Origin of the sequence: Nocardioides exalbidus (genome assembly GCF_900105585.1) — a bacterium.
Lineage (GTDB): Bacteria > Actinomycetota > Actinomycetes > Propionibacteriales > Nocardioidaceae > Nocardioides > Nocardioides exalbidus.
In genome coordinates this window covers 1-90,799 of record NZ_FNRT01000001.1, presented here as the reverse complement: position 1 = coordinate 90,799, position 90,799 = coordinate 1, and the positions used below count along the sequence as shown (strand labels likewise).

Genomic DNA, 90,799 nt, shown 5'->3' with positions numbered 1-90,799 from the left:
GCGCGCTCGCGCTCGGCTTCGACGCCGTCGCGACGGGCCACTACGCGCAGCTGCGCACGGGTGCCGACGGCCTCATCGAGATGCACCGGGCCGTCGACCACGGCAAGGACCAGTCCTACGTCCTCGGGTGCTCGACCAGGACCAGCTGCGGCACTCGATGTTCCCGCTGGGCGACACCGACAGCCGGCCGTCCGCCGGGAGGCGGAGGCCCGCGGCCTGCTGGTCGCGACAAGCCCGACTCGCACGACATCTGCTTTCGTCGCGGACGGCGACAACGCGGGCTGGCTGCGCGAGAAGCTCGGAGACGCGCCCCCAACCACGGCGGCGACATCGTCGACGCGACCACCGGAGAGACGGTCGGCAGCCACACCGGACCTACGGCTTCACCATCGGCCAGCGCCGCGGGCTCCGGCTCGGCGTCCGGCGCCGACGGCAAGCCGCGCTTCGTCCTCGACATCGAGCCGGTCTCCGGCACGGTCACCGTCGGCCCGCGCGAGCGGCTCGCGGTCGACCACGTCGCCGGGACCAGGCCGCGCTGGTGCGGCACCGTCCCCGAGCGCGTCGACGGCACCGTCCAGCTGCGCGCCCACGGACGGGAGCACCGCGCGGTCGTCACCGTCGAGGGCGACCGCGTCGCGATCGAGCTGCTCGACCCCGCCGAGGGCATCGCGCCCGGCCAGGCGGCCGTGATCTACGACGGCACCCGCGTCGTCGGCTCGGCCACCATCGCCGCCACCCGCCCGGTCGGCGTCGGCCGATGACGACGGCGACCGGTGTCGGGTCGATGCCCGGCACCACCGACGAGGGGTACGCCGAGGCCGTCCGCGTGGTGCTCGGCGAGCTGCCCGACCTCCCGCACGTCCCCGAGGTCCCGGGCGCGGGGTCACGGCCGGGATGACCGGACGGGCGCTCGCGGTCGTCGACGGGCTCGCCGCCGACCTCCAGCCCGCCGGCTGGCGGCTCACCGACACCAGCGGCGTCGACCACCGCCGCGCCCGTTCGCTGCTCGCGCAGGACCTCGACGCGGTCGAGGAGCTCGCGCAGGGCTACGTGGGCACCTTCAAGACCCAGGTGACCGGGCCGTGGACGCTCGCGGCCACCGTCGAGAAGCCGCGCGGCGACAAGGTGCTCAGCGACCACGGCGCGCGCCGCGAGCTCGCCCAGTCGCTCGCCGAGGGCGTCCGTGTCCACCTCGCCGACCTGCGCCGCAGGATCACCGGCGTCGACCGGTGGATCGTGCAGCTCGACGAGCCCGCGCTCGCCGCGGTCTCCCTCGCCCACGTCCCGACCGCCAGCGGTTTCGGCCGGCACCGCCGCGTCGACCCGCCCGAGCTGTCCGCGCACCTCGAGTGGGTGGTCGCCGCGATCACCGACGCCGGGGGAGAGGCCTGGGTGCACTCCTGCGCCCCGCAGACGCCGTGGTCCCTCGTCGCGGGCACGGGCGTCGTCGGCCTGTCGGCCGACCTCGACGTGCTCGGCCCCGCCGACCTCGACACCTTCGCGGAGGCCCTGGAGGGCGGTCGCAGCGCCGCACTGGGCGTCGTACCGTCCACGTCCGCCAGCGACGACCCGGCGACGGACCCGTCGGACGCGCGGCTCACCGAGCGGGTGCAGCGCTGGCTCGACATGCTCGGCCTCGACCCCGAGGTCGTCGACGAGCACCTCGTCGTGACCCCTACCTGCGGGCTGGCGGGTGCCACTCCGGGATGGGCGGGACGAGCGGTCCGTCTGTCGTCGACGGTGGCGCGCAACCTGAGCCTGCAGCAGCCTTCCTGAGCCCGGCGCCGGGAAGGTCGGCGCGGTCGAGCCAGGCCGTCGCGGGTGCGGTGTGGAGCAGCCGCACGGCCACGAGGGCGACCGCCATCGTGAGCGCGACCAGCGGCAGCAGCTCGGTCGGGCGGGTGAGGAGCGCGTCGACGAAGGCGTTGCGCCACCAGACGTCGCGCACCTTGGCATACATGTCGTCCGAGATCGCCCCGGGCGCGATCAGCACCAGCTGGAGCACCGCGACCGGGACGAACCAGCGGCGCGCGCGCTCCGAGAGCCACGGGGTCGCGAGCGCCAGCGCCGGGGAGAGGCTGACGACGAGCTCGAGGCTGGTGCGGTAGCCGTAGAAGTGGTCGCCGCCGCTGAAGCGGTTGAGCACCGCCTGGCTGAGGGTGTACGCCGCCCCGCCCGCGGCCAGCCAGCGGCTCCAGTCGGGCAGGTCACCGCGGTGCCGCCACGCGGTCGGACCGAGCACCAGCAGCAGCGGTGCCCACCAGAGCAGGCCCCGGTCGGCGGAGACGACGAAGCCCAGCCAGTTGAGCGGGTCGAGGGCGTAGCCCGCCGCGTTGCCGATGAAGTCGCCGGCGCGGTAGCCCGAGGTCGGGTCCCACGAGCCGTACATCCACCGGGTCCAGACCGAGGACAGCCCGAGCGAGGCGAGCGCGACCACGCCGACGCGGACGGCGATCGCCGGCCGGCGGCGCGTCCAGGCCGGGCCGAGCCCGACGACCGCGCAGACGAGGGCGGCGTGGAGCCGGCCCCACAGCATCACCCCTCCGAAGAGCCCGACCAGCCACCAGCGCCGGCGGTCCGCGGCCCACGCGGTGCCGAGGATGCCGAGCGTGGTGAGGGTGTGCGGCCAGACGGCGTCGGCCGACACCGACCAGACCGGGGTCGCGAGGCCGAGGATGCCCGAGGCGACGAGGGCGGCGTGGGTGCCGATCCGGTCGCGCAGGACGAGGAAGAACAGCACGACGGCCAGCGCGCTGAGGAGGGCGGCGGTCAGCCCTCCGGGCAGCGGGTCGACCGTGGCCGGGCGGGCGAGGGCGTACGCCGGGACGACGGCCGCGATCACGCCCGGGGCGCGACCGACCGCCTCGCGTCCGTCGGCGGTCTCGACGATCCACGTCTCGCGGATGATGTTGTGGTCGAGGTAGGGGAAGCCCGAGATGTCCGGGACGGGGTCGCCGGTCAGCGCGATGTGGCGCCCGGCGAAGTCGGCGGTGAACGCGTCGGGGCTCGGATCGGGGTTCGTGGTGAGCGCGTAGACGCCCGCGAGGAGCACGAACAGGAGGAGGGGGACCAGCCGCCGGGGCATGCGCGCCATTGTCCGCGCCGGGCGGGTGGCGGGCGAGGGCTGTGGCCGAGCGCTCGCCCATCGTTCGCCGACCCGTCACCTGGGTGAGGTCCGTGGGTACCGGGTCGTCCCTAGCGTCGCGGACATGAAGCTCGTGGTGCAGGTCCCGTGCCTCAACGAGGAGGAGACCCTTCCCCTCGTCCTCTCGTCGATCCCGGGGTCCATCCCGGGCATCGACGAGATCGTCGTGCTCGTCGTCGACGACGGGAGCACCGACCGGACCGTCGAGGTGGCCCGGTCGTTCGGCGTCACCGAGATCGTCAGCCACCCGCGCAACCAGGGCCTCGCCCGCTCGTTCACCGACGGGGTCAACCACGCCCTCGCGATCGGTGCCGACATCGTCGTCAACACCGACGGCGACAACCAGTACCCCCAGGAGCGCATCGCCGACCTGGTCCAGCCGATCCTGCGCGGCGAGGCCGACATCGTCATCGCGGACCGGCAGGTCGGGCTGATCGACCACTTCTCGCCGGCCAAGAAGGCGCTGCAGCGGTTCGGCTCGCGGGTGGTCAACATCGCCGCGCGCACCGAGCTGCCCGACGCCGCGAGCGGCTTCCGCGCCTACTCGCGCGAGTCGCTGATGCGGCTCAACACGGTCACGCGCTTCAGCTACTGCATGGAGACGATCATCCAGGCGGGCAACAAGAACCTCGCGATCGCGAGCCTGCCGGTGATCACGAACGCCAAGACCCGCGAGTCACGGCTGTTCTCCTCCACGCGCCAGCACGTCTTCCGCTCCGGTGCCGCGATCGTGCGCGCCTACGTGATGTACCGCCCCTACGTGATCTTCGGCGTGATGGCGATGCTCTTCGGGGTGCTGGGGCTGCTGCCCTACCTCCGGTACGCCGTCCTCGCCGCGGCCGGGCAGGGCGGCGGCCACGTGCAGTCGCTCCTCGTCGGCGCCGCGCTGGTCGTGGTGTCGTCGCTCTGCGTGATGCTCGGCATCGTCTCCGACCTGATCCGCACCAACCGCGCGCTCATCGAGGCGAACCTCGAGCACACCAAGCGCGCCCGCTACGACATCCTCCGCGTGCCCACCACGCCCGCGATCGACGCTCCTGTCCCACGGAAGGCCGGCATCCGGTGAAGTCGCTCTACGTCCGTCTCGTCCGCCTCGTCGCGGCACCGCTGCGCGCGATCGGCGTCCTCGGCTGTCTGCGCCGCCGCGCCCCGCGCTCGCGCACGGCCACGTGGCTGCTTTCGCTCTTCGCGATCCACGACGTCGACGGGCTGCAGGAGCTCGACGTGCCGTGGTGGACGTTCGACTCGGCCGACCGGGCCGCGGACTGGCTGCGCGAGCACCCCGGCGCGCGCGTCTTCGAGTGGGGCTCCGGCGCCTCGACGATGTGGCTCGCCTCCCGGGCGGGCTCCGTCCACTCGGTCGAGCACCACGCCGGCTGGGCGTCGATGATCGCGCCCCGCCTGCCGGACAACGTCGAGCTCCGGGTCGTCGAGCCGGTCGCCAGCGACGCGCCGGTCGTGGGCTCGGCGAAGCCTGGCCACGGTGGCCTGGACTTCGCCGACTACGTCGCCGCGATCGACGACGTGCCGGGCGAGTTCGACCTGGTGGTCATCGACGGCCGCGCTCGCGAGGCGTGCCTGGCCCGGGCCGTCGACCGGCTCGCCCCCGGCGGCGTCATCGTCTTCGACAACGTCGACCGCCGGCGCTACGTCGACGCCATCGACAGCACGGTCGCCGCGGTCGGCGACCGGGTCTCGGTCACCATGACCCGCGGCCTCACGCCCGCCCTGCCCTACCCGACGCGCACCGCCCTGCTGCACTCGTCGCTGGTGCCCACCCGTGACGCCGGGGTGACGTGACCCGCCGACGGGCGCTCCAGCTCGCCCGCGTCCTGTTCGTCCTCCTCACCCTCACCCTCGCCTGGTGGGGGTTCCGGGGTCGCTGGGACGAGATCGGCGACGCGGCGTCCGGCACCGGTCCGCTCCGGCTGGCCGGCGCGGTGCTCTGCGCGGTCGCCGGGCTCGCGCTGACCGGGGTGCTCTGGCGGCTGCTGCTGCGGTGGCTGGGCTCCGAGGTCGGGCCTCGCGACGCCGCGGCGGTCTTCTTCGTCGGCCAGCTCGGCAAGTACGTCCCCGGCTCCGTCTGGAGCGTCGCCGTCCAGGCGCAGCTCGGCCGGCGCCACGACGTGCCCGCCCGCTCGAGCGTCGCCGCCTCGTCGCTCTTCCTGCTCGTGCACACCGCCACCGGCCTGCTGGTCGGCGGCGCGCTGGCGGTCCTCGGTGCGGTCGACCTGCCCGCAGAGGTCAGCCCGCTGTGGGGCTGGGCCGCGCTGCTCGTCGGCGCGGCGTCGCTCTCCCCGCCGCTGCTGCGCCTGCTGGCCGACCGCCTCGCCGGACACGGGGTGCGGGCCGCGCTGGGTCCGGCGGAAGTGGCGCGCTCAGTGGCCCTGATGGCGCTCGTGTGGCTGGCCTACGGCGCATCGCTCCTGCTGCTCGTGACCGGCAGGGCCGCGGCACCGAGCCTGCTCGCCGCGGCGGCGGCCTTCGCGCTCGCCCACGCGGTCGGCGTGCTGGTCGTCTTCGCACCCGCCGGTGTCGGCGCGCGCGAGGCGGTGCTCGTCGCGCTGCTCGCGCCCGTGCTCGGGGTGCCCGGTGCCGTCGCGGTCGCCCTGCTCTCGCGGGTCGCGCACGCGGTGGCCGACTTCCTCCTCGCCCTCCTCGCGTCGACGGCAGCGGGCCTCGCCGCGCCGTCCCGGCACGCGGGGGAGCCGGCAGGTGTCCGCGGACGGTGAGGCGGTGGCCGGGACCCACGCGCCCGGCCGACCGTCCGTCCCGTCCGGCCGCGCGACCCTGCGCGCCGCCCTGCCCGTCGCGGTCGCGGTGCTCGCGCTGCACGTGGTGTTCGTCGTGGCCAGGGCCGCCCTGGTCGGCGGGCTCGACGGGTTCGTCGTCTACGACGGCCGCGCCTACTTCCGGATCGCGCTCGACCCGCTGACGCGCGCCGTCTCCGACCACGGCATCACCTTCACCCGGCCCGCCTACTGGCAGACCCGCATCGGGTACCCGCTGACCGCCTGGCTCGGCTCGCTCGGCGGTCGCCACGCGCTGGTGGCGGCCGCTCTCGTGGTGGTCAACCTGCTCGCCGTCACGGGGATCGCCCTCGTCGCCGCCTGCACCGCCCGGCGGCTCGGTCGCGGCGTGTGGTGGGGAGCCGTCCCGGCCCTCTGGGCCGGCTTCCTCGTCGGTCTCGGCCAGGACCTCACCGAGCCGCTCGCCGGGCTGCTGCTCCTCGGTGCGCTCGTGCTCCTCCGCTCCCACCGGCACCTGCTCGCCGCGCTCGCGCTCACCGCTGCCGCCCTCACCCGGGAGACGACGCTGCTCGTCGCCGCTGCCGTGCTCGTCGTGTCCCTCGTGCCGTCGCGCGGTCGTCGTACGGCGCCGGGGTGGTGGGTGGGCACGCTGCCGCTCGCGGTGTACGCCGGGTGGCGCACGTGGGTGCACGCCCGCTGGTCGGACCTGGTGCCCGACCCGACGTCGGGCAACCCGGTCGGCACTCCCGTCGTCGAGCTGGTGCGCTACGCCGGATCGGCCGCCCTCCACCCGCTCCGCGAGGCGCCGAACCTGGTGCTGCTGGTCCCGACGTTGCTCATCCTGGTCCTCGTCGCGACCGCGCTCCGGGGCGGTGGACCCGCCCACGAGCGGCTCGCGCTCGCCGGCTACCTCCTCGTGCTCGTCAGCCTGCCGGTGTGGGACCGCGGGCAGGCCTACCTGCGGTGGGGGTGCGAGCCGGTGCTGATCGGCTGGTTGCTGCTCACCGGCCGGCCCACGGCCGACATAGTGCGGCGGCTGGTCGTCCCGGCCGTCGCGGTGGTCTGGATCGTCACGGCGACCCAGAGCGTGGCCTACCCGCTCGAGGGGGCGTGGTGGACGTGGTCCTGACCACACCGACGCCCCCGCGGGCGCGCCCCGACGCGGCCCGTCCGGCCCGCGACCGGACGACGACGTGGCTGGCCGTCGTGGTCGTGCTCGCCCTCGCGGCGCGCCTGGTCGCCGTGCGCCACGGGCTGCCGCACGCCTACAACGCCGACGAGGAGCTGCACTTCGTCCCGCAGGCGGCGCGCGCGGCCGACGGCGACTGGTACTCCGGCTACTTCGAGAACCCCAGCGGCCTGACGTACCTCCTCGCACTCGTCTTCCGGGCGGTGCTGCCCGGCTCCGACGCCACGATGCTCCTCGTCGACGACCCGGCCCTCGTCCTCACCGTCGCGCGGCTCACGGTGGTCCTGCTCGGCACCGCCTCGGTCGTCGCGGTCGCGCTGGCCGGGCGGGTCGCCTTCGGGCGGCGCGCGGGGACGTGGTCGGCCGCCTTCGTCGGCCTGTCGTTCCTGCCGGTCTTCTACGGCCACCACGCCCTCAACGACGCGCCGACCCTCCTCCCGACGGCGCTCGCGCTGGCGGCCTGCCTGCGCCTGCACGAGCGCGGCGGCACCCGCCTCGCGGCGCTCGCCGGGCTCGCGGTGGGCCTGGCCGCCGGCGTGAAGTACCTCGCGGCCCCGATGACCGTCGTGGTCGGGCTGGCGCTCCTGCTCCGGGTGCTCGAGCGTCGGCAACGCCTGGTCCCCGCGCTGCGGGACCTCCTCGTGGCGGCGGTCGCCTGCGTCGGCGGGCTGCTCCTGCTCAACCCCTTCATGGTGCTCGAGGTCGGCAAGTTCTGGGGCGACTTCAGCGGCCAGTCCGCGCAGGCCGCGACCGTCAAGCTCGGCCAGGCCGGCGCGGCGTGGGCGGGCTACCCGGTCACGCTGCTCTGGGGGTTCGGGGTGGTGCCGGTGGTGCTGGCCGTGGCGGGCGTGGTCCTCGCGTGGCGGATCGACCGGGGGAGGACGCTGCTGCTCGTCATCTTCCCGGTCGTGCTCTACCTGCTGATGTCGTCGCAGGACCGCTGGTTCGCCCGCTGGCTGCTCCCGGCCTACCCGGCGCTCGCCGTGCTGGCGGGGCTCGGCGCCACCCGGCTGGCCGCGCTGCTCCGCGGCGCCCTGCCCGGCGTCGTACGACCTCTCGCCGCGGCGGTCGTGGCGGTGCTCGCCCTCGGCCAGCCGGTGGTCGACGTGGTGCGCAGCGACCTCCTGCTCACCCGCACCGACACCCGCACCGAGGCGCTCGACTGGCTGGCCGCCCATCCCGAGGTCGGCCGGGTCGTCGTCGAGCCGGCGGTGCCCGGCAGCTACCGCCGCCGGCTGCGCGACGCCGGCCTCGAGCTGCGACCGGTCAGCCGGCCGTTCCAGGCCTACGAGCTCGGCCTCACCGCGGCGCTGCTCGACGACTACCGCGCGGAGGGCTGGTGCTGGGTGATGGTCAACGGCCACCAGCGCGACCGGGGGCTCGCCGCCGGGCTGCCCGGCGCCACCGCCTACTACCGACGGCTCACGGCGGAGAGCGAGGTCGCGATGTCGGCCTCGCCGTTCGCGACCGGCACCGCGCCGACGCCGTTCTCCTACGACTTCAGCTTCAACTACTACCCGCCCGCACACCAACGACCCGGACCGGTCGTCGAGATCCGTCGCCTCGACGACTGCACGGAGGGGACCGCATGACCCACACGACCACCGATCGGATCCGACCGATCGCCCGCCGGTTTGCCGCACGGCCCGACGCGGTGGCGCTGCTCGCCGCGGCGCTGCTCTTCCTCGTCGGCGCGCAGATCGCGCTGGTCTTCAAGGTGCCGAGCTGGGGCAACGACGAGCCGGCGCACACCGGTTACGTCGCCTCGCTGGCCGCGGGCCACCTGCCGACGATCGACACCGACATTGTCGACGACCCCGCGCGGTTCCCCGGCACGGCCGAGGAGCTCCAGGGCTGGGACGCCGCGCACGGCGACATCTGGACGGCCAACCACCCGCCCCTCTTCCACCTCGCGATGGTGCCGGTCTGGTGGGCACTCCACGACGTGAACCAGAGCGGGATGATCATCACGATGCGGCTGGCCAACACCCTCGGGTTCGCGGCCTGGCTCTACCTCGTCGGCGCGCTCGCCCGAGAGCTGGTGCCGCGGCGCCCGGCGGTCGCGGCCCTCGCGGTCGTGGTGGCCGCGGCGCCGACGCTCGTGCTGCGCTCGGCGTTCTTCCAGAACGACGGCTGGGCGTCCGCCTCCGCCGTGCTGCTGCTCCTGACGACCGTGCGCCTGCTGCGCCGGGGGGCGACCACGCCACGGGTCGCGCTCGCGGCGGCTGCCGGGACCGTGGCCGCGGGGACCCGGGCCCAGGGGGTGCTCCTCGTGGCGCTGTGCTCCGTCGTCCTGCTCGTCGTGCTGGCCCGGAGGTCCGGCTGGCGGCCTGACGGGTGGAAGCGGGCGCTGGTCGTGTCGGGGGTCGTCGGCGCCGTGCCGGCCGCCGCGTGGGCATGGTTCTACGTGCGCAACTACCGGCTCTACGGCGACGTCACCGGCCAGGACGCGCTCCTGGAGAAGTTCGACCGGGTGCCGGTCACGGAGTGGCACCGGATCGACAACATCCCCGGCCTGACCGAGCCGACGCTCGCCACGCCGATCCTGATCGGCGTGTTCCTCGTGCTCGTGCCGATCGCGCTCGTCCGGTCCGTGCGCCGCCACGGCGCCCGCCTCGACGCCGTCTGGATCCTGCTCGCGGTCCACGCGCTCGTCACCCTCCAGAGCCTGGTGACGTTCATGCAGGCCGGCGGTGGCTTCCACGACCGCTACCTGATGCAGGTCATGCCGTTGCTCGCCACTGCCGTCGCCGTGGGGATGCTCGAGGTCGGCCGGTGGGTCCGGGCCCGCACCCCGGGCACCGTCGCGGCCGAGCGACGCGACTGGTGGGTCGCCACCGCCTGGGCGTCCGTGCTGCTGGTGTGGCTGGCCGGTGCCGTGGCCTGGCTGGAGGACTACTACGTCTTCAGCAGGCAGGAGACCTCGCCGGTCGACGGCCCGGTGCCCGACGCCATGGTCGCGGTCGCGGTCGGCCTCGGCGTCGCGCTGGTCACGGTGATGGTGGGCCGGGCGCGCGCGCTCGACCGGCGCGACGACGTCGACCGGCCGGCCGAGCTCCTCGAGCCGGTCGAGGACGACCGTCGGGCCTTCATCCTTTCGTAGGCGCTGATAGGCACTGGGAGACGTCCACCGCGAGGAAGGCCACCCCATGACCGTCCGTCCGTCCGCCCCGACCACCGCCGCCGCACCACGTCGTCGCCGCGCCCTCTCCGCTGCCCTGACCGCGACGGCAGTGCTGGCACCGACCGCCCTCGTTGCTGCTCCCGCCGCCGCTGCACCCGCGTCACCGCAGGCCGTGCGCCAGGTGTCCGCCGACGCGCGGGCCATGCCCGTCGGCAAGCTCGAACGCCTCGTGAAGAGGCTCCGCGAGGACGGCAAGGCCGTCGCCGTCACGGCCGAGGTGCGCCAGGGCGGGAGGACGTGGACCTTCGACGCGGGCCAGGCCCGTCGCGCGCCGTCGGTCCGGGCCGAGCCGGGAGCCAGCTTCCGGGCCGCCAGCGTCACCAAGCAGCTCGTGGCGGTGCTGGCGCTGCAGCTCGTCGAGAGCGGGAAGTGGACGCTCGACACCACCATCGGCGACGTCGACCCGGGTCTGTGGCCGGGTCGTGAGTCGATCACCCTGCGGCAGCTCCTGAGCCACACCAGCGGGATGCCCGACCACCTCCTCGCCGTCATCGGCGACGCGACCACCGGGAAGGAGTTCGTCCGCTCCGTCTCCCGGCGCATGACCGACCGGCAGATCATCGACGCGGGCCGGAGCCTGCCCTGGGCGGGCGAGACCGGCGCGTTCTCCTACAGCAACACCGGCTACGTCGTGGTGGGCCAGATGCTGGAGCGCGCCACGGGGACGAGGATCCGCACCCTGATCGAGAAGCGGGTGCTGCGACCGGCCGGGATGAGCGACAGTGCGTTCGCGGTGCGCAAGGACGCTCCGCGACCCGACCTGCGCGAGTACGCCCGCTTCCCCGGGCGCACCCTCGACCTCGGGTCGTTCGAGCCCTCGGTCTTCTCCTCGGCCGGGGCCCTGGTGTCCACGGCCCGTGACCTGAACAGGTTCCGGCGATCGCTCGAGACGGGCGAGCTGATCAGCAAGCGCCTGGTCCGCACCATGCAGACCCCCGTCAGCGACGGTGGCGGCCTGCCCTACGGGCTCGGCAGCTACCGGCTGCCCAGCCCGTGCGGGTCGGGTCCGGGCTGGGTGCAGGGCCACGACGGTGCGTCCTTCGGGACCCTCACCTTCTCGGTGGGTCTCGGCAAGCTGCGCCACGTCACCATCGCCCTGACCGGTCGCGGCTACACCGAGGAGACGCTGGTGGCCCAGGGCCGCCTGATCCAGGAGTTCGCCTACACCGCGCTGGCCGCGACCTGCGCCGACGCGGGCTCGGACCGCCGTCGCACCGACCCGGCGGAGCTGCCCGGGCTGGTCGACCTGCAGGCCACGTCCTTCCCGGCGTCCCTGCCTGCGTCCTGACCTGCGTCTGGCCCGGGCTCAGGACATCGGCACCTGCACGCCGAGCACCTCGAGGGTCGACCGGGTGGCGACGTCGTGCCACCGGGTCGACCCGCTCAGCATGTAGTGGCCCAGCGCGCCCATGTCGCGCAGCTCCACGCTGTCGGCCACGGCCCTCGCGCGCTCGACGTACCTCGTCGTCTCCTTGAAGGACGTGATGCGGTCGCGCCGGCCGTGGGCCGCCTTCAGGGTGCGGCCGGCCAGGGTGTCGACCGGGTCCTCGGCGGACCACCACGGCGCCAGGCCGACGACCCCGACGACCGACGGGTCGTCGGCGACGTGGACGGCGACGCGGGCACCCATCGAGTGCCCGAGCAGCGCGACCGGGACGTCGCCGTGGGTGGCGCGCACCTGGTCGAGCGCCCAGCGGGCGTCGTCGGTGCGGTCGGTGCCGCCGTTCCACCCGCGCTCGCGGTAGCGCAGCATCCACACCCCGACACCGGCGTCGTTGGCCGCCGGCGCGATCGTGCGCTGGAGCCAGTGCGCCCGGCGCCACGACGCGCTGCGGCCGTCGACGGCCTGGCGGGAGCGGGGCTTGCCGCCGTGCAGCACGACGACGAGGGCGCGCGGGTCGGGGACGTCGTACGTCGTCAGGTGCGGGTCGGTCACGAGTCTCCTTCGTCGGGCGCGGGGGATCGGATTGGTGGGGACGGGCAGAGGGAGGACCTCCTGTCGGAGATCCTCCCTCTGGCGTGGTGGAGCGGGTGGATCAGTGCACGCCGACACCCTCGGGGGCGTCGTCGGTGGCGAGCTCGTCGTGCTTGACGTTGAGGAAGATCCACACGATGGCCGAGGCGGCCAGCATCATCACCGAGCCGACGAGGAACGCGTGGGTCGCGCCCTCGGCGAAGCCGGACAGGTAGGCGAGCTGGCCGACCTGCTCGTTCGACAGCGAGCCCTGGGCGGCCGCACCGATCTGCGGGGCGATCTCCTCGGTGCGGTTGGTGGTGAAGTGGAGCGCGACCGTGCTGAGGGTCGCGAGGCCGAGGGCGCCGCCGACCTGCTGCATGGTGTTCAGCACGCCCGAGCCGATGCCGGAGTCCTGGGCCCGGAGGCGGTGGACGGCGACCAGGGTCAGCGGCACGAAGTTGAGCCCCATGCCGAAGGCCATCAGCACGATGAACGGCAGGACGTGGGTCCAGTAGTTGACGCCGTCGCCGAGGTGGCCCGTCGTGGCGATCGTGTCGACGATGCCCGAGGCGCTGCTCGGGACGTCGAGCCGGCTGAAGCCGAAGAGGGCGATCGCGGACAGGATCGTGCCGACGCCGGAGAGCCAGCGCGGGTCCACGGTGGCGATGAGCTTGGACGCGGTGGTCGCCGAGATGATCATCGCGATCGAGAAGGGCAGGAACGCGAAGCCGGTGTGCAGCGGCGAGTAGCCCACGACGAGCTGGATGAACAGCGAGAGGAAGAAGAACATCGCGAACATCGCCGCCGGGACGATCATCATCACCGCGAAGGCGACCGCGCGGTTGCGGCTGGCGAAGATGCGGAACGGCAGCAGCGGGTGCTCGACGCGCGTCTCGATGACCGCGAACACGACGAGCAGGACGACGCCCGCGACGAGGCTCAGGATGGTGCTGGGCGCGCCCCAGCCGTAGGCCTCCTCGCCGGCACGGCTCAGTCCGAAGACGATGGCGAGCAGGCCGGCGGTGCCGGTGATCGCGCCGGGGACGTCGAGCCAGCCGGAGTGGCGCTCGGACTCGTCGAAGAAGCGCGGGGCGAAGAACGCCGCGGCCAGGCCGATCGGGACGACGATCAGGAAGGTGTAGCGCCAGCCCTCGATGCCCAGGGGCGAGTCGAGGCCGGTGAGCCAGCCACCGAGCACGAGGCCGACCGCGGCACCGACGCCCGCCATGGCGGCGTACACGGCGAAGGCGCGGTTGCGCTCCTTGCCGGCCGGGAAGGTCGTCGCGATGAGCGCGAGCGCGGCGGGCGAGGCGAGCGCGGCACCGAGGCCCTGGAAGGCACGGGCGCCGAGGAGCATCGCCTCGTTCTGGGCGGCGCCACCGACGAGCGAGGCGAGCGCGAAGAGCAGGACGCCCAGCATGAAGACGAGGCGGCGGCCGTAGAGGTCGGCCAGGCGCCCGCCGAGCAGCAGGAAGCCGCCGAAGGTCAGGGCGTAGCCGGTGACGATCCACTGGAGGTTGGCCTGGTTGATGTCCAGGTCGCGGCCGATGTAGGGGAGCGCGATGTTGGCGATGGTGCTGTCGAGCACCACCATCAGCTGGGCGAGCGAGATGAGCACCAGAGCCCAGCGCAGGCGCTTGTGCTGCTCGGGGGTCACCTCTTCGACAGCGGGAGCGAGGTCGGTCATGGGAGTCCTTCGGAGGAGTTCGGGTGGAGCAGGAGGGTCGGAGCGTGGGTCAGCGGGTGGGTCCGTGCAGGGCGGCCGGCAGGACGACCTCGTCGAGGACCCGGGCGATGAGCTCGGGCGTGATGGCCTCGCCGAGGAGGAAGCTGCGGTGCATGAGGATCGCGATCAACGACGGCGCGAGGATCGACAGGTCGGTGTCGGGGTGGAGCTCGCCGCGGTCGCGGGCGCGCTCGTAGATCGCGCGTGACGCCTCGATCTTGGGCGCGATGAAGTCGCGCCGGTAGACCTCGGCGAACTCGGGGTCGCGCGTCATCGCCGTGACGACGGCGGCCAGCACGACCTGGGCCATCGGGTCGCTGGGACCGCCGTGGCCGCAGTAGGCGTCGAGCAGGTCGCCGCGGAGCGAGCCGGTGTCCGGCTCTCGCGCCTCGCCCTTGTGGGCCATGATCGCGGCGACGACGAGCTCGGGCTTGCCCTTCCAGCGGCGGTAGAGGGTGGCCTTCGACGCCTTCGCCCGGGTGGCGACGGCGTCCATGGTCAGCAGGTCGTAGCCCACCTCCGCGAGCACCTCGAGGGTCGCCTCGAAGATCTCGAGCTCACGCTCACCCTCCACGCGGGGACGGGTGCCTGCCTCGGTTGGTGTCATGGGTGCCTCGGTGCGCCTTCCTGGGTGTGTGTGACGGCCGTCACGATGAAACGGTACGGTTTCGTTTCGTTCCAACGGGAGGGTAGCCCCGCGTATTCCGATGGAACAAATCCGTTTCATCTCAGGCGTGGCCCGGTCCAGACCGGAGCGTGGTACGACGTCCTCCGGCCGCACCCGCGTCGGTGCGCGCCGGTGTCGGTGAGGAGCGGCAGACTGTGCCCATGAGCACGCCTGATGAGTCCGGGTCGGAGCCGGAGGTCGCCGCCGCCACCGCCACGGCGCGCGAGCGGCACCGTGAGCTGAGCGAGCAGGTCGAGGACGCCCGCTGGCGTTACTACGTGCTCGACACGCCGACGCTCTCCGACGCCGACTTCGACGTCCGGCTGCGCGAGCTCGAGGGCCTCGAGGAGGAGTTCCCCGAGCTGCGCACGCCCGACTCGCCGACCCAGCGCGTCGGGGGAGCGGTGTCGACCGACTTCACGGCGGTCGACCACCTCCAGCGGATGGAGAGCCTGGACAACGCGTTCAACCCCGACGAGCTCGCGGGGTGGTACTCCCGGATCCTGCGCGAGGGCATCGAGGCACCCGCCCTGCTGTGCGAGCTCAAGGTCGACGGCCTGGCGATCAACCTCCTCTACGAGGACGGCCGGCTGGTGCGCGCGCTGACCCGCGGCGACGGACGCACCGGCGAGGACGTGACGCCCAACGTCAAGACGATCGCCTCGGTGCCCCACCGGCTCGCGGGCACCGACGAGTTCCCGGTGCCGGCGCTGGTCGAGGTGCGCGGCGAGGTGTTCCTCCCGAGCGAGGCCTTCGAGCGGCTCAACGCCTCGATGACCGAGGCCGGCAAGCCGATGTTCGCCAACCCGCGCAACGCCGCCGCCGGCTCGCTGCGCCAGAAGGACCCGCGCGTCACCGCGACCCGCGACCTCGGCATGGTCTGCCACGGCATCGGCGCGCGGGAGGGCTTCGAGCCGCAGACCCAGAGCGGCGCCTACGACGCCCTGCGCGCGTGGGGGCTGCCGACGTCCGAGGAGGTGCGCGTCGTGGCGACGCTGGCCGACGTCGAGGCCCGCATCGCCCACGTCGGCGAGCACCGCCACACGATCGTCGGCTACGAGATCGACGGCGTCGTGGTCAAGGTCGACGACGTCTCGCTGCAGCGCCGCCTGGGCTCGACCAGCCGCGCGCCGCGCTGGGCGATCGCCTGGAAGTACCCGCCCGAGGAGGTCAACACGCTCCTCAAGGCGATCGAGGTCAACGTCGGCCGCACGGGCCGCGTCACCCCCTACGGCGTGATGGAGCCGACCAAGGTGGCCGGGTCCACCGTGGAGAACGCCACCCTCCACAACGCCCACGAGGTCAAGCGCAAGGACGTCCGTCCCGGCGACACCGTCATCCTGCGCAAGGCCGGTGACGTGATCCCGGAGATCCTCGGCCCGGTCCTCGACCTGCGCCCGAAGGGGCTCAGGCCCTGGCGGATGCCCACCAGGTGCCCGTCCTGCAAGACCCCGCTGGCCCAGCAGAAGGAGGGTGACAAGGACCTCCGCTGCCCCAACCACGAGAAGTGCCCCGCCCAGGTGCGCGAACGGGTCTTCCACGTCGCCGGGCGCGGCGCCTTCGACATCGAGGGACTCGGCTACGAGGCGGCGGTCGCGCTCCTGGACGCGGGGGCGATCACCAACGAGGGCGACCTGTTCGACCTCGACGAGGCGGCGCTGCTGACTGCTCCGCTCTTCACCCGCGCCCCCAAGAAGGGCGAGGACGGGCCGCAGCTCAGCGCCAACGGCGTACGCCTGCTGGCACACCTGCACGAGCGCAAGGCCGCGGTCCCACTGTGGCGGGTGCTGGTGGCCCTGTCGATCCGCCACGTCGGACCGACCGCGGCGCGCGCGCTGGCGACCGAGCTGGGCTCGATGGCCGCCATCCGCGAGGCGTCGGAGGAGCAGCTGGCCGCGACCGACGGCGTCGGCCCGACCATCGCCGCGTCGGTCCGCGAGTGGCTCGACGGCGACGCCTCGACCTGGCACGTCGCGATCCTCGACGCGTGGGAGGCGGCCGGGGTCTCGATGGCCGACGAGCGCGACGAGTCGATCGCGCGCACGCTCGAGGGCCTCACGATCGTCGCGACCGGGTCGCTCCAGCACTACACCCGCGACTCGGTGAAGGAGGCGATCATCGGCCGCGGCGGCAAGGCTGCGGGGTCGGTCTCCAAGAACACCGACTACGTCGTGGTGGGCGAGAACGCCGGGTCCAAGGCCGACAAGGCCGAGCAGCTCGGCGTCCCGGTGCTCGACGAGGAGCAGTTCACGCTGCTGCTCGAGCAGGGTCCCGACGCGCTGGGCTGACGCTGCCCGGGCCCACGTGGGGGTGGACGGCGTGCCGACGGGCGTGTAGACCGGCGGGACGGGTGGATGCGCGTCCCGGCACCCGCGACAACCAATCCGCCGTCCTCGTGGTCCCACCACCGAGGGGTGCCGTCTCGGGCACTCACGCAGCGAAAGGTCTCCCCATGACTCGCAACGTCCGCCACCTGCTCGGCACGACCGCGGTGCTCGCCGTCGCGCTCACCCCCGTGGCCGCCCTCGGCACAGCCGCGCAGGCCGCACCGCCCACCTGCGGCGGCCTGAAGGCGACGATCGTCGGCAACGACAAGTCCAACACGATCACCGGCACCCCGAAGCGGGACGTCGTGGTCGCGAAGGGCGGCAACGACGTGATCCGCGGCCTCGGGGGCAACGACGTCATCTGCGGCGGCGACGGGGCCGACACCATCTACGGCGGCGACGGCGACGACCGCATCGCCGGCGAGAGCGACCTGCTGCGCATCGACAAGTTCGGCCGGGTCGTGAAGAAGGGCGACACGATCACCGGCGGCGCCGGCGACGACACGATCAGCCTCGGCTACGACCCGCGGCCGGCGACCGAGGGCACGACGGTCCAGCTCGACACCCTGTCCTACTCCGACGCCCCGGCCCCGGTCGTGGTCGACCTCCGGGCCGCCGCGAGCGTCCCGATCGCCGCCGACGGCAACGACACCGTCACCGGTTTCGACGGCGGCCTCCGGATCGTCGCGACCGCCTTCAACGACACGATCAAGGGCACCAACAAGGCCGACGTCATCCTCGCGCGGGGCGGCGACGACACCGTCTTCGGGCGCGGCGGCGACGACGTCGTCTACGCCGACGCGGCCGGCACGGTGGGCAACGACCGGCTCTACGGCGAGGCGGGCGACGACACCCTGAGCGCAGCGATCGGCGTCGACACGCTCGTCGGCGGCAGCGGCAGCGACGTCCTGTCGACGACCTCCGAGCTGCACCAGGTGATCCGCGGTGGCGGAGGCATCGACACCGTCACGTTCCCGATCCCGCTGGAGTCCGGCTTCTCGATCAAGGGCCACCGCGGCCAGGACCGGTTGCGCCTGCTGCCCAGCTCCAACCCGGCCTCCAAGCCCACGCTGCGCATCGACCAGCTCAAGAAGACGACCATCCGCGACCTGCAGCCCTACACGATCGAGGGCAAGATCACCGGCTTCAGCGACATCCAGCTGCCCGCGCGGGCGCTGTCGATCTTCAAGGGCAGCAACGAGTCGGAGGTCGTCACGGCCAACCCCGACTACCGCGTGATGGTCTACGGCCGGGGCGGCGCGGACGTGATCACCGGCTCCGGCGAGCCCGACCGGCTGGACGGCGGTCCCGGCTTCGACATCGTCCGCGGTCGCGGCGGCAACGACACCTGCAAGAACGCCGAGAAGCGCTCGAGCTGCTGACGTCCACCCGGTCGGTCGGGCACGCGGGCCGACACTAGGATTGCCCGCATGCCTGAGATCTCCCGGGAGGAAGTGGCCCACCTCGCCACCCTGGCCCGCATCGACCTCTCCGACGCCGAGCTCGACCACCTCGCACCCCAGCTGAGCGTGATCCTCGAGTCCGTCGCCTCCATCACCGGTGTCGCCGGGGACGACGTCCCGCCGACGTCGCACGCGATCCCGCTGACCAACGTCTTCCGCGAGGACGTCGTGGTGCCCGGCCTGACCGCCGAGGAGGCGCTCTCCGGCGCCCCGGCCGTGGAGGACCAGCGCTTCTCCGTCCCGCGGATCCTGGGCGAGGAGGCCTGATGAGCGACCTCCGCACCACCGCCGCCTCGATCGCCGCCGAGCTCGCGGCCGGCGAGGTGACCTCGGTCGAGGTCACCCAGCGCCACCTCGACCGGATCGCCGAGGTCGACGACCGCGTCCACGCCTTCCTCCACGTCGACCCCGAGGGCGCGCTCGCCCAGGCGGCCGAGTCGGACGCCCGGCGCGCCCGCGGCGAGGCACGCGGCGCGCTCGACGGCGTACCGATCGCGGTCAAGGACGTGCTCGCCACGCGCGGCCTGCCCACCACCTGCGGCTCGAAGATCCTCGAGGGCTGGATCCCGCCCTACGACGCGACCGTCGTGACGAGGCTGCGCGAGGCCGGCCTGCCGATCCTCGGCAAGACCAACATGGACGAGTTCGCGATGGGCTCCTCCACCGAGTACTCCGCCTACGGCCCGACCCGCAACCCGTGGGACCTCGACCGGATCCCCGGCGGGTCCGGCGGCGGCTCGGCGGCCGCGGTCGCGGCCTTCGAGGCACCGCTCGCCATCGGCACCGACACCGGCGGCTCGATCCGCCAGCCCGGCGCCGTCACCGGCACCGTCGGCGTGAAGCCGACCTACGGCGGCGTGTCCCGCTACGGCCTCGTGGCCCTGGCCAACAGCCTCGACCAGGCCGGACCGGTCACCCGGACGGTCCTCGACTCCGCGATGCTCCACGACGTCATCGGCGGTCACGACCCGCGCGACTCGACCTCGATCGACCAGGAGTGGCCCTCGTTCACCGACGCCGCCACGGCCGGTGCGACCGGAGACATGACCGGCGTCAAGGTCGGCGTGATCACCGAGCTCGCGGGCGACGGCTGGCAGCCCGGCGTGATGGCGCGCTTCCAGGACTCGGTCGACCTGCTGGTCAAGGCCGGCGCCGAGGTCGTCGAGGTCTCGTGCCCGTCGTTCGTGCACGCGCTCGCCGCCTACTACCTGATCCTCCCGGCCGAGGCCTCCAGCAACCTCGCGAAGTTCGACGCGATGCGCTACGGCCTCCGGGTCACGCCCGAGGGCAGCCCGAGCGCCGAGGACGTCATGCGGGCCACCCGTGACGCCGGCTTCGGCGACGAGGTCAAGCGTCGCATCATCCTCGGCACCTACGCGCTGTCCAGCGGCTACTACGACGCCTACTACGGCCAGGCGCAGAAGATCCGCACGCTGATCAGCCGCGACTTCGACGCCGCCTTCGGGCAGGTCGACGTCCTCGTCTCGCCCACGGCGCCCACCACGGCGTTCAAGCTGGGGGAGAAGCTCGACGACCCGATCGCGATGTACCTCAACGACCTCGCCACCATCCCGGCCAACCTCGCCGGCGTGCCCGGCATCTCGGTGCCCAACGGCCTCGCCGACGAGGACGGGCTGCCGAGCGGGCTGCAGGTGCTCGCGCCCGCGCTCGCCGACGACCGCGTCTACCGCGTCGGCGCCGCGGTGGAGGCACTGCACGAGAAGGAGTGGGGCGCCCCGCTCCTCGACCGCGCGACCGGACTGGAGGTCAAGTGATGACCGAGACGCTGATGTCCTACGACGACGTGCTGGCGGCCTACGACCCCGCCCTCGGCCTCGAGGTGCACGTCGAGCTCAACACCGCCTCGAAGATGTTCTGCGGCTGCCCCGCGGTCTTCGGTGGCGAGCCCAACGCCGGCACCTGCCCGACCTGCCTCGGCCTGCCCGGCGCGATGCCGGTCGTCAACGGCAAGGCCGTCGAGTCGGCCATCCGGATCGGCCTCGCGCTCAACTGCGACATCGCCGAGTGGTGCCGCTTCGCGCGCAAGAACTACTTCTACCCGGACATGCCGAAGAACTTCCAGACGTCGCAGTACGACGAGCCGATCGCCTTCGACGGCTACATGGACGTCACCGTGCCCGTCGAGGGTGGCGACGACGAGACGTTCCGGGTCGAGATCGAGCGCGCCCACATGGAGGAGGACACCGGCAAGTCGCTGCACGTCGGCGGTGCCACCGGTCGCATCCACGGTGCCGACTACTCGCTCGTCGACTACAACCGCGCCGGCATCCCGCTCATCGAGATCGTCACCCGACCGATCCTCGGTGCGGGGGAGCGGGCGCCCGAGGTCGCGAAGGCCTACGTCTCGCAGCTGCGCGAGCTGATCGTCGCCCTCGGCGTCTCCGAGGCGCGGATGGACCAGGGCAACCTGCGTGCCGACGTGAACCTCTCGCTCTCCCCCAAGGGCAGCGGCGTGCTCGGCACCCGCACGGAGACCAAGAACGTCAACTCGTTCCGCTCGGTCGAGCGTGCGGTGCGCTTCGAGATGCAGCGGCACGCGGCGATCCTGAGCGGCGGCGGATCGATCCTCCAGGAGACCCGCCACTGGCACGAGGACACGGGCATCACCACGAGCGGTCGCGAGAAGTCCGACGCCGAGGACTACCGCTACTTCCCCGAGCCCGACCTCGTCCCCGTGGCCCCGAGTCGCGAGTGGGTCGAGGAGCTGCGCGGCACGCTCCCGGAGAACCCGACGGTGCAGCGCGCCCGCCTGCAGGCCGAGTGGGGCTTCAGCGACCTCGACATGCGCGACACCATCGGGGCCGGCGCGCTCGGCCTGGTGATCGAGACGATCGCCGAGGGCGCCACCCCGCAGGCCGCGCGCAAGTGGTGGCTGGGCGAGCTGGCCCGACGCAGCAACGAGGACGGCGTCGACCTCGTCGACCTGCCGATCACCCCCGCCGACGTGGCGCGGGTCCAGGCGCTCGTCGACGACAAGACCGTCAACGACAAGCTCGCCCGCCAGGTCATCGAGGGCGTCCTCGCCGGCGAGGGCACCCCGGACGAGGTCGTCGCGAGTCGTGGCCTGGCCGTGGTCTCCGACGACGGTGCGCTGGGCTCGGCCGTCGACAACGCCATCGCGGCCAACCCCGACGTCGCCGACAAGATCCGCGAGGGCAAGGTCGCCGCGGCCGGTGCGCTCATCGGTGCGGTGATGAAGGAGATGCGCGGTCAGGCCGACGCCGGCCGCGTGCGTGAGCTCATCCTGGAGAAGCTCTCCTGACGACGGCGTCCGGTGTGGTGGCCTGAGACCTCGTACTGAGACTTTGGGCTGATTCGGGGGCCGACTTAGGTGGTCCAGACAACTTGTTACGGTCGTGGCGAGTCCCACTGGTCACATCACCCACACCGAATCGCCCGCACCTCATGGGGAGGGCGCGACCCCTGCGGTCGCGTGCCCTGCGGGCCGGAAGGAAGTCATGAACCACCTGAATCGTCACGTCCGCTCGGCGGCAGCCGCGCTGTCGGTCGCCGCGCTCGGCGCCGGAGTGCTCGCCGCCCACCCGGCGTCCGCAGAGCCCTCGCCCGCCCTCCGCACCGCGAAGGCAGCGGCCACCACGGACAGCACGCCCTCGAAGGTCGCCGCCGCGTGGCTCGCGGACGAGCTCACCAACGGCCTCATGGTGACCAACGGCCGTCCTGACTTCGGTCTCACGATCGACACCGGCATGGCGCTCTCGACCGTGTCGGGCTACGACTCCACGGTGTCAGCGATCAACACCGTGCTGCAGCCCCGCATCGCGGAGTACGTCGGCAACGGCACCGATGAGTCCTACGCCGGCGCGCTCGCCAAGACGGCGACGTTCGTCCGCGCCGCCGACCAGAGCCCGCTCGACTACAACGGGATCAACCTCGTGGCACGCCTCGAGGAGCGCACCGCCAACGTCCCCGCCGACTCGGCCGCCGAGCCCCAGGCAGCGGCCATCGCAGGCCGCATCTTCGACAAGTCCGCGTCGGGCAACTTCGCCAACGTCGTCGGCCAGTCCTACGCCGTGCGTGCTCTCACGGTCGCCGGCTCGCCGGAGGCGGGTGCCGCGCGCGACTTCCTGCTCAAGCAGCAGTGCGCCTCGGGTGCGTTCCGGCTCAACTTCGCGAAGGCCGACAACCCGGCCCAGGCCTGCGCCGACGGCGTGGCCGGCAGCGAGGCCGACCCCGACGCGACCGCTCTGGCCGTGATCAACCTGATCGAGTCCGGCGACCGGACCCCGGCCGTCTCGGCCGCCCTCACCAAGGCCGGCGACTGGCTGGTCGCGCGCCAGCGCGGCAGCGGCGCCATCCGCAGCGCCGGAACGGGTGCCCAGATCAACACCAACTCGACGGCCGTCGGCGGCTACGCCCTCGGCCTGCTCCAGCTGCGTGACTCGGCCAGGAAGGCGGCCGTGTGGGTGCGCAAGAACCAGCCGGTCGACAAGTACCGGTGCCGCACCGCGCTCACCAAGGACATCGGCGCCGTGGCCTACCGCCCCGACCGCGTGAAGCAGTCGACCACCACGGGCATCAAGGCCGAGGCCCGTGACGAGTGGCGCCGCGCGACCGCCCAGGCCGTCCTCGGCCTGCAGTTCGCGCCGGCGAGCAAGGACAAGTTCCGCATCGAGTCGGTGCGCAAGCAGGCGCGTGCGGGCGAGCGTCCCCAGTTCCGCGTCTACGGCCTCGCTCCGGCGGAGAACGCCTGCGTGATGGTCAACGGCGACTTCTCGCGGATCAAGGGCAAGCCGTCCGGCGACAAGATCGTCCGGAAGCTCCAGATGCCGACCGGCAACCAGCGTCGCTACGCGGTGGTCTACACCTCCGACGAGGACGCCCGGACGTCGATCCTGGTCCGCAACTGATCCACCTGCACCACCTGTGATCCACCTCTGATCCAGCCCTGATCCACCGCTTCGGCCCGGCGCTCCACCCCTCATCGGTGGCGCCGGGCCGACGTGCGTCCGGATCGGACCCGGGGTTACGCTTCGCTGGCCGCACCCGACCGGGGCGGCACCGAAACGCCCGAGCAGGGGAAAGCCGGTCCGAGTCCGGCGCTGACCCGCAACCGTGGGCACGGGAGGGATCCCGTGCAAGCCGGAGCACCCGGCTCGACGCGTCCTGAACACCATCGCTGTCGAGGAACGCAGCGAGGAGCCTGGACCAGCCCGGCCCTCGTTGTCGCAGCGGGGGAAGGAACCCATGAAGCGCCTCACTGGACTCGCGGCGGCCGCGCTCGTCGCCACGTCGCTCGCGACCCTCCCTGCGCCCGCGCAGGCCCATCCCGCCGGGGACCGAGCCGTCTCCGCCGGAGCCACCTGGCTGAAGAGCCAGCTCACTGGCGGGATCCTGCACAACGACGAGTACGACTACGACGACCTCGGACTGTCTGCCGACGTCGCCTTCGCACTGGACGCAGTCGGCCAGCCTGCCGCGGTGGCAGGAATCGTGGACGCGATCGAGCCCGACGTCGAGTCCTGGGTCGGCGATCCGTTCACGCCCGGACGCGTCTATGCCGGCAGCGTCGCCAAGATGGTGAGCGTCGTGCAGGCGGCCGGCCAGGACCCGACCGCGTACGGAGGCACGGACCAGGTGGCTCGCCTGGCCGGCCTCGTCTCCTCGGCTCCGGGAACCAACGGGCGGCTGGAGGATGCCGGGGTCGACACCACGAGCCCGTACGACGCCGACTTCGTCAACGTCATCGGCCAGTCCTTCGCCGCGCGAGCCCTCACGACGGCCGGTTCGCTCCGCGCGAGCGACGCGACGGCCTTCCTGCTCGACCAGCAGTGCGACGACGGCTTCTTCCGTGCGGATCTCGCGTTCGACAAGGCCGCCGCCGAGCAGGGTTGCGTCGACGACACCGACGTCGGCAGCGTCGACTCGACGGCTCTCACGGTGATCAACATCCTGGACACTCCCGGCGCATCCGCGGCGGCCAAGGGCGCGGCGTACCTCGCTGCCAGCTGGCTCAAGGGCCAGCAGCTCGCCGACGGGTCGTTCTCCGGTGGCGCAGTGGGCGTCAACGCGAACTCCACCGGCTTGGCTGCCTGGGCGCTGGCAGAGGCCGGCCAGGACGGCGCCGCGACCAGGGCGGCGACGTGGTTGCGCGGACTCCAGGTCGCCGATCTCGCCCCCTGCAGCGCGACCCTCGCCGGGGTCAACGGCGCGGTGCTCTACCAGCCCGACGACCTCTCGGCAGCTCGTACCGCCGGAGCGTTGTCCGTCCCGGCCCGGGAGCGTGCGCGCCGTGCCACCGCGCAGGCCCTGCCCGCACTGGCCAGCGTGCCGGTCGCGACCGGCACTCCCGCGCTGGCCGTCCCGGCCACCGCGACCGAGAAGTCCGCAGTCAGCGTGACGGTGTCCGGCCTCGGCGCCGGTGAGCCTGGTTGCGTGAGCCTCGGGTCCACCGCGAAGCCGGTGACCGGCACGGGATCGCCCGTCACGGTCGCCCTCGACCTGCCGGCCGGCGCCGGTCCGCGCACCGTCACCCTCACGACCCTCGGTGGTTCTGTCAGCGCGTCGACGATCGCCTCGCTCGCTCCGACACCTGCTGCTCCGTCCGTCGGCGCGGTGGACGCACCGAGGACCGTCAAGGTCGACGGCAGGAAGTTCTCCCTCGCTGTCACGTGCGACGCCGCTGTGGCGTGCACCGGCAAGCTCAAGGTGAGCACCGCCTCGAAGGTGAAGCTGGCGACGGGCAAGAAGGTCGTCGTGCTCGCCAAGCGGAGCTACCGGGTGGCACCGGGTGGCGAGAAGGACCTCGTGCTGAAGCTCACCAAGCCCGGTCGGGCGCTGCTCGCCTCGGGCAAGGTCAAGGTGAAGGCCGTGCAGACCGCGAAGGGTGCCGAGCCGGCCACCACCCGGTTCTGGCTCAAGATCGCCAAGGGCTGATCTGGACGTGATCTCCTCCTGGACGCGACCCCTCGCCCGGGCACTGGCACTCGCCGTGCTGGGCGGGGGTTCCGTCCTGCTCGCACCCTCCGCCTGGGTGTCCGCAGCCTCAGCCGCGACGTGCACCTCGGGAGGCGGCGTCAGCGTCGTCGTGGACTTCCGGGAGCTCGGCGGAGGCATCCTCACCGAGTGCGCGCCCGACGGCGGCGGGAAGAGCGCGACCGCCATCTTCCAGTCGGTGGGTGTCCGCCTCACGTACGCCACCCGTCAGCCGGGCTTCGTCTGCCGGGTGAACGACGCTCCGGCCGAGGACCCCTGCACCAACACGTCGCCGGCCAACGCCACGTGGGGCCTGTGGTGGGCCGACGGGACCCGGGCCTCGTGGACGTACTCGTCGTCCGGCGTCGGCGGTCTGACCGTCCCCGCCGGCGGCTCGGTCGGCTGGTCCTGGCAGCAGGACCGCCCGTCGGGCTCCGCCGTACCTCCCGGTGTGGCACCACCCGTGAACCCCGCCTCGCCCAGCCCGACGTCGACGCCCACGCCCACCTCGTCGCCGTCGGCCACGCCGACGGGCGGCTCCGGCGGCGGGGGCTCGAGCTCGCCGACCGCCACCCCGACCCCGGGCGGCGGCAAGGGTGGCAAGGGCGGCAAGGGTGGCGGATCGGGGTCGACGACCTCGCCCTCGGCCTCACCGTCGGCCACGCCGTCCGGCTCGCCGTCGGCATCGGAGTTCCCCTCCGAATCATCCTCCGGGTCGCCGTCCGCGAGCGCGTCGCAGTCGCCACTGGCCAGTGAGTCTCCTGGAGACTCACAGCCGAGCGACGGCGCGAGCTCGGCCTCCGAGGAACCGTCCCTTGCCACTGAGTCTCCAGGAGACTCAAGCCCCAGTGCGGGCTCCGAGCCGTCCGGCCCCGCCTCTGAGTCTCCTGGAGACTCAAGGGCGAGCGGAGCGGAGGACGACCAGCCCGGCCGGGTCCCCGCACCCGTGACCTGGGGCGTCGTCGCGCTCCTCGCGATCGGCATCCTGGTCAGCGCACTGGTCGCGCGCCGACGCCGGGGAGCCTGACCCGCGTGCCCGGGACGGCACCCCTGACCCGACAGCTGCCGCGCGACCTGCACCCGGTCGCCTGGTGGGTGTGGGCGATCGGGCTCGCGACCGCCGCCTCGCTGACGACGAACCCGCTGCTCCTCCTCCTGGTGATGGGGTCGGCGACGGCCGTGGTGGTGGCGCGCCGCTCCGGGCACCCGTTCGGCCGCTCGTTCCGGCTGTACGCGCTCCTCGCAGCGGTCACCGTGGTGCTGCGCGTCGTGTTCCGGATCCTCTTCGGCGGCCAGGAGTTCGGCCACGTCCTGCTCGACCTCCCGGAGGTCCCGCTCCCCGACTGGGCGGCGGGCGTGCGCCTGCTCGGGCCCGTCACGAGCGAGGCGGTCCTCGCCGGGTTGTACGACGGCCTCCGGCTGGCCGCGATCATCCTCTGCGTCGGCGCGGCCAACTCGCTCGCCAACCCCAAGCGGCTGCTCGCCTCGGTGCCGCCGGCGCTCTACGAGATCGGCACGGCCCTCGTCGTGGCGGTCACGATCTTCCCGCAGCTCGCCGACAGCGCCCGCCGAGTGCGTGCGGCCCAGGCCCTCCGGGGCGGTACGACGACGGGTGTCGGGCGGCTGCGCCGCTTCCTCGTCCCGGTGCTCGAGGACGCGCTCGAGCGCTCGCTGGCCCTGGCGGCCGGCATGGACACCCGCGGCTACGGACGCTCCGGCGGCGCGAGCGATCGCGAGCGCCGGGTCACCGGCGGACTGCTGCTCCTGGCGCTCACCGGCATCTGCGTGGGGACGTACGCCTGGCTCGACCCGACCGCGCCCCGCGTGCTCGCCCTGCCGATGCTCGGTGCTGGCGTCGTCGTCGCCGTGCTCGGGCTCGCGAGCGCCGGACGCCGCGTGCAGCGCACCCGCTACCGTCCGGACCCGTGGCGGGCGGGGGAGGCGGTCGCCGTCTCGACGGGTCTCGCCGTCGCTGTCCTCGGGTGGTACGTCGGCCACACGCAGGTCCTCGTCGCCTACCCGGGGGGCGACGTGGCGCCGTACCTCTCGCCCCTGGCCCTCCTCGTCGGCGTGCTCGGCACGATCCCTGCCGTCGCGACGCCGGTCCCGGCCAGCGCGCTCGCCCAGCGCGAGCCGGCCCGCCCGGGGGTGGCGGCATGATCGACCTGAGGGGCATCGGCTTCCGCTACGACGAGCGCGAGGTGCTGCGCGGCGTCGACCTCAGCCTGGACGAGGGCGAGCTCGTCCTCGTGTCCGGCCGCACCGGCGTCGGGAAGTCCACCCTGCTCGGCGTGGTCACCGGACTCGTGCCCCGCTTCACCGGAGGCGTGCTCACCGGCGACGTGCTCCTCGACGGCGCCAGCATCGTCGACCAGCCGCCGCGCGAACGCGCCCACGTGGTGGGCTACGTCGGCCAGGACCCGCTCGCCGGCTTCGTCACCGACACGGTCGAGGAGGAGCTCGCCTACGGCATGGAGCAGGTCGGCACCGCCCCCGGGACGATGCGCCGGAGGGTCGAGGAGACGCTCGACCTGCTCGGGATCGCCGACCTCCGCTCGCGCGACCTGCGCACCCTCTCCGGCGGTCAGCAGCAGCGCGTCGCGATCGGCTCGGTCCTCACGATGCACCCCCGGGTCCTGGTGCTCGACGAGCCGACCTCGGCGCTCGACCCCACCGCCGCCGAGGACGTCCTCGCCACCATCACCCGGCTCGTCCACGACCTCGGCCTGACCGTCCTGCTCGCCGAGCACCGGCTCGAGCGCGTCGTGCCGTTCGCCGACCGGATCTGCCTCGTCACCGGCGACGGAGGCATCCGGGTCGACTCCCCCCACGAGGTCCTGGCCGACTCACCCGTCGCGCCACCGCTCGTCGAGCTGGGCAGGCTCGTCGGCTGGAGCCCGCTCCCGCTGACGGTGCGTGACGCCCGTCGCCAGGCCCGCGGCCTGCCCGACCTGGCCCCGCCGACCCCGCCCGAGCCGCCCCGAGCCGCCCCCCTCCTCGTCGCTCGCGGGGTGAGCGTCGTCCACGGCTCGCACGTCGCCGTGCGCGACCTCGACCTCACCCTGGGCGCCGGCCGCGTCACGGTCCTGATGGGGCGCAACGGCTCGGGGAAGTCCAGCCTCATCTGGGCGTTGCAAGGCACCGGCAAGCGGCGGTCCGGGACGGTCCACGTGGCCGGCGACGACCCGGCCGACCTCGCCCTCGCGCAGCGTCGTACGCACGTCGGGTTGGTGCCGCAGACCGCCGCGGACCTGCTCTACCTCGAGTCGGTCACCGACGAGTGCGCGGCGGCTGACACCGGCGCCGGGGCCGCGGCCGGCACCTGCCGCGGACTCCTCGACCGGCTGGCCCCGGGCATCGACCCGACGATCCACCCGCGCGACCTCTCCGAGGGCCAGCGGCTGGCCCTCGCGCTGTCGATCGTGCTCACCGCGCGGCCGCCGGTCGTGCTGCTCGACGAACCCACCCGCGGGCTCGACTACGCCGGCAAGGCGGAGCTCGCCCGCATCGTCGCCGACCTCGCGGCCGACGCCCGCGCCGTGCTGCTGGCCACCCACGACGTCGAGTTCGCCGCCCACGTCGCGGACGAGGTCGTCGTGATGGCCGAGGGCGAGGTCGTCTCCTCCGGCTCGCCGCAGCGGGTGCTCGCCGAGTCGCCGTCGTTCGCCCCGCAGGTCACCAAGGTGCTGGGCGCGCCGTGGCTCGTCGTCGAGGAGGTCGCCACGGCGCTCGACGGCCCGGACGCCGAGGAGGACGCGCGATGAGCACGGTCGAGCGGACCCGGCCCGGCGCCGCGCCCGGCGTCGCGCTGCCGATCGGCCCGCGCACGGCTGCGGTCCTCGTGCTCGCCTCGCTGGCCGGACTGATGATGCTCTGCTGGCCGCTGCTGCTCGACGCCCAGCCGGGGGACCGGGTCGAGCCGCCGTTCTTCTTCCTCGCCCTCCTGCCGGTCGTGATGGTCATGGTCCTCGCCGAGATGGGGGAGGGCGGCATGGACTCGCGGGTGCTCGCGGTCCTCGGCGTCCTGTCGGCGATCAACGCCGTGCTGCGCGGCCTCGGAGCGGGCACCGCCGGCATCGAGCTCGTCTTCTTCCTGCTCGTGCTCGGCGGACGCGTGTTCGGGGCGGGCTTCGGCTTCGTGCTCGGCTGCACGTCGCTGTTCGCCTCCGCCCTGCTCACCGCCGGGGTCGGTCCGTGGCTGCCGTTCCAGATGATCTGCTCGGCGTGGGTCGGCATGTGCGCCGGCCTGCTGCCGCGGCGGGTGACCGGGCGGGCGGAGATCGTCATGCTCGTCGCGTACGCCGTCGTGGCCTCGTACCTCTTCGGCCTGCTGATGAACCTCAGCTCGTGGCCGTTCACGCTCGGCATCGCCGTCCCCGGCCACGAGGGCTCCCTGGCCTACGTCGCCGGCGCGCCCGTGCTCGAGAACGCGCACCGGTTCCTCGTCTACACGCTGATCACCTCGACCGGCGGGTGGGACACCGGGCGGGCGATCACGACCGGCCTCGCGATCGTGGTCCTCGGACCCGCGATCCTCACCACGCTGCGACGCGCCGCGCGACGCGCCGTCGTACGCCCGGGCTGACGAGGGCCTCCACCCAACGCGCAACCGAGGTGACGTCGACACGTCACCGACGGGTCGTCCGGCGGCCAAGGTCGACCGACACCCTCGGGGGACGTGGAGACCTCTCGGCGGGTACTGCTCAAGGGCGGCCTTGTCGCCGCCGGCGTCACGTTCCTCCCGGGGATGACCGGGCCACCGATCGACCTGCGGCCGACGGCAGCGGCCGTCACCCCGTTCGACAACCCGTTCAGTCTCGGGGTCGCGAGCGGCGACCCGTCGCCGGACGGGTTCGTGCTCTGGACCCGCCTCGCCCAGCTGCCGCTCGACGACGACGGCCTCGGCGGGATGGGTCAGTCGGTCCGCGAGGTCGCCTGGCAGGTCGCGACCGACCCGGGCTTCAGGCGCGTGGTCCGTCGGGGAAGGGTCCGCACCGGCCCGGCCCAGGGGCACTCGATCCACCTGGAGCCGTCCGGCCTCGAGCCGGACCGCGACCACTGGTACCGCTTCCGCCTCGGTCGCCACCTCTCGCCCGTCGGCCACACCCGCACGGCCCCTCGTCCCGAGTCGGCACCGGCCGCGCTGGCGGTGGCGTACGCCTCGTGCGCCCAGTGGGAGCACGGCTACTTCACGGCCTACCGCCGGATGGCCGAGGACGAGCCCGACCTCGTGCTGCACCTCGGTGACTACATGTACGAGTACGACCCGGACTTCGAGCCGGCCAAGACCGGCAACGTGCGCCACCACGAGGGGCCCGAGACGGTCACGCTCGCGGACTACCGGCGCCGGCACGCGCAGTACAAGACCGACGAGGACCTCCAGCTCCTCCACGCGACGGCGCCGTGGGTGGCCGTGTTCGACGACCACGAGGTCAGCGACAACTGGGCCGACGAGAGCCCTGGTACGACGACGCGCCGCGACGGCTTCGGCGACCGGCGTGCCGCTGCGCTCCGGGCCTACTGGGAGAACATGCCGCTGCGCCGCTCGGCCTTCCCACAGGGGCCCGACATGAAGGCGAACCGCCGCTTCCAGTGGGGCCGGCTCGCGACGTTCCACATGCTCGACACCCGGCAGTACCGCGACCCCCAGGCGTGCGGTGACGGCATGGGCACGTGCGAGGAGACCTGGGAGCCGGACCGCTCCATCCTCGGCGCGCCGCAGGAGGCCTGGGTCGACGAGGGGCTGCGCACGTCGACCGCGACCTGGGACGTGCTCGGCCAGCAGGTGCCGTTCGGTCGCCTCGAGCTGAGCCCGGTCGAGATCGACCGGCTCTCGATGGACACGTGGGACGGCTACCCGTCGTGCCGGGACCGGGTGCTCGACTCGATGGCCCAGGCGGCGAACCCGGTCGTGCTCACCGGCGACGTGCACGACTCGTTCGCCACCGAGGTGTGGCGCGACCACGAGGACCCGTCGTCGGTCGCCGTGCCGGAGATCATCACCACCTCGGTGTCGACCAACGGCGACGGCGAGGACACCTCCGACGGCGGCTACCGCTACGCCCGTACGAATCCGCAGGTGAAGTTCTGGAACGAGCTGCGCGGCTACGTGAACCTCACCTTCACCGCCGGCCGGCTGGACGCCGACTACCGCAACCTGCCCTATGTCCACGAGCCCGGCGCACCGGTCTTCACCCGCGCGTCGTTCGCCGTCGAGGCGGGGTCGCCGTTGCTCCACCAGACGGGGGCGCAGCCGCTCGCTGGGTCGTGAGTCTCCAGGAGACTCACGAGCGAGGGTCAGGGCCGGATGCGGATGATCCGGTCGTCGGCGGGGGTCGGGTTGCCGCGCCCGTCCTGGTTGGACGTGGTCACCCAGAGGACGCCGTCAGGTGCCGTCACGACCGTGCGCAGGCGGCCGTAGTCCTCGGTGAAGAACGCCTTCGGCCTGGTTGCCTTCCCGGCCGCGGTGACGTCGATCCGCCACAGCCGCTGGCCGCGCAGCCCGGCCATCCAGAGGTGGCCGTCGGCGTACGCCAACCCGCTGGGGGAGGCCTGCTCGACCGGCCACACGAGCTGCGGGTCGATGAACTCCGGCGCGCCGCCGCTGCCCTCGACCTCCGGCCAGCCGTAGTTGCCGCCCTTCTCGATCAGGTTCAGCTCGTCGAACTCCGAGTCGCCGAACTCCGAGGCCCACAGCCGGCCCTCGTCGTCCCAGGCGAGGCCCTGCACGTTGCGGTGCCCGAGCGACCACACCGGCGAGCCGGCGCGGGGGTTGCCCGGGGCGGGGTCGCCGTCGGGGGTGATCCGGAGGATCTTGCCCGCGAGGCTGTCGGGGTCCTGGGCGAGCTCGGGGTCGCCGGTCTCGCCGGTCGTGACGTAGAGGTAGCCGTCCGGGCCGAACGCGATGCGGCCACCGTCGTGGATGAAGCCGGCGGGGATGCCGCCGAGGACGACCGTGGGCTCGCCGAGCCGGCCGTCGTCGACGACCGCCTTGACCACACGGTTGTCGGTGCCGGTGGTCACGTAGAGGAAGAGGGTCTGGTCGCTGTCGTAGTCGGGCGACACGGCGACGCCGAGCAGCCCGGCCTCACCCTGGGGGACGGCCGCGGTGATCCCGCCGAGGCGGCTGCGGGTGCCGTCGGGGGCCACCTCGAGGACGGTGCCGGACATCCGCTCGGTGACGATCGCGTCGCCGTCGGGGAGGAAGTCGACGCCCCACGGGACCTCGAGCTGGTCGACCAGGGTGCCGAGGGCCTCGGGCGCTGCGCCGGCCCCGCCGTTGCCGCCGCCGTTGCCGCCCCCGTCCGCGCTCGGCTTCTCGGTGGGGGTCGGCTGCGACGGGACGTCGGTGGGCTGCGTGATGCGCGGGATCGACTCGGGGGTGTCGCTGGAGGAGCAGCCGGTCGCGGCAAGCAGCGTGAGGGCGAGCACGGTGAGCACGAGGCGAGACGGTCCGGGTCGCGTTCTCATGTGGCCAGTGTGCCGGGTGCGGCCGCACGCTCTCCGGAGTCGTGGTCGGTGTCGTGGCCGGGTGGTTCGCCGAGGGCGGACCCGGAACGGGTGGCACCGATGCTCGCGGCGACGACGCAGGCGATGGCGAGCCACTGGACCGGCGCGAGGTGCTCGTGGAGCACGACGATCGCCGCGAGCGCTGCCGCTGCGGGCTCGAGGCTCATCAGGATGCCGAAGACCGCAGGACGCAGGCTCCGCAGCGCGACCAGCTCGCAGCTGTAGGGGATGACCGAGCTCAGGAGCCCCACGAGCGCGCCGAGGAGCAGGATCCGTCCGTCCCAGAGGCTCCCGCCCGCGGCCAGGAGCGCCGGCACGGTCATGCCCAGCGCCGCCACGACGCTCGCGACCGCGAGGCCGTCGAACCCGGCCCACCGCCGGCCGGTGCTCGCGCTGAGCAGGATGTAGGCCGCCCACGCCGCGCCGGCGAGCAGGGCGTACGCCACTCCGAGCGGGTCGAGGTCGCTCTTCTGGAAGCCCAGCAGGACGACGCCGACACCGGCGAGGACGACCCACACGAGGTCGCGCGCGCGCCGGGAACCGACGAGCGCCAGCGTCAGGGGACCGATGAACTCGATCGTCACCGCGATGCCGAGCGGGATGCGGGAGAACGACTGGTAGATGCCCCAGTTCATCGACGCCAGGCTGACGCCGAACCCGACGACGACCAGCCAGTCGCGTCGGCTGCGGCCGCTCAGCCGGGGGCGTACGACCACGGCGAGGACCAGCGAGCTGGTGACCAGCCGGAGCCACACCATCGCGGTGGGCGAGATCTCGCCGAACAGGCCCTTGGCGATCGCCGCGCCGAGCTGGACGGAGAGGATGCCGACCAGGACCAGCCCCACGGGCCCGAGCAGGGCACGGTTGGGGCGTCGGGTCACCGAGCAAGCCTATTCAGTGCGGTCCCGGGCCTGTCGCACCGTCTCGTCGGAGGAGTAGCGTCGAGGCCCACCCGGCGACGGACCGGGCAGGACCAGGAGGCTTCCCATGACGCGAACCCTGCTGATGGTGGGTACCAAGAAGGGCCTGTGGCTGGGCACCTCGGACGAGGCACGTCGTTCGTGGGCATGGACGGGTCCGCACTTCCCGATGGAGGAGGTCTACTCCGTCATGGCCGACACCCGGCGGGCGACACCGCGGCTCCTGGCCGGCGCGTCGTCGAGCTGGTTCGGTCCGCAGGTCTGGCGCTCGGACGACCTCGGCTCGACGTGGGACGGCACGCCCAACGGCGCGGCCCGGTTCCCGGAGGACACCGGTGCGTCCCTCGCCCGGGTCTGGCAGCTGCAGCCGGGCTTCGAGGACGACGTGGTGTGGGCGGGCACCGAGCCGGGCGCGGTCTTCCGCTCCACCGACGCGGGGGAGACCTTCACGCTGGTGCGCGGCCTGTGGGACCACCCGCACCGCGAGGAGTGGAACGAGGGCTTCGGCGGTCAGGCCTTCCACACGATCCTCCCCGACCCCCGGGACGGTCGGCACGTCCTGGCGGCGCTGTCGACGGGCGGGGTGTACGCCACGGCGGACGGCGGCGAGTCCTGGTCTGCCTCCAACCAAGGGGTCAAGGCGGAGTTCTTCCCCGGTGAGCGCAACTACCCCGAGTTCGGCCAGTGCGTGCACAAGGTCGCGCGGGACTGCGCGGACCCCGACCGGCTCTACCTGCAGAACCACGGCGGCGTCTACCGCTCCGACGACGGCGGCGCCTCCTGGAACGACATCGCGCCGGGCCTGCCGACCGAGTTCGGCTTCGCGATGGTGGCGCACCCGCACCGCGCCGACACGGCGTACAACTTCCCGATCACGGGCGCCGAGGCGCGGTGGCCGGTCGACGGCAAGGCGCGGGTCTACCGGACCCGTGACGCCGGCGCCTCGTGGGAGCCGCTGGGTGAGGGCGTCCTGCCGGACGTCTACTTCACCGCGGTGATGCGCGACGCGATGTGCGTCGACGACCACGACGAGGTCGGGCTCTACTTCGGTGGTCGCAACGGCGCCGTGTGGGCCTCTCCCGACGAGGGTGAGTCGTGGCAGGAGATCGCGCGCAACCTGCCCGATGTCCTGGTGGTCCGCGCCGCACGCCTCGGCTGAGGTCTAGTCTCGCGCCATGGCCGACTTCTCGCTCTCGCGCAGCACCCGGATCGCGGCGGAGCCGGCTGGCGTCCACGCCCTCCTCGACGACTTCCGTGAGTGGCAGAAGTGGTCGCCCTGGGAGGGCGTCGACCCCGATCTCCACCGCGAGTACACCGGGCCCGACCGCGGCGTCGGGGCCACGTACCGCTGGTCCGGCAACAAGAAGGCCGGCGAGGGCGAGATGCGGATCACTGACTCCAGCCCGGGCGCGGTGGTGGTCGACCTGGTGTTCCTCAAGCCGTTCAAGGCCACCAACGTCACCACGTTCCGCCTCGTCCCCGCGAGCGAGGCGACCGAGGTGACCTGGACGATGACCGGCGAGCGCAGCGCGATCATGTCGGTCATGGGCAAGCTGTTCTTCGACAAGGCGATCGGCGGCGACTTCGAGAAGGGCCTCGCCGCCCTCAAGCAGCAGGCCGAGCGGGCCTGACCCGCGTCACGTCCTCCTTTCCTCGCCTCACCTCTGCTCGCCTCTCCTTGCCTCTCCTTGCTCCGCCCGATCGCCGTCACTCACTCGTGAGTCTCCTGGAGACTCACGTCGGAGGGCCGCGGTGGCTGGCGCGGCAGGCCCGGAGGGGTGCCAGTCGCGGCTCACGCGCGCACTGGCACGTGAGTCCGCCAGAGACTCACGAGCCAGCGCGGCCGAGCAGGCGTACGAGCCGCGGTGCACGGACCGTCCGACGACCTGGTTTCCGGGCCACCAATCGTCCACAGGGCCGTCGCCGATGCCTGGCCGGGACCCTCCTGTGGATGGCCGCTGCGCGGTGTCGGTCGACCGCGTTCGGATGGGCGTACGACATCGGACGACGCAGGAGGCACGGGTGACGGTCGCGGAGAGGCGCAGCCTGAGGAAGTGGTTGGACCAGCAGGAGGAGTGGACCGAGGACGAGTGGACGTGGTTCCGCACCGGACCCGTGGACGGGCACGTCCAAGGGATCGTGCGGCGGGTCCGACGCATCCTCGAGGTCTCGCAGAGGGGGCTCGCGGACCTGCTCGGGGTGTCGCAGTCGGTGGTGGCCCGATGGGAGACGGGACGGACGAGCCCGCGCGTGTCCGACCTGCTCGACCTGCTCCGGATGGCGCGGCTCGAGCTGGTGCTCCTCGACGACGCCGACCAGGAGGTCGATCCGATGCGGGACGACGGGGTTCGGACGCACGGCGGGAGCCGGTTCCCTGCTCATGTCGACCTCCGGGTCACCGGCTGGTGGTCTCCGGCCGACGTGGAGTCGACGATGGTCGAGTACTACCAGTGGAAGCGGCGGTCCAAGGCGGCCGGCGACCCGTCGGTCCGCTACCGCCGCTCCCGATGGAGGCGCGCGCTCGAGCGGGAGCTGTGGGGCACGCCCGACGACCATCCGTCGCTGAGGCAGTGCGCTGCCGAGGCCGAGCACCTCGACGAGCGGCGCGAGCAACGTCAAGCACGACGAGCAGCAGCGTGAGACACGTCGCCGGAGCAGGGAGGGCGTTGACTAGCCTGACGGCATGACCAAGACCCCTTCAGCACCCGACATCAAGCCCCGGAGCCGCGACGTCACGGACGGCCTCGAGGCCACCGCTGCGCGAGGGATGCTCCGCGCGGTAGGCATGGGTGACGACGACTGGGCCAAGCCCCAGATCGGGGTCGCGTCGAGCTGGAACGAGATCACGCCCTGCAACCTCTCCCTCGACCGGCTCGCCAAGGCCGTGAAGAACGGGGTGCACGCGGGTGGCGGCTACCCGCTCGAGTTCGGCACGATCTCGGTCTCCGACGGCATCTCGATGGGCCACGAGGGCATGCACTTCTCGCTGGTCAGCCGCGAGGTCATCGCCGACTCGGTCGAGACCGTGATGATGGCCGAGCGCCTCGACGGCTCCGTCCTGCTCGCCGGCTGCGACAAGTCGCTGCCGGGGATGCTCATGGCCGCCGCCCGCCTCGACCTCGCGAGCGTCTTCCTCTACGCCGGCACGATCATGCCCGGCCAGGTGGACGGTCGCGACGTCACGATCATCGACGCCTTCGAGGCCGTCGGCGCCTGCCTGGCCGGGAAGATCACCCGCGAGGAGGTCGACAAGGTCGAGCGTGCGATCTGTCCGGGCGAGGGCGCCTGCGGCGGGGCCTACACCGCGAACACGATGGCCAGCGTCGCCGAGGCGATCGGCATGTCCCTGCCCGGCAGCTCCTCCCCGCCGGCCGTCGACCGCCGCCGCGACGGGTTCGCCCACAAGTCCGGCGAGGCCGTGGTCAACATGCTGCGCCAGGGCATCACCGCCCGCCAGATCATGACCCGCCCGGCCTTCGAGAACGCGATCGCGATGGCGATGGCCCTCGGCGGCTCGACCAACGCCGTGCTCCACCTGCTCGCGATCGCGCGCGAGGCCGAGGTCGACCTGACCCTCGACGACTTCACCCGCATCGGCAAGAAGGTCCCGCACCTGGCCGACATGAAGCCGTTCGGCCGCTTCGTGTGGACCGACTTCGACCGCGTCGGCGGCATCCCGGTGCTGCTGAAGGCCCTGCTCGACGCCGGCCACCTGCACGGCGACGTGCTGACCTGCACCGGCAAGACGATGGCCGAGAACCTCGCCGAGCTCGACCCCAAGCCGCTCGACGGCGACATCCTGCGCCAGCTCGACAAGCCGATCCACGCGACCGGCGGCCTGACGATCCTCAAGGGCTCGCTCGCTCCGGACGGCGCCGTGGTCAAGAGCGCCGGCTTCGACGACTCGACCTTCACCGGCACGGCTCGCGTCTTCGACGGCGAGCGCAAGGCGCTCGACGCCCTCGGCGAGGGCGCGATCAAGGCCGGCGACGTCGTCGTCATCCGCTACGAGGGTCCCAAGGGCGGCCCCGGCATGCGCGAGATGCTCGCGATCACCGGTGCGATCAAGGGCGCCGGCCTCGGCAAGGACGTCCTGCTGATCACCGACGGCCGCTTCTCCGGCGGCACCACCGGCCTCTGCGTCGGCCACATCGCGCCGGAGGCCAGCGACGGGGGGCCGATCGCTTTCCTGAAGGACGGCGACCAGATCACCCTCGACGTCGCCAACATGACCATCGACGTCCACGTCGACGAGGCCGAGCTGGCCGAGCGCGCCGTGGGCTGGGAGCCGCTCCCGCCGAAGTACACCCGCGGCGTCCTCGGCAAGTACCGCAAGGTCGTCCAGTCGGCCGCGCACGGAGCGGTCTGCTACTGACCGAGGCCGTGGACGGCGTGGACGGGTCGGTGGATAGGTTGCCGTGGTGAACCAGAACACCGCAGCGCAGCTCGACGCCGCCGACCCGCTCGCGTCCTTCCGCGACCGGTTCGTGGGAGCCGGGTCCGACCTTGTCTACTTCGACGGCAACTCGCTCGGCAGGCCGGTCGCGGCCGCGGCCGCGCGCCTCACCGAGTTCGTCGAGCAGGAGTGGGGCGGTCGCCTCATCCGGGGCTGGGACGAGCGCTGGATGGACCTCCCCACGACCCTCGGCGACGACCTCGGCCGCATCGTACTGGGCGCAGCCGCCGGTCAGACCGCGGTCGGCGACTCGACCACCGTCTGGCTCTACAAGCTGATGCGCGCCGCGGTCGACCACGCCGTGCGGACCGCCCCCGGCCGGACCGAGATCGTCATCGACACCGACAACTTCCCCACGGACCGGTACGTCGCCGAGGGCATCGCCGCCGAGCGCGGCCTGACCCTGCGCTGGATCGAGGTCGACACCTCCGCCGGCGTCACGGCCGACCAGCTCAGCGAGGCCGTCGGCGAGCGCACCGCCCTCGTGGTCCTCAACCACGTCGCCTACCGGTCCGCCTGGCTCGCCGACGCCCCCGAGCTCACGCGGATCGCCCACGAGGCCGGTGCCCTCGTGCTCTGGGACCTCTGCCACTCCGCGGGCGCCGTCCAGGTCGACCTCGACGCGTGGGACGTCGACCTCGCCGTCGGGTGCTCCTACAAGTACCTCAACGGCGGCCCCGGCTCACCCGCCTTCGGCTACGTCAACGCCCGCCTCCAGGACGAGCTCACCCAGCCGATCCAGGGCTGGATGGGCCACGCCGACCCGTTCTTCATGGGACCGGGCTACACGCCCGCGCAGGGAATCCGACGCTTCATCTCCGGCACCCCGCCGATCCTCGGGATGGTCGCCATGCAGGCGATGCTCGAGCTCGTCGAGGAGGCCGGCATCGGGGCCATCCGGGAGAAGTCCGTCGCGCTGACGTCGTACGCCGTCGAGCTCGCCGATGCGACCCTGCCTGAGGTCACCCTCGCGTCCCCGCGCGACCCGGCCCAGCGCGGCGGCCACGTGACGCTCCACCACGAGCGGATGCGCGAGGTCACCGCGCGGCTGTGGGAGCGCGACGTGATCCCCGACTACCGCGACCCGGGTGGGTTGCGGATCGGCCTCTCGCCGCTGTCCACGTCCTTCGACGAGGTGGAGCGCGGCATGGGCGCGGTCGCGGAGGCCCTGCGATGAGCCGGCCCGTGGGCGTGCAGCTGTCGGCGACCCGCACCCGCGACACCAACGACCACGGCCAGCGGATCGGCCGCCCGGTCGACTGGACCCCCGCGAAGACCCCAAGGCCGGTCACCCTGGAGGGCAAGGGCGTCCGCCTCGAGCCCATCGGCCCGCAGCACGTCGACGACCTGGTCGCCGCGGTCTGCGGTCGCGACGACGACGCCCTCTGGACGTACCTCTTCTGGGACCGACCGGCCGACCGTGACGAGATGGCCGCGATCGTCGAGCGCGGCGCCGCCGACGACGGCCAGGTGATGTTCGCCATCGTCCCGACCGAGACCGGGCGCGCGATCGGGTTCTGCTCGCTCATGCGCATCGACCCCGCGATGGGCTCGATCGAGGTCGGCGGCATCAACTACGGCCGCCGGCTCCAGCGCAGCCGCGCCGCCACCGAGGTGCAGGCGCTGCTGATGCGCCACGTCTTCGACGACCTCGGCTACCGGCGCTACGAGTGGAAGTGCGACAGCCTCAACGCGCCCTCGCGCCGCGCCGCGGTCCGCCTCGGCTTCATCTGGGAGGGCCGCTTCCGCAACGCGGTCGTCTACAAGGGCCGCAACCGCGACACCGACTGGTTCTCGATCACCGACCTCGAGTGGCCACGGGTGAGCACGGCGCTCGACGAGTGGCTCGACGACCGCAACTTCGACTCCATGGGGCGCCAACGTGCCCGGCTCGCGGCGCGCCCGCCCGAGCCCGAGAAGTAGGACCCGAGAAGCAGGGAGCACCCAGATGGACCAGCGCGTCAGCTTCATCACCCTCGTCGTGACCGACCTCGAGGCCACCCGGAAGTTCTACGTCGATGGCCTGGGCTGGGAGCCAGAGGTCCACGTCGCGGGGGAGGTGATGATGTTCCGGGTCGCAGAGAAGGTCGTCCTGAGCCTGTGGGCCGAGGCAGGCTTCACCGCTGAGGTCGGGCACGCGCCGACACGCGGCGGCGTACCTCCCGTCACGCTGTCCCACAACCTCGCCACCAGGCAGGGGGTCGACACCGTGCTGGAGCAGGCAGCCGCCGCGGGCGCGAGGGACATCGGCGAGGCGTTCGAGCGCGAGTGGGGCGGCTACAGCGGCTACTTCGCCGACCCGGACGGCTTCCGCTGGGAAGTCGCCTACAACCCGCAGGAGATCGGGCAGTCTGTGCTCCCGTGAGCACCGCGCAGGTCCCGGGCTGGGACGACTACTTCCTCGGCATCGCCTCCGCCGTCGCGGCGCGCGCCAAGTGCACGCGCCGTCGGGTGGGCGCGGTGCTGACGATCGACCACCGGATCATCGCGACCGGCTACAACGGCGCGGCACCCGGCGAGGACGACTGCCTGATGGGCGCGTGCCCGCGCGGCCATCTGGGGTACGACGACGTGCCGGGGCTCGGCGACTACGACCGGCCGGGCACGCCCGGGTTCTGCATCGCCATCCACGCCGAGGTCAACGCCCTGCTCTTCGCGACCCGCGACACCAAGGGCTCGACCGCCTACATCACCGATCCGCCCTGCCCGGGCTGCCGGAAGGCGCTGGCCGCAGCCGGGGTGGTCCGGGCCGTCTGGCCCGAGGGTGAGCACGACCGGGAGGGCCTCACGGCGTGGGGTCGGTAGGCGCGCTGGCTCGTGAGTCTCCCCGAGACTCACGACCGAGTGCGGCCTTCTCCCCGACCTTCTCCTCCTCCGCCTTGCGCCGCCGCTTGACCTCGCCACGGGCGATGAAGAACGCGATCAGGATCGGGATCGCGAACTTCCGCACCGGCTCGGTCCACGCGGGCAGCGACGGCAGGTCGGGCCACGGGATCGAGGGCAGGTTGATGTCGGGCCAGGGGATCGATGGCCAGGGGATCGATGGCCACGGGATCGACGGCCACGGGATCGACGGGAGGTCGATGTCGGGCCACGGGATGTCCAGGCTCGGCCACGGGACGAGCGTCAGCAGCCACACCAGCAGGATCGGCACCCCGACCCCGGCCGCGGCGAGAGCCGTCTGCCGCGCCGTGTGGAGGTGCGGGTGCGCCCCGATCCACTCGGCCCGGGCGGCCGCCTTCGACCCGGCCTCGGGCTCTAAGTCGGTGCCGCCGAGACCGGTGTGCGCGGCCGCCTCGGACTCGTGGAGGGTCACCCGCCGGGCGGGGCCGACCATCGGGAACTTCAGGCGTACGGCACCACCGTCCGTCGACGTGACGACGATGGTCTCGTCGGAGGTCTTCTTCCGGCCGAGCTCCGCATCGTCGCGGGTCCACACGACGGACCGGACCAGTGCGCCCTGCGCGATCGTCACGACGTGCTCGTGCCCGTCGTGCTGCAGCGACCAGTGCTCTTCCCCCATGCCTGCAATACTAGAGCACACGCTCCAAGAAAGTGAGGGCTGAGGACGTGGCGCGCACGGTCGACCCCGAGAAGCACGAGGCGCGGCGGCTGGTCATCATCGACGCCGCCCTGACCTGCTTCGCGGCGACCGGCTACGCCGGCACGTCGACGGCGGCGATCTGCCGGCAGGCGGGCATCGGGTCGGGGACGTTCTTCCACTACTTCCCGACCAAGCAGTCGCTGCTCCTCGCGATCCTGGCCTACGGCACCGACGAGACCCGCGACTGGTTCGCGGCCCGTGCCGCCGACGCGGACCCGCTCGCGGTCGTCGAGGCCTACCTCGACCACACCGCCGAGGAGATGTCGGACCCGCGGATGGCGGGGTTCGTGCGCGCGGTGAGCGCGGTGATGGGGGAGCCCGAGGTCGAGGTGGCGCTCGCGCTCGACAGCCGGGTGCTCCAGGACGGCCTCGAGCCGTGGATCGCCCGCGCCCAGGTCGCCGGGCAGGTGCGCACGGACCTGACCGCGCGCGACCTGACCGCCTGGGTCCTGGTGGTGCTCGACGGCTTCCTCGGCCGGCTGGCGGTCGACACCGACTTCACCGCCGAGGACCAGCAGGGGACCCTGCGCGACGTCGTCCGCCGCGTGCTGGCCGCCTAGTGCGGCTTGACCCAGATCAGCTCGTCGGCCTCCCACTTCTCCAGCGCGACCGGCACCAGGCTCGCCACGGCCGCGGAGGCCGAGCCCGAGGCCAGCTCAGCGGCGTGCGCCTCGCCATGGGCCTGCCCGACCGCGTTGTTGTGGGCGTCGACCGTCGAGTCCTTCCGGTTCGGAGAGCCGGTCTCCTGCGCGGCAGCGATCGCCGCCGCCGCCTCCCGGCCGAACCGGGCGGTCAGCACGGCCTGCCACATGAAGTGCCGCATCGCGTTGGTGCGCCCCGGGACGCCCTTGCCCTGCACCGCGGCCGTCTTCAGCGCCGCCTGCGAGACGACCAGCACCTCGGCCGCCTGCGACGCGCTGAGCCCGGCCCGGGTCGCCGCGGTCCAGAGGCGAGGAACGCCGGTCGCCGCATGGATGGCAGCCGGGAGGGAGGTGTCGAGGAAACCCATAGCGACACAATTCCATGGGCGGCCACTGACAGACTCGGTGCATGAGCCAGCCGCTCCGCTTCCCGCGCCCGCTCCGCCCCGGCGACCGCATCGGTGTCACCTCGCCGTCCGCGGGCGTCGCCGAAGATGCCGCGACCCGCATCGAGTTCTGCGTCGCGTGGCTGCGCGAGCGGGGGTACGACGTCGTGGTCGGGGACTGCATGGACGGCAGCGGCCTGACCTCGGCGCCCGCGGAGCAGCGCGCCGCCGAGCTGACCCGGATGCTGGCCGATCCCGACATCCACTGCGTCCTGCCGCCGTGGGGCGGCGAGACCGCGATCGACCTGGTCGACCTGCTCGACTACGACGCGCTCGCCGAGGCCGAGCCCACTTGGCTGGTCGGGTTCTCGGACCTCTCGACCGTGCTCGTGCCGATCACCACCCGCCTCGGCTGGGCGACCCTCCACGGCGACAACCTCGCCGACACGCCGTACGCCGTCCCCGACGGGCTGCTCCACTGGCTCGACCTCGCCGGCGGCCCGGGGCCCTTCGTCCAGCGTGACTCAGGGGTCGTGACCGACTGGTGGCGGTTCGAGGAGGACCCCCGCGCCACCACGTGGAAGCACGTCGGCACCAGCCAGTGGGAGCTCGAGGGCGGCGGCAGCCTCGACGTCACCGGCCGCCTCGTCGGCGGCTGCGTGGAGACCGTCGCGAACCTCGCCGGCACCGCGTACGGCGACGTCCGCACGTGGGCGGAGACGCTCGACGAGCCCACGATCGTGTACGTCGAGGCCTGCGAGGAGGACGCGGTGAACATCTGCCGCTACCTCCACTCCCTGCGGCTGGCGGGCTGGTTTGACCGGGCGGCCGCCGTGCTGGTCGGCAGGACCGCGGCACCGAACCACCCGGACCTGACCCAGCGTGGTGCGGTGCTCGACGCGCTCGCGCGGCTCGACCTTCCGATCGTCTGGGACCTCGAGATCGGGCACGTGCCGCCACACCTCCCGCTCGTCAACGGTGCGCTCGCACGTGTCGTGGTCGACGGCGACACCCGGGAGATCACCCAGACCCTCGGTTGAGCCCCGGGCCACGCGCCCGCGCACAGGGGTGGCCGCTGTCGGTGGGGAGTGGCAGGGTCGAGGCCATGAGCGACGACCCGAAGGCACGACTCACGCACGACCAGATCCTCGAGGCCGGGATCGACGACTGGCGCAAGGTGCTCAACCGGATCCGGGCACGCTTCCGCACCGGCGACTTCGCCACGGGGGTGGCACTGGTCGACCGGATCGGGGCGGCGGCGGACGAGGCCGACCACCACCCGGACGTCTCGCTCACCTATCCCGAGGTGATCGTGGCCCTGAGCAGCCACGACGTCGGCGGCATCACCAGCCGCGACATCGACCTCGCGCGGCGGATCAGCGGCTTCGCGGCCGAGCTCGGCGCGGAGGCCGACACCTCCGGGCTGACCATGCTCGAGCCCGGGCTCGACACGGCTGCGCCCGAGCGGCTCGGAGGGTTCTACGCCGCGCTCCTCGGCGGCGAGGTGAGCCACGGCGAGCCGGTTGACCCGAGCGGCCAGGTGCCGGGCCTGTGGTTCCAGAAGGGCGAGCGCGGTGAGTCCGACCTGCCGGCCCAGGACCACGAGCAGCGCTGGCACTTCGACGTGTGGGTCCCGCACGACGAGGGGGAGCGGCGCCTCGCGGCCGTGCTGGCCGCCGGTGGCACCCTCGTCAGCGACGCCGAGGCTCCGGCGTTCTGGGTCGTCGAGGACGCCGACGGCAACCGGTCCTGCATCTGCACGCCGCTCGACCGCGGCTGACCCCATGACGTCGACGGACGAGGGCCGGGCGCTGCGCTTCAGCGAGGTGCAGGCCGAGGTCGAGGCGGGGGAGGGGCTGGCCGACTGGCGGATGATGTTCCAGACCCTCGAGACGCGGTTCGCCACGGGAGACTTCGCCCGCGGCCTCGAGCTCGTCGCGCGGGTCGGGGGCGTCGCCGGGGAGGTCGGTCACACGCCCGAGCTCGACCTGAGGGCGACGACGCTCCACGTCCGGCTGATCTCGCGCGACGTCTTCGGCGTGACCCGTCGCGACCTCGCGCTCGCGCGGGCGATCAGCGAGGTGGCGGGCGAGCTGGGGATCTCCGCCGACCCGGCCGCGGTCGAGATCGTCGAGCTCGCCCTCGACACGCCTGAGCTCACGGAGGTCAAGCCGTTCTGGCGAGCCGTCCTGGGCTACTCCGACCACCCGCTCCACGACGCGGAGGTGCGCGACCTGGCGGGCAACGGCCCGGCCCTGTGGTTCCAGCGCACCGAGCCCCACGACACCCCGAGGCAGCGCTTCCACCTCGACGTCCGCGTCGCGCCGGAGCTCGTCGCACCCCGCACCGAGGCCGCGCTCGCCGCCGGCGGGAGGCTGGTGAGCGACGAGCACGCACCGGCGTTCATCGTGCTCGCCGACCCGCAGGGCAACCAGGTCTGCCTCACGACCGGCCTCGGCCGCGACTGAGCCTGCACCGACGCCAGCGACGCGCCACGATCCGAGACGACCGTTCCAGATGTTGGGACGCCTGTCACACTGGCTTGACGCCGGACCACCCCGGCGACGACGGTTGTCACATGCGCACCGAGAACCTTCTTGTACGCACGCGACGCGTGAGCTGAGGCCTCCGGCCGAACGCACGCGCGTCACCCCTCGTCGCCCACCGGGCCGAGGGGTTTTTTGTTGGGCAGGCACGACTCAGGAAGAAGAACCATGACGGAGCAGGGCGGACAGGTCACCGGCGCGCAGAGCCTGGTGACGTCTCTCGAAGCAGCCGGGGTCACCGAGATCTTCGGCATCCCGGGCGGCACCATCCTCCCGGCCTACGACCCCTTGATGGACTCGACGCGGATCCGGCACATCCTGGTCCGCCACGAGCAGGGCGCCGGGCACGCCGCCCAGGGGTACGCCGCGGCGACCGGCAAGGTCGGCGTGTGCATGGCCACCTCGGGCCCCGGTGCGACCAACCTCGTGACGCCGCTCGCGGACGCGATGATGGACTCGGTGCCCATGGTGGCGGTCACCGGACAGGTCGCCGCCTCGATGATCGGCACCGACGCCTTCCAGGAGGCCGACATCCGCGGCATCACGATGCCGGTCACCAAGCACAACTTCCTCGTCACCGACCCCGCCGAGATCCCGCGCACGATCGCCGAGGCGTTCCACATCGCCTCGACCGGCCGCCCCGGCCCGGTCCTGGTCGACATCGCGAAGTCGGCGCAGCAGCAGATGACGACGTACTCCTGGCCCACCGAGCTCAACCTGCCCGGCTACCGGCCGGTGACCACGCCCCACGCGAAGCAGATCAAGGAGGCCGTGCGCCTCATCCGCGAGGCGCGACGCCCGGTCCTCTACGTCGGCGGCGGCGTGATCCGCGCCAACGCCTCGCGCGAGCTCGCCCAGCTCGCCGCGCTCACCGGCATCCCGGTGGTCACCACGCTGATGGCCCGCGGCGCCTTCCCTGACAGCCACCCGCAGCACCTCGGCATGCCCGGCATGCACGGCACGGTCGCCGCGGTGGCCGGCCTGCAGAAGAGCGACCTGATCATCAGCCTCGGCGCCCGCTTCGACGACCGCGTCACCGGCAACCTCGACTCGTTCGCCCCGAACGCCCTCGTCATCCACGCCGACATCGACCCGGCCGAGATCGGCAAGAACCGGCACGCCGACGTGCCGATCGTCGGCGACTGCAAGGAGGTCATCGCCCAGCTCGTGGCGCTCCTGCAGGCCGAGGGCGCCGACGGCGACTACGAGGCGTGGGTCGGTTTCCTGGCCGGGGTGAAGAAGACGTACGCCCTGGGCTACGACGCCCCGGACGACGGTTCGCTCGCCCCGCAGTACGTCCTCGAGCGGCTGAGCGCGATCGCCGGTCCCGACTCGATCTACGCCTCCGGCGTCGGCCAGCACCAGATGTGGGCCTCGCAGTTCATCGGCTACGAGAACCCGCGCACCTGGATCAACTCCGGCGGCCTCGGCACCATGGGCTACGCCGTGCCGGCCGCGATGGGCGCCAAGGTCGGCATGCCCGACACGACGGTCTGGGCGATCGACGGCGACGGCTGCTTCCAGATGACCAACCAGGAGCTCGCCACCTGCGCGATCAACGACATCCCGATCAAGGTCGCGATCATCAACAACGAGTCGCTCGGCATGGTGCGCCAGTGGCAGACGCTCTTCTACAACGAGCGCTACTCCAACACCGACCTGCACTCCAAGCGGATCCCCGACTTCGTGAAGCTGGCCGACGCCTACGGCTGCGTCGGCCTGGCGTGCGAGTCGCCGGAGGAGGTCGACGCGACGATCGAGAAGGCCATGGCGATCGACGACCAGCCGGTCGTGGTCGACTTCCGGGTGCACCGCGACGCGATGGTGTGGCCGATGGTCGCCGCCGGCGCCAGCAACGACGAGATCAAGTACGCGCGCGACCTGGCGCCCCAGTACGACGAGGACGACATCTAGTGGACGAGCGAAGCGACACCACCATCGAACACCGTGCACAGGGAGCCTCGTCGGCGCCCGGAGCGAAGCGAGGACGTCGATGAGCACCAACAAGCACACCTTGTCCGTGCTGGTCGAGAACAAGCCCGGCGTGCTCGCCCGCATCGCGAGCCTGTTCTCGCGACGCGGCTACAACATCGACAGCCTCGCCGTGGGCCCGACCGAGCACCCCGAGATCTCGCGGATGACCATCGTGGTCAACGTCGACGAGTCCCCGCTCGAGCAGGTCACCAAGCAGCTCAACAAGCTGGTCGAGGTCATCAAGATCGTCGAGCTCGACGGTCCCGCCTCGGTCAAGCGCGAGCTGATGCTGGTCAAGGTCCGGGCCGACGCCGCCAGCCGCGGCGCGGTGCTCGACGCGGTCCAGCTCTTCCGCGCCAAGGTCGTCGACGTCGCCCCCGACGCCGTGACCATCCAGGCCGTCGGCAACGCCGACAAGCTCGCCGACCTGCTGCGCGTGCTCGAGCCGTTCGGCATCCGCGAGCTCGTGCAGTCCGGCATGGTCGCCATCGGCCGCGGCACCCGCTCCATCAGCGAGCGCTCCCAGCGCCCGACCGCCGTGCCGGCACCGGCCTCGGCCATCTGAACCACCATCCTGACAAGTGTCACCCAACCCGAATTGAAGGAGAGCCCCCAGTGGCTGAGATGTTCTACGACGACGACGCCGACCTGAGCCTGATCCAGGGCAAGAACGTCGCCGTGATCGGCTACGGCAGCCAGGGCCACGCCCACGCGCTGTCCCTGCGCGACTCGGGTGTCGACGTCCGCATCGGCCTGCAGCCCGGCTCGAAGAGCCGCGAGAAGGCCGAGGCCGAGGGGCTGCGCGTCCTCACCCCCCGCGAGGCGGCGGAGGAGTCCGACCTGATCGTGATCCTCGCCCCCGACCAGCACCAGCGCAAGCTCTACGCCGAGGAGATCGAGCCCGCGCTCACCCCCGGCGACACCCTGGTCTTCGGCCACGGCTTCAACATCCGCTTCGGCTACATCACGCCGCCGGAGGGCGTCGACGTCTTCATGGTCGCGCCCAAGGGCCCCGGCCACCTCGTGCGTCGTGAGTACGTCGACGGCCGCGGCGTCCCGGTGCTCGTCGCCGTCGAGAAGGACGCGTCCGGCGACGCCTGGCCGCTCGCCCTCTCCTACGCCAAGGCGATCGGTGGCCTCCGCGCCGGTGGCATCAAGACCACGTTCACCGAGGAGACCGAGACCGACCTGTTCGGCGAGCAGGCCGTGCTGTGCGGCGGTGCCTCGCAGCTGGTGATGTACGGCTTCGAGACCCTCATCGAGGCCGGCTACCAGCCCGAGGTCGCCTACTTCGAGTGCCTCCACGAGCTCAAGCTGATCGTCGACCTCATGTACGAGGGCGGCATCGCCAAGCAGCGCTGGTCGGTCTCCGACACCGCCGAGTTCGGCGACTACGTCTCCGGCCCGCGCGTGATCACGCCCGACGTGAAGAAGAACATGCAGGACGTCCTCGCCGACATCACCTCCGGCGCGTTCGCCGAGCGCTTCATCACAGACATGGACAACGGCTCGCCGGAGTTCACCGAGTTCCGGAAGAAGGGTGAGTCGCACCCGATCGAGCAGACCGGCCGCGAGCTGCGGAAGCTCATGGCGTGGGTGAAGTCGCACGACTCCGACTACGTCGAGGGCACCGCCGCCCGCTGATCGGCACCCGCCACGCAGGTCGACCGACGCGGCCCTCCCCTGACGCAGGGGAGGGCCGCGTCGTCGTACGACGACAGGTTAGGCTTGCCTAACACGTCGCCCGACGAGCCGCCGATCGAAGAGGTCCCGATGCCCGCCCTGCCCCAGGTCCCGATGCGCGTCCACCGCGCCGAGGTCGTCCGCGTCGAGGAGCTCGCGCCCTGGTTGCGCCGGGTCGTGCTCGGTGGCGCCGGGCTCGCCGACTTCGAGAGCACCGGGGTCGGTGACGAGTACCTCCGCGTGATGTTCCCGCCCGCGGGTGAGGCCGAGCCGAGGCTGCCGGTCGTCGAGGACGGCGTCTTCGACTTCGGCCAGGTCGACCTCGCGCTGCTGCGCACCTACACCGTGCGCGACCACGACCCGGTCGCCGGCGAGGTCACCATCGACTTCGTCGTCCACGACGGCGGCGTCGCGTCGACCTGGGCGCGGAGCGCGAGGCCCGGCGACGTCGTCGGCCTCAACAGCCCCACCGCGATGTACGACGCTCCTGCCGACCTCTCCTGGCAGGTGCTCGCCGCCGACGCCGCCGCGCTGCCGGCGCTGTCGCGGATCATCGAGAACACCCCGGTCGAGGTGCGCACCCGCGTGGTCCTCGAGCTGCCCGACGCCGACACCGACGTGCCGCTGCCGACCCATCCCGGCCTCGACCCTGACTCCGACGTCGTACGCATCGTGTCGGGCAACGGGCACGGACCGAGCCGCCTCCCCGAGGTGGTCGAGTCGCTGACCCGGCCCGACGGCGTCGGCTACGTCTGGGTGGCGGGGGAGAGCAAGGCGCTGCGCGGCGTGCGCAAGCACCTGCGCCACGCGCTGGGCCTGCCCGCCTCGGCCTACAAGTCCGTCGGCTACTGGATCGAGGACGCGGAGAAGTGGCGCGAGGACTACGACGCGCTCGACGCCGGGACGAGGGCGGCGCTGGAGGCGCTCTGGGAGTCCGACCGCCCCGAGGAGGACATCGAGGACGAGTACGACGCGAGGCTGACGGCGCTCGGCCTGTGATCCACGACTCAGACTGAAGAATTAGGCAAGCCTGACCTTAGGTGTAGTCTCCCGATCTGTGCTGGCGAACTACCTGATCGGGCTGCGCGAGGGGCTGGAGGCGGCCCTGGTCGTGAGCATCCTCGTGGCCTACCTGGTCAAGACCGACCGTCGCCACCTGCTCCCGCGGATCTGGGCCGGCGTCGCGCTGGCCGTGGGGGTGAGCCTCGCGTTCGGCGCCACGCTGACCTACGGACCCCGCGGCCTCACCTTCGAGGCGCAGGAGCTCATCGGCGGCAGCCTCTCGATCGTCGCGGTCGGGTTCGTGACGTGGATGATCTTCTGGATGGCTCGCGCCGCGCGCGGCCTCAGCGGTGAGCTCCGCGGCAAGATCGACGACGCCGCCGACGGGGGTCGCTGGTCGCTCGTGCTGGTCGCCGTCCTCGCCGTCGGTCGCGAGGGCCTCGAGACCGCCCTCTTCCTGTGGGCCGCGACGCAGGCCGGCACCCGCGCCGCCACCGGCATCTCGACGCCGACGTGGGAGCCGCTGACCGGCGCGGCCCTCGGGCTGGCCACGGCCGTGCTGCTCGGCTACCTGATCTACCGGGGCGCCGTCAGCATCAACCTCACCAGGTTCTTCACCTGGACCGGGGCCTTCCTGATCCTCGTGGCCGCCGGCGTGCTGGCCTACGGCGTGCACGACCTGCAGGAGGCCCGCTTCCTGCCCGGCCTCGGCGACCTCGCCTTCGACGTCTCCGACACCATCGACGCGAACAGCTGGTACGGCGCGCTCCTCAAGGGCGTCTTCAACTTCTCGCCGGCCACGACCAAGCTCGAGGCCGCCGCCTGGCTGCTCTACGCCATCCCGGTGATGGCCCTCTTCCTCATCACCATCCGTCGCCGCCCGAAGGCGCCCGCGAAGGTCCCGGCGCCCGCGTCGTCGGCTCCCGCCGCCTGACGCCGTCGCCTCCGTCCGGATCCCTCGAGCCCCCACCGCCCACTCGTCCACGACACCTGAAAACGAGCCACCACATGCGCAAGACCACCCTCGCCGCCCCGGTGACCGTGCTGCTGCTCGCGTCGCCGTTCCTGTCCGCGTGCACCGAGAACGCCGACTCCGCCAGCACCGGCGGCGACACGTCCGACCCGCGCGCGCTGACCGTCGACTCCTCGGCCGACGCGTGCACCCTCTCCGCCAGCGAGGCCCCGGCCGGCACGCTGACCTTCGACGTCACGAACTCCGGCGACCAGGTCACCGAGTTCTACCTCCTCGGCGAGGACGGCCTGCGCATCGTCGCCGAGGTCGAGAACGTCGGCCCGAGCATCTCCCGCGCGCTGACGGTCAACGCGCCCGCCGGCCAGTACTTCACCGCGTGCAAGCCCGGCATGACCGGCGAGGGCATCCGCGCCGACTTCACCGTGACCGAGTCCGACCAGGACGTCACCGTGAGCGAGGACCAGGCCCAGCTCGTCGAGGACGCGCAGACCAACTACGCCGCCTACGTCCAGGACCAGTCGGCCCAGCTGCTCGAGAAGACCCGGCAGTTCGTCGAGCACTACGAGTCCGGCGACGACGAGGCCGCCCGCGCGCTCTACCCGGTCGCGCGCACTCACTGGGAGCGCATCGAGACCGTGGCCGAGTCGTTCGGTGACCTCGACCCGATGATGGACGCCCGCGAGGCCGACCTCGAGCCCGGCCAGAAGTGGACCGGCTGGCACCTCATCGAGAAGGACCTCTGGCCCCAGCGCGCCGAGGACTACACCCCGCTCACCGACGAGCAGCGCGTGACCTACGGCGACGACCTGCTCGCCAACACCGAGGAGCTCGACTCCCGCGTGCAGGACCTGACCTACACGGTCGACGGCATCGCCAACGGCTCGCGCGGCCTGCTCGAGGAGGTCGCCACCGGCAAGGTCACCGGCGAGGAGGAGTACTGGTCGCGCACCGACCTCTACGACTTCCAGGCCAACGTCGACGGCGCCCGCGTCGGGTTCGAGGGCGTCAAGCCGATCGTCGAGGAGAAGGACCCCGCCCTCGCCGAGCAGCTCACCACCCGCTTCGACGACCTCCAGGCGCTGCTCGACGAGCAGAAGCGTGGTGACGGCTTCGTCTCCTACGACGACCTGACGCCCGACCAGGTGAAGGCCCTCTCCGACGCCGTCAACGCGCTCTCCGAGCCGCTGTCGAAGCTCACCGCGGCGGTGCTGTCCTGACCGAGCAGCCCGAGCCCACGACCTCGCAGCCCAGCAGCCGCGTCAGCCGACGCGGGCTGCTGGGGGCGGGGTCGCTGCTGCCGGCGTGGCGGGGGCGTACGTCGCCGGGCGGGCCACCGCCGACGCGGCGACCCCGAGCGCGGCCGACGGCGCGCGCTCGTCGTCGTACGCCTTCCGGGGCGAGCGCCAGGCCGGCATCGTCACCCCGGCGCAGGACCGGCTGCACTTCGCGGCCTTCGACGTCGTGACCGACTCGCGTGACGACCTGGTCGCGCTGCTGCAGGCGTGGACCACCGCCGCGGAGCAGATGACCGCGGGCGAGCCCGCCGGCAACGGTGCGGTCGACGGCGACGTCAACCTGCCTCCCGACGACACCGGCGAGGCGCTCGACCTGCCGGCGAGCGGGCTGACCATCACGTTCGGGTTCGGGCCCACGCTCTTCCGCGACGCCGACGGCAAGGACCGGTTCGGACTCGCGGACCGGCAGCCGGCGTCACTGCGCGAGCTCCCGCACTTCCCGGGTGACCTCCTCGACCCGGAGCGCTCGGGCGGCGACCTCTGCATCCAGGCGTGCGCCGACGACCCGCAGGTCGCGGTGCACGCGGTGCGCAACCTGGCCCGGATCGGGTTCGGCACCGTCTCGGTGCGCTGGTCGCAGCTCGGCTTCGGCCGCACCTCGACGACGTCGACGAGCCAGTCGACGCCCCGCAACCTCTTCGGCTTCAAGGACGGCACGGCCAACGTCAAGGCCGAGGAGGCCGACGCGCTCGACCAGCACGTCTGGGTCGGGTCCGGAGACGACGACGCAGCCGCCTGGCTGGTCGGCGGCTCCTACCTCGTCGCCCGCCGGATCAACATGAACATCGAGATCTGGGACCGGCAGCCGCTCGGCGACCAGGAGTCCTTCATCGGCCGCACCAAGGGCACCGGCGCGCCGCTCTCGGGTGGCGAGGAGATGACCGAGCCCGACTTCTCGATGCCCGGCAGCAACGACCAGCCCGTCATCCCGGTGGACTCCCACGTGCGCGTCGTCCACCCGGACACGAACGGCGGCGTGCGGATGCTGCGTCGCGGCTACAACTTCGTCGACGGCTCCAACGCGCTCGGCGGCCTCGACGCCGGGCTGTTCTTCATCGCCTACGTCCGCGACCCCGACACCCACTTCATCCCCGTGCAGCTGGTGATGTCGAAGACCGACGCGCTCGCGGAGTACCTCAAGTTCACCGGCTCCGCGCTCTTCGCCGTGCCGCCCGGCACCGGCCCGGGTGAGCACGTCGGCCAGGCGCTGTTCGCCTGAGTCGTCCGCCACGCGTGCGGTGCTTCCTCCCGGGCCCGAGGTGCGCGACGATTCACGTATGAGCGACACAGTGACCCCGTCCTCGGGCCTCGAGCAGACCCGCCGGCTCGGCGTCGAGACGACGGGCATCGAGATCATCGAGGAGTCCGCACGGACCGCGCGGCCCCAGGACCTGTTCTGGCCGTGGTTCGCCGCCAACGTGTCGGTCTTCGGCCTGAGCTACGCCTCGTTCGTCCTCTACTTCGGCATCTCGTTCTGGCAGAGCGTGGTCGTGTCGGTGATCGGCATCGTCGTGTCGTTCCTGCTCTGCGGGATCATCGCGATCGCGGGCAAGCGCGGCTCCGCGCCGACCATGGTGCTCAGCCGGGCGGCGTTCGGCGTCGACGGCCAGAAGGTGCCGGGCGTCATCTCCTGGCTGGTCTCCATCGGCTGGGAGACGTTCCTGGCGATCCTCGCCGTGCTCGCCACCTCGACGATCTTCACCCGCCTCGGCTGGGGCGGCGGCACCGGGACCAAGGTCGTCGCCGCGGTCGTGGTGGCCGCGCTCATCGTGTCGGCGAGCGTCGCGGGCTACCACATCATCATGCGGATGCAGTCCGTGCTGACCTGGATCACGGGCATCGTCACCGTGCTCTACATGGCACTCACCCTCGACGACATCGACTGGGGCGCGGTGCAGGACATCCCGGCCGGCTCCCTGCAGTCCGTCATCGGCGCACTGGTCATGGTGATGACCGGCTTCGGCCTCGGCTGGATCAACATCGCCGCCGACTGGTCGCGCTACCAGAAGCGCACCGCGTCGGGCCCCTCGATCGTCGCCTGGAACACCGCGGGCGGCGCGCTCGCGCCGGTCGTGCTGGTGCTCTTCGGCCTCGCGCTGGCCGGCTCGTCGACCGACATCCTCGACGGTGTCGCCGGCGACCCGATCGGCACGCTCGCGACGCTGCTGCCGACGTGGTTCCTCGTCCCGTTCCTGCTGGCCGCGATCCTGTCGCTGGTGAGCGGCGCGGTGCTCGGCATCTACTCCTCGGGGCTGACCCTGCTCTCGCTCGGCGTGCGGCTCAAGCGCCCGCAGGCGGCCGCGGTCGACGGCGTGATCCTGACCCTCGGCACGTTCTACGTCGTCTTCGTGGCCCAGGACTTCGCCGGGCCGTTCCAGAGCTTCCTCATCACGCTCGGCGTCCCGCTCGCCGCCTGGGCCGGGATCATGATCTCCGACATCGCCCTGCGCAAGCGCGACTACGACGACGAGGCCCTCTTCGACGCCTCGGGTCGCTACGGGTCGTTCGACTGGTCGTCCATCGGGCTGATGGTCGCCGCGTCGGTCGTCGGCTGGGGCCTGGTCATCAACACGTTCTCCGACGACGCCTCGTGGAACAACTGGCAGGGCTACCTCCTCGGCCCGCTCGGCCTCGGCGGCCGCGACGGTGCGTGGGCGTTCGCCAACCTGGGCGTCCTCTTCGCGCTGCTGATCGGGCTCGTCGGCGGCTACCTGCTCCGGCGTACGACGGTGGCGCGCCAGGAGGCCTGAGCGGGAACACCCGGCGGACCGGCGGTGTTGGTGCGGTCGTGAAGATCGAGATCTGGTCCGACGTCGTCTGCCCGTGGTGCTACATCGGCAAGCGTCGCATCGAGAACGCCCTGGCCGAGTTCGCGCACGCCGACGAGGTGGAGGTGCACTGGCGCTCCTACCAGCTCGACCCGGGCGCGCCGGCCGTGCCGACGGAGAACACCACGGCCATGCTGGCCCGCAAGTACGGCCAGTCGCCCGACGGCGCGAAGCAGATGCAGGACCGCGTCGAGGCCGTCGCGGCCGAGGAGGGCCTGGTCTACCGGCTCTCCGAGACCCTCCACCTCAACACCGTCGACGCCCACCGCGTCATCCACCTCGCGCACGAGCAGGGCGGCAACGAGCTGCAGGGCCGGGTGAAGGAGGCGCTGCTGAAGGCGTACTTCACCGAGGCGCGCAACGTCGCCGACCACGCGGTGCTGCGCGAGCTCGCGGTCGCCGCCGGGCTCGACGGCGCACGCGTCGACGAGGTGCTCGCCGGCACCGAGTTCACCCAGGACGTGCACGCCGACGTGGAGCAGGCGCAGGCCTACGGCGCGACGGGCGTCCCGTTCTTCGTCATCGACGAGAAGTACGGCGTCTCCGGAGCCCAGCCGACCGAGGTGTTCAGCCAGGTCCTCGAGAAGGCGTGGTCGGCGTCGCACCCGAAGATCGAGGTGCTTGCGACCGGTGACGCCGGCGAGGCCTGCGGTCCCGACGGCTGCGCCATCTGAGGCGCGCCGCTCACGGCTGCGACTTGACCCCCTGAGCAGCCTTCCGGGCGGTGGTCGTGATCCGCGCGTCCCGTGTCTCGGGCCGCTTGGCCAGCACGATCCACGTCAGGATCATCTTGCGGGCCGACGGTGACCACGAGTCCCAGTGCTCGCGTGCCCCCGGGTTCGCGTCGAACGCGGCGGCGAGGTCGTCCGGCACGACCAGGTCCTCGACGTCGTCCATGAGGGTCCACATGCCCGTCTGCTTCGCCACCTCGACGGCGGCGACACCGGCCGGCTGCATCAGTCCCGCCTCCTCGAGGCGGGCGATGCGGCCCTTGTTGATGCGGGTCCACATGCTGCCCCTGCGGCGTGGGGCGAACCACATCATCGTGCGGGACTCGTCGACCGGCTTCACCGTGGAGTCGACCCAGCCGTAGCGCAGCGCCTCGAGCACCGACTCCTCGTAGGAGAACGGCCGGTCGGCCGCCCGGCGGGGGGTCACCAGGAACACGCCGGTCGGCTGGGCGTGGTGCTCGTGGAGCCACGCGCTCCACTCCTCGATCGTCCCCGGCTCGAGCCGCTCCGCGTCGTCCATCGCGCCCATCCCCTCAGGCTAGGCGTGGGGTCCGACATGTGGGGAGCCTGTGACCCTGCGGGGCGTCGCGGGTATCGTGACGCGTGCACAGCGTCGTGCAGTCCCGGACACACTCTCTCCACTCTCGAGGACCCCGCTGTGAACGCACCCGTCAAGCCTGTCGTGCTCATCGCCGAAGAGCTGAGCCCCGCCACGATCGAGGCGCTCGGCCCGGACTTCGAGATCCGGCACTGCAACGGCGCCGACCGCGCCGAGCTGATCCCCGCGATCGCCGACGTCGACGCGATCCTGGTCCGCTCCGCGACCAAGGTCGACGCCGAGGCGCTCGCCGCCGCGTCCCGGCTGAAGGTCGTCGCCCGCGCGGGGGTCGGCCTCGACAACGTCGACGTGAAGGCCTCCACCCAGGCCGGCGTCATGGTCGTGAACGCGCCGACCTCCAACATCGTCAGCGCCGCCGAGCTCGCCGTCGCCCTGATGCTCGCCGCGGCCCGCCACATCAGCCCGGCCCACGCCGCGCTGCGGGGCGGGGAGTGGAAGCGGTCGAAGTACACCGGCATCGAGCTCTACGAGAAGACCGTCGGCATCGTCGGCCTCGGCCGCATCGGCGTGCTGGTCGCGCAGCGGCTGAGCGCCTTCGGCATGAAGGTCATCGCCTACGACCCCTACGTCCAGGCCGGCCGCGCCGCGCAGATGGGCGTGCGCCTCGTCGACCTCGACACCCTCCTCGCGGAGTCGGACTTCATGAGCGTCCACCTCCCCAAGACGCCCGAGACCGTCGGCCTGATCGGCGCCGACCAGCTCGCCCGGGCCAAGCAGAGCCTGGTCCTCGTCAACGCCGCGCGCGGCGGCATCGTCGACGAGGCCGCCCTCTACGACGCGCTCAAGACCGGCCAGATCGCGGCCGCGGGCCTCGACGTCTTCGCGTCGGAGCCGTGCACCGACAGCCCGCTCTTCGAGCTCGAGAACGTCGTCGCCACCCCGCACCTCGGCGCCTCGACCGACGAGGCCCAGGAGAAGGCCGGCATCGCGGTCGCGAAGTCGGTCCGCCTGGCCCTCAGCGGTGAGCTCGTGCCCGACGCCGTCAACGTCCAGGGCGGCGTCATCGCCGAGGACGTGCGCCCCGGCATCCCGCTCACCGAGAAGCTCGGCCGCGTCTTCACCGCCCTCGCCGGCGAGACCGCCCAGCAGCTCGACGTGGAGGTGCGCGGCGAGATCACGGAGTACGACGTCAAGGTGCTCGAGCTGGCCGCGCTGAAGGGCGTCTTCGCCGACATCGTCGAGGAGCAGGTCTCCTACGTGAACGCACCGCTGCTGGCGGCCGAGCGCGGCACCGAGGTGCGCCTCCTGACCGAGGCCGAGAGCCCCGACCACCGCAACCTGATCACGCTGCGGGGCACCCTCGCCGACGGCACCCAGGTCTCGGTCAGCGGCACGCTCGTCGGGCTCGCGCAGAAGGAGCGGCTCGTCGAGGTCAACGGCTTCGACGTCGACCTCGAGCCCGCCACCCACCTCGCCTTCCTCACCTACGAGGACCGTCCCGGCATGGTCGGCGTCATCGGTGGGATCCTCGGCGACGCGTCGGTCAACATCGCCGGCATGCAGGTCTCGCGCCAGGAGCAGGGCGGTGCCGCGCTCGTCGCGCTGAGCGTCGACTCGGCCATCCCGGCCGACACCCTCGCCGAGATCGAGTCGGCCATGCAGGCCGCCTCGGTGCGCGCGGTCAACCTGTCCTGACGGCTCCTAGGCCACCATCACCCGGCCGGCGGACCCACGACGCGATCGTGGGGACGTTGGCCGGTGTGCGTCCGCGGTGACGTGCTCCCACGCGGCGGCGAGGCGGCGTACGGCCTCGGTCAGGTCGTCCGATGAGGCGGTCCACGGGATCCGGACGTAGCGGTCGAGCCCGCCCTCGACCGCGAAGACCGGACCGGGCGCCACCACCACGCCGCGGCGCTCGGCCTCGGCGGTCGTGGCCGTCGCGAGCGGCTCGGGCAGCTCGCACCAGAGCGCGAGGCCACCATCGGGCACCCGGAACCGCCACTCCGGCAGGTGCTCGCCCAGCGCGGTGACGAGCGCGTCGCGACCGGCGACCAGCCGCTCGCGGTGGGCCGGCAGCACCTCGTCAGCGTGCTCCATCAGGTCGGCCAGGACCAGCTGCTCGAAGACCGGCGCGCCGAGGTCGAGCCCGATCCGCGCCTGGAGGAGGCGCTCCATGTCGGCGAGCGGTGCCCGGACCCAGCCCAGCCGCAGCCCGCCCCAGTAGGACTTGCTCGCGCTGCCGATCGTGATGGCCCCGTCGGCGTACGCCGCCATCGGCCGCGGCATCGACTCGGCGAGCCCCGGCGCCAGGGCGAGCGCCTGGTGCGCCTCGTCGGCGACGACGGTCGTGCGGGTGCGGGCCAGCGCAGCGCCGAGCTCCTCGCGCTGCGCGTCGGACATCAGGTGTCCGGTCGGGTTCTGGAAGTCGGGGATCAGGTAGGCCAGCCGCGGTGAGGTCTGGCGCATGGTCGCCGCCATGGTGTCGAGGTCCCAGCCGTCCGGGTCGACCGCGGCGGGCACCAGCCGTGCACCGGCGTGGCGGATGGCCTGCGTCGCGTTGGGGTAGGTCGGTGACTCCACGACGACGCGCTCGCCCGGAGCGGTGAAGGCCTGCGCGACGATCGACGCCGCCGCGAGCGCGCCGGCGGTGACCATGACCTGCTCCGGGACGGTCGGCAGCCCGCGGGCGTCGTAGGCCGCCGCGATCCGCGCCTGGAGCGCCGGGACGCCGAGCGGGAAGTAGCCGGGGCCGCTCAGGTAGGCGGGGAGCTGCGCGGTCGCGCGCTGGTAGGACTCCACCAGCCCGGGCGGGGCGGAGTGGGCCGCGCAGTTGAGGTCGATCACGTCCTCGCCGCCGGTCCCCGGCATCAGGGCCCGGTCGTGGGAGCGGCGCTGCCCGCCCGGCACTCTTGTGAAGGTGCCCGACCCGCGTCGCGCCTCGGCGTACCCCGACTCGCGCAGCACCTCGTAGGCCCGGGTCACGGTGGTGCGGGAGACGTCGAGCGCCGCGGTGAGCTCGCGCTCGCTCGGCAGGCGTACGCCGATCCCGATCCGGCCGTCGCCGATGAGGACGCGCAAGCCCTCCGCCAGGCCCAGGTAGGCAGGGGAACGCGGGAAGTCGCCCGCCAGGGTGGCTACGCGCTGGGCGCTGACGACGCGGCTCATGCAGGCCACTGTTCCACGATTGGCTATGTCGGACAAGGCCAATCGAGCGCACACTGGGGTCATGAGCACGACCTCTCCCGCCGGCACCACGCACGCCCCCCGCTCCGTCCTCGTCGACCTCGGCCCGATCGCCCAGCTGCGCGCCGGCCGGCTCGCCCGCCGCCTCCCGCAGCTCTACGTCGGGCTGTTCCTCTACGGCGTCTCGCTCGCGATGATGGTCCGCGGCGCGCTCGGCCTGGCCCCGTGGGACGTGCTGCACTCCGGCTTCATCCAGCACGTGCCGATGACCCTCGGCCAGGCGGTCGTGCTGTTCAGCTTCGTGGTGCTGGTGCTGTGGATCCCGCTCAGGGAGATGCCCGGCCTCGGCACGATCAGCAACGCGATCGTCGTCGGCCTCTCCGCCGACGCCACGCTCGCCGTGCTCGACCGCCCCGACAGCATCGTCGCCCGGGTGGCGCTGATGATCGGCGGCGTCGCGCTCTGCGGGTTCGCGAGCGCGCTCTACATCGGCGCCCAGCTCGGCCGCGGCCCGCGTGACGGCCTCATGACCGGCCTGCACCGCCGCACCGGCCTCTCGCTGCGGCTGGTCCGCACCGGCCTCGAGGTCGCCGTCGTCGTGATCGGCCTGCTGCTCGGCGGCACGCTCGGCATCGGCACCGTGGTCTACGCCCTCGCGATCGGCCCGCTCACGCAGCTCATGCTGCCGTGGCTCACCGTCGACGTGATGCGCCCCGACGAGGTCTGAGCGACTACTTCCCGGTGGGCTTGCGGGCCGGTTGCTGCGCCGGCGGCTGGATCCCGTCGGACGTCAGGAACGCGATGACGCCGATGCTGATGATGGTCGAGAAGAGCATCCCGCCCTGGCCGAACATCAGCGGCAGGGCGGTGATCGCCCACACGTCGAAGCCGCGCAGCACGCTGAAGATGATGCCGGTCGGGGCCCCGCCTGCCGGTGTGCTCACCATCGGGGCCGCGTAGTTCGGCGGCTTCCCCGTGATCCAGCGCACCGTGGCCGCGATCGAGGACAGGCCACACGCGATGGCGAGGTTGACCGCCCCGCCGCCGGAGACCTCGTCGACCAGCGTGGGGGTGGTCGACAGCGCGAAGAGCATCAGCGCGCCGCCGGGGACGACGAGGTGGGCCAGCAGCAGCCGCTGCCGCCGGAAGGGCATCATCCGCGCCAGCCCCTCGGTCCGGACGACGACCCGCAGCCCGACGCAGAGCGCAGGCCCGCCCAGCAGGCCGGCGAACGTCGTCGCGAGCACGACCGCCCGGCCGGCGTCTGCCTCGGCGGCCGCGTAGGGCACGAGCACGAGCCCGGCCAGCAGCACGTAGGGCTGCGGCGTGCGGAGCGCCCGGCGGAGGTCGCGGTGCACCAGTGCTGCCCAGCCGAGCGGACCTCCGGTGTGGCTGCGCACGTGTGCGCCACGCCCCCAGCGGCGCGCCAGCAGGACGTCGTACATCAGGCCGAGGTCGACCGACGACAGCGCGCCGGAGAGGCTGGGGGAGAGGTGCTCGGTCTGGCCGAGGACCCGGCGCGAGACCTTGCCGACCGCGGCGGCCGAGCGCCACGCGAGGAGGACGGCGACGACCACCATGGCGACCGCGACCGCCAGGACGACGCCCGGCGACACCTCCGGCAGCCGCTCGAGCTCGTGGGTCGCCGACAGGCCCAGCACCACCCAGAGCACCACGGTGACCAGCCAGGTGAGCCAGCGGGAGACCGGGTCCTCGTGCACCTGCGACAGCGCGGCGACCCCGACGCAGGCGAGGGCCGTCGCGCTGCCGGCGACGAGGTAGACGACCGCCTCGTGCCAGGCGAAGCCGCTGAGGACCGCGGGGGCGACGAGCAGGAGCGCTGCGCCGACCGCGGTCAGGGCAGTGGTCCGGAGCCAGCCCGGACGCAGCAGGCCGCCGCGGTCGACGGGCGAGCTCAGCACCCAGCTGTTCGAGGCCGGCGGGCTGAAGACGGGCCCGAGCAGGCGGGACATGCCGAGCGCGAGGAGCGCGACGGCCAGCGCGACCAGCCACGGGGCGGCCGAGCGCACCTCACCGCAGCTGCCGGTGCACGTCTCGTCGGCCAGCTGCCGCAGGTTGAGCACGACGTTGCCGGCCATCGCGCCGATCATCACCACGCAGAAGAGCGCGACGTAGGCGTCCGAGATCGCCTCGCCCCACTTCAGCTCGGCGCGGCCCCGGCGCCAGTCGCGGATCTCCTGCCGGATCTCCCGCGCGGACGGGACCTCGGCGCGCTCGGGGGCGACCTCAGTCGACATCGGAGGGCTCCGGCGCGGGCCCGAGGCGTACGACGCGGTCGCACACGCGCTCGACGAGCCCGGGGTCGTGGCTGACCAGCAGCACCGCACGCCCGGCCTTCTTCTCCGCGACCAGCTTGTCGCCGAGCCAGGTCACGCCCTCCACGTCGAGCCGGGCCTCCGGCTCGTCGAGGACGAGCAGCTTGCGCGGGCGGACGAACGCGCTCGCCAGGGCGAGTCGCCGACGCTGGCCCGACGACAGCGTGGAGGGGAGCTGGCCGGAGACCTCCATCAGGCCGACCTCGGCGAGCACGACGTTGACCACCTCCTCCGCGTCGGCCTGGGAGTGCGCCCGCGCGACGAGGTCGAGGTGCTCGACGACGGAGAGGTCGGGGAAGAAGTCGATGTCGTCCATCACGATCGCGAGGTCCGCGCGGATCTCGGGCAACCGCTCGTCGAGCACGGTCCCGGCCAGGGTCGACTCGCCCGCGTCGGCCTCGTCGGCTCCGACGATGCAGCGCAGGAGCGTCGACTTGCCGCTGCCGTTCGGCCCGACCACGCCGACCGCCTCACCGGCACGGACGTCGAGGTCGACGCCGTCGAGGATGGTCCGTTCGGCGAACTTCCGGGTGATCCCGCGGACCGTGAGCAGCGCCGGCTTGCGGGGGGCTGCCTTCTTCTTGGCCATGCCGTTCATCCAAGCAGCCGCCCCTCAGACTTTCGACGGATGCCCCCGGTGAGGCGTCCGGGATAGGAAAGGGGGCCTTGGTCGCTACCCGTGGGGGGAATCTTGCGAGTCGGTCGCCTGCTCGTGTCCGTGCCGTTGCTGCTCGTCCTGGCGTGGGGCGGTGCACCCGCGGTCGCGGTCGGGGAGCCGTCCGGATCGCTCACCGACCTGGCGGGCCAGGAGCGGAGCGAGCGCGCCGCGCCCGGCACCGCCCACCTGCGCGCGGACTCGGCCGAGGACGGCGTCGTACGCCGCACCGCACGGCTGGCCGACGTCCAGCACGCGGCCGGGTCGACCCCGTCCCAGCAGATCGCCGTCGTCGACGTCGCGGTGGACCTCGAGGCGCAGACCCTCGGTGCCGCGGCGACGCTCAACGGCGTTCCCGACGGCTCGGTGGTCAACGTCTACGTCGGCACCTGGGACGGCTCCACGTGCAACGCCCTGTTCGTCGCCGCCGGCATCCCCGGCGAGGGCGCGGCGCAGTTCGTCGACGGGGAGGCCGTGCCGGCGACGGCGACCGTCCAGGGCAACGCGCTGGCGATCTCCACCGCGGCGCACCCGCGGCTGCGCACCACGCTGTTCGAGTGCGCCTTCGCCCGCGTGACGGTCAACGCACCCGGCGGCGCCACGCTCAGCACCGCGCTGCCCGACGACCTCACCGACACCTACAAGCCGGTCCTCGAGGTCGAGCCCGACGACCGGATGGTGGGTGCGAAGAAGGGCAGGTGGGCCCGGGTGAGCCTCGAGGTCCGCAACACCTCGCGCGGCCCGGCGAGCGGCGTACGCCTCACCGCCAGCGGCACCGGCATAGAGATCCGCACGAGCACGATCGAGGTCGGCGCGCTGGACGACCGCTCGACGGAGTACCTCGACCTCGACGTGCGGCTCGAGCAGCCGAAGCGGAAGAAGGGCAAGAAGCCGAAGTCGCCGAAGCCGCGGACCCTCACGCTGACGCTCACCGCGCCCGGAGCCGCGACGGCCACCGCCACCACGACCGTGGTGCTCACGCCGAGGCCGACCACCCCGAAGAAGCTCACCGGCACCTACTGGTGGGGCTGGGAGGACACCAACCTCCAGTCGTCGGCCGGTTGGATCAACCACGCGATCTGGTTCGTCGACGCGAAGTGGGCCTACACCGGGTGGGCCGACGGGAAGAAGCCCCGGTGCTCGGCGTCGGTGAAGGAGTGCCTGCGCTACTCCTACAACCCGCGCACCGGCATGCTGAAGCTCGGCACGCAGAGGGCCAAGGTGACCTCCGAGGGCTTCTCGGTCAAGCACCCCGCCTACAAGGACGCGAAGCTCCGCCTCGAGCCGCTCACGCTGCCGAAGAAGGGCACGAAGCTGGCCGTCGACCTCTACCACCAGAACTGGTCGGGCTACTGCGCGATCACCTGCACGTCCTACACCGACTACCTCACGATGGACGCCTCCGGGAAGTTCGTCGAGGGCGGCTTCTCCGTCGGCAGCTGGCCCGGGCTGGGCCAGAGCTGGAGCAGCGCACCGGCCGACCAGAGGGGGACCTACAAGGTGGTCCGGACCGGCATCATCGAGATGTCCTACGCCGACGGCACCCGCAAGCGGCAGGTCGTCGGCGTCCAGCACGACCCGAGCGGCAAGCCCAACCCGGCCGCTGCCGGTGTCGTGCTGGGCGACGTGAACTTCTACGACTGACCGGTGCTCCTGAGGATCCGGGCGACGCCCTCGCGCCGAGGGTCGGCCACGGCCTCGAGGTCCCCGGTGGCCCGGGTCAGCGCGGCGCCGACCCCGCCGTAGTACATCGACAGCTCGTCCTCGACCCGGACCTCCTCGTCGGGCAGCCCGGCCCGGTGGACGTGCACGCGAGGATGGGCGACCGCCGCCTCCAGGCTCAGGCCGCCGCTGACGAAGCCGGCGAGCGCCGACACGATCGCGGTGGTGATCCGGTCCGCGCCGGGCGAGCCGATGGCGAGGGTGGAGCCGTCGTCGTGACGGCCCACGGTGGGCGCCATGTTGGACAGCAGCCGTGACCCTGCTGCGACCTGGCGGCCGGGCGGGTTCAGCTCCTGCTCGCCGAGGCAGTTGTTGAGCCAGATCCCGGTGCCGGCGGCGATCAACCCGGAGCCGTAGCCCGACGACACGGTGAGGGAGCAGGCGGAGCCGTCGGCGTCCGTCACCGAGACGTGCGCGGTCGAGCCCGACTCCAGCACCGCGCGGTGGTCGGCGTCGACGAGATCGAGGAAGGCACGCGATGCCTGATCGAGGTCAGCGGCGGTCTCGAGGACCTCGCGGCGGTGTCCGAGGACGGCACGCTGCACGAGCACGAAGTGCTCGACGTCGCGCCGGTCCCACCCCGACGTGGGGTGCCCGTCCGCGAGGCGGAGCATCGCGGCGACCACCACCCCGCCGACCGACGGTGGAGGAGTGGTGGCCAGCTGCCACGCACCCACCCTCGAGGTCAGCGGCGGTCTCACCACGGGTTCGTACGCCGCCAGGTCGGCCTCGCCGAGCAGGCCCCCGCGGCGCCGCACGTCGCTCGCGATCAGACGTGCCAGGTCCCCCTCGTGGAGCGCCCGCGGTCCCACGTCGGCGATGTGCTCCAGCGTGGCCGCCAGGTCGGCGACCACGACGCGGTCCTCCACCACCCCGCCCTCGTCGTCGTGCAGCGCGCTCCGGCTCGCGGGGTCCCACCCGAAGACGCTGTCGTGCACGTGCTGCAGGTAGTAGCGCGACGCCGCGCCGAGCCTGAAGCCGTCGCGTGCGACGTCGACGGCGGGGGCGACGAGCTCGCGCCAGGGCAGTCGGCCGTCCCTCCTGTGGGCCTCGCCGAAGGCCGCGAGCGAGCCGTGCGTGGCGACCGAGCCCGGCCCGACGGTGATCGACACCCCGCCCCCGTAGGCGGTCGAGACGTCCCACGTCAGCGGCGCCGGTGCGTCGGCGCCGCGGCCCAGGCCGGGCCGGTCGACCCACCCGTCCACGGTGTACGCCGCTCCGGTGGCCGGCTGGACGGCGAGGAAGCCCCCAGAGCTGAGGGAGACGAGGCCGACCTCGTTGACCATCGCCACCAGCGCCGCGGAGATGGCGGCGTCGACGGCCGAGCCGCCTGCGCGGGCGACCTCGATCGCGGCGTCGGCCGCAGCCGCGTTGGGTGCGGCGACGGCCATCGCGGTCACAGGAACCCGATCAGCGGCGGGTGGCGATGACGGTGGACGCGTCGGCGGCCACCATCACCTCGACGGCGGTGAACCGCTCGTCGGTGAGCCACTGCTCACGCAGCGTGTCGACGCGGCCGTAGGCGATCGGCGGCCACGACTCGCAGGGTGCGAAGTCGTCGAGCACCACGATGCCGCCGGGCTCGACGAGGTCGATGACCGAGTCGACGCCGACCTCCGAGGGGCTGCCGGAGTCGAGGAAGAGCAGGGAGAAGGGCCCGTGCTCGCGCAGCACGCTCCAGTCGGCCGCGAGCACCTCGACCTTCTCGTCGTCGGTGAAGATCTTCGCGGCCGCTCCGGCCAGCGACTCGTCGAGCTCGGCGGTCAGGATCCGCGCCCCGTTGCGTACGCCGCTGCGCAGCCACGCGGTGCCGACCCCGCAGCCGGTGCCGAACTCCGCCATCGTCCCGCCGCGCGTGGCGGCGAGGGTCGCGAGCAGGCGGCCGGTCTCGTTGCGGCAGAACGCGACGTAGCCGGCCTGGCGGCACACGTCGAAGGCGCGCTGCACGATGTCGGGGAGTTCCGGGGGAGCAGACATGAGGTCGCCGAGTCTGTCATCCCACGGCGCCGATCCCACGGACCGATCCGACATCTCACGATCTGACACGTTTGGTGAATCCGGGTGCGCGCGCCCGGAGCACGGTCGTACAGTCGACGCACCATGCGGACGTTCCTCGTACTCATCGATCGCCGCGGCGAGGCCTGACAGAGAGGCCACCTCGTCGCGGTGTTCGGCGTTGACGAGGTTCCGCCACCCGGCTTCTCACACCAGAGATTCCTTCTCTGAGTTCGAAGCCGTCGCCTCCGTGGCGGGTCCACGCAGTTCCTGCGCGATCCGCACACTCGCTGGCCGGCAGCCGGGCCGGGCGATCCCCGCAACCCTTGCTCCCCCACCCGCTGCGGTGTCGGTGGCTTCGGACTCACATCCCCTTCGTCAGGAGTGAGACCCATGTACGACCTGTACCCGGACAGCTGGGGCCCCGCGGCCCACGACCCCGAGAACCCACACAGCGCCGAGAACACCGCGAGCGCGGTGCAGACCGCGCTTGACCTGCGAGACAACGGCGGCCAGTGGCCGGACGACAACTAGCCTCTGCCGCATGTCCGACACCCAGCAGCCCACCGCCAGCTCGACCCTCGCCGTCATCCCCGGCGACGGGATCGGACCCGAGGTCACCGCGGAGGCCCTCAAGGTCCTCGAGGTCGCCTCGCCGGTGAGGTTCGAGTCGACGCGCTACGACCTCGGCGCCGAGCGCTACCTCGCGACCGGCGAGGTGCTGCCCGACTCGGTGCTCGCGGAGATCCGCGGGCACGACGCGATCCTGCTGGGAGCGGTGGGCGGCAAGCCCAACGACCCGAACCTGCCGCCCGGCATCCTCGAGCGCGGCCTGCTCCTGCGCCTGCGCTTCGAGCTCGACCACTACGTCAACCTGCGCCCGTCGCGACTCCTCCCCGGCTCCGCCTCACCCCTGGCCGAGCCCGGTGACATCGACTTCGTGGTGGTCCGCGAGGGCACCGAGGGCCCCTACACGGGCAACGGCGGCGCCCTCCGCGTCGGCACGCCGGCCGAGGTCGCGACCGAGGTCTCGGTCAACACGGCCTACGGCGTCGAGCGCGTCGTCCGCGACGCCTTCGCCAGGGCCGCGAAGCGCCCGCGCAAGAAGCTCACGCTGGTCCACAAGACCAACGTCCTGGTCAACGCCGGCTCGCTCTGGTGGCGCCTGTTCGAGGAGGTCGCCGCGGAGTTCCCCGACGTCACGACCGACTACATGCACATCGACGCGGCCATGATCTTCATGGCGACCGACCCCGCCCGCTTCGACGTCATCGTCACCGACAACCTCTTCGGCGACATCATCACCGACCTGGCCGCCGCCATCACCGGCGGCATCGGGCTGGCGGCCTCCGGCAACGTGAACCCGGACCGCACCGCCCCCTCCATGTTCGAGCCCGTCCACGGCTCGGCTCCCGACATCGCCGGCCAGCAGAAGGCCGACCCGACCGCGGCGATCCTCTCCGGAGCGCTGCTGCTCGACCACCTCGGCCACCCCGAGGCCGCTGCTCGCATCGAGGCCGCCGTCCTGGCCGACCTCTCCGAGCGCGCGCCGGGTGCGGGTCGTCGTACGAGCGAGGTCGGGGACGCCATCGCCGCCCGCCTCTGAGCGCCCGTCACGGGCCTCTGGAATAGGTTGACCCCATGCAGATCAGCACCACCGCCAACCCCACGCCCGTCGACGACGCCCGGCTCGTCGAGATCCTGGCGAACCCCGGCTTCGGCACGCACTTCACCGACCACATGCTCACGGTGGAGTGGACGCCCGAGAAGGGCTGGTACGACGCGAGGATCACGCCCTACGGCCCGCTGACGCTCGACCCGGCGACCGCCGTTCTGCACTACGCGCAGGAGACCTTCGAGGGCATGAAGGCCTACCGCCACGCCGACGGCTCGGTGTGGACGTTCCGCCCCGAGCAGAACGCCGCGCGCATGGTGCGCTCCTCCCAGCGGCTCGCCTTCCCCGAGCTGCCGATCGACGACTTCGTGGCCTGCGTCGACGCGCTCGTCGAGGCCGACCAGCGGTGGGTGCCGGACAACTCGGCCGACGGCGGCGAGAAGTCGCTCTACCTGCGCCCCTTCATGTTCGCCTCGGAGACCTTCCTCGGTGTCCGGCCGGCCCAGCACGTCACCTTCATGGTGATCGCGTCCCCGGCGGGGGCGTACTTCAAGGGCGGCATCAAGCCGGTCAACCTCTGGCTCTCGGAGTCCTTCACCCGCGCCGGCCGCGGCGGCATGGGCGCGGCGAAGACGGGCGGCAACTACGCCGCGTCGCTCGCCGCCCAGCGCGAGGCCATCGAGATGGGCTGCGACCAGGTGGTCTTCCTCGACGACCAGGAGTTCCGCTACATCGAGGAGCTCGGCGGGATGAACCTCTTCTTCGTCCACCGTGACGGCACCGTCGTCACGCCGGAGACGGGCACGATCCTCGAGGGCATCACGCGCGCCTCGATCATGGAGCTGGCCGGCAAGCTCGGCCACGCCGTCGAGGAGCGCAAGGTCTCGATCGACGAGTGGCGCGAGGGTGTCGCGTCGGGCGAGATCACCGAGGTCTTCGCCTGCGGCACCGCCGCCGTCGTGACGCCGGTCGGTGAGCTCCGCTCGCCCAGCGGCGTCACCCCCGCCCCTGCCAGCACCGACCTCACCATGCGGATCCGCGAGGCCCTCGTCGGCATGCAGCTCGGCCGCGCCGAGGACACCTTCGGCTGGATGCACCGCGTCGTCTGATGTCGGGAGTCACCGGATATCCGGTGACCACCCCGCTTCGCCCCCCAGATCTCGGCCGACAAGCGGGAGACTCGGGTGCACAGCCCGGTCCGCCGTGTTCGCGCTCGGCTGACGCGGATCGGTCGGTCGGGCCCTCGGGCGCCGATAGGCTTTCCCGGTGAGTGCGGCCGAGGTGGAGATCGATCCCGACCAGTCCTCCTGCAAGGGGTCCCAGGCCTTCGAGGCCCAGAGCTCACGCTCGTTGCGCGACTTCATGCGCACCGAGTCGGGCTCCGCCGGCATGCTCGTGGTGGCCGCGCTGATCGCGCTCGTCTGGGCGAACTCGCCGTGGTCGGAGTCCTACGTCGACCTCTGGCACACCGAGCTGGCGATCCGCTTCGGCGACGGCGGCCTGACGATGGACCTGCACCACTGGATCAACGACGGCCTGATGGTCGTGTTCTTCTTCGTGATCGGCCTCGAGGTCCGCAAGGAGTTCGCGATCGGCGAGCTCACCGACCGCAGCCGGGTCGTCGTACCCCTCGTCGCCGGGATCACGGGCATGCTCGTGCCGGCCGCGATCTTCCTCGCGCTCAACCCGTCGGGGGAGCAGGCCGCCGGCTGGGGCGCGGTGATCGGGACCGACACCGCCTTCCTGCTGGGGGTGATGGCGCTCGTCGGTCCGGCCGTCTCCACGCAGCTGCGGATCTTCCTGCTCACGCTCACCGTCATCGACGACATCGTCGCCGTCACCGTGATCGGCATCGTCTACTCCGACGGCCTGTCGCTCGGCGCGCTGGCGGTGGCCGCGCTGTGCCTGGTCGTGCTCGCCGTCCTCGACCGCGCCGGCGTCTGGCAGGCCGCGCCCTACGTCCTCGTGGTGCTGGTCCTGTGGGTCGCGACGCTGGAGTCCGGCGTGCACGCGTCGATCGCCGGCATGGTCAGCGGCCTGCTGGTGCCCGCGCTCGACCCGCGGCGCGCCGACGTCGAGGCGGCGGCACGGTCGTTCCGCGCCTTCCGGCAGTCGCCGATGCCCGGCGTCCAGCGCGCTGCCCGGCGTTCGCTGACCCGCGCGATCTCGGTCAACGAGAGGCTCCAGGAGGCCCTGCACACCCCGACCAGCCACGTCGTCGTACCCCTCTTCGCGCTGGCCAACGCCGGTGTCGACCTCCGCGACGGCGTGCTCGGCGACGCGCTCGCGTCGAGGCTGATGTGGGGCATCGTGCTCGGTCTCGTCGTCGGCAAGGCGCTCGGCATCTTCGTCGGCGCGTTCGCCAGCGTGCGGCTCGGCTGGGGTCGGCTGCCGCAGGGGGTCGGGCTCGGACACACGCTGGCCGGTGGCGCCCTGTCGGGCATCGGGTTCACCGTGTCGCTGCTGATCATCAGCCTGGCCTTCGAGTCCACCCGCCTGCAGGACCAGGCCCGCGTCGGCGTGCTGCTCGCGGCCGTGCTGGCCAGCCTGGCCGGATGGGCGGCCTTCCGGTTCTCCGCGCGCTTCCTCGGCCAGACCGACGCGGCGCTGCCGCGCACCCTCAGCCGGCCGGTCGATCCCGGGCGCGACCACGTCGTCGGGCCGGTCGACGCCGAGCTGACCCTGGTCGAGTACCTCGACTACGAGTGCCCGTTCTGCGCCCGGGTGAGCGGTGTCGGCGACGAGCTGCGCGCCCACTTCGGTGGCCGGCTCCGCTACGTCACCCGCCACCTGCCGCTCCCGGTCCACCCCCACTCCGAGCTCGCCGCGCTCGCGTCCGAGGCCGCCGCGCGGCAGGACAGGTTCTGGGAGATGCACGCGGTCCTGTTCGCCCACCAGGACGAGCTCGAGCTCGAGGACCTCGTGGGCTACGCCGCCGACATCGGCCTCGACGTCGAGCAATTCATGCGCGACCTCGACGACGACGACGTGCACCGCCACGTCGAGCACGACGTCGCGTCGGCCGAGGAGAGCGGGGTGCGCGGGACGCCGACCTTCTTCATCGGCGACACCCGCCACATCGGCCCCCACGACGCCCGCAGCCTGATCGCTGCCCTGGAGCAGCAGGGCGCGGGTCGGCCGATCGGCTGACCCGCTCCGGCCCCAGGGCCGATCCGTCGTACGCCGCCGCGGACGAGGCTCGTCGTCATGACGACGACCCCGCTCCGACCGGCGGCACCGACGAGGCGCCGCGGTGACTGGTGGATCCCGACCAGCCTGATCGCCCTGACCTTCGTGCCGGTCGCCGCGGGGGCGGCACGGCTGGTCGACCTGTCGTCGGGACGGACGGAGGAGAACGCGCGGTTCTTCGACCTGCCCGTCCCGATCGTCGTGCACATCGTCGGCGCGACGACCTACTGCCTGCTCGGTGCCTTCCAGCTCATGCCGTCGTTCCGTCGCAGGCGGCCCGGCTGGCACCGGGTCAGCGGCCGGATCCTGGTCCCCGCCGGCCTCGCTGCGGCGATCAGCGGGCTCTGGATGGCGACCCTGCACGACCTGCCGGCCGAGGACGGCACCGTCCTGATGTGGTTGCGGGTGATCTTCGGATCGCTGATGGTCGCCGGGCTCGTGCTGGGTGTCGCGGCGATCCGGCGCGGTGACGTCCGCACCCACCAGCGATGGATGGCGAGGTCGTACGCCGTCGCGCAGGGCGCGGGCACGCAGGCACTGGTCCTCGGGCCGGTCGCGCTGCTCGTCGACCAGCCGGGCGCCGGTGTGAAGGCCGCCGGCATGGGGTTCGCATGGGTGCTGAACCTGCTCGTCGCCGAGTGGCTGGTGCACCGCTCGCAGGCTCGCCGGTCCCGCCGCGCCGGTCAGTCGAGGCGTCGGGTCTGGTAGGCCCAGAGCGCGAGCTCGACCCGGTTGCGGACCCCGAGCTTGGCCATCAGCGCGCCGAGGTGCGTCTTGACGGTGCTGAGCGAGATGTAGAGCTCGGCGGCGACCTCGTGGTTGGTCAGCCCGCGTGCGACGGCGACCAGCACCTGCTCCTCGCGCTCGGTCAGCGGCGAGGTGGGCTGGGGTGGGACGTCGCGGCCGGCGAACGACTTGAGCATCCGGGTCGTGACGGTCGGCGCGACGAGCGAGCCGCCGTCGGCCGCGGCCCGCACGGCATGGGCGAGCAGCTGCGCTCCGGAGTCCTTCAGCAGGAAGCCCTTCGCGCCGGCGAGCAGCGCGCCGTAGACGTACTCGTCGAGGTCGAACGTGGTCACCACCACGACCGCCATCGGGTCCGCCACCTCGGGGCCGGCGAGCGCCCGCGTCGCCTCGATGCCGTTGAGCCGCGGCATGCGGATGTCGAGGAGGCACACGTCGGGCCGCAGCGCCCGCGCCTGCTCGACGGCGTCCTGCCCGTCGACGGCGGTGGCGACGACCTCGATGTCGGGCTGCGCGCCGAGGATCATCGCGAGGCCGGTGCGCACGATCTCCTGGTCGTCGGCGACGAGCACGCGCAGCGGCGTCATCGGCGTACGCCCGTCGGGAGCGTCGCGACGACCTGCCACCCACCCGCCGGCCCCGGGCCGGCCTCGAGCCGGCCGCCGAGCAGCGCCGCGCGCTCGGTCATCCCGACGATCCCGAAGCCGGCGCCGTTCTTCGTGCCGGCGGTGCCGTCGTCGGTGACCGTGAGGGTGAGGTCGTCGTGCCGGGCGTCCAGCGAGACCTGCACGGACGTAACTCCTACCGCGTGTCGACGAGCGTTGGCGACCGCCTCCTGGGCGATCCGGTGCACGGCCGCCGCGACCGTGGGGGACAGGTCGTCGATCCCGTCGGCGACGGTGACTTCGACGCTCGGACCCGGTCCCCCCGCGGTCGCGAGCCCGGCCAGGTCGTCGAGCGGACGGTCCGGCGCCTCGTCGTCGGTCCGCAGCATCCGCACCACCTCGCGTGTCTCGGCCAACGTGCGGGTGGCCTCCTCGTCGATGCGCCGCAGCGCGTCCTTCGCGGCCCCGGGCCGGTCGTCCGCCACGGCGAGGCCCGCCTGCGCGCTGATCGCGATCGCGGTGAGGTGGTGGGCGACGGTGTCGTGCAGGTCCCGCGCCAGTCGCTCGCGCTCCTGCTGTCGTACGTCGTCCAGCTCGCGCGAGCGCAGCTGCGAGCGGGTGCGGAGGGACGCACCGACGGCGATCGCCGCGATGACGACTGCCGTGCCGCCGACCTGGTCGGCCATCGCGAGGTCCTGCGCCCACAGCGACGTGCTGGCCGCCAGCCAGAACAGCAGGAGGCCTTCCACGGCCTGCTTCCCTCGTGCCCACCGCGCGAGCGAGAAGGGGATCAGGAGCCCGACCACAGCGGAGTTGAGGTCGTCGGGCCGCGGGTCTCCCGTGACGAGCGAGCGGAGCCAGAGGGCGAAGACCGTCATGAAGAAGACGCCCACCATCAGCATCGGCTTCGTGCGGCGCACCAGCAGGGTCGGCAGCCAGACGATGAACGCCGCGAGCGCGATCCACCGGTCGTGCATCTCGGGGCGCAGCACGGTCGCCTCGACGATCCCCGCCACGGCCACTGCCACGACGAAGGCGTGGTCCCATCGCCCGGCCGGCCCGGCGTCGGCCGGCGCGGGCAGGCGCCACAGCGACCGGACGAGCGTGAGCATGCGTGAACCGTAGTGCTCGGGGCGGTTCCACCGGATCGGCCGGATGACCGAGTCCGGGGCGGTGCGTGAGCCACATCCCGGGGCCGTGGATCGTGGCTCACTCACCGCCCGGCCGGCGTGCTCACGCTGCGGAGGAGGCGCACCTGATGCAGAGCCGGGCGGCCGGGAGCGCCTCGAGCTGGGCGTCACCGATCGCCGAACCGCAGCGCTCGCACACGCCGTACGTCCCCTCCTCGACGCGCGCGGCAGCCGCGTCGAGCTCGACCAGGTGGCCACGGACCTGACGCACCAGCGCCCCGATCTGGGAGCGCTCGAAGGCGATGGTCGCGCCCTCGGGGTCGTGCTCGTCGTCGGCGTTGGTGTCGAGGGAGGCGGCGACGATCGCGTCGTGGTCGCCGGTCAGCGCCTCCAGCCGGGCGCGGGCGGCGGCGCGCTCGGCAACCAGCCGACGTCGGATCCCGTCCATCACGACATGATGGAGCAGACGTACGACATCGCCGGAACCCGCGCGTCTCGCCCGTATCCTCATGACGTGACGACACCGACTGACGCCCGTGCGGGGGCGACGGCGCCGCCGCCCGGACTCACCGTCGGCGGCTACGCGCTGCGCGCCCGCCTCGGCGAGGGCGGCATGGGCGTGGTGCACCTCGGCCAGAAGCCGGGGGAGCGTCCCGTCGCGATCAAGGTGCTCCGCCCGCACATCGTCGGCGACGACGAGGCCCGCCGCCGGCTCGCGCGCGAGGTCAGCTCGCTGAGCCGGGTCCGGAGCCGCCGCATCGCCGAGATCGTCGACGCCGACCCCTACGGCGACATCCCGTTCGTCGCGACCCGCTACGTCCCGGGCCTGTCGCTGCACGACCACGTGCAGGAGGAGGGCGCGCTCGACGGCGACGACCTGCTGTGGTTCGCCGACTGCCTGGCCGAGGCGCTCGAGGCCGTCCACGCGGTCGGCGTGCTCCACCGCGACATCAAGCCGTCCAACGTGATCATGGAGGGCCGCACGCCGATCCTGATCGACTTCGGGCTGGCCCGGGTGGCCGACGACTCGCGCATCACGATGAACGGCTGGCTGCTCGGCACCCCCGGCTACCTCGCGCCGGAGATCCTCTACGGCGACGACGCCAGCGCGGCGTCCGACGTGCACGCCTGGGCCGCCACGGTGGCCTACGCCGGCACCGGCCGTGCGCCCTACGGGCGAGGCCCGTCGGTGGCGATCATGGACCGCGTCCGCCGCGGCGAGCACGACCTGAGCGGCCTCGACCCCGACGTCCTCGACCTCGTCGAGGAGGCGCTCGCCCCGCGCCCCGAGGACCGGCCCTCGCTCGAGGAGGTGCGCGACTGGCTCGAGGACATCTCCGGCGGCACCCCGCGCGAGTCGCACGCGAGCGGCAGCCCCGTCACCCTGCCCTACGTGGCGGCGAAGCACGAGGAGTACGACGCCCCGACCCGCCTCGGGACCGCCGCTGCTCCGCCGGTCCTCCCGGTCGAGCAGGCTCCCGCGCCGGTCGAGCCCTTCCACTGGTCGCAGGACTGGACGTCCGAGGACGACCGCGCGACCGACCGGTGGGACGGCGGCACCGTCCCGCACCGCCAGACGCGCGTGCTGCCGGACGGCACGACGGAGTACGTCACCGACTACGGTCCGCCCGTCCGGGAGCGGGTTCCGGCGGGCCAGCGCCTGCGCCGGTCGCTGACCCTCGTGGCCGGCGCCGGGGTGGTGGCCGGTGGCATCGCCTTCGCCCCCTACGTCACGACCGCGGTCCTCTTCCTCGTCGTCTGGCTGCTGCGCAGCGGCTCGCTGGCCGCGTCGTCCGCCGGCAACCGGCGAGACCGTCGCGGGGCCAGGTGGTACGACGGCGTGCAGGTGCTGCTCGCCGCCCCGTGGCACGTCGTGGCCGCGCTCGGCGGTGCCCTGATCCTCTTCCTCTGGAGCATCGGCATCGCCTGCGCGATCGCGCTGCTCTGCTTCGCGGCCTCGATCTCGATGACCACCTCGCTGGCCGTCGTCGGCGCCACCTTCGCGGTCGCCGCCTGGCTCGGCCCCGGCGCCGAGCGGGTCCGCTCGCCGGTCCACCGCGTGGTCGACCCGCTGGCCCGACGCGGCGTGCCCTGGCTCATCCTCACGCTGCTCGTCGCAGCACTCGGCTCGGGCCTCGGCGCGGCTGCGTCGGCGCAGGGCACGAGCTGGTCGCCGTACGACTCCGCGCCGTTCTCCGACGTGCGGCTGCCCGGTTGGCTCTAGACGTCCGGTGACCACCGGGACCCCGCCGAATCCGACGCCGGACCGGTGATGCTCTAGGCTGGTGGTGTTGAAGGGGTGGACTCGTCCATCCTGGTCGCGCACATGGCGCGACTCGTATCTTGTTCTTCCTGGTATTCGGTTCGCTGGACATCAGCACGGGTGGATGGCTTCAGCGGCCGGCGGGCACGTCGTCCCCGGCACCGAACAGAGGAAATGACAATGGCTCAGGGCACCGTGAAGTGGTTCAACGCTGAGAAGGGCTTCGGCTTCATCGCGCAGGATGGCGGCGGTGAGGACGTGTTCGTCCACTTCTCCGCGATCCAGACCAACGGCTACAAGTCGCTCGACGAGAACCAGAAGGTCGAGTTCGACGTCACCGCCGGCCCCAAGGGCCCGCAGGCCGAGAACGTCCGCGCCGTCTGACGTAGCGCACCGAAGGGCCCCGACCGCATCTGCGGTCGGGGCCTTTCTGCTTGTCCGGGCTGCTCGGCGTGTGCTCGCCGCCCCGGCGTTCAGGCGTCGAGCAGGTCCGCGTGGTCGAGGACCACGCCCGCCAGGTCGCGCGTGCGCGGTCGGTCGGCGCCCGGGGCGTCGGGACGCAGGCGCATGGCCAGCTCGCCGGAGTAGAGGAGCACGAGCGCCTCGACCACGACGGGCGCGGCCGGGCCGACGACGGGCTCCGCGAGCTCGAGGAGCCGCGCGCCAAGCGTCTCCGTCTCGTGACGGACCGCTGCAGCGAGCACGGGTGTGGGCTCGACGTGTCCGGCGGCCGTGCCGAGGAACGCGCACCACCGGGCGCTGGTGCTCCTCCTCCGGAAGGTGTCGATCGCGTCGAAGACGGCCAGGAGCCGGTCGCGGTCCGTGCTAGCCGCAGCCACCGCCGCTTCCCACACCTCGAGCCACTCCGCGTGGCGCCGGTCGAGTGCGGCCGCGACGAGGTCGTCCTTGCTGCCGTAGGCGCGGTAGAGCGTCGCCGGGGAGACACCGGCCCGGTCGAGGATGACGTCGACCGGCGCGTGGGTGTCGCCCCCGGCGAACACGACCTCGTCGACGGCGTCGAGGAGCCGGGTGCGGGTGGAGTCACGGGTGGCCACGTGTGAAGTGTAGGGTCAAGAAGTGAAACGGTCGTTATCGTTCTTGTCGTCCCGCGACGGGTGGCTTGTGGTGGCCGGCTGCGGGCTCATCGCCGGGACGTACGGTCTGGTCCGCCTCGCCTACGGGCTCTTCCTGCCCGACATCGACCGGTCGGTGCCGCTCGGCACGGCGACCGCGGGCTTCATCGCATCGGGCTCGTCAGTGGCCTACTGCGTGGGCGCGCTCGCCGGGGTCGTGCTCGACGGCCGCCCGCGAGCCCTGCTCGTCGCCTCGGTCGCGACGGCCTCGGGCGGTGCGGTCGCGATGGCACTCGCCCCTGGCCTGGCCCTCCTGGCCCCTGCCGTCGTCGTCGCCTCGACCGGGGCGGGCCTGGCGTCACCGGGACTGGTGGCGGTCGTCGCGCGCACCGTCTCGCCCCAGCGGGCCGATGCGGCGCAGGCGACGGTCAACGCCGGCACCGGGCCCGGCCTGGTGGCGGCAGGCGTGCTCGCGCTGGTGATGCCGGACTGGCGCGCTGCCTTCGTCCTGAGCGCGGCCGTGACCGCGCTCGCCGGTGGCGGCGTGCTGCTGCTCGATCGGGGGTCGGTCCGCCCCGCGACCGGCTCTCGGACGCCAGCGCACGGTGGGGCCGCCGCACTGACGGCGCTCGGGGTCCCGGCGATTGCCGCGATCCTGATGGGCGCCGCCTCGGCGGTAAGGTGGACCTACGGCCGCACACAGCTCGCAGCCACCGGGGCCGGCGACACGACGACCGTGCTCGCCTGGATCGCCCTGGGTGCCGGGGGTACGGCGACGGTGCTCACGGCGGGGCGGCTCGCGTCGCTGTCGCCACAGCGAGCCTGGCTGATCACTTCCGCGGTGGTCGCCGCGTCGACCGCCGGCCTGGGCCTGACGGACGCTCCGGCACTCGTGCACGGCATGGCGTGCTTCGGGTTCGGCTGGGGCTTCGTCGCGGCGAGCTCCGCGCTCATCGCCTGGGCGAGCCGCGTGGTGCCCGCCCGAGGAGCCGCCGGCACGTCGGTGCTGTTCGTCGCGCTGGTGCTCGGTCAGGCCGTCGGCGCCGCCCTCGCCGGGGTGGTCGCGGACGGGTTCGGCATGTCGACGGCCTTCCTGCTCTCGGCGCTGGTCGCGCTGGGTGCGGCGGCGTGCGGCCGGGACTGACCAGCCGCACGCCGGACGTACGCCGACCGCTCGCGCTACTTGGGCTCGGCGCGCAGCAGTCGCAGCAGGCCCAGGACGAAGGGCACCACGAGCCAGATCGTGCCGGAGACGAGGAGCTGGGCGAGGACCTCGCCGCTCGGCGCGCCGTCGGCCTGGAACAACAGCCCCTGCGCCGTGTTGAACTCGATCCACGGCGCGAGGTCGGCGAACCACTGCTGGAAGGAGCCCAGGATGCCGACCGCGATCGGCAGCACGAGGGAGTAGATGAAGTAGGTGACGATCGCCGCCGGGCTGTTCATCAGCAGCATGCCGATGGCGAAGCCGGTGAGGATGCCGATGAGGTTGGCGACCAGGAAGCCCTTGACCAGGACGTCGGCGGTGATCGACCAGCCGCCACCGCCGATGAGGGTGCCGACCGCGGCGACGAGCATGGCGATGACGATCAGCACCGCGCCGAGGATCAGGCCGCCGCAGAGCTTCGCTGCCACGACGCGACCGCGGTGCGGCTCGAGGGTGAAGGTGGTGAGCCCGGTGCGCTGGCTCCACTCGCTGGTGACCATCAGGATCAGCAGGATGGGCAGGAAGTAGCCGAGGACGGCACCCGACACCGCGATGACGTCGCCGAAGTCGCGGGCGTTCTCCGGAGCCGCGAACGCGTAGATGACTACGACCGCGAGGCTGAGGAGCACGATCGAGCCGGAGAACCAGCGGCCGGCGCGGGTGTCGAGGGCCTTGCGGACCTCGACGCTGACGAGCCGGGTGAACGGGACGGCCGGGGTGCCCGAGACGTCCAGGACCTCGGACTGGCTGGTGGTGCTCATGCGTTGCCTCCCTGGGCGGTCGCGGCGGCGGGATGTCCCTCGCGCTGGGTGTCCTCGGTGAGGGAGAGGAAGAGGTCCTCGAGGCCGGCGGCCCCGGACCGGAGCTCGGTCAGCACGACCTGTGCCTCGAGCGCGGCCCGTCCGACGGTGGGGGAGTCGGAGTCGACCCGCAGCCCACCGGCCTCGACGGTGACCTGGTGCCCGGCAGCGGTCAGGTGGCGACCGAGCGCGTCGTTGTCCTCGGAGTGGACCAGCGTGCTGCTGGCCTGGCCCGACAGCAGGGACTCCTTGGTGCCCGAGGCGACGATCGTGCCCCGGCCGATCAGGATCATCTCGTCGGCGATCAGTTCGACCTCGTTGAGCAGGTGGCTGGAGAGCAGCACGGTCCCGCCCTGGTCGGCGTACGACTTGAGCAGGCGCCGCATCCACCGGATGCCCGCCGGGTCGAGGCCGTTGGCCGGCTCGTCGAGGATCAGCACCGACGGGTTGCCGAGCAGCGCGTGGGCGATCCCGAGGCGCTGGCGCATGCCGAGCGAGTAGTTGCGCACCCGGCGCTTGGACTCCGCCGCCGTGAGCGACACCATCTCCAGCATCTCGTCGACGCGCGTGTCCGGAAGGCCCATGGTCTTCGCGCCGATCATCAGCACCTCGCGGCCGGTGCGACCGGCGTGCTGGGCCGAGGCGTCCAGCAGGACGCCGACGTGGCGGCCGGGGTTCGGGATGTCGCGGTAGTCCCGGCCGCCGATCTTCACGCTGCCCGACGTGGCCGGCGTCAGCCCGACCATGATCCGCATCGTCGTGGTCTTCCCGGCTCCGTTGGGGCCGAGGAAGCCGGTCACCCGGCCGCGTTGCGCGGTGAAGCTGACGTCATCCACGGCGGTGAACCCGCCGTAGGTCTTGGTGAGGCTCTCAACCGTGATCATGGGGTCCACCCTGTCATGTACGACGGGGCCGGGACGACCGACATGTGCGGGCCCCGCACGCCCAGATCCCGAGACGCACGTCTCACGCCGGCCGCATCAGTGGCACCATGAAGCCGTGACCAGCAGCACGATCATCATTCGCTAGCGCGACGAGCCACTCGTCGCGCCCACCTCCTGCACCCCAGGAGGTTTTTTCATGTCATCAGCCAGAGAGATGCTCCGATGGACCTGCACGGCGCCTTCCACGTCTACGACACCACCCTGCGCGACGGCGCCCAGCAGGAGGGGCTCAACCTCTCGGTCGCCGACAAGCTGACGATCGCCAAGCAGCTCGACGGCCTGGGCGTCGGTTACATCGAGGGCGGCTGGCCGGGTGCGAACCCGAAGGACACCGAGTTCTTCCGCCGCGCGCAGGAGGAGCTGGACCTGCAGCACGCGAGGCTCGCGGCGTTCGGCGCCACCAGGCGCGCGGGAGTCAGGGCCGCCGATGACCCGCTCGTCGCCGCCCTCCGCGACTCGGGCGCCGGCGTCGTCACGCTCGTCGCGAAGTCGCACGACCGGCACGTCGAGCTCGCGCTGCGCACCACGCTGGAGGAGAACCTCGCGATGGTGCGCGACACCGTGACCCACCTGCGCGAGGAGGGACAGACGGTCTTCCTCGACGCCGAGCACTTCTTCGACGGCTACCAGGCGAACCGGGCGTACGCCCTCGAGGTCCTCCGGACCGCGGCGGAGGCCGGCGCCGAGGTCGTCGCGCTCTGCGACACCAACGGCGGCATGCTGCCGGACTGGGTCTCCGACGTCGTGCTCGACGTCATCGACACGACCGGTGCCCGCGTCGGCATCCACGCGCACAACGACAGTGGCTGCGCGGTCGCCAACTCGCTGGCCGCGGTCAACGCCGGCGCGACGCACGTCCAGGGCTGCATCAACGGCTACGGCGAGCGCACCGGCAACGCCGACCTCGTCACCGTGGTCGCCAACCTCGAGCTCAAGCTGGACAGGTCGGTGCTCCCGCAGGGACTGCTGCGCGAGGCGACCCGGATCGCGCACGCCGTCGCCGAGGTCACCAACTTCCCGCCGGCCTCGCGCCAGCCCTACGTCGGCACGTCGGCGTTCGCGCACAAGGCGGGCCTGCACGCCAGCGCGATCAAGGTCGACCCGAACCTCTACCAGCACATGGACCCGCTCGACATCGGCAACGACATGAGGCTCCTCGTCTCCGACATGGCCGGCCGCGCGTCCATCGAGCTCAAGGGCAGGGAGCTTGGCTTCGACCTCTCGCACGACCGCGAGCTGGTCACCCGCGTCACCGACCGCGTCAAGGAGCTCGAGCAGCGCGGCTACACCTTCGAGGCCGCCGACGCGTCCTTCGAGCTGCTGCTCGCCGAGGAGGTCGAGGGCACCCGGCCGTCGTACTTCGACGTCGAGTCGTGGCGCGTCATCACCGAGACCCGCACCGGTGGCGAGGCGATCTCCGAGGCCACGGTGAAGCTGAAGGCGGAGGGCGTGAGGTACGTCGTCACGGGCGAGGGCAACGGCCCGGTCAACGCACTGGACGCAGCACTCCGTGAGGCGATCGGCCAGGCGTTCCCCGAGGTCGCGAAGTTCGAGCTGATCGACTACAAGGTCCGCATCCTCGACCAGGGCCACGGCACCGACGCCATCACCCGCGTGCTGATCGAGACCTCCGACGGCCAGTCGTCGTGGGTCACCGTGGGCGTCGGCGCCAACGTGATCGAGGCGTCGTGGGGCGCGCTCGTCGACGGCCTGACCTTCGGCCTGCGTCGCCAGCACGGCTAGCAACCACCCGACGACCGAGAGGCCCCGGCGGGCAACCGCCGGGGCCTCTCGTGGGGGAGCGGGTCAGCGCACGACCCGGAACGACGTCCGGACCTTGCTGGGCGCGACGGCCTTGCTGCCGTCGTAGGAGACCAGCAGCTTGTGCTTGCCGGCCTTGATGGTCCGCCTGATGTCGAACACCACGCGGCCGTCGGCGAGCTTCTTCGTCGCGACCACCTTGCCGTCGACCTTGACGACGACCTTGCCGGTCGCGTCCGCGCCCGTGGCCCTCACCTTGGCGACGACCCGGAAGGCCTTCTTGAACCGCGGCTTGGCCGGGTTGACCTTGACCGTCGTCCGCGACGCCGCCCTGGCGGGCACCGGTGCGGCCTTGACCGTGGCGGTGAAGGTCGCCGACGAGGCGGCGTTCGTCTCGTCACCGCCGTAGGTCGCGGTCAGCGTGTGCGTGCCGACCGGGAGGTTGCCAGGCAGCTCGACCGTGGCGGCACCCTTGGTGAGCGCGGCCCTGCCGAGCTGCTTGCCGGACGCGTCGGTCACCGTGACGGTGCCGGCCGGGTCCGCGCCCTCGGTCCCGACGCGCGCCACGGTCACACTGGCCGTCGAGGCCTCGCCGAACGTGGACGGCTCGGGGGAGTGCGACGCGGTGACCTTGGTCGGCAGCTTGCAGCCTGCCTCGCACGCCGTGCTGTCACGCAGCTCGGCGATCGCCTGGCGCGCCGTGCCCTGGTCCCCGTTGTTGCCGAGGAACTTCAGCGCGGCGTTCAGGTGGTACCTGACCAGGGGTGCCGAGGAGGCGCCCTGGGCGGCGTACGCACGGGCCTTCTCGAAGTTGGCGGTCACGGCGTCGAGGGGCTCGCCCGACAGCGCGCCGGAGCGCGCGGCCTGGTCGACGTAGGAGCCGGCCACCGCGAAGCTCGGTGCCCACGTCGTCGTGGTCTGGTGCTGGGCGTTGAGCTCGTCGGCCGTGACCTCGCTGGCCGCCGCGATCTCGTCCTCGGAGAGCAGGTCGCTCGGGAGCAGGCCGAACGCGTCGAAGCCGCGGGCGATCTCGCTGCCGAAGACGTTGCCGTTGTACCAGTACGTCGACCAGAAGCCGCCCAGGTTCAGGCCGGTCGGGTTGGGGGCGTTGATCGGGCCGCGGTCGTAGTAGGCGAGCTCGACCGGGTTGCTCGAGTCGGTGAAGTCGAAGATCGACATCCCGCCCTGGTACCAGGCCTGGACCATGATGTCGCGACCGGGGACCGGGACGAGCGACCCGTTGTGGGCCACGCAGTTCTCCTGCGCGGTCTGCGGCACCGGCAGCTTGTAGTAGCTGCGGAACTTCATCTTGCCGCCGACGATGTCGAAGATCGCGTTGGCGCCCCACTCGGGCCGGTCGGTCTCGCGGCAGCGCGGGCTCGAGCCGCCGCCCCACTCGTCGGTGAAGATCACCTTGGTGCCGTCGTTGTTGATCGTGGCCGAGTGCCAGTAGGAGAAGTTGACGTCGGCGACCGCGTCCGTGCGGACAGGGTTGGCCGGGTCGCTGATGTCGAGCAGGATGCCGTTGCCCTGGCAGGCGCCTGCCGCGATCCCGATCTCCGGGTAGGCGGTGATGTCGTGGCAGGTGTTGGTGTTCGGGGACGGCGAGTAGTTGGTGCCCGACGGGTGGGTGCCGTTGGGCGGCAGGTTCTGCAGCCCGTTGTAGGCGCCGGTGACCGGGTCGGTGAAGATGCGGGGCTGGCTGACGATCGCCGCGTCCTCGGGCGCGTCGAGCGGCACCTTGATGACGTCGATGCGCCACTGCGTCGGGTTGCCCGTCGTCACCGGGGTGTTGCTGTTGGTCGGGGCGTTCTCGCACCCGGCGAGCTCGTCGGCGGAGCGGACGCTCGAGGTGCCGGAGTTGTAGATGTAGAGGTTGTCGGGATCGCTGGGCGAGTCCACGAGCGTGTGGGTGTGCGAGCCGCGGCAGGTCTGCACGTAGCCGACCTGCTCGGGGCTGGAGATGTCGGAGATGTCGAAGATCCGGATGCCGCGGAACCGCTCGGGGTTCACGCTGCCCGGGGCGCCCTGGGTGCCGCAGTCGATGCGCCCGGACGTCTGCTCGACCGACATGAAGAGCAGGTCGCCGTGGACCGAGACGTCGCCCTGGCCGCCGGGGCAGAGGAAGGACCCGCGCAGGCTGGGCTCGGCCGGGTCGGAGATGTCGTAGACCTGGAACCCGAGGTAGTTGCCGACGATCGCGTTGTCGCCGCTGAAGGCGAGGTCGGAGTTGATGCTCGACGCGCCCGGGTTGCCGTCGAAGGCGCCGGTGCGGGGGTCGTTGTCGAGCAGCTCGATGTTGCTGGCGGCCTCGGACCACGGGAGGTATCCCGGGGCCAGCCCGATCCGGGGGTCGGGGTCCGCGGCACCGGCCTGCGCGGCGGTGGCGGCGACGGTGGTGGGGAGCATCGTGGCGACCAGTGCTCCTGCGACCAGTCCCAGGACTCGGTGCGGGCTTCTACTGCGGCGGAGGTCCGACATGGAGGTGGTGACGACCTTTCAATCGTGGCCGCACGCAGGGACTTTCGGACGGTGATCCGCGCCCCGGAGCGACCTATGATGCCGAGCAACGTAGCGACGCGGATGTGTCGCGCACCATGGACCAAAGACTGATTGCGACCACCGGACCACCCGCGGAAGTGAGCACGCATGACCCTCCTGGCCCGGCTCGGCGCCGTGCTCGTCGTCGTCCTCGGCACGACGTCCTGCACGGGCAGCGAGCCCGACGGCAAGCCGTCCGGAGCCGAGCAGGCCGAGGGCGACGCGCCCGTCGTGCAGCTCGGCGCACCGGGGGAGGGCAACAGGACGCTATCGCCCGAGGACGTCGAGGAGCTCTCGACGCCGATGCACACCGAGGCCGACGTGGAGTTCGTCGAGATGATGATCCCGCACCACGAGCAGGCGCTCGAGATGGCTGCGCTGGTGCCGGACCGCGCCGGGGACCCCGGCCTGCTCGCGATGGTCGAGCGGATGGAGGTCTCGCAGGCCGACGAGATCCAGCAGCTGAAGGACTGGCTCACCACCAACGCCTCGTCCGACAGCGCGCAGGGCGACCACGGGGATCACGGCAGCGACCACGGCAGCGACCACGGCGGCGACCACGGTGACCAGCACGCCGACATGCCCGGCATGCTCACGCCGCAGCAGCTCGACCGGATGCGCGACCTCGACGGGCGGGCCTTCGACCGCTACTTCCTGCGGGCCATGATCAACCACCACGACGGGGCGATCATGATGGTGCAGGACCTCATGGACGGCGGCGAGGGCGGCCAGGAGACCACCATCTTCCAGCTCGCCAACCACATCGGCTCGGACCAGGCCGTCGAGATCGCCGCGATGAAGCGCAGGCTGAAAGCCCTCGGCGGCTGACGGAATGTCCTAGGTTGGCGGCGTGACCCAGCCCGCGTCGTACGTCGACCAGCCGCGCGACCCGCGTCCCACCGACCGCGTCGTCACCGTCCTGCTCCTGATCGCCCTGATCGTGCTCGCGCCGGCCGCCGGCTTCATGGGACTGCTCACCGCGATGGCCACCGACTCGTGCGGCTCCGGCAACGACTGCAACGAGGGTCTCGTCGCGACCGGCGTCTTCACCTCGGCCGCCTCGCCGATCGTGGTCGCCCTCGTGGCGCTGGTCTGGGTGGTCGTGCGCTGGCGGCGCGGGCGCACCACCTGGTGGGTCCCGCTGGTCGCGGCCCTCGTGGCTGCCGGCACGTGGTGGATCGGGGCGCTGATCACCTTCGGCGCCGTCGGCTGGTAGCCGGTCCTCCGCCTCAGGCGCCGACGATCCGGCGCACCAGGTCCTGCCAGCCCGCCTCGACCCGCTCGATCGACAGATGCTCGTGGTTGACCTGCTGGTCGAGCACGACGAGCTCGAGCGGGGCCAGGACCGCGGTGGCGAGCATGAGCAGGTCACCGGAGACGCCGAGCTCGCCGAGCAGGTAGCGCACGTGCATGTTGGCGAACGACAGCGCGGCCACCGAGCGTGCGCCCGGTCGTCCGGCCGCGGCGATCAACCGGGCGTGGCTGAGGTTGGTGGCCAGGCGCGAGTGCCCGAAGGCCAGCAGCCGGTCGTAGGCCGGGGCGCCCGGCCCGAGGGGCGGGGGACCGGAGAGCACGCTGGCCTGCCACGCGGTCTCCGACTCGTTGAGTACTGCCGCCATCAGGCCCTCGCGGCTCTCGAAGCGCCGGAAGAGCGTGCCCTTGCCGACGCCGGCCTCGGCCGCGACGGTGTCCATCGTCACGCAGTCGACCCCCCGCGTCTCGACGAGGTGCAGCGCTGCCGCGAGGATCGCCTCGCGGTTGCGAGCCGCGTCGGCCCGCTCCGGGGCGGGGCCGTCCGCCATCGGGAGCAGGTTGGTCATGCCGCCACCCTAGGGTCCGGAAAAAGATCTGGACATCGGGAATGAAAACGGACCACGGTCCGTTTTTCCGGTATGACCACTCACCACCAGACCCGTGTCGCCGTCCTGCTCGGCTCCCTCCGTGCCGGCTCGCTCAACCGCCGCATCGCCGAGCACCTCCGCGACAACGCCCCCGAAGGCGTGACCGTCGACGTCGTCGAGGGCCTCGACACCATCCCGTTCTACAACGAGGAGATCGACGGCGACACCGTGCCCGCCGGCGCCTCCGCCCTGCGCCAGGCCGTCGCGTCCGCCGACCGCGTCCTCGCCGTGACCCCGGAGTACAACGGCACCATGCCTGCCGTGCTCAACAACGCCATCGACTGGCTGTCCCGCCCCTACGGCCAGGGCGCCATCGTCGGCAAGCCCTTCGCGGCCATCGGCGCCACCCCGACGCCGTACGGCGGCAAGTGGTCGCACGAGCACGCCCGCCACTCCGCCACCATCGCCGGTGCCGTCGTGGTCGAGGGCATCGTCGTCGACGAGTCCGCCGTCGAGGGTGACCCGCTGCAGAACGAGGAGGCCATCCAGCGCTTCCTCGGCGCGCTCGACGCCCTCGTCGCGCACGAGGTCGAGGCCGCTGCCTGACCCACTCCGCTGGTTGAGCAGGGCGAGGAACGAGCCCGTGTCGAAACCAAGGATGAGTAGGTTCGTGGAGTGAGCCTCCACGACCTGACCGCGCTCGAGCAGGGTGACGCCGTCCGCCGCGGCGAGGTGTCGCCGCTCGAGCTCGTCGAGCACTACGCCGGACGCGCCGACCACGTCGGCGCCTTCATCACGACCACCGTCGAGCAGGCCCGCGACCACGCGCGCCGGCTCGCCGACACGGGACGCCCCACGGACGCAGGTCCGCTGTGGGGCGTCCCGACGGGCATCAAGGACCTCCACCCGACGGCGGGCGTCCGCACCACCTTCGGCTCGGCGGCCTACGACGACTTCGTCCCCGACGCCTCCGACAACGTCGTCCTGTCCGTCGAGGCAGCAGGGATGCCGAGCCTGGGCAAGACGAACACCCCGGAGTTCGGGTCGCCCTGCTACACCGAGCCGGACGTGGCTCCACCGGCCGTCACGCCGTGGGACACCACCCGCACCGCCGGCGGATCGTCCGGTGGCGCCGGAACCGCGGTGGCCGCCGGCCTGCTGCCGGTCGCGCCCGGGTCCGACGGCGGTGGATCGATCCGGATCCCCGCCTCGTGCTGCGGCCTCGTCGGGCTGAAGCCGAGCCGCGGGCGGATCAGCGGCGCGCCGATGTACGGCGACCCGATCGGCCTCGCCACGCCCGGCACCCTCGCCCGCACGGTCCGCGACGCGGCCGCCCTCCTCGACGTCCTCGAGGGCCGTCGCGTCGGGGATCCCTTCTGGGCGCCCGAGCCGACCACCTCCTTCCTCGATGCCTGCGACCGCGAGCCCGACCGGCTCCGGGTTGCCCGCTTCATCGCGCCCGTGATCGCCGACGTCGAGGTCGCCCCGTCCAGCGTGGCCGCCTGGGAGGCCGCGTCGGCCCTGCTCGCCGACCTCGGCCACGACGTCGAGGACGTGCCGGTCCCGATCCCGCCGGCGGCGGTCGCCGACTTCGAGACCTGCTGGGCCGTGCTGACGGCCCTGTCGCCGGCGCCGCCCGGACGCGAGGACCGACTGCGACCGCTCACCCGCTGGCTCGGCGAGCGCGGCCGCGCGGTCAGTGGCCCCGAATTCGGCCTCGCCATCGGCAGCCTGCGTCGCCACGCGGCCGCCGCCCTTGCCGCCCTCGCGCCGTACGACGTCGTCCTCACCCCGACCCTCGCCCGCCCGCCGGCGCTGGTGGGCGAGCTGCGCGACGACGCCGATCCGGCGCGCGACTTCGCGAACCAGAAGGACTTCACGCCCTGGACCAGCGCGTGGAACGTCACCGGCATGCCGGCGGTGTCGCTCCCGCTCCACTGGACCGACCACGGGCTCCCGGTCGGCGTGATGCTCGCCGCCCGGCCGGCCGAGGAGGAGCTGCTGCTCGCGCTCTCGGCCCAGGTCGAGGAGGCAGCGCCGTGGGTGGACAGGCGGCCGCCCGGCTGGTGACATGGCTGCCATGGGCCAGCTGACGCCGTACCTCTGCGTGGCGGACGCGCGTGCCGCGATCGAGTGGTACGTCGACGTCCTGGGCGCCGAGGTCGTCCTCGAGCCGATCCTGATGGACGACGGCCGCGTCGGCCACGTCGAGCTCGCCGTCGGTGGCGGTCGCTGGATGATGTCGGACGAGTTCGACTCCGCCGGGGTCGCGGCGCCCGACGCCTCCCGCGGTGCGAGCGTCTCGCTCCACCTCGAGGTCGACGACGTCGACACGGTGTGCGGCCGCGTCGTCGCGTCGGGCGTGACGCTCGACCGCGGCCCCGAGGACAGCCCGCCCGCCGGTCGGGTGGCGGTCTTCCGCGACCCCTTCGGGCACCGCTGGTTCGTCAACCGGCCGACGGGCTGAGGGGCCATCGGAAGGGCTGTGCACCCGAGTCTCCCGGTTGTCGGCCGAGATCTTGCCTACGAAGCGGGGTGGTCACCGGATATCCGGTGACTCCCGGGTCAGCGATCAGTCGCCGATCCCGCGCGCGTGGAGCGCGTCGCCGGTGTCGCGGGCCCGGGCGACGACGCGGATCACGAAGGGGATCAACCGAGCCCGGGGTGAGCGCTCGAGACCCCGCGCGACGGCGGCGTCGCGCGACTCCTCGGCCAGCATGATCGTGGTCGGGATCGCCCGCAGCATCAGCGAGAAGGCCAGGGCCACTGCCTCGGGATCGACCCCGACCCGCCGCAACGGTTGCAACCCGCGTGACACCGCGTCGAGCACCTCGTCGACCGGCGTCGTCACGGTCAGCGTCGTCGCGAGCAGGATCAGCGCGACCAGGTCTCCGACGACCTCGACCGCGCGCGGCCAGCCGTTCTGCCACACCGTCCACGCGCCGAGGATCGCCGCCGTCAGCAGCAGCCACCGCATCGCCCGGAGGGTGAGCCCGAGCCGGGCACCCGACCACACCAGCAGCCCGGCCGCGACAGCCAGGAACGCGACCGCCGACCCCGGCCCGCGTACGACGACCACGACGAGGCTGGCGACCATCAGGCCGAGCAGCTTCGCGCCGGCCGGGAGCCGGTGCAGGGGCGTCGTACCGGGCTGGTGCAGGCCGAGCAGCTGGGCGCTCACGCCGACCGCCGGTAGTGCTCGACCACGTCGGCCGGGTCTCCGTCGAGCTCCACCCGGCCGTGGCGCACCAGCAGCGCACGGTCGCACCGCGCGGCGAGCTCGAGGTCGTGGGTGACGACGACGACCTGCTGGGAGAGGCCGAGCAGCAGCTCGCCGATCCTCCGGCTGTTGCCGAGGTCGAGCAGGGTGGTCGGCTCGTCGGCCACGAGGATCGACGGCTCGGTCGCGAGCACGCCGGCGAGCGCGAGCAGCTGGCCCTCGCCGCCGGACAGCGCGTGCACGCTGCGGTCGCCGAAGCCCTCGAGCCCGTGGTCCGCGAGGACCCGGTCGGCCCGGGCCAGCCGGTCCGCCTTGTCCTTCACCTGGCGTCGCAGCGATAGTGCCACGTCCTCGCGCGCGGTCGGCATCACCAGCTGCGCGGCGGGGTCGGTGAACATGAACCCCACCCGGCGTCGTACGTCGCGTCCCTCCCGTGCCACGTCGAGGCCGTCGACGAGCACGCGGCCGGTGGTCGCGGGGACCAGCCCGTTGACGAGCCGGGCGAGGGTCGACTTGCCCGAGCCGTTGGGTCCGATCAGGGCGACCCTCCGCTCGGTGAGGTGGAGCGTCGTCTCGTGGAGGATCTCGCGGGTGCCGTCGTGGGTCGGGACCGTGACGGTGACCTGCTCGAGGCGGATCTCGCTCACGTGGCGGGCGTGCCCTGGGGCCGCGCCTCGGCGGTCGCGGTGACCGGCCGGCCGAGCAGGTCGGGGAAGGCGCGGTGGACGGCGGTGGCGACGAGCGCCATCGCGACGTTCTTGAGCAGGTCGCCGATCCAGAAGATCTTGTCGATGTCCCACGCCTGGCCCCACGTGAGGTCGGCACGGAGCACGAGACCGGCCATGCCGAGCGTGTGGATGAACAGTGCCGAGCTGAGCAGGCCGGCGCAGAAGATGGCGACCGGGCTGACGAGCGAGCGGCGGGGGAGCCGCTCGACGATCGCGCCGCAGAGCGCGGCGGCGAAGACGAACCCGACGAGGTAGCCCGCGGTCGGGCCCGTCAGCACCGCAAGGCCGGCCGCTCCGCCGGAGAAGATCGGCAGCCCGGCGGCGCCGCCGGCGACGTAGAGCAGGACGGCGAGGAAGCCGGGGCGGCTGCCGAGCACCGCGCCGGAGAGCAGCACCGCGAAGGTCTGCAGGGTGATCGGCACCGGGCCGGCGACCTTGATCGCGGGCAGCAGGGCACAGGCCGCGACGAGGGCGGCGAACGCGGCGATCAGGGCGATGTCGGTGCCGGGGTTGCGACGAGTGCTCATGCGGGGGATCCTCTACCTGAACGGTGATCAGTTGAACGGTGTTCAGGTTAGGGTCGCCGGGTCCACACGTCAACGACGAGAGGGGAGGGCGACGTGCCCCACCACCGCTCCGACGTGCTCGACCACGCGATCTCGCTGCTCGATCGGGGCGGCCTGGCGTCGCTGACCATGCGCCGGCTCGGCACCGAGCTCGAGGTGCAGCCGAGCGCGATCTACCACCACTTCGAGAGCAAGCAGGTGCTGCTCGCCGCCGT

At 72.6% G+C, this 90,799-nt stretch carries 85 protein-coding genes and 1 pseudogene; 61 read left to right on the top strand and 25 right to left on the bottom strand.

Annotated elements, in window-relative coordinates; all coding sequences use genetic code 11:
• From BLV76_RS00420 to BLV76_RS00415, 3 genes are all read left to right on the top strand, one after another.
• A partial coding sequence (locus BLV76_RS00420) for an aminomethyltransferase beta-barrel domain-containing protein (RefSeq protein ID WP_245734476.1) occupies positions 1 to 761 on the top strand: 761 nt, incomplete at its 5' end.
• Positions 758 to 898, top strand: a complete 141-nt coding sequence (locus BLV76_RS22950; protein ID WP_245734475.1) for a hypothetical protein — start codon at positions 758 to 760, stop codon at positions 896 to 898. The genes BLV76_RS00420 and BLV76_RS22950, both read left to right, overlap by 4 nt.
• Complete coding sequence (locus BLV76_RS00415; RefSeq protein ID WP_245734474.1) at positions 895 to 1,776, top strand: uroporphyrinogen decarboxylase/cobalamine-independent methonine synthase family protein; 882 nt, start codon at positions 895 to 897, stop codon at positions 1,774 to 1,776. The genes BLV76_RS22950 and BLV76_RS00415 overlap by 4 nt, the downstream gene beginning before the upstream one ends.
• Here the strand turns inward: BLV76_RS00415 and BLV76_RS00410 are convergent.
• A complete protein-coding gene (locus BLV76_RS00410; RefSeq protein WP_090967360.1) occupies positions 1,676 to 3,085 on the bottom strand; it encodes a hypothetical protein in 1,410 nt (469 codons plus the stop codon). The genes BLV76_RS00415 and BLV76_RS00410 overlap by 101 nt on opposite strands.
• A 124-nt stretch (positions 3,086 to 3,209) precedes the next feature.
• Between BLV76_RS00410 and BLV76_RS00405 the strand changes: the two genes are divergently transcribed.
• From BLV76_RS00405 to BLV76_RS00375, 7 genes are read left to right on the top strand one after another with little or no spacing between them, the layout of a single operon-like run.
• Entirely contained in the window at positions 3,210 to 4,211 is a 1,002-nt protein-coding gene (locus BLV76_RS00405; protein WP_090967359.1) for a glycosyltransferase family 2 protein, read from the top strand.
• A complete protein-coding gene (locus tag BLV76_RS00400) occupies positions 4,208 to 4,945 on the top strand; it encodes a class I SAM-dependent methyltransferase (RefSeq protein ID WP_090967358.1) in 738 nt (245 codons plus the stop codon). The genes BLV76_RS00405 and BLV76_RS00400 overlap by 4 nt, the downstream gene beginning before the upstream one ends.
• Entirely contained in the window at positions 4,942 to 5,877 is a 936-nt protein-coding gene (locus BLV76_RS00395) for a lysylphosphatidylglycerol synthase domain-containing protein (RefSeq protein ID WP_090967357.1), read from the top strand. The genes BLV76_RS00400 and BLV76_RS00395 overlap by 4 nt, the downstream gene beginning before the upstream one ends.
• A 4-nt stretch (positions 5,878 to 5,881) precedes the next feature.
• Positions 5,882 to 7,024: a hypothetical protein gene (locus tag BLV76_RS00390; RefSeq protein ID WP_139306412.1), complete on the top strand. Its 1,143-nt coding sequence runs from the start codon at positions 5,882 to 5,884 to the stop codon at positions 7,022 to 7,024.
• Entirely contained in the window at positions 7,009 to 8,676 is a 1,668-nt protein-coding gene (locus BLV76_RS00385) for a glycosyltransferase family 39 protein (protein ID WP_139306411.1), read from the top strand. The genes BLV76_RS00390 and BLV76_RS00385 overlap by 16 nt, the downstream gene beginning before the upstream one ends.
• On the top strand, positions 8,673 to 10,187 hold the full coding sequence (locus BLV76_RS00380) for a DUF2142 domain-containing protein (protein WP_090967354.1): 1,515 nt from the start codon (positions 8,673 to 8,675) through the stop codon (positions 10,185 to 10,187). Before BLV76_RS00385 ends, BLV76_RS00380 begins: the two co-directional genes overlap by 4 nt.
• Before the next feature lie 46 nt (positions 10,188 to 10,233).
• Complete coding sequence (locus BLV76_RS00375) at positions 10,234 to 11,556, top strand: serine hydrolase domain-containing protein (protein ID WP_090967353.1); 1,323 nt, start codon at positions 10,234 to 10,236, stop codon at positions 11,554 to 11,556.
• 18 nt (positions 11,557 to 11,574) lie between these two features.
• On the opposite strand, the gene BLV76_RS00370 is transcribed toward BLV76_RS00375, so the two are convergent.
• The 3 genes from BLV76_RS00370 to BLV76_RS00360 form a co-directional block, all read right to left on the bottom strand.
• Positions 11,575 to 12,204: an alpha/beta hydrolase gene (locus BLV76_RS00370; RefSeq protein WP_090967352.1), complete on the bottom strand. Its 630-nt coding sequence runs from the start codon at positions 12,202 to 12,204 to the stop codon at positions 11,575 to 11,577.
• Between the two features lie 100 nt (positions 12,205 to 12,304).
• A complete protein-coding gene (locus BLV76_RS00365; protein ID WP_090967351.1) occupies positions 12,305 to 13,912 on the bottom strand; it encodes an MFS transporter in 1,608 nt (535 codons plus the stop codon).
• 49 nt (positions 13,913 to 13,961) lie between these two features.
• Positions 13,962 to 14,558, bottom strand: a complete 597-nt coding sequence (locus tag BLV76_RS00360) for a TetR/AcrR family transcriptional regulator (protein ID WP_090967350.1) — start codon at positions 14,556 to 14,558, stop codon at positions 13,962 to 13,964.
• Positions 14,559 to 14,779: 221 nt separating this feature from the next.
• Here BLV76_RS00360 and ligA point away from each other — a divergent pair, with 221 nt between their 5' ends.
• From ligA to BLV76_RS00300, 12 genes are all read left to right on the top strand, one after another.
• Complete coding sequence (gene ligA / locus BLV76_RS00355; protein ID WP_090967349.1) at positions 14,780 to 16,906, top strand: NAD-dependent DNA ligase LigA; 2,127 nt, start codon at positions 14,780 to 14,782, stop codon at positions 16,904 to 16,906.
• Positions 16,907 to 17,070: 164 nt separating this feature from the next.
• Positions 17,071 to 18,327 (top strand): calcium-binding protein, encoded by a 1,257-nt coding sequence (locus BLV76_RS00350; protein ID WP_090967348.1) that lies wholly within the window; start codon positions 17,071 to 17,073, stop codon positions 18,325 to 18,327.
• Between the two features lie 48 nt (positions 18,328 to 18,375).
• The gene (gene gatC, locus BLV76_RS00345; RefSeq protein WP_090967347.1) at positions 18,376 to 18,675 is read left to right on the top strand and encodes an Asp-tRNA(Asn)/Glu-tRNA(Gln) amidotransferase subunit GatC; all 300 of its coding nucleotides are present in this window, start codon (positions 18,376 to 18,378) and stop codon (positions 18,673 to 18,675) included.
• The gene (gene gatA / locus BLV76_RS00340; protein WP_090967346.1) at positions 18,675 to 20,183 is read left to right on the top strand and encodes an Asp-tRNA(Asn)/Glu-tRNA(Gln) amidotransferase subunit GatA; all 1,509 of its coding nucleotides are present in this window, start codon (positions 18,675 to 18,677) and stop codon (positions 20,181 to 20,183) included. The genes gatC and gatA overlap by 1 nt, the downstream gene beginning before the upstream one ends.
• Complete coding sequence (gatB, locus tag BLV76_RS00335) at positions 20,183 to 21,691, top strand: Asp-tRNA(Asn)/Glu-tRNA(Gln) amidotransferase subunit GatB (RefSeq protein ID WP_090967345.1); 1,509 nt, start codon at positions 20,183 to 20,185, stop codon at positions 21,689 to 21,691. Before gatA ends, gatB begins: the two co-directional genes overlap by 1 nt.
• 196 nt (positions 21,692 to 21,887) lie before the next feature.
• A complete protein-coding gene (locus tag BLV76_RS00330) occupies positions 21,888 to 23,297 on the top strand; it encodes a prenyltransferase/squalene oxidase repeat-containing protein (RefSeq protein ID WP_090967344.1) in 1,410 nt (469 codons plus the stop codon).
• Between the two features lie 337 nt (positions 23,298 to 23,634).
• The gene (locus BLV76_RS00325) at positions 23,635 to 25,323 is read left to right on the top strand and encodes a prenyltransferase/squalene oxidase repeat-containing protein (protein ID WP_090967343.1); all 1,689 of its coding nucleotides are present in this window, start codon (positions 23,635 to 23,637) and stop codon (positions 25,321 to 25,323) included.
• 97 nt (positions 25,324 to 25,420) lie between these two features.
• Positions 25,421 to 26,389, top strand: coding sequence for a hypothetical protein (locus BLV76_RS21925; RefSeq protein WP_139306410.1), 969 nt, complete (start codon positions 25,421 to 25,423; stop codon positions 26,387 to 26,389).
• Between the two features lie 5 nt (positions 26,390 to 26,394).
• Positions 26,395 to 27,522 (top strand): energy-coupling factor transporter transmembrane component T, encoded by a 1,128-nt coding sequence (locus BLV76_RS00315; RefSeq protein ID WP_090967341.1) that lies wholly within the window; start codon positions 26,395 to 26,397, stop codon positions 27,520 to 27,522.
• Positions 27,519 to 29,126, top strand: a complete 1,608-nt coding sequence (locus tag BLV76_RS00310) for an ABC transporter ATP-binding protein (protein ID WP_090967340.1) — start codon at positions 27,519 to 27,521, stop codon at positions 29,124 to 29,126. Before BLV76_RS00315 ends, BLV76_RS00310 begins: the two co-directional genes overlap by 4 nt.
• Positions 29,123 to 29,947, top strand: a complete 825-nt coding sequence (locus BLV76_RS00305) for an ECF transporter S component (RefSeq protein ID WP_090967339.1) — start codon at positions 29,123 to 29,125, stop codon at positions 29,945 to 29,947. The genes BLV76_RS00310 and BLV76_RS00305 overlap by 4 nt, the downstream gene beginning before the upstream one ends.
• A 93-nt stretch (positions 29,948 to 30,040) precedes the next feature.
• Positions 30,041 to 31,633, top strand: a complete 1,593-nt coding sequence (locus BLV76_RS00300; protein WP_217630214.1) for an alkaline phosphatase D family protein — start codon at positions 30,041 to 30,043, stop codon at positions 31,631 to 31,633.
• Between the two features lie 26 nt (positions 31,634 to 31,659).
• Here BLV76_RS00300 and BLV76_RS00295 read toward each other — a convergent pair whose 3' ends face one another.
• Positions 31,660 to 32,832, bottom strand: a complete 1,173-nt coding sequence (locus BLV76_RS00295) for a PQQ-dependent sugar dehydrogenase (protein WP_090967338.1) — start codon at positions 32,830 to 32,832, stop codon at positions 31,660 to 31,662.
• Positions 32,829 to 33,752 (bottom strand): EamA family transporter, encoded by a 924-nt coding sequence (locus BLV76_RS00290; protein WP_245734473.1) that lies wholly within the window; start codon positions 33,750 to 33,752, stop codon positions 32,829 to 32,831. The genes BLV76_RS00295 and BLV76_RS00290 overlap by 4 nt, the downstream gene beginning before the upstream one ends.
• A 106-nt stretch (positions 33,753 to 33,858) precedes the next feature.
• Here BLV76_RS00290 and BLV76_RS00285 point away from each other — a divergent pair, with 106 nt between their 5' ends.
• The 8 genes from BLV76_RS00285 (at position 33,859) to BLV76_RS00250 (ending at position 41,052) form a co-directional block, all read left to right on the top strand.
• On the top strand, positions 33,859 to 34,950 hold the full coding sequence (locus BLV76_RS00285; protein ID WP_090967337.1) for a WD40/YVTN/BNR-like repeat-containing protein: 1,092 nt from the start codon (positions 33,859 to 33,861) through the stop codon (positions 34,948 to 34,950).
• Between the two features lie 16 nt (positions 34,951 to 34,966).
• The gene (locus BLV76_RS00280; protein WP_090967336.1) at positions 34,967 to 35,422 is read left to right on the top strand and encodes an SRPBCC family protein; all 456 of its coding nucleotides are present in this window, start codon (positions 34,967 to 34,969) and stop codon (positions 35,420 to 35,422) included.
• Positions 35,423 to 35,813: 391 nt separating this feature from the next.
• The gene (locus tag BLV76_RS00275; RefSeq protein WP_175539500.1) at positions 35,814 to 36,431 is read left to right on the top strand and encodes a helix-turn-helix domain-containing protein; all 618 of its coding nucleotides are present in this window, start codon (positions 35,814 to 35,816) and stop codon (positions 36,429 to 36,431) included.
• A 43-nt stretch (positions 36,432 to 36,474) separates the two neighbouring features.
• Complete coding sequence (ilvD, locus tag BLV76_RS00270) at positions 36,475 to 38,166, top strand: dihydroxy-acid dehydratase (RefSeq protein WP_090967334.1); 1,692 nt, start codon at positions 36,475 to 36,477, stop codon at positions 38,164 to 38,166.
• A gap of 46 nt (positions 38,167 to 38,212) precedes the next feature.
• Positions 38,213 to 39,424, top strand: a complete 1,212-nt coding sequence (gene kynU / locus BLV76_RS00265; protein WP_245734472.1) for a kynureninase — start codon at positions 38,213 to 38,215, stop codon at positions 39,422 to 39,424.
• A complete protein-coding gene (locus tag BLV76_RS00260; RefSeq protein WP_090967332.1) occupies positions 39,421 to 40,170 on the top strand; it encodes a GNAT family N-acetyltransferase in 750 nt (249 codons plus the stop codon). The genes kynU and BLV76_RS00260 overlap by 4 nt, the downstream gene beginning before the upstream one ends.
• 25 nt (positions 40,171 to 40,195) lie before the next feature.
• Positions 40,196 to 40,612: a VOC family protein gene (locus BLV76_RS00255; protein WP_090967331.1), complete on the top strand. Its 417-nt coding sequence runs from the start codon at positions 40,196 to 40,198 to the stop codon at positions 40,610 to 40,612.
• Positions 40,609 to 41,052, top strand: a complete 444-nt coding sequence (locus tag BLV76_RS00250) for a deoxycytidylate deaminase (RefSeq protein WP_090967330.1) — start codon at positions 40,609 to 40,611, stop codon at positions 41,050 to 41,052. The genes BLV76_RS00255 and BLV76_RS00250 overlap by 4 nt, the downstream gene beginning before the upstream one ends.
• On the opposite strand, the gene BLV76_RS00245 is transcribed toward BLV76_RS00250, so the two are convergent.
• Positions 41,033 to 41,770, bottom strand: a complete 738-nt coding sequence (locus tag BLV76_RS00245) for a hypothetical protein (protein ID WP_090967329.1) — start codon at positions 41,768 to 41,770, stop codon at positions 41,033 to 41,035. The two genes, BLV76_RS00250 and BLV76_RS00245, sit on opposite strands and share 20 nt — an antisense overlap.
• A gap of 32 nt (positions 41,771 to 41,802) precedes the next feature.
• Between BLV76_RS00245 and BLV76_RS00240 the strand changes: the two genes are divergently transcribed.
• The gene (locus BLV76_RS00240) at positions 41,803 to 42,411 is read left to right on the top strand and encodes a TetR/AcrR family transcriptional regulator (RefSeq protein ID WP_217630213.1); all 609 of its coding nucleotides are present in this window, start codon (positions 41,803 to 41,805) and stop codon (positions 42,409 to 42,411) included.
• Here BLV76_RS00240 and BLV76_RS00235 read toward each other — a convergent pair.
• Entirely contained in the window at positions 42,408 to 42,860 is a 453-nt protein-coding gene (locus tag BLV76_RS00235) for a DUF6973 domain-containing protein (protein WP_090967327.1), read from the bottom strand. The genes BLV76_RS00240 and BLV76_RS00235 overlap by 4 nt on opposite strands.
• A 41-nt stretch (positions 42,861 to 42,901) precedes the next feature.
• On the opposite strand from BLV76_RS00235, the gene BLV76_RS00230 reads away from it, so the two are divergent.
• From BLV76_RS00230 to BLV76_RS00175, 12 genes and pseudogenes are all read left to right on the top strand, one after another.
• On the top strand, positions 42,902 to 43,918 hold the full coding sequence (locus BLV76_RS00230) for a S66 family peptidase (RefSeq protein ID WP_090967326.1): 1,017 nt from the start codon (positions 42,902 to 42,904) through the stop codon (positions 43,916 to 43,918).
• A 65-nt stretch (positions 43,919 to 43,983) separates the two neighbouring features.
• Entirely contained in the window at positions 43,984 to 44,658 is a 675-nt protein-coding gene (locus BLV76_RS00225; RefSeq protein ID WP_090967325.1) for a 4a-hydroxytetrahydrobiopterin dehydratase, read from the top strand.
• 4 nt (positions 44,659 to 44,662) lie between these two features.
• Positions 44,663 to 45,346 carry a VOC family protein gene (locus tag BLV76_RS00220; protein ID WP_090967324.1) on the top strand — a complete coding sequence of 228 codons (684 nt, stop codon included), beginning with the start codon at positions 44,663 to 44,665 and terminating at the stop codon, positions 45,344 to 45,346.
• Between the two features lie 246 nt (positions 45,347 to 45,592).
• Positions 45,593 to 47,338 carry an acetolactate synthase large subunit gene (locus BLV76_RS00215; protein ID WP_090967323.1) on the top strand — a complete coding sequence of 582 codons (1,746 nt, stop codon included), beginning with the start codon at positions 45,593 to 45,595 and terminating at the stop codon, positions 47,336 to 47,338.
• A 79-nt stretch (positions 47,339 to 47,417) separates the two neighbouring features.
• Positions 47,418 to 47,963 carry an acetolactate synthase small subunit gene (gene ilvN / locus BLV76_RS00210; RefSeq protein ID WP_090967322.1) on the top strand — a complete coding sequence of 182 codons (546 nt, stop codon included), beginning with the start codon at positions 47,418 to 47,420 and terminating at the stop codon, positions 47,961 to 47,963.
• A 50-nt stretch (positions 47,964 to 48,013) separates the two neighbouring features.
• Positions 48,014 to 49,042 carry a ketol-acid reductoisomerase gene (gene ilvC / locus BLV76_RS00205; RefSeq protein ID WP_090967321.1) on the top strand — a complete coding sequence of 343 codons (1,029 nt, stop codon included), beginning with the start codon at positions 48,014 to 48,016 and terminating at the stop codon, positions 49,040 to 49,042.
• A gap of 129 nt (positions 49,043 to 49,171) precedes the next feature.
• Positions 49,172 to 50,080, top strand: a complete 909-nt coding sequence (locus tag BLV76_RS00200) for a siderophore-interacting protein (RefSeq protein ID WP_217630212.1) — start codon at positions 49,172 to 49,174, stop codon at positions 50,078 to 50,080.
• Between the two features lie 58 nt (positions 50,081 to 50,138).
• On the top strand, positions 50,139 to 51,017 hold the full coding sequence (efeU, locus tag BLV76_RS00195) for an iron uptake transporter permease EfeU (protein ID WP_090967320.1): 879 nt from the start codon (positions 50,139 to 50,141) through the stop codon (positions 51,015 to 51,017).
• A gap of 74 nt (positions 51,018 to 51,091) precedes the next feature.
• Positions 51,092 to 52,273, top strand: a complete 1,182-nt coding sequence (efeO, locus tag BLV76_RS00190) for an iron uptake system protein EfeO (RefSeq protein ID WP_090967319.1) — start codon at positions 51,092 to 51,094, stop codon at positions 52,271 to 52,273.
• 67 nt (positions 52,274 to 52,340) lie between these two features.
• Positions 52,341 to 53,570, top strand: a pseudogene (efeB, locus tag BLV76_RS00185) (iron uptake transporter deferrochelatase/peroxidase subunit); the annotation flags it as partial.
• Between the two features lie 58 nt (positions 53,571 to 53,628).
• A complete protein-coding gene (locus BLV76_RS00180) occupies positions 53,629 to 55,101 on the top strand; it encodes a purine-cytosine permease family protein (protein ID WP_090967317.1) in 1,473 nt (490 codons plus the stop codon).
• Positions 55,002 to 55,853, top strand: a complete 852-nt coding sequence (locus tag BLV76_RS00175; protein WP_281246144.1) for a DsbA family oxidoreductase — start codon at positions 55,002 to 55,004, stop codon at positions 55,851 to 55,853. The genes BLV76_RS00180 and BLV76_RS00175 overlap by 100 nt, the downstream gene beginning before the upstream one ends.
• Before the next feature lie 10 nt (positions 55,854 to 55,863).
• Here the strand turns inward: BLV76_RS00175 and BLV76_RS00170 are convergent, their stop codons facing one another.
• The gene (locus tag BLV76_RS00170) at positions 55,864 to 56,439 is read right to left on the bottom strand and encodes a YdeI/OmpD-associated family protein (RefSeq protein ID WP_090967316.1); all 576 of its coding nucleotides are present in this window, start codon (positions 56,437 to 56,439) and stop codon (positions 55,864 to 55,866) included.
• Positions 56,440 to 56,568: 129 nt separating this feature from the next.
• Here BLV76_RS00170 and serA point away from each other — a divergent pair, with 129 nt between their 5' ends.
• Entirely contained in the window at positions 56,569 to 58,164 is a 1,596-nt protein-coding gene (gene serA / locus BLV76_RS00165) for a phosphoglycerate dehydrogenase (RefSeq protein ID WP_245734470.1), read from the top strand.
• 6 nt (positions 58,165 to 58,170) lie between these two features.
• On the opposite strand, the gene yczR is transcribed toward serA, so the two are convergent.
• A complete protein-coding gene (gene yczR, locus BLV76_RS00160; protein ID WP_090967315.1) occupies positions 58,171 to 59,634 on the bottom strand; it encodes a MocR-like transcription factor YczR in 1,464 nt (487 codons plus the stop codon).
• Between the two features lie 61 nt (positions 59,635 to 59,695).
• Between yczR and yczE the strand changes: the two genes are divergently transcribed.
• Entirely contained in the window at positions 59,696 to 60,379 is a 684-nt protein-coding gene (gene yczE / locus BLV76_RS00155) for a membrane protein YczE (RefSeq protein ID WP_090967314.1), read from the top strand.
• 4 nt (positions 60,380 to 60,383) lie between these two features.
• Here yczE and BLV76_RS00150 read toward each other — a convergent pair whose 3' ends face one another.
• Complete coding sequence (locus BLV76_RS00150) at positions 60,384 to 61,910, bottom strand: DUF6297 family protein (protein WP_090967313.1); 1,527 nt, start codon at positions 61,908 to 61,910, stop codon at positions 60,384 to 60,386.
• Positions 61,900 to 62,577, bottom strand: a complete 678-nt coding sequence (locus BLV76_RS00145; RefSeq protein ID WP_090967312.1) for an ABC transporter ATP-binding protein — start codon at positions 62,575 to 62,577, stop codon at positions 61,900 to 61,902. Before BLV76_RS00145 ends, BLV76_RS00150 begins: the two co-directional genes overlap by 11 nt.
• Positions 62,578 to 62,679: 102 nt before the next feature.
• Here BLV76_RS00145 and BLV76_RS00140 point away from each other — a divergent pair, with 102 nt between their 5' ends.
• Entirely contained in the window at positions 62,680 to 64,287 is a 1,608-nt protein-coding gene (locus BLV76_RS00140) for a hypothetical protein (protein WP_139306409.1), read from the top strand.
• Here the strand turns inward: BLV76_RS00140 and BLV76_RS00135 are convergent.
• Both BLV76_RS00135 and BLV76_RS00130 read right to left on the bottom strand, forming a co-directional pair.
• The gene (locus BLV76_RS00135; protein WP_090967363.1) at positions 64,278 to 65,756 is read right to left on the bottom strand and encodes a gamma-glutamyltransferase; all 1,479 of its coding nucleotides are present in this window, start codon (positions 65,754 to 65,756) and stop codon (positions 64,278 to 64,280) included. The two genes, BLV76_RS00140 and BLV76_RS00135, sit on opposite strands and share 10 nt — an antisense overlap.
• Positions 65,757 to 65,775: 19 nt before the next feature.
• On the bottom strand, positions 65,776 to 66,342 hold the full coding sequence (locus BLV76_RS00130; protein ID WP_090967310.1) for an O-methyltransferase: 567 nt from the start codon (positions 66,340 to 66,342) through the stop codon (positions 65,776 to 65,778).
• 411 nt (positions 66,343 to 66,753) lie between these two features.
• On the opposite strand from BLV76_RS00130, the gene BLV76_RS22290 reads away from it, so the two are divergent.
• The 5 genes from BLV76_RS22290 (at position 66,754) to BLV76_RS00110 (ending at position 71,872) form a co-directional block, all read left to right on the top strand.
• Positions 66,754 to 66,894, top strand: coding sequence for a hypothetical protein (locus tag BLV76_RS22290; RefSeq protein ID WP_175539499.1), 141 nt, complete (start codon positions 66,754 to 66,756; stop codon positions 66,892 to 66,894).
• Positions 66,895 to 66,904: 10 nt separating this feature from the next.
• Positions 66,905 to 67,966, top strand: a complete 1,062-nt coding sequence (locus BLV76_RS00125; protein WP_090967309.1) for a 3-isopropylmalate dehydrogenase — start codon at positions 66,905 to 66,907, stop codon at positions 67,964 to 67,966.
• 35 nt (positions 67,967 to 68,001) lie between these two features.
• Positions 68,002 to 69,084 carry a branched-chain amino acid aminotransferase gene (locus tag BLV76_RS00120; protein ID WP_090967308.1) on the top strand — a complete coding sequence of 361 codons (1,083 nt, stop codon included), beginning with the start codon at positions 68,002 to 68,004 and terminating at the stop codon, positions 69,082 to 69,084.
• 157 nt (positions 69,085 to 69,241) lie between these two features.
• Positions 69,242 to 71,125: a Na+/H+ antiporter NhaA gene (nhaA, locus tag BLV76_RS00115; RefSeq protein WP_245734469.1), complete on the top strand. Its 1,884-nt coding sequence runs from the start codon at positions 69,242 to 69,244 to the stop codon at positions 71,123 to 71,125.
• A 57-nt stretch (positions 71,126 to 71,182) separates the two neighbouring features.
• A complete protein-coding gene (locus BLV76_RS00110; protein WP_090967307.1) occupies positions 71,183 to 71,872 on the top strand; it encodes a DUF2306 domain-containing protein in 690 nt (229 codons plus the stop codon).
• On the opposite strand, the gene BLV76_RS00105 is transcribed toward BLV76_RS00110, so the two are convergent.
• From BLV76_RS00105 to BLV76_RS00095, 3 genes are all read right to left on the bottom strand, one after another.
• Positions 71,848 to 72,495, bottom strand: a complete 648-nt coding sequence (locus BLV76_RS00105; protein WP_090967306.1) for a response regulator — start codon at positions 72,493 to 72,495, stop codon at positions 71,848 to 71,850. The two genes, BLV76_RS00110 and BLV76_RS00105, sit on opposite strands and share 25 nt — an antisense overlap.
• A complete protein-coding gene (locus tag BLV76_RS00100; protein ID WP_090967305.1) occupies positions 72,492 to 73,625 on the bottom strand; it encodes a sensor histidine kinase in 1,134 nt (377 codons plus the stop codon). The genes BLV76_RS00105 and BLV76_RS00100 overlap by 4 nt, the downstream gene beginning before the upstream one ends.
• 121 nt (positions 73,626 to 73,746) lie before the next feature.
• On the bottom strand, positions 73,747 to 74,091 hold the full coding sequence (locus BLV76_RS00095; protein WP_090967304.1) for a TraR/DksA family transcriptional regulator: 345 nt from the start codon (positions 74,089 to 74,091) through the stop codon (positions 73,747 to 73,749).
• 66 nt (positions 74,092 to 74,157) lie between these two features.
• Between BLV76_RS00095 and BLV76_RS00090 the strand changes: the two genes are divergently transcribed.
• Together BLV76_RS00090 and BLV76_RS00085 are read left to right on the top strand one after the other, a co-directional pair.
• Positions 74,158 to 75,867 carry a serine/threonine protein kinase gene (locus BLV76_RS00090; protein WP_175539498.1) on the top strand — a complete coding sequence of 570 codons (1,710 nt, stop codon included), beginning with the start codon at positions 74,158 to 74,160 and terminating at the stop codon, positions 75,865 to 75,867.
• Positions 75,868 to 76,086: 219 nt separating this feature from the next.
• Positions 76,087 to 76,290: a cold-shock protein gene (locus BLV76_RS00085; protein ID WP_090967302.1), complete on the top strand. Its 204-nt coding sequence runs from the start codon at positions 76,087 to 76,089 to the stop codon at positions 76,288 to 76,290.
• 89 nt (positions 76,291 to 76,379) lie between these two features.
• On the opposite strand, the gene BLV76_RS00080 is transcribed toward BLV76_RS00085, so the two are convergent.
• A complete protein-coding gene (locus BLV76_RS00080) occupies positions 76,380 to 76,961 on the bottom strand; it encodes a TetR/AcrR family transcriptional regulator (RefSeq protein WP_090967301.1) in 582 nt (193 codons plus the stop codon).
• 67 nt (positions 76,962 to 77,028) lie between these two features.
• Between BLV76_RS00080 and BLV76_RS00075 the strand changes: the two genes are divergently transcribed.
• The gene (locus BLV76_RS00075) at positions 77,029 to 78,123 is read left to right on the top strand and encodes an MFS transporter (protein ID WP_175539497.1); all 1,095 of its coding nucleotides are present in this window, start codon (positions 77,029 to 77,031) and stop codon (positions 78,121 to 78,123) included.
• A 35-nt stretch (positions 78,124 to 78,158) separates the two neighbouring features.
• Here the strand turns inward: BLV76_RS00075 and BLV76_RS00070 are convergent, their stop codons facing one another.
• Positions 78,159 to 78,944, bottom strand: coding sequence for an ABC-2 transporter permease (locus BLV76_RS00070; RefSeq protein WP_090967299.1), 786 nt, complete (start codon positions 78,942 to 78,944; stop codon positions 78,159 to 78,161).
• On the bottom strand, positions 78,941 to 79,867 hold the full coding sequence (locus BLV76_RS00065; RefSeq protein ID WP_090967298.1) for an ABC transporter ATP-binding protein: 927 nt from the start codon (positions 79,865 to 79,867) through the stop codon (positions 78,941 to 78,943). The genes BLV76_RS00070 and BLV76_RS00065 overlap by 4 nt, the downstream gene beginning before the upstream one ends.
• Positions 79,868 to 80,089: 222 nt before the next feature.
• On the opposite strand from BLV76_RS00065, the gene cimA reads away from it, so the two are divergent.
• Complete coding sequence (gene cimA, locus BLV76_RS00060; protein WP_090967297.1) at positions 80,090 to 81,670, top strand: citramalate synthase; 1,581 nt, start codon at positions 80,090 to 80,092, stop codon at positions 81,668 to 81,670.
• Positions 81,671 to 81,733: 63 nt separating this feature from the next.
• Here cimA and BLV76_RS00055 read toward each other — a convergent pair whose 3' ends face one another.
• Complete coding sequence (locus tag BLV76_RS00055; protein ID WP_175539496.1) at positions 81,734 to 84,169, bottom strand: Ig-like domain repeat protein; 2,436 nt, start codon at positions 84,167 to 84,169, stop codon at positions 81,734 to 81,736.
• 168 nt (positions 84,170 to 84,337) lie between these two features.
• Between BLV76_RS00055 and BLV76_RS00050 the strand changes: the two genes are divergently transcribed.
• Positions 84,338 to 85,057, top strand: coding sequence for a DUF305 domain-containing protein (locus tag BLV76_RS00050; RefSeq protein WP_090967295.1), 720 nt, complete (start codon positions 84,338 to 84,340; stop codon positions 85,055 to 85,057).
• A 22-nt stretch (positions 85,058 to 85,079) separates the two neighbouring features.
• Positions 85,080 to 85,445, top strand: coding sequence for a DUF6264 family protein (locus BLV76_RS00045; protein WP_090967294.1), 366 nt, complete (start codon positions 85,080 to 85,082; stop codon positions 85,443 to 85,445).
• A 13-nt stretch (positions 85,446 to 85,458) separates the two neighbouring features.
• On the opposite strand, the gene BLV76_RS00040 is transcribed toward BLV76_RS00045, so the two are convergent.
• The gene (locus BLV76_RS00040) at positions 85,459 to 86,049 is read right to left on the bottom strand and encodes a TetR/AcrR family transcriptional regulator (protein WP_090967293.1); all 591 of its coding nucleotides are present in this window, start codon (positions 86,047 to 86,049) and stop codon (positions 85,459 to 85,461) included.
• Positions 86,050 to 86,121: 72 nt separating this feature from the next.
• Here BLV76_RS00040 and BLV76_RS00035 point away from each other — a divergent pair, with 72 nt between their 5' ends.
• The 3 genes from BLV76_RS00035 (at position 86,122) to BLV76_RS00025 (ending at position 88,537) form a co-directional block, all read left to right on the top strand.
• Complete coding sequence (locus tag BLV76_RS00035; protein ID WP_090967292.1) at positions 86,122 to 86,676, top strand: NAD(P)H-dependent oxidoreductase; 555 nt, start codon at positions 86,122 to 86,124, stop codon at positions 86,674 to 86,676.
• 69 nt (positions 86,677 to 86,745) lie between these two features.
• Positions 86,746 to 88,140 (top strand): amidase, encoded by a 1,395-nt coding sequence (locus BLV76_RS00030; RefSeq protein ID WP_090967291.1) that lies wholly within the window; start codon positions 86,746 to 86,748, stop codon positions 88,138 to 88,140.
• A gap of 1 nt (position 88,141) precedes the next feature.
• Positions 88,142 to 88,537, top strand: a complete 396-nt coding sequence (locus BLV76_RS00025) for a VOC family protein (protein WP_245734468.1) — start codon at positions 88,142 to 88,144, stop codon at positions 88,535 to 88,537.
• Between the two features lie 105 nt (positions 88,538 to 88,642).
• On the opposite strand, the gene BLV76_RS00020 is transcribed toward BLV76_RS00025, so the two are convergent.
• From BLV76_RS00020 to BLV76_RS00010, 3 genes are read right to left on the bottom strand one after another with little or no spacing between them, the layout of a single operon-like run.
• On the bottom strand, positions 88,643 to 89,251 hold the full coding sequence (locus BLV76_RS00020) for an energy-coupling factor transporter transmembrane component T family protein (protein ID WP_090967290.1): 609 nt from the start codon (positions 89,249 to 89,251) through the stop codon (positions 88,643 to 88,645).
• Positions 89,248 to 89,937 (bottom strand): energy-coupling factor ABC transporter ATP-binding protein, encoded by a 690-nt coding sequence (locus BLV76_RS00015; protein WP_090967289.1) that lies wholly within the window; start codon positions 89,935 to 89,937, stop codon positions 89,248 to 89,250. The genes BLV76_RS00020 and BLV76_RS00015 overlap by 4 nt, the downstream gene beginning before the upstream one ends.
• On the bottom strand, positions 89,934 to 90,545 hold the full coding sequence (locus tag BLV76_RS00010) for a biotin transporter BioY (RefSeq protein WP_090967288.1): 612 nt from the start codon (positions 90,543 to 90,545) through the stop codon (positions 89,934 to 89,936). Before BLV76_RS00010 ends, BLV76_RS00015 begins: the two co-directional genes overlap by 4 nt.
• A gap of 93 nt (positions 90,546 to 90,638) precedes the next feature.
• Between BLV76_RS00010 and BLV76_RS23250 the strand changes: the two genes are divergently transcribed.
• The coding region (locus tag BLV76_RS23250; RefSeq protein ID WP_139306408.1) for a TetR/AcrR family transcriptional regulator at positions 90,639 to 90,799 on the top strand (161 nt) is incomplete at its 3' end.

What these genes read in the sequence shown, in the direction of transcription:
- BLV76_RS22950 (WP_245734475.1), top strand. Translation starts at nt 758, where the DNA reads ATGACGACGGCGACCGGTGTCGGGTCGATGCCCGGCACCACCGACGAG.
- BLV76_RS00415 (WP_245734474.1), top strand. Translation starts at nt 895, where the DNA reads ATGACCGGACGGGCGCTCGCGGTCGTCGACGGGCTCGCCGCCGACCTC.
- BLV76_RS00410 (WP_090967360.1), bottom strand. Translation starts at nt 3,085, where the DNA reads ATGCCCCGGCGGCTGGTCCCCCTCCTCCTGTTCGTGCTCCTCGCGGGC.
- BLV76_RS00405 (WP_090967359.1), top strand. Translation starts at nt 3,210, where the DNA reads ATGAAGCTCGTGGTGCAGGTCCCGTGCCTCAACGAGGAGGAGACCCTT.
- BLV76_RS00380 (WP_090967354.1), top strand. Translation starts at nt 8,673, where the DNA reads ATGACCCACACGACCACCGATCGGATCCGACCGATCGCCCGCCGGTTT.
- BLV76_RS00375 (WP_090967353.1), top strand. Translation starts at nt 10,234, where the DNA reads ATGACCGTCCGTCCGTCCGCCCCGACCACCGCCGCCGCACCACGTCGT.
- BLV76_RS00365 (WP_090967351.1), bottom strand. Translation starts at nt 13,912, where the DNA reads ATGACCGACCTCGCTCCCGCTGTCGAAGAGGTGACCCCCGAGCAGCAC.
- BLV76_RS00360 (WP_090967350.1), bottom strand. Translation starts at nt 14,558, where the DNA reads ATGACACCAACCGAGGCAGGCACCCGTCCCCGCGTGGAGGGTGAGCGT.
- ligA (WP_090967349.1), top strand. Translation starts at nt 14,780, where the DNA reads ATGAGCACGCCTGATGAGTCCGGGTCGGAGCCGGAGGTCGCCGCCGCC.
- BLV76_RS00350 (WP_090967348.1), top strand. Translation starts at nt 17,071, where the DNA reads ATGACTCGCAACGTCCGCCACCTGCTCGGCACGACCGCGGTGCTCGCC.
- gatC (WP_090967347.1), top strand. Translation starts at nt 18,376, where the DNA reads ATGCCTGAGATCTCCCGGGAGGAAGTGGCCCACCTCGCCACCCTGGCC.
- gatA (WP_090967346.1), top strand. Translation starts at nt 18,675, where the DNA reads ATGAGCGACCTCCGCACCACCGCCGCCTCGATCGCCGCCGAGCTCGCG.
- gatB (WP_090967345.1), top strand. Translation starts at nt 20,183, where the DNA reads ATGACCGAGACGCTGATGTCCTACGACGACGTGCTGGCGGCCTACGAC.
- BLV76_RS00330 (WP_090967344.1), top strand. Translation starts at nt 21,888, where the DNA reads ATGAACCACCTGAATCGTCACGTCCGCTCGGCGGCAGCCGCGCTGTCG.
- BLV76_RS00325 (WP_090967343.1), top strand. Translation starts at nt 23,635, where the DNA reads ATGAAGCGCCTCACTGGACTCGCGGCGGCCGCGCTCGTCGCCACGTCG.
- BLV76_RS00310 (WP_090967340.1), top strand. Translation starts at nt 27,519, where the DNA reads ATGATCGACCTGAGGGGCATCGGCTTCCGCTACGACGAGCGCGAGGTG.
- BLV76_RS00305 (WP_090967339.1), top strand. Translation starts at nt 29,123, where the DNA reads ATGAGCACGGTCGAGCGGACCCGGCCCGGCGCCGCGCCCGGCGTCGCG.
- BLV76_RS00295 (WP_090967338.1), bottom strand. Translation starts at nt 32,832, where the DNA reads ATGAGAACGCGACCCGGACCGTCTCGCCTCGTGCTCACCGTGCTCGCC.
- BLV76_RS00285 (WP_090967337.1), top strand. Translation starts at nt 33,859, where the DNA reads ATGACGCGAACCCTGCTGATGGTGGGTACCAAGAAGGGCCTGTGGCTG.
- BLV76_RS00280 (WP_090967336.1), top strand. Translation starts at nt 34,967, where the DNA reads ATGGCCGACTTCTCGCTCTCGCGCAGCACCCGGATCGCGGCGGAGCCG.
- ilvD (WP_090967334.1), top strand. Translation starts at nt 36,475, where the DNA reads ATGACCAAGACCCCTTCAGCACCCGACATCAAGCCCCGGAGCCGCGAC.
- BLV76_RS00260 (WP_090967332.1), top strand. Translation starts at nt 39,421, where the DNA reads ATGAGCCGGCCCGTGGGCGTGCAGCTGTCGGCGACCCGCACCCGCGAC.
- BLV76_RS00255 (WP_090967331.1), top strand. Translation starts at nt 40,196, where the DNA reads ATGGACCAGCGCGTCAGCTTCATCACCCTCGTCGTGACCGACCTCGAG.
- BLV76_RS00245 (WP_090967329.1), bottom strand. Translation starts at nt 41,770, where the DNA reads ATGGGGGAAGAGCACTGGTCGCTGCAGCACGACGGGCACGAGCACGTC.
- BLV76_RS00235 (WP_090967327.1), bottom strand. Translation starts at nt 42,860, where the DNA reads ATGGGTTTCCTCGACACCTCCCTCCCGGCTGCCATCCATGCGGCGACC.
- BLV76_RS00230 (WP_090967326.1), top strand. Translation starts at nt 42,902, where the DNA reads ATGAGCCAGCCGCTCCGCTTCCCGCGCCCGCTCCGCCCCGGCGACCGC.
- BLV76_RS00225 (WP_090967325.1), top strand. Translation starts at nt 43,984, where the DNA reads ATGAGCGACGACCCGAAGGCACGACTCACGCACGACCAGATCCTCGAG.
- BLV76_RS00220 (WP_090967324.1), top strand. Translation starts at nt 44,663, where the DNA reads ATGACGTCGACGGACGAGGGCCGGGCGCTGCGCTTCAGCGAGGTGCAG.
- BLV76_RS00215 (WP_090967323.1), top strand. Translation starts at nt 45,593, where the DNA reads ATGACGGAGCAGGGCGGACAGGTCACCGGCGCGCAGAGCCTGGTGACG.
- ilvN (WP_090967322.1), top strand. Translation starts at nt 47,418, where the DNA reads ATGAGCACCAACAAGCACACCTTGTCCGTGCTGGTCGAGAACAAGCCC.
- BLV76_RS00200 (WP_217630212.1), top strand. Translation starts at nt 49,172, where the DNA reads ATGCCCGCCCTGCCCCAGGTCCCGATGCGCGTCCACCGCGCCGAGGTC.
- efeO (WP_090967319.1), top strand. Translation starts at nt 51,092, where the DNA reads ATGCGCAAGACCACCCTCGCCGCCCCGGTGACCGTGCTGCTGCTCGCG.
- BLV76_RS00180 (WP_090967317.1), top strand. Translation starts at nt 53,629, where the DNA reads ATGAGCGACACAGTGACCCCGTCCTCGGGCCTCGAGCAGACCCGCCGG.
- BLV76_RS00170 (WP_090967316.1), bottom strand. Translation starts at nt 56,439, where the DNA reads ATGGGCGCGATGGACGACGCGGAGCGGCTCGAGCCGGGGACGATCGAG.
- yczR (WP_090967315.1), bottom strand. Translation starts at nt 59,634, where the DNA reads ATGAGCCGCGTCGTCAGCGCCCAGCGCGTAGCCACCCTGGCGGGCGAC.
- yczE (WP_090967314.1), top strand. Translation starts at nt 59,696, where the DNA reads ATGAGCACGACCTCTCCCGCCGGCACCACGCACGCCCCCCGCTCCGTC.
- BLV76_RS00150 (WP_090967313.1), bottom strand. Translation starts at nt 61,910, where the DNA reads ATGTCGACTGAGGTCGCCCCCGAGCGCGCCGAGGTCCCGTCCGCGCGG.
- BLV76_RS00145 (WP_090967312.1), bottom strand. Translation starts at nt 62,577, where the DNA reads ATGGCCAAGAAGAAGGCAGCCCCCCGCAAGCCGGCGCTGCTCACGGTC.
- BLV76_RS00135 (WP_090967363.1), bottom strand. Translation starts at nt 65,756, where the DNA reads ATGGCCGTCGCCGCACCCAACGCGGCTGCGGCCGACGCCGCGATCGAG.
- BLV76_RS00130 (WP_090967310.1), bottom strand. Translation starts at nt 66,342, where the DNA reads ATGTCTGCTCCCCCGGAACTCCCCGACATCGTGCAGCGCGCCTTCGAC.
- BLV76_RS22290 (WP_175539499.1), top strand. Translation starts at nt 66,754, where the DNA reads ATGTACGACCTGTACCCGGACAGCTGGGGCCCCGCGGCCCACGACCCC.
- BLV76_RS00125 (WP_090967309.1), top strand. Translation starts at nt 66,905, where the DNA reads ATGTCCGACACCCAGCAGCCCACCGCCAGCTCGACCCTCGCCGTCATC.
- BLV76_RS00120 (WP_090967308.1), top strand. Translation starts at nt 68,002, where the DNA reads ATGCAGATCAGCACCACCGCCAACCCCACGCCCGTCGACGACGCCCGG.
- BLV76_RS00110 (WP_090967307.1), top strand. Translation starts at nt 71,183, where the DNA reads ATGACGACGACCCCGCTCCGACCGGCGGCACCGACGAGGCGCCGCGGT.
- BLV76_RS00105 (WP_090967306.1), bottom strand. Translation starts at nt 72,495, where the DNA reads ATGACGCCGCTGCGCGTGCTCGTCGCCGACGACCAGGAGATCGTGCGC.
- BLV76_RS00100 (WP_090967305.1), bottom strand. Translation starts at nt 73,625, where the DNA reads ATGCTCACGCTCGTCCGGTCGCTGTGGCGCCTGCCCGCGCCGGCCGAC.
- BLV76_RS00095 (WP_090967304.1), bottom strand. Translation starts at nt 74,091, where the DNA reads ATGGACGGGATCCGACGTCGGCTGGTTGCCGAGCGCGCCGCCGCCCGC.
- BLV76_RS00085 (WP_090967302.1), top strand. Translation starts at nt 76,087, where the DNA reads ATGGCTCAGGGCACCGTGAAGTGGTTCAACGCTGAGAAGGGCTTCGGC.
- BLV76_RS00070 (WP_090967299.1), bottom strand. Translation starts at nt 78,944, where the DNA reads ATGAGCACCACCAGCCAGTCCGAGGTCCTGGACGTCTCGGGCACCCCG.
- BLV76_RS00065 (WP_090967298.1), bottom strand. Translation starts at nt 79,867, where the DNA reads ATGATCACGGTTGAGAGCCTCACCAAGACCTACGGCGGGTTCACCGCC.
- cimA (WP_090967297.1), top strand. Translation starts at nt 80,090, where the DNA reads ATGGACCTGCACGGCGCCTTCCACGTCTACGACACCACCCTGCGCGAC.
- BLV76_RS00055 (WP_175539496.1), bottom strand. Translation starts at nt 84,169, where the DNA reads ATGTCGGACCTCCGCCGCAGTAGAAGCCCGCACCGAGTCCTGGGACTG.
- BLV76_RS00050 (WP_090967295.1), top strand. Translation starts at nt 84,338, where the DNA reads ATGACCCTCCTGGCCCGGCTCGGCGCCGTGCTCGTCGTCGTCCTCGGC.
- BLV76_RS00040 (WP_090967293.1), bottom strand. Translation starts at nt 86,049, where the DNA reads ATGACCAACCTGCTCCCGATGGCGGACGGCCCCGCCCCGGAGCGGGCC.
- BLV76_RS00035 (WP_090967292.1), top strand. Translation starts at nt 86,122, where the DNA reads ATGACCACTCACCACCAGACCCGTGTCGCCGTCCTGCTCGGCTCCCTC.
- BLV76_RS00025 (WP_245734468.1), top strand. Translation starts at nt 88,142, where the DNA reads ATGGCTGCCATGGGCCAGCTGACGCCGTACCTCTGCGTGGCGGACGCG.
- BLV76_RS00010 (WP_090967288.1), bottom strand. Translation starts at nt 90,545, where the DNA reads ATGAGCACTCGTCGCAACCCCGGCACCGACATCGCCCTGATCGCCGCG.